Source organism: Desulfovibrio desulfuricans DSM 642 (genome assembly GCF_000420465.1).
In the GTDB taxonomy this organism is placed as follows: domain Bacteria; phylum Desulfobacterota; class Desulfovibrionia; order Desulfovibrionales; family Desulfovibrionaceae; genus Desulfovibrio; species Desulfovibrio desulfuricans.
In genome coordinates this window covers 454,841-570,183 of sequence record NZ_ATUZ01000011.1, presented here as the reverse complement: position 1 = coordinate 570,183, position 115,343 = coordinate 454,841, and the positions used below count along the sequence as shown (strand labels likewise).

The following is a 115,343-nucleotide window of genomic DNA, read 5'->3' as shown; positions in this document are numbered from 1 at the left end:
TGGCCTATCACCTGCTGCGTTGCGCCGCCGCCGTGTACAACGACATGGCGACCTTCAGCTCCGCAGGTGTGGCGGGCAAAACATGCTGAACCAGCTTGCGCCGGAACAGTCTTCCGCATCCGCCCTGCTGCGGCTGGAGGATGTCTCACGGGTGTTTGACATCCGGCGGGGACTGTTCGGCGAAAAGCGCTCTCTTGTTGCCGTAGACGGCGTTAGCCTGAGCCTCGCCAAGGGCGCAAGCCTCGGCCTTGTGGGCGAATCCGGCTGCGGCAAATCCACTCTTGGGCGTCTTGCCTGCGGGTTGCTGGCCCCTTCTCAGGGGCAGGTGTTGCTTGATGGTCGCCCCCTGCCCTCTGCCGGGGCCGACAGTTGGACCGCCGGGCGCATCCAGATGATCTTTCAGGATCCTTTTTCGTCCCTCAATCCCCGGCTCACTGTGGGCAGTTCGGTGGCGGAACCGCTGGCGGCGCGCGGCGTCTCCCGCGAGGAACGCCATGCACAGGCCGAGGCCATGCTGGCTACCGTAGGGCTTGAGGACATGGGCCGCCGATATCCGCACGAATTTTCCGGGGGGCAGCGGCAGCGCATTGCCGTGGCGCGGGCGCTCATCACCCGGCCAGACGTGGTCGTGTGCGACGAGCCTGTTTCCGCCCTTGACGCCTCGGTGCAGGCGCAGGCGCTCAACCTCCTGCGCGAAGTGCAGGAGCAATTCGGGCCAGCCTATCTATTTATCTCGCACGATCTGGCGGTGGTGGGCTTTTTATGCCGCCATATTCTGGTCATGTATCTGGGGCAGATTGTGGAAGAAGGCCCCACCGATGCCATTTTTGACGGCGCGGCGCACCCCTACACGCAGGCGCTTATGGCTGCCATGCCCACCGGGAGCCGCCGGGGTGAACCCATTGCCGCGCTGGAAGGCGAACTGCCAAGCCCGCTGGCTCCTCCCGCCGGATGCCGCTTTCACCCTCGTTGCCCCAAGGCAAAGGACATTTGCCGTCAGGAAGCACCTCAGTGGAAGGATATGGGTGATGGGTGGCGCGTGAGGTGTTGGGAGGCGTAATTTCGCTTTATGCGCCTTCCCGGCGCGGGTTGCTTAGCATTGCTGCCCTTCGGGCACGAGGTTCCGCCCTCCGGCGGAGTTTGGGACGCCTGTGCGGCGTGCGATTTCGCCTCCCCGGCGAGGGATGCTCCTTTGGTTCTTGCAGCCCTGCGGGCATGGCGTTTTCGCCATCCGGCGAAGTTTGGACGCCTGTGCGGCGCGCAGCAAGGCGGGGCCGATTATGGGGCTGCGCCCCCTTCTCGGCCCCCTTGCATCCCCCCCGAAGCACCCCCTTGAGTTTTCAATTCCCTCAGAACGGCGAGGGCAACGCGGCTATTGCTGCGGGAGCTTCCCTCACTCGCTGCGCTCACTCAGGTGATCTCCCTCCGCGCCGCGTAAATGCCAAAGTCCGCTTTCCCTTCGATCAAACTCCGTTTCAGCCAACAATCACGGGCATAGTTGATAAATAAGAATCTCCACCCAGAACCACTCTCAGCAACTTTCTGCCACCAGATCATGACCCTGGACAGCGAATGGACTACCCCCAACCGTCTTTTAACAAGAGTATCAGCTAATTAGTTCCACATAGAACCACACAACAAGTCCTGCCCTCAAAGCCTTTATCTCTTCTGCCTCTGACTTGCACGGCCACTGCGCGCAACAAAATCTCTACGATCCTCTTGCTTTTGCCTTCTCTCTAGCTGCCTTTATGCTTTCCCTTACAATCACCGTAAGGAGCAGGCCGTGGAGTCGCCTTCCTTAAACTCGCCGGAGCAGCGCGAAGGCGATGGCTGGTGTTGAGTGAATTTGCAAAATGCGCATTTTTCTGGACTGACAAGGAAAAATCCTGTTTTTGAGCGCAGCGTACTCGTGCACGTGAGCATCAAAAACAGGATTTTAACGCAGTCAGGTCAAAAAAGTCGGGTTTGCGTAAATGCGCTCGACAGGCTCACCCCGCCGCCAAACTCTCCCAGCCTTACTGTCTTATTTCTACCGCACAGACTACCCTGCGCAGCCTCTACCGTTCAAAATAGGTGTACCCGCGCAAACCGTCTTCAAAAACCTGCATAATGGCAAACCGGTCGCTGGGCGAAATCCGGCCCTGCCGCACAGCCTGCTCTGCCGTACTGCGCAGATCTTCCAGAATGCGGCGCGGCTCATATTCCACATAGCTCAGAATATCCGCCACAGAGTCACCCCTGATTTCGCGCACATATTCATAATTGCCGTCATCCCGCACCCTGATGGAAACCACGTTGGTGTCGCCCATAAGGTTGTGCAGATCGCCCAGCGTTTCCTGATACGCACCCACCAGGAACACGCCAAGGTAGTACTCCTCGCCGTCCCGCAGGGGGTGCAGATCAAGAGTGGGCTTCATACCCTGCGGGTCAATGAAATGGTCAATCCGGCCATCAGAATCGCAGGTAATGTCAGAAATAATGCCCTGTCGCGAAGGAAATTCCTTGAGCCGATGCACTGGCATAACCGGGAACAGCTGGTCAATGGCCCAGGAGTCGGGCAAGGACTGGAACACGCTGAAATTGCCGTAATAAATATCGGCAAGGCTCACGTCGATGTCCGCAAGATCGCGGGGTATCGTCTTGAGCCGGGTTTTTTCCTGAGCAATGCGCATGATGATGGCCCAGAAAAACCGCTCGGCCAAGGTGCGCTGACGCAGATTCACCCGCCCGGTGGAGAAAAGCTGACGCATCTCGTCCCGGTAGTAAATGGCGTCGTTATAGCACTCCTGCAAATTACGCAGGGTGATGTTGGCAAGGGTTTCGCGCAGGTTCAGCACAGGCTCCGGCGTGCCCTCGGGCAGGGTGTCGGGCAGCTGCACTTCTTCCACCATACTCACATCAAGCACGTTAAAGAGCAGCACGGAATAGTAGGCCACGGTGGCGCGGCCTGATTCTGTAATGATGTGCGGATGCGGGATCTTCTGCTCATCAAGAATGCTCATGATGGCTTCGACAATGTCGGCGCTGTACTCATCGAGCGTGTAGTTGCGCGACGAAACATAGTTGGTGTGCGAACCGTCATAGTCCACGGCCAGACCGCCGCCAAGGTCAAGGTAGCCCATGGGCGCGCCTTCCTGCACGAGGCCCACGTAAAGACGCGCGCCTTCCATGACACCGGTACGGATGTCACGGATATTGGAAACCTGCGACCCGAGGTGGTAGTGCAGCAGCTTGAAGCAATCAAGCATGTCGTTGGCCTTGAGCGTATCCACCACGTCCACGATCTGCGCGGGCGAGAGGCCAAAGGTGGAGCGTTCGCCGCCGGAATCCGTCCAGTGGCCGCTGGCCTTGACGGCCAGCTTGGCGCGCACGCCGATGTTGGGCCGCACGCCGAGGGCCTTGCTACGCTCAAGCACAACTTCCAGCTCGCTGGGCATTTCGAGAACAAAGAGCACGTTAAAGCCAAGGCGCAGAGCCTGAAGGCCAAGGTCGATAAATTCTTCGTCCTTGTAGCCGTTGCAGACAATGCAGGCCTCGCGGTCGCGCATGAGCGACACGGCGGCAATGAGTTCCGCCTTGGAGCCGACCTCCAGGCCGTGATGGTAGGTGGAGCCGAACTGGGCTATTTTTTCCACAACCTGCTGCTGCTGGTTGACCTTGATGGGAAAAACGCCACGGTACGAACCCGTATAATTCAGACTTTTGATAGCCTTGCGGAATGATTCGTGGATATTGGCAATGCGCGAATCCAGAATGTTTTCCACGCGCAACAGCACGGGCATATCATACCCGCGCTCTTTCAGCCCGGCGATAACTTCCGGTATCGAAACCTGCGGCCCCTTGGGCCCCTGCGGACAAATCACAACTTCGCCCGCATCCGACACGTCAAAATACCCGGCACCCCAATTACGGATGCCATACAGTTCGATGGAATCCTCCACCCGCCACTGCTGCAATGCGCGGTTTTTTGCCAATTCCTGCTCCTGAAGCGCCGCAAGGCGCATATATAATGTTGATTCAGCCCCAAAAATGGAGCTGCAGGCTGCCGCCGTTCAAAAAACGACCACAGATGGTTGCACGAAAAATGCGGCGTAATTATGCCGTGACCGTGCCGAATGTCAATCATCGCAAAAAAGGCGGCAAGCGCAGATTGTTAGGTGCGTGGCTAACTATCTTCTTGACGGCGGATACTCCTTGCTTCATTTTTTCTCTTGCGCGCAACGGCCTGATGTCTGCTATGTCAATCTTCCGGGGAATACCATGAAACCAGCCCAGAATCCCCTGCCTCCTCTCCTGCTTTTTTTTCTGCTTGCCCTTGGGGCATGTTCGCAGGACGACAGCAAAAAAAACGCGGTGCCGTCTGCCCCGGTACGGGTTGAAGCTGTTGCGCGGGCTGATGTGCCGCGTCTGCTGCATGCTGTGGGCAATGTGCGGGCTTCTGCCTCTGTGGGAGTAAAGCCGCGCGTAACGGGCGAGATTCAGCAGGTTCACTTTACCGAAGGTCAGGATGTGCGCGAGGGCGACCCGCTTATCACCATTGACCCCCGCCCATTTGAGGCCGCGCTGCGCGAAAAGAAGGGGCAACTTGCCAAATCCCAGGCGCAGCTTGCCAAAGCCCAGGACGACATGGGCCGTTACGGCAAACTGGTGGGCAGCGGCTACGTAAGCCGCGATGCCTATGAAAAGACTGTGACCGAGGCTGCAGCCTTACGCGCCACGGTGCAGTCTGACAAGGCAGGCGTGGAGAGCGCCGCCCTTGATCTCAGCTACTGCAGGGTGGTGGCACCCATCAGCGGGCGAGTGGGCGCACTCAATGTAGACAAGGGCAACATGGTCAAATCCGCTGACGCCACGGTTATTGTCAGCATAGACACGCTTTCGCCCATTTATGTGGGCTTTTCTGTGCCAGAGGTGCACCTGCCTGTCATCATAGAACAGATGGCGCAAAAAACGGTACCGGTTTCCGCAACGCCTGCCGGGGGTGCGCCGGAAAAAGGACTTCTCACCCTTGTGGACAACACTGTGGACACGCGCACCGGCACCATCCGGCTGCGCGCCACCTTTGAAAACAGCCAGCGCCGTTTGTGGCCGGGGCAGTTTGTGCAGGTGGAGCTGCCGCTGGGCATGGCCGCCGGGGCCCTCACCGTGCCCACACGGGCCGTGCAGTCTGGCCGGGAAGAATCCTACGTGTACGTGGTGGATAAGGACAGCCGGGCCAGCTATCGCAAGGTGAGGCCGCTGTTTGAATACGCTGACCGCACGGTTGTGGACGGCGAGGTGGCCGAGGGCGACAAAATTGTGGTGGATGGTCAGGTGCGGCTGGCTCCGGGCCTGATGGTCAAGATCCTGGACTGAAATTTTGCAACTGCAAACCAGCGCCGCGCACAACGGCCTGATATTTGCATATTTTCGGGCAATACCAACAGGCGGTCAATTTTTCCACATGGCCGCCGCGCGCTCAAGCGCGAGTGCAATGACGCAGCACTGCGTCAAGCCTGAGGAGAAGCCCGATGGAACTGGAATTCCGTTTTCGCAATAATGATCTGGGGCCTGTTTTTCCTACCTTTCAGGAAAGGGTCAACTCCATGCTGCCCGTGAACAGGGCAGAAAGTACCCCAGCGGCCCCGGCAGCGCCCGCTGACGATGACGTCAGCACCTCCGCCGCGCCGGTTCTGGAACAGACTGTTCCCGGCACCCCGCACATGCTCAATTCTGACGAAATGCGTCAGGCGCTTGCCCAGGTGGAGCAGGAAGCCATGCAGCACAGTCAGGATCTTGTGCAGGTGCATAGCGGCCTGAACGAGCAGCGCGTTGCGCGTTTGCTGGGCCTGCTGGACTAGACCGGGGCTGCCCTGCCCTCGCCCCAACGGAGCAATTTCTAACGAGAATTGCTCGCCCTTGTATTTCGCCGGATGGCAGATTGCTCAAACAAAAGCCGTTCCCACCTTTTTCGGCAAGGAACGGCTTTTGTCGTTGGTCAAAAACCTTTTGCGTCCGCTGTACAGGTTATTCCTGAATGAGCGCCCGCATGTTTCCGAGCAGCAGGCAACAAAGAGCCGACATCTCGCGGTAAAACACCGTATTGGCGCATTCCGAAGCTTTTTTCAGGCAATCTCCAGCCCAGGCCAGAATGTGCCCGTCCATAAAAGCCGCCAACGCAGCTTCCGGGGATTTCCCCTGGCTTGAGGCAACGGCCCCGCCCATGTTCTGCACAAGAAAAAGAATGAAGGCCAGTTCCAGCCCCAGATGGTCCTCGGGCTCGTGCCCGTCCCGTTCTGCGGCAATGCCCCACTCCCTGTAGCTGTCGCGCACTTCCTGGGTTCTGCGGCCAAAAAGCAGACGGTCTTTCTCCCGCCACACGGATTCCCACGGCGCGGCGGCAGGCTGCGGCCCGGAAAAAAGAGCCAGATGATCCATGTGCAGATCCAGATACAGCGCACGGCAGGAATCCTGCGCCGCCTCAGCCGGATAGGCTGCCGCAAGGGCGGCAGTGCGGCCCTCCGGATCAAGAACTCCGCCCCACAGTTTTTCAGCCAGCCCTGACGGCCTGAAACAGGCCCAAGCGCCAAAGCCTTGCAAAAGCCCGCCGCCAATGACGCCGCGCAGCAGATCTTCATCCGGCGAGTTCTGAAAAATGCGGCTGCAAAACTGCAAGGCCACAACGTATTGCGTCAACTGTTCCTGTTCCATATGTAATAGCGTGAGGGCCATCTGGCCCCCGTAGAGTTTGCCGTGCCTACATGCCCAGGCGTGAATAGGAAAGATAAAAAACAAGCCGCCCGAACACTTCGCCCAGAACAATCAGGAGAAATGCGGGAACCGCCAGCGCCGGGCGAAATCCTTTGCCCTGCATGCCACGGGCCGCAGCCAGAGCCAGCAGCACAACGCCCAGACCCGATGCCAGCGCGTGCAATCCGTGCGACCACGCAATGCACGCCGGAGGCAGCAGACGGGAAACCGGATTGACGAAGGTAGACTGCTCAGGCATTGCCAGCGGCAGGCTCACAGCCATAAGCACAAGGCCCAGCACCGCCCACACAAGGCAGGGACCCAGTGCGCGCACGGGTGCGCCTTCCTTGCGCAGGCTCAGCACCACACCATGCCAGGATCCGCCCAGCAGGCACATGGAAGCCAGAAATGCCGTAAAAACACCCCAGTTGCGCCAGCCGGGCATGCTGGCCTGATTGTAAACACAGCTCATGACGAACAGCAGCGCAATACCGCACAGGCCCGCCACGATCATGGCTTTTTTCTCGCCATCCGCCGCCTGCTTTTTACGCCCAACCACCACCAGCCACAGCAGGGCAAGCCCCACAAGGCCGATCATGAGGATTTCGCGGCTGAGCCACGACTGCATCACGTGCAGCAGGGTAAAGGGCGCGTGCAGGGGCGTACCCAGATGCACAAAACTGATGACCACGGCCACGGCAAACAGAAGCAGCGCCGCCACATTCTGCCGCCGCACGCCTTCGCGCAGTGCGCGGTCGGCTTCGTTGCCAAGCACGCACTTGCCCACCAGCACCATCCCCACGGCCATCTGCACCAGCAAGGTAAAGAATACCAGCGGAAATTCCTGAAGATACTCCATGCTACATCTCCTCCGGATTACGGATGCTGCCCATGTTGCTGCCCACTGGCTGCGCATTGTGGGGCGGCGTAATCACAAGACAGGGGGAGGTCACACTCTGCTCCGGCAGCGGAGCCACATGCACGGCATCGCCGAACTGCTTTTTCAGGTCTTCATATTCGCCAAAGTGGATGGCCCGCATGGGGCAGGCTTCCACGCACAGGGGTTTGAGACCGGCTGCCAGCCTGTCCTTGCAGAAATCGCACTTGGTCATTCTGCCCATCTGCTTGTCATACTGGGGGGCGGAATAAGGGCAGTTCCACTCGCAATAGCGGCACCCCACGCACTTGTCGGGGTCCACGCTCACAATGCCCTGCTCGTCCTTGTGCATGGCCGTGGTGGGGCAAACCTTCACGCACACGGGGTTCTGGCAATGGTTGCAACTGACGGACGTATAGTAGGAAAACACGTTCTGGTCATACGTGCCGTTGGCGCGGCGCACCCATTTGCCGCCCGTGTACTCCGCCACGCGCCGCCACATGACGCCCTGAGGCAGGTCGTGGCCGTCTATACAGGCCACCATACATGTTTTGCAGCCCGTACAGGCTGTCATATCTATATAAAAAGCCGGCTGTTTCACAATAAATCTCCTCAATGCAGACAGTTCCGCGCAACAGGCTAGATTTTAACCACATCCACAAGATTGGTGTGCTGCGGATTGCCCTTGGCCAAGGGGGTCATGTGCGCTTTTGTCAGGGTATTGATGCACCCGCCCTGATCCACACCGTTTTTGTCCGGGGTGTACCATGCGCCCTGCGGCAGGCTGAGCACACCGGGCATGATGCGCGGCGTCACCTTGACCCGCACAACCACAGCGCCTCGGTCGTTAAAAACCTTGACCATGTCATCGTGCCTGATGCCGCGCTGCGCCGCATCGGCCTCGTTCATCCAGAGCTGCTGCGGGGCAACCTGCTCAAGCCAGGGGATATTGGCGTAGCTTGAATGCACGCGCCCCTTGTAGTGGTGGCCGATAAGCTGGAAAGGATGTTTTTTCATGCCTTCGTAATCGCACGGGCCTTCCCAAGTTTTTTCATACACGGGCATGGCGTAGATGGCGTCGCCCTTGGGCAGTTCCCAGGTCTGGTTCAGATCCCACAGACGCTTGGAGAATATTTCGATCTTACCCGAAGGCGTCTTGAGCGGATTGGCCGCCGGATCGTCACGAAAAGCCTTGAAGGCGACCTTCTGCGGCATGGGGAACCACTTGAACAGGCCGATCTTTGAAGCTTCCTCAAAGGATTCCGGCAGTTCCGGTTTTTTGGCGCGGGCCTGGGCGTAAAGATGCTTCACCCAGTCAAGCTGGCTGCGACCCTCGGTATATTTTGCCGCCAGATCGGGCTGGCCCAGAAGCTTGCCGATTTTTTCGCTCAGGGCCGCGCAGATATCATACTGCGAACGGGTCTCGAACAGGGGTTCAATGGCCTTGCGGGCAATGAGCAGGGAGCTCTGATCCACCTGATAGCCCTGCTGGATGATGTCGTCCTGTTCCAGCGGCGTCACGGAGGGCAGGAGGATATCCGCAAATTTTGCCGAAGCCGTCATGCGGTTTTCCACCACCACAATGCACTCGCACTTGCTTTCATCTTCAAGAATCTTGCGGGTGCCGTTGATGTCCGAATGCTGGTTGATGAGGGCGTTGCCCGAGCTGTTCCACAAAAACTTGATGCCGTGATCCAGCTTTTCCTTGTTGCGCAGGCCCATTTTTTTGGCCGTCACCTGAGTGTAGTCGTCAATGGCGTTGACCCATGTGTAGAAAGAAATGCGCGTCTTGACCGGATTAGTGCCTTCGGGCATGCGCGGAAAACCAATCTGGCTCACGCTTTCCGCACTGCCGGAACCGCCCCCGGCAATGCCCACGTTGCCGGTAAGGATGGCAAGCATGACAATGGAACGGGAAATGGTGTCGCCGTTGGCGTGGCGTTGCGGCCCCCACCCCTGAATGACGCAGCAGGGCTTGGTGGAGCCGATCTCGCGGGCAAGGCGGATGATCTTTTCCGCCGGATAACCGGTGATGGTTTCCGCCCATTGCGGTGTTTTCGCCGTTCTGTCCGGGCCTTCGCCCATGATATACGCGCGGTAGCTGTTGCCGGCGGGCACGCCCTCGGGCATGTGCTCCTCGTCAAAACCAAGGCAGTGGGTGTCCACAAACTGCTGGTCAACCAGCCCTTCGTTCATGAGTACATAGGCAATGGCCGCGATAAGCGCACCGTCAGAACCGGGGCGGATGGGCACCCATTCGTCCCCCAGCTTTGCCATGGAATCCGAATACCGGGGATCAACCATAATGATGCGGGCATTGCCTTTTTTCCTGGCTTCAAACAGCTCACAAGAAAGGCCGCCGCCGCTCTGGCGGGTTTCAAGAATGTTGCAGCCAAACATGACAATGAGCTTTGAGTTAGCCATGTCATTGATGGTATTGCCCGCATTGATTCCGTAGAGATATGGAATTGCGGCTGAAATCTGGGCCGTACTGTAGGTGCCGTATTCGTCCAGATGCCCGCCAAGCATATTGGCAAGCCTGAAAAATTCGTTGCGGCGCGTCATGCCGCTGGACGTTGTGCCCGAGCCGTACATGCGGTGGATGGACTCCGGCCCGTAGGTGTTCAGTACGCGCACCCATTCCTTGGCTACCGTGTCCAGGGCTTCATCCCATGAAATGCGCTCAAACTTTCCCTCGCCGCGCTTGGCACCGGGTATGCGCCGCATGGGATACTTAATGCGGTCAGGCGAATAGGTATACTTGCGCATGGAACGCCCGCGCAGGCAGGCGCGGATGGCCCTGTTGTTGGGACCGTCATCGGAATTGTCGGTTTCAACGCGCGTGACGCGACCGTCCTTGACAAAAGCGCGCAGCGTACACTGCGAACCGCAGTTCACCACGCAGCCGGAATAAAAGCACTGCTCGCCCGCGCCGTACGGCGGCTGGGTGGCGGCCCGCGCAAGCCCCACGGGCAAGCCGCTGCCCATGGGCAAAAGAGATGCGCCACCAAGCGCGGCACACCATTTAAGAACCTCGCGCCGGGTCACTTCCCTGTGCGCGAGCAAAGGCGGGGTGGAGTCGGAATATTTTTTCATCACAATCCTCATTCTGCGCCGCAGACGCGGCAAGGTAACCTTTCCCCTCCGGGACAGGAGGGGGAAATCAGAGAAGGGGCAAACCCAAGAGCAGGTGAAGGCAGGACTGAATCAAAAGGACATAGGCCACGTATCGGCACTCAGGAGTATCGGACAATGTAAGGGGTGGGCGATGTTTCCTGGCGGACGCGCTCCGCTGATGGAGCGCCTCAAAAGTGGGGATCTGCTGTTCTTTGAACGTTATTCAGGCTTTTGCGCGGTTGAAAACCGCAATATTCACGCTCTTTGCCATAAACGGTACTGTTACGCTCCCTTTTTCAGGAAGGCAATACCGCTTGAATTGGTCTAAAATCCGGCTATTTTGGCAATTTTGCATTTTATGGATAGCCGCTGAATCAGCACGCCCAGCCATACATAAGCAGTTTTTGATCGCTGCTCGTGGTTGTCGCATGCATTTACCCAGCACAGGATTGCCGCGCAGTAATGAGCAGGCATAAGGCAATAAAAATGCCGGGCTGGAACCGCTTGATTCCAGCCCGGCGGCATAAGTGACTTGCGGCCTTAAAATTCCAGGCACAGCCCCACAGGGCAGTGGTCTGAACCAAAGACGTCCGTTTCAATCCAGGCATCGCGCACAGCAGGCACAAGCTCCTGCGATACAAAGAAATAGTCGATACGCCAGCCCACGTTCTTTTCCCGCGCGCGGCTCTTGTACGACCACCAGGAATAACTGTCCGCCTTGTCGCCATGCACATGGCGGAAGGTGTCCACATAGCCCATGGCCGTAAAGCGATCCAGAAAGGCCCGCTCTTCGGGCAAAAAACCCGTATATTTTTCGTTCTGCTTGGGCCGCGCGAGGTCAATGGGCCTGTGAGCTATATTAAAATCCCCGCAAACCACGATAGGCTTGCTCTTGCGGCATTCTTCCGCATAGGCGAGAAAGGCGTCGAAAAAGCCCATTTTGTAAGGCACACGCTTGAAACGGCCCGTGGGCTTACCGTTGTCGTCCAGTTCTTCCGCGCCGCCGTTGGGAAAATAGCCATTGAAAAAGTGGAACTGCGGATACTCCAGATGCAGCAGACGGCCCTCGCCCTGAAATTCCGGCTGGGGCAGCTCCACGCTTACATTCAGCGAAGGTATCCGGCTGAATACCGCAACGCCGGAGTACCCCTTTTTTACCGTGCTCCACGACCAGTGCGATTCCCAGCCGTCAGGATCGCGCACATCTTCGCTCAACTGGTCGGGGTGGGCCTTGGTTTCCTGCAAGGCCACAACCTGCGCTTCGGTACGCGAAAACCATTCCCATTCGGGCTTGCCCGCCACGGCGCGCAGACCATTGACATTCCATGAAACAAGCTTGAGCTGCATACGTCCTCCTGCCGCAGCATAGCCTTGCCTTGTTTTGCGGGCAAGGGGCCTCAGGGATGGCTTTATCTGCAACGCATTGCCAGAACGGGCTTTTTGCGGTATCAAGAATGTGGGCGTATATACGCCGCCAAACCCTTTTCGGGACATTTTTCAAGGAGTCGCTTATGGATATTTTGCCAATTCGTCGCGCTATTCTGAGCGTTACGGACAAAAGCGGCCTTGTGGAGTTTGCCACGTTTCTTACCTCGCGGGGGGTGGAGCTTATCTCCACCGGCGGCACCCAGAAGGCCCTTGAGGCGGCCGGGCTGGCCGTTACCGCAGTAAGCACGGTAACAGGATTCCCAGAGATTCTGGGGGGCCGGGTCAAAACCCTGCACCCCAAGATTCATGCCGGCATTCTGGCCAACAAGGACGAGCCGCAGCACATGCAGACCCTGTCAGAAAAGGGCATCCGCCCCTTTGACCTTGTCTGCGTCAACCTTTACGACTTTGCGGGCGCGGTGGAACGCCACCTCTCGCTTGAGCAGGCCGTGGAGGAAATTGACATCGGCGGCCCCTGCATGCTGCGCGCTGCGGCCAAGAACTTCCACAGCATTCTGGTGTTGCCCTCCCCGCAGTGGTACACCGCCGCCATGGAAGAAATGGAAAAAGACACCACCGTGGGCCTTGAGTTCCGGCAGGTCATGGCCTCGCGCGCTTTTGAGGCAACCTCGCGCTATGACGCACTGATCACCTCGTATCTGCGTCCCTAGGCTTGTACACAGCCCACGCACCGCATCTGTTCACGCACCCGCAGCCCTGCCCCTTTTGAGGTACAGTGGTTGCGGGTGCGGTTTAACATTTTTTCGTTAGGAGCTTCCCATCCCAAAGCCAGAAGGTAACGTGCAAGGGCTCAAGCCGAGCCAGCTTGCAGCACTCACCCGTCTGTTCAACCGCCGTTTCCCGGCGGAAGAAGTCTACACCGTTGACCAGGCGCGGGAACTCTCCCTGCTTTCACGCGCCGTGGGGCGGCAACTGGGCCTGCTCATTGACCGCAAGGGCCGGGTGCAGATGGTTATTGTGGGCGAGGCGGGCAGCATCATGATTCCTGAACTGCCGCGCGGTCGCAGCGGGCAGGAACGCCTGCGCGGCCTGCGCCTGCTGCACACCCACCTTTCCCCCGGCGGCATCAGTCAGGAAGACCTGATGGACATGCTCTTTCTGCGGCTGGATGCCGTGGTGGCGCTCACAGTGAACCCGGTTGGCGACCCCGTGCAGTGGCAGGCGGCCCATCTTTTGCCCAATCCTTCGGGCGGCCAGCCCTATCACCTTGATACACCCCAGCCCTGGGACCGCACGGAATCACAGTTTGTGGCCACGGCGGAAGCCCTGGAAGAAGAGCTTGCCCGCAAGGCAGAGGACGCCCGCGAGGCGGACGATACCCCCCGCGCCATGCTGGTTTCTGTAGGCACGCAGCCGCGCATCATTCAGGAGCGCAATCTGGACGAACTGGCGGAACTGGCCCGCACCGCAGGGCTGACTGTAGCCGGGCGCATGGTGCAGCGCGTGGCGCAGATCAATCCGCGCCTCATCATGGGCAAGGGCAAGGTGGCAGAACTTGAAGTGCTGGCCCTGCAAGGCCGCGCAGGCATGATGGTTTTTGACGGCGAGCTTTCGCCCGCTCAGTTGCACAATCTGGCAGACATCACCGAGCGCAAGGTCATTGACCGCACCCAGCTTATTCTGGATATTTTTGCCCAGCACGCGGTGAGCCGCGCGGGCAAGCTCCAGGTGGAGCTGGCCCAGTTGCGCTATACCCAACCGCGCCTTGTGGGCAGAAACCGCGCCATGGACCGCCTCATGGGCGGCATTGGCGGGCGCGGCCCCGGCGAAACCAAGCTGGAGACCGACCGCCGCAAAATCCGCGAGCGCATGGCCCGCATCCGCAAAGAGCTTGACCAGTTGCGGCGGCAGCGCTCATTTACCCGCGCCCGGCGCTCACGGCAGGGCATCCCGCTGGCGGCCCTTGTGGGCTACACCAATGCGGGCAAGTCCACCCTGCTCAACACGCTTACCCGCTCGGAAGTGCTGGCCGAAAACAAACTCTTCGCCACGCTTGACCCCACCACCCGACGGCTGCGCTTCCCTGCGGAAAAAGAAATCATCATGGCCGACACCGTGGGCTTTATCCGCAATCTGCCCAAGGAGCTGATGGACGCCTTTCGCGCGACCCTTGAGGAGCTGGAAGCGGCGGATCTTTTGCTGCACGTTGCCGATGCCTCGCATCCTGACCTTTTGCAGCAGATGAGCGCTGTGGAAAGCATCCTTGCCGAAATGGAACTGGATCGCATGCCGAGGCTGATGATTCTGAACAAGTGGGATCAACTGGAAGCCCCGGCCCGCGCTGAGCTGGCGGATGCCTTCCCCGATGCATTGACGATTTCCGCAAAGAATGGCGAGGGCTGCAAGGCCTTGCTGGAGGAGCTGGAGCTTTTATTGCTGCGGCATCCTGCGAGTATGGTGGCGACTGATGCGCCGACAGTGCTGAATTAGGGGGCTGCCTGCGCGGCGGCGATTGATTATTTTTGCTGCCCTGCGGGCACTAAATTCCGCCCCCGGCGGGGTTTGGACGCCTGCGCGGCGTGTTTACGCCTAACCTGCCAGAAACTAATTCTTTTTGCTGCCCTGCGGGCACTGGGTTCCACCCTCCGGCGGTGTTTGGGACGCCTGCGCGGCGTGGGGCAAAGGGGGCCTGTTAGGGGCTACGCCCCTCCTCGGCCCCCTCTGCACTCCCCCCGGAACACCCCTTCAGGTTTTCAGCTTCCGCAAAACGGCGAGGGCAACGCGGCCATAGCTGCGGGAGCTTCCCTCGCTCGCTGCGCTCGCTCAGGGGATCTCCCTCCGCGCCGCGTTAATGCCAGAGTACACTTTTGCTTTGAATGCTATTCCGCTTCAGCCCAATACCATTGATGCAGTGTTGACTCTGGGAATGACTTTATACCCTTCTCGACAGCTCTGAGCTTTCAGCCTCACAAACTTGGAGAAAACCAAATTACAACACTAACATAACCAACAGATTCACTTCACCTGTGGTCATACCAATTACCATTCAGCCATGACCAGACAGATAAATTACGAGTCCAAGAAGTATCTCCTCCATCAGGAGATGGTTGTGGGGTTACCTTCCTTAAACTCGCCGGAGCAGAGCGGAGGCGATGGCTGGTGTTGGGCGAATTTGCAAAATACGCGTTTTGCGGCCTGAAAAGGAAACGCCGGGATTTTGAGCGCAGCGTACTCAAGTACGTGAGCATCAAAATCCCGGCGCTGACGCATTCAGGGTGCAAAAGTCGGGTTTGCGTAAATGCGCTCGACAGGCTCACCCCGCCGCCAAAACCCTCTTGCTTCTCCCCAATGCGCCCGCAAAATCACCCTAAATCTTCGTCACGCCATCCTTGTCAGCCCGATTCCCCGGCACAGGAGTCTTCTCCGGCGCTTCCTTGGGCGTGGGCGCAACCGGCGCAGGCTTTTCAGGAGCCGCCGGGGCCTTCTGCAACGCATATTCCCTAGCAGTGCTTTCCATCACGGCCTGCCCAACCACCAGCCACTTCTCGCCCACCTTGCGCAGGGCAAGCCAACTGGTCATGCGGGCGGGCGTGGTCACCTGCACAACGGCCGCATCGGCCCCAAGCTCGGTAATCTTGGCGGCCTTCAGGCTTTCAGGCACCCACGGGCAGTCAGGAGTGTCAGCCTTGCCGCACTGGGCCACCAGCTCGCCCGTGCTCACGCCGCGCATATACTGCTTTTGCAGGCGCGCCTGCATGTCCACCACGCTGCCCAGCAGGTCTTCCATACCGCCCAGCCCCAGCAAGCGCCCCATGGAATCCAGAGCGTTGAGCGCCTGATCTTCACGAGTCATATTTTTAATCTGGTTGGTTGCAAAGGGCTTCATGTCCAGTTGTGCCAGAAAGGCCGCGCCGTCATTTTTGTTCAGGGCGTCGGCCACATCATTCAGCGCCTTTTGCGGGCCGGAAGTAACGCAGGCCGCAACCAATGCGCCCATCAGCAGCACCAGCGGCAACAGCAAACCACGGCGAAACAACTTCATAACTACCTCTCTTGCGCACAAAAAAGTTTGGGTTTGAATGCGCTTTGCTTATTCTACGCCGTGCGGGCGCAAATGCAAAGAGCATCCCGGCGGCCCAAGCCCCCTTGCGGGGCTTTTTTTCCTCGCGCCCTTCTGCTACACATGGGCCACACGCCGCGAACGGAACAAGCCATGAAACGCGGCGGCAGGAGGCTTAGAATGAAAGTCATCATCATGTGCGGCGGCAAGGGTACTCGTCTGCGCGAAGAAACCTCGGTCAAACCCAAGCCCATGGTCGAGATCGGCGGACGGCCCGTGCTCTGGCACATCATGTCCATCTATGCGCGCTTTGGCTTCAAGGATTTTATCCTGCCCCTTGGTTACAAGGGCGAGGTCATCAAGCAGTATTTCCACGACTACAACATCCGCAATACGGATTTTACGGTTGACCTCAAGAGCGGCAACATCACCACCTATCCCAATCCCATTGAGGACTGGCGCGTAACCCTGTGCGACACCGGACAGGAAACGCAAAAGGGTGGCCGCCTCAAGCGCGTTGCCAAGCACATTGACACCGACCGCTTTATGGTTACTTACGGCGACGGCGTTGCCGATATCGACCTGAACAAGCTCATCGAATTCCACAAGCAGTCGGGCAGCATCGGCACCTTTACGGGTGTGCGCATGCCCTCGCGCTTTGGCACGGTGCGCACCGATGCCGACGGCAAGATTCTTTCATGGGAAGAAAAGCCCGTGCTGGACGAATTTATCAACTGCGGATTTTTCGTCTTCAAGCGCGAATTTCTTGACTACCTCACCGAGGACGAAGCCTGCGATCTGGAAAAAGAACCCTTGCAGCGGCTGGCGGCGGAGGGGCAGCTTTCCATGTATCCGCACCCCGGCCAGTGGCAGTGCATGGATACGCTGCGCGACTCCATCAAGCTCAACGAGATGTGGGACGCGGGCAAGGCCTTCTGGATCTAAACGGCGCTTCGCAACACTTAGTTAAAGCTTCGGCTGCGGCCTGCCCGTAGCCGAAGCGTGCTTCACAGGCTGCACATCCCCTTTCCGCGTCAGCCAACGCGCGAAAACCCAACGAGGAACCAACATGTTTGCCAACGCATATAAAGGACGCCGGGTCTTTGTAACCGGACACACGGGATTCAAAGGTTCATGGCTTGCGGCATGGCTGACCCAGATGGGCGCAGTGGTCGGCGGTTTTTCCGACTGCGTGCCCACCACTCCCTCACACTACGCCGCCATGGATCTTTGCGCGCACCTCGAGGCCGACGTGCGCGGCGACATCCGCGACCGCGAAAGCATGATCAAGGCCATGCGCCAGTTCCGCCCCGATGTGGTCTTCCACCTTGCGGCGCAGGCGCTGGTGCGCAAGTCGTATGACGACCCGGCCCTGACCTTTGAAGCCAACATGATGGGCACCCTCAACGTGCTTGAGGCTGTGCGCGCCTGCCCCGATGTGCAGGCCGTCATCATGATTACTTCCGATAAATGCTACCGCAACGATGAATGGGTCTGGGGCTACCGCGAAACCGACCACCTCGGCGGGCACGACCCCTACTCCGCCTCCAAGGGCTGCGCGGAGATCATCGCCCACTCCTATTTTGAAAGCTTTTTCAAGGATGGCCCAGCCTGCGCCACCGTGCGCGCCGGCAACGTGATTGGCGGCGGCGACTGGGCGCAGGATCGTATTGTGCCCGACTGCGCCCGCGCATGGGCCGCCGGGCAGCCTGTGCAGATCCGCAGTCCATGGGCCACGCGCCCCTGGCAGCTGGTGCTGGAGCCTCTTTCCGGCTATCTGTGGCTTGGAGCGCGCCTGCTGCTGGGCCTCAACGAGCCTTTCAACCTGCGCGGGCAGGCCTACAACTTCGGCCCTGCGGCAGACGTCAACAACACCGTCGCCGAAGTGGTGGATGCCCTTGCCCTGCACTGGCCCGGCTTTGCCAGCGAAATGGACAAGAATGGTCAGGCCGGCATGAAAGAATGCACCCTGCTCAAGCTCTGCTGCGATAAAGCACTGGCGCATCTGGGCTGGAAGGCCACCCTCACCTTTGAGGAAACCATCCGCTACACCGCCGAATGGTACCACTGCTTCTATCAGGGGCAGAACGGCAAACAGCCCCAGAACATGCTCGACTTCACCCTTGGGCAGATCGCGGCCTACGTCAACGCCGCCGAACAGCGCAATCAGGTGTGGGTAAAGTAATGAATACGGAAGAAATGGCTGCGCAGGATGTGGGCATTGCAGGCGCACTGCTGCACCCCCTGAAGGTCATTCCCACAGAAGGCGGGCCGGTGCTGCACATGCTGCGCCCCGGCTCGCCCCTGTTGCCAGACTTCAGCAAGGGCTTTGGCGAAATCTATTTTTCAGAGGTGCTGCCCGGCCACGTCAAGGCCTGGAAACGCCACACCCGCCAGACCCAGCACTTTGCCGTGCCTTCCGGCCTGCTGAAAATCGTGATGTATGACGACAGGCCAGATTCCGAGACGCGCGGCGTTTTGTGCGAACTGGCCCTTGGCAGACCGGAACACTACGGTCTGCTGCGCATCCCCGTGAATGTGTGGTACGGCTTTACAGCTATGGGTGACGCTCCGGCGCTCATCTGCAACTGTGCCGACATCCCCCACGATCCCACCGAAGGGCAGCGACTGCCCGCCGATGACCCTTCCATTCCCTACACATGGAGTGAAGGAGGCGTATAACATGCGCTGCGGCGATCTTTTGCGCGAGGCATGGGTTCCCCGCCCTGCCCTCGCGCCAAAGCTTACTTTCCGCCAACAGGCAAGGGCGTGGTGGCAGGCCTGCCGCCCGCCTTTTTTCATTACGGCGGCCATCCCGGTTACGCTGGCTCTGGCACTGACCTTTCGCCTGCAAGGAAGCATCCGGCCAGGGCAGTGGGCAACCTACACCCTGCTGCTGGCTGGCTGCTTTATGGGCCTGACCATTGCCAATCTGGCCAACGACCTCTTTGATCATATTCTTGGCGTGGACGGCGGCGACAACATCGGCGGCTCGCGCGTCATCCAGTCCGGCCTTATCAGCCCGCGCCAACTGTCCATTGTTCTGCTCCTGCTTACCCCGGCAACGCTTGCCGTGGGCGGCCTGCTGATTCTGGGGTTGCCCCCGGCCCTGCGGCCTGCACTCTGGGCATTGAGCGTGTTCGCGGTGGGTTCCGCCGTTTTTTATGTGGCGCCGCCCATCCGCTACGGGCACCGTGCCATGGGTGAAGTGTTTGTGTGCCTGAACATGGGCTTTATCATGGTGAGCGCCAGCGCCACTCTGCTGCTGGGCCGTTTTGAACCGTGCAGCCTTGCTCTGGCATTGCCCGTGGGCCTGATGGTGGGGGGGGTGCTGTACTACCAGAGCCTGCCGGAAATCGAAACCGATCTGGCGGCGGGCAAGCATACTCTTGCCAATACTCTGGGCAAGGCCGGGGCATTTTTGCTGTTCCGCCTGTGGTGGCCGCTGGTGTGGCTGTTGCTGTGCAATCTGTGGGCAGCGGGGCTTGCGGGTTGGCCGGTGGTGTTGTGTCTGGCGGGCCTGCCCTTCTATCTGGCAGCCTGCCGCCGCATCCGTCTTGCCGGGGATGGCGACTGGCTGCCGCTGGACGCTCACGGGCATCTGGTGCGCAAATGCTACCTCATCAGCGGCGCGGCCCTGATACTGGGCGTGCTGCTGTAAACGCGCACGGCTTTATTCAACTGAAAAAAGGGCATTCCTGCTTGCTGGGTTATACCAGCAATCGGGAATGCCCTCAAAAATGTATACAGACATGTTCAAGCCGGAGATTCTCCGGCTTTTTTTGCGCCTTCAGATCCCCCGTGAACAGCCTGGGGTCATTGAAAATACTTTTTTGTTTCCGCTATGACTATGGGGCTTAGCACCAACAGTGCCACAAGGTTGGGAAAGGCCATGCAGGCATTGGTGATATCGGCCATATACCAGATAGGCCTGATGGACAGATACGGGGCAACAGCTACGCACAAAATATACAGTATTTTGTAGCTCATTACGTATTTTACCCCGTCCGTCAGATACACAACGCACCGTTCACCGTAGTAATTCCAGCCAATGATTGTTGTAAAAGAAAAAAATACCAGTCCGATGGAAACTACATACATCCCCATGTCACCAGACATGCCAGCATTGAATGCGGCGTTGGAAAGGATACCGCCGTCAAGCGTTGAACTGTCCAGCAAACCAGAGGTGATAATAACCAGCCCCGTCATGGTGCAGATGACAATAGTCGTGAAGAAAACGCCGGTCATGGCAATCAGGCCTTGCCGCACGCCGGAATCAGACTTGGCTGCGGCCACCACAATGGGGGCGCTGCCAAGCCCGGCTTCGTTGGTATACACACCTCGGGCAATGCCGGTGCGCATGGCGGTCATTACAGAAACTATGACAGCGCCGGTAGCGCCGCCAGCTACGGCAGTCGGCTCAAAAGCAGACTTCACAACCAGGGCGAAAGCACCGGGAAGCGCCGCCGACTGGTTGAACAGCACATAGGCCGAAGCTGCAACGTAAAAGGCCGCCATCAGCGGCACAACAAATTCAGCCACGCTGGAAATGGACTTGATGCCGCCAAGAACAACGGCGGCGGTGGCAATTGTCACAACAGCGCCCACCAGTGAGATCGGCATATTAAAGGCATTGCTGACAGATTCCGTGATCGCATTGACCTGCGGGAAGGTGCCGCAGCCCATCAGGGCTGTCACCGCGCCAAAAAATGCAAACAGCTTGGCAAGCCATTTCCACTTACTGCCCATGCCCTGCTCAATGTAGTACATGGGGCCGCCAGCCACTTCGCCCTTTTCATCTATGGTGCGATATTTGATGGCCAACACGCCTTCAGCGTACTTTGTGGCCATGCCAAGAACAGCCGAAACCCACATCCAGAAGAGCGCGCCCGGCCCGCCCACACGCAGGGCGGTTGCCACGCCAACAATGCTGCCTGTGCCAATGGTTGCGGCCAGCGCCGTGCAGAGAGAAGCAAATGCGGAGACATCGCCCACACTGCCTTCCTCTTTTTCAAAAATATAGCGGATGGCTTTGGGGAGATGGATAAACTGAAGAAATCCCAACCGGAGAGTATAATAAAGCCCGGTAATCAGGAGAAGGATCATGGTTGGGGGGCCCCAGACAATTTCCTGAATTTGTTGCAGCACGCCAATAAGACTTTCCATATACACTCTAGTTTTCTTAAAATATTTGGTGAGTTGAAGAAAATTTGCAATAAGACGCCACATCCCGCGCACATGCCACCGCAAGGCATGTCCCGGCTATTACGAGCAGCATCTCACCACCATAGCAATGTATATCACCGCTATGAGAATAGGCCGGGCTGTTGTGATATGCGACTTTTTGTCATTCCGCAACTCCCGTTTTAATCTACTGCGATATCCACACTCAAACAGCCTGGCTTTACCCTGTCAGAATATTCACGCTTGACCAGCTTTAATTCCGCACCTTTTGGGGAAAATGCATATAGCGTCCACAATTCTCCAGCAAGTTGCATGCGTCATCTGCCGCATGCTGCAACAAAAAGTGGGAATACGGCGACCGTACCCCCACGCATAAGAAAGCTACCAGGCCTGTCAGTCAAAGAGGCGCGATAACGCCCTCCTGTCACTTGCTCAGTTGCTCCGCCTTTTTCATCAGGCTGAAATTGCGCATTTCAGAAATGCCCAATCCAACCAGCGTCAGGGCTGTTCCGAGCGCAGCCATCCCGGTAATCTGCTCATGCAGCACCAGAACCGCAGTAATCACCGTGACAACGGGAATAAGGTAGATATACACGCAGCTTTTGACAGCACCAAGCCGCTGTATGGCAAACGTCCAGGCCACAAAACACAGGGCGGACGCCCCAAGCCCCAGAAACAGCAGGTTGATGCTGTTGACCGGATTTTCCAGCCGCTCCAGCCCCAGATGGAATTCCATGAACGGCAGGCAAGGCAGCATGAACAACAGGCCATAGAAAAAACAGCGCCTTGTGACCAGCAGGCTGTTATAGCCAAAGGCCATGAGCTTGCGCGTCAAAATTGAATACCCGGCCCAGGAAAGCCCGGCCAGCACGGCAAGTATGTCCCCCAGGGGATTGAGACGCAGTTGCGTGCTGCCGCTAAAGCTGATGAGGCCGATGCCTAGCATGGCAGCCACAAAGCCCAAAAAGAAATTCAGCCCCGGACGCTCGGCCCGCAGCAGCCAGAAGGCCAGCAAACCCGCAAAAAAGGGCGATATGGCAACAATCACGCCTACATTTGAAGCAAACGTGTAGGTAAGAGCAATATTTTCAAGCAGAAAATACAATGTCACACCGCACAACCCGGCAAGGGCGAACAGCACTTCCTGCCGTTTGTCCGTAATGCGCAGCAAGCGCGGGCAGGCAATCCACAAGGCCGCATAACCCAGCAAAAAACGGAAAAAAAGAATTTCCACGGGCGTAAAAGCCCGCAACAGAACCTTTGTGGAAATAAATGTAGTGCCCCACACAATAATGCAGAACAGCGCCGCCAAATGCCCTGTCAGAGTTTTGCTGTGCGTCATGAACCCAACCGGATAAAAAAGTGGTTTATCACTGAGCCAGAGGCGGCTGGTGACAAAAATTCCGCAAAGGGGCTGGCCCAAAGCGGAGTCGTGGCAGTGCCAGCCGCTCAGCGCAGCCAGAGCCTGGCCGCGTTCGCGAGCTGTTGCACGCGGCAAAACAGCCACGAGGTGTGATACCCGTCAGCCACGGCATGGTGTACGCAGACAGACAGCGGCAGCAGCGTTCTGCCGCTCTGCTCATAGTGTTTGCCTGAGCGCAGCAGAGGAAAAAGCATGCGGGATTCGGCGTACGTATCCTGTGCAAAAGAAGTAAATGAAAGCCAGGGCAACGAGGATATGGAACAAAAGTTGCCGGGTTTGTCCGGGCGTGCCGTTACCCCGGTTGCGCCGCCATAACGTGCCATGTCTTCAAGCACGCGGGAATAAAATGTGGAAAAATCCGCAGTCCATTCGCTCCATACATCAGAAAAGCTGCAATCGCTCTGATGAAACAGCGTATAAACCGGGTTGCAGAACGTCCACCAGCCAAGATTGCCCTCCGCGTCCATCGACAGGCGAAAGGTACGGCTCACGTCCTTGCCCGGCCAGCCGCCTTCCGGCAATGGCAAAGGCATCTGCACGCTGCACCGGCTGTGTTCGTCCTTCGCCGCCGGTGTGTCGGAGCAGTTCTCTGCTGGCGTCGGCTCTCCGTTGACAGCGGCCATGAGCAGATAAAGCAGGCAGGGAAAAAACCTGCGTCCCTCGCGCGCCTGCATCAAGCCGGTTATGTCCACCTGCGCCGTAATGGAATAGCGGCACTTTATTTTATTGAAATAGTAGTCAAAGTACTGGCGTCTTGGCCATGTGCCCAAATCAATGGGCACAAAACGCGCATGGCGTTTATGCAGCTGGTCACCCAAACCGGCTGGATGGGACAACGCTTCAGACATTGAAACTCCCTTGCCCTCCGACATCGGCAATCCAGGCTGTCAGCCGCGAGCCTGCCCGGCCATGCCCAGTTCTATAAGCCGCTCAAGCAGCTGGCCGAAATCCAACCCGACAGTACGGGCCTCGCGCGGCACAAGGCTGGTGGCCGTCATGCCCGGCAGGGTGTTTACCTCAAGAATGGTCAGGCTGTCGTCCGGGCCAAGAATAAAATCGGCCCGGCTGTAGCCGCTCAGGCCAAGAGCCTTGTGGGCCGCAAGAGCAAGCTCCTGCACGCGGGCGGTCAGCGCTTCGCTGATGGGCGCGGGGCATATCTCGCGCGCTCCGTCCTTGGCGTACTTGCTTTCATAGTCAAAAAAATCGCCAGCCACAGGCTCAATAAGAATGGGCGGCAGGGCTTCCTCGCCCAGAATGCCGCAGGTCACTTCCCGCCCTGCGAGCACAGGTTCCATGATGACCTCGTCGCCAGCGGCAAAAATGGATGCCAGCACTGCGTCAAGCTCGGCCCGGTTGCTGGCGCGGCCCATGCGCAGCGAAGACCCGCCCGTATTGCTTTTGACAAAGAGCGGATAGAGCAAGCGCGGCTGCCAGCCTGCCTCGGGGGCGCAAGGCAAAAATTCCCAGTCTGCCGTGGGCAGGCCCGCCTGCCGAAATATCTGCTTGGCAGCACTTTTGTTGAGCGCCAGAAAAGAACCCGCAGGGCCGGAACCCTGGTATGGGCAGCCCACCCGCTCAAGCATGGCCTGCACAAGGCCATCCTCGCCGGGCGCGCCGTGCAGGTTGATGAGGGCAAAATCGTGCGCGGCTGCAGTCTCAAGCAGGCAGTCAAAGCCTGAAAGCAGGTCAAAAAACGTTACCGAATGGCCGCGTTGCGCAAGCGCCTCCTGCATGGCGCGCGCGCCGTTGAGCGAAACTTCGCGCTCAGTGGACCACCCGCCCGCAATCAAAAGAATTTTCATGTAAGGCCCATCCCAGCTGCGCCTCAAGGGCGCTTTCAATATTTTTTCCCTGTCTGTAGGCAACGCCAATGCCCTCGCGCGCAGCCTCTGTACGGCCATAGCGCTCAAGCAGGTCTTCATAGCGTTCTTCAAGCGTTACGCAGGCATCGTGCCTGATGCGCTTGTCGGCATAGATCACAAAAAAAGGCAGCGAACAGATTCCCGGCCCCTGGGGCAAGGCCCACGGCCACCACACGTGCATCATCACGCCCTGCGCAATGGCATAGTTACCCGTTTCAGCCACGGTCCAGGCTGCGCCTACCTGCGCATGGCTGCCGCCATGCTTAACGCAGTAGGTCTTGGCAATGTCGTGCAAAAGGCCGCCAGCGCGAACCTCGGGAACGCACACGGCAAAGCCCCTGTCTGCCGCCCGCTGGGCCAGCATGGCTGCCACATGCGCCACCAGCAAAGAATGCCGCCGAATGTTCGGCAGCATGCCGTATTTGTCCCACAGGGCCAGGCATGCGGCTTCACTGGGTACGGGTCGCAGAGCGCCCGCGCTGCAAAGCGATGGCAAGGGAGGCAGGTCGGCCAGAGGCCGGTTGCTTTCTTTCAGCGGGGGCTGCGCGCCGTAATTGGTGTTCATCCTCAAAGTATGCCACCGCAATAAAGGGATGGCAAGATTGCCCCTGATGGCCTTCAGTCAGCGGCAGATACAACCCGGATTCCATCCATGGCTTTCCGGCACAGAGCACTGCCGATCATTCATGCCTGACCGCGCGTGTTTTGCCCGCGCAAACAAAAACATCCCGCTGACCAAGGGACAGCGGGATGTTGTATGAATAATTAAAACCGTCAGTTTGCGGGCTTAGCCGGCTTGGGGGCCTTGCTCGCCGGTTTGGCCGCAGCAGGTTTGGCAGCCTTGGCCGGAACGGCCTTACCGGTTTTTGCCGGAGCAGGCTTGCCCGTTGTGGCCGGGGCGGGCTTGGCCGATGTCTCTGGCGAAGGCGCGCCGTTGATCATGTCTGACAGGGCCAGAATGGTGTTGGCATAGATAGCGGCATGATTGTAGGCCATGAGTATCTGATGCTGCCTTGTGCGCGGCAGGCCGGGCTTCCAGCCATGCTTGCCCAGATAGTTGGAAAGACTTGCCACAGCATCGGGGATGGTGAACAGGTCAACCTTGCCGTCGCCATCGCCGTCCGCGCCGTACGTGGCAATATTGGAGGGCATGAACTGGCACAGGCCTACCGCTCCGTAGATGGAACTCGGCAGGTGGTGCGGATCGAGATTATCGCGCAGCATATGCTCCACCAGGGCCTTGACTTCCTTGTAGGCCCAATCCGCCCGTTTGGGCATGATGTCGGCAAACCAGTCGAGATGCTCCTGATAGCCGGGCATGCGCGGCAGCCAGTCAGGGATATCAGAGGGCTGACGCGTTACCGACATGCTGGCAAGCGTATAAAAGGCGTTTTCCGGCACGTCAGCCAGCACCTTGCCAAGGCGGGTTTCCACAAACAGCAGTGATACAGCTATGGATGAAGGCACGCCAAAACGTGCCTCGGCCTGATTAAAGGCGCGCTTGTTCTGCGCCACAAACTGCCGGCACAACTGCACATTGGCATCGGTCAGCACACCCTTGTAATACAGGGCCGCAGGCGCGGTGGAAGGCGGCTTGGGGAAAAATTTGCGGTTATACAGCTCACGCATTTTTCTGCCCATGGGCGACTGCGTGGGCGTGGCGCTGAGCGTAGCCAGCAGGGCGTCCACCCGTGGGCCAGAAAGCCCGTCAGCTGCAAGCCGATCAGCCAGGGGCCGCCATGCGGGAGCTATGGCAGCGGAGCCTGCCGCGGGTTGCGGCTGGCTTTGCTGATATGACGGGGTATACACTGGCCCAGGCGTGGACGCATATGTTGGAGCTGGAGCGGCATAGCCTGGAGCCTGGCTTTGCGGCTCGCCATAGCTTGGGGCCGCCGTAGTGCCCGCACTGTTGCTGCCGCCCGCATATCCGCCGGAATAATTGGGGGTCGCATAGCCCTGCCCCGTATTTGGCGAAGCGGCGGGGGGTGCCCCAGTCGTGCTGCAGGAAGGCTGGCTTGCAGCAGGAGAGGACGGCAAATCATACGATGTAATACCGTCCCCACCGCGTGAGGCCGCTGTCTGTGCGCCGCTACAGGCGCACAACAGCAGACAGCCCGCAAGACCACAGACCGACCAGGCTCTTCGGCAAAACGAATGAACGGCAAAAGCCGGTTGCAGCATCATTTTTCTACACTTCCTGCAACACCCACGCCACGCGGCCAAGCATGCGCTTGGCAAGCAGGCCCGCAGCCAACTGGGTTTCGGGGAAGCTTGCAGCCTCGGAGCGCAGCACATAGCCATCCTGGGTGCTGTTCAAAAACACCCTGCGCAGCACAACGCCCTCATTGGGAGCAAAAATGGCATAGATGCGGCCAGACACCACATCCGTATCCATTGTATCCACACCCACATGCGCCCCTTCCGAGATAAGGGGGGCCATGTTGGCGCCGCGCACCCGCAGCACCTGAAGGCCGTCACGGGTGAGTGAAAGCGGCAGCGATATCTTGCCCGCCAGAGCCAGGGCAGGACGGGGGCATCATCAGTATAGACGCACTTGGCGTCGTACACGGAATGGATGCCGCCACGGGCCATGGCATCGCCATAGTGGGCAGCTGTCTCGGCAAGTGAGGCCGGTGCGTCTTCAGGCACATAGCCCTGCTCGGTGCGCAAGTACATGGGGCCTACACCCTGCTTGAGCCAGTCAGGGTTCAACCCAAACTTCTCGAAAAGCTTCATGAACCAGTCACCGGGCACGGAATTGCGCCGTTTCGCATCGGAAATACTGGACTGGCGGATGTCCAGAACCTCGGCCAGCTCAACCTGTGTACGGCTGTTGGTGGCCAACTTGATGCGTTCATATATCTCTGCAAAACCGGGCATAACTCTTTGACTCCTGGCGTGGAAAACCACGCATCAATGTTGCTGATTGAGCAGTGGCGTTTCGTTGGAAAGCACCAGCTTGCTGTTCTCTTTTAGTGATTTACGCATGGCGTCAAGCCAGCGTTGGTACGCATAGAACTGAGGGGCCTTGTTATAGGCCTGGGCGTAAACCGCAGCAGCCGTGGCATCGCCCTGTCCTCGTTCTATCTGCGCGGCGCGCGCCGCCTCTGCCACAATGACCGCGCGCTGGCGGTCGGCATCGGAACGAATACGCGTCGACTCCTCTTCACCTTCCGAACGGTACTGCTTTGCCTGCCGTTCACGTTCGGCCCGCATGCGTCCAAAAATCGCACGCTGGTTTTCAGGTGGCAGGTCTGTACGCTTGATGCGCACATCCAGCACCTCGACTCCGTAGCCATGCATGAGGTCGGAAACCTTGTTGGTCACTTCCTTCATGATGGCCGCCCTGTGGGAGGACACGACCTCTGTAAGGGTGTACGCACCCACAAGTGCCCGCAGTTGTGAATAGACGACATCGTCCAACCGCGCCTGCGCACCGGGAATGGAACGCATGGTACGGTAAAACTGCAGGGGATCAATGATCTTCCAGCGCGCATAGTTATCAAGAACAATGGCCTTTTTATCTACGGTAAAGGCCTCTCGGGAGCGCGCTTCATAGTCCAGAACCCGGGCATCGAAATAGACCACGTTCTGGATAAAAGGAATTTTAAAATGCAGACCAGGCCCGTACACGCGCGAAAGTGGTTCGCCCAGCTGCAAAACCAGCGCCTTCTGGGTCTGGTGAACGGTAAAGAATCCCTGGGTAACAACGACAAGCAGTACCAGAGCAACAATAATCAGCACCAGAGGATTTTTACTCATTATTTCTTCTCCAGCGTCTTGGGCGAAGCAGGAGCGCCGAGACCAGGCAAGGTGAGATAGGGCAGCGCGCGGCCAGCAGCCGGATTGTCCATAAGCACCTTTTCGTTCGCGTTGGAAAGGATGTCTTCTACGGCTTCAAAATAGAGACGCTGTTCCGTGACCTTGGGGGCCTTGTCGTGCTCGATGCGCAGGGCGTCAAAGCGGGAGGCATCGCCCTCGGCGTTGCGCACGCGCGTTGCACTGTAGGCAGCGGCCTCGTTGCCCATTGCGGCAGCCTGGCCCCTGGCCTTGGGCAGCAACTCGTTGCGGTAGGCCTCGGCCTCGTTGATAATGCGGCTTTTGTCCTCACGGGCGCTAGCCACATCTTTGAACGCGTCAATAACTTCGTGCGGGGGGTGCACATCCTGCAACTGCACGGCCAGCACCTGTATGCCTGCGCCATAACGGTCAAGCACGGTTTGCAGCAACTGGGTGGCTTCGCTCTGAATTTTCAGCTTGCCATCGGTAATGGCAGAGTCGATCTGGCTGTTGCCGATGACCTCGCGCATGGCCGCCTCTGCGGCATTGCGCACCAGCGCTGCGGGCGCGGTAACGTTAAAAAGGTAGTCCACAGGGTCGCTGATCTTGTATTGCACACTGAACTGCACGTTGACGATGTTTTCATCGCCCGTGAGCATGGAGGCTTCCTCCGGAATAGTGCGCAACTGCCCCTGCTGGAAGGTGGCCGCCTGCCCAACGGAGCGGAAGCCCACCTCGCTGCGCAAAACCTGCGTCACCTGCGGCTTGTATACTGATTCAAATGGGACAGGCCACGCGTAGTGCGGGCCGGGCCCTTCGGTACGGTCATACATGCCAAAGCGCAGAACAACGCCCTGTTCATCGGGATTAACAATATAAATACCCGAAAGAAGCCACAGAACCACAATGGCAAAACCCACAAGGCCAGCCGCCCTCCCGTTGGGAAAACGCATTCGGGCTATCTTGGAAAAAGGGTTTTCACCACCGGGGCCACGGCCATTGTTAAAAGGGGTGCGCCTGGCACGAGGGGTTTCTTCCTCCTGCCCCATATCGTCAGAATCCAGATCCTGAGGAGGTCGGGGCGGAGGGTTAGAACCCTGCTTCTGTCTTTTTTCCTGAAGTTTGTCCCAGTCCCAATTCATAACGCAAACGTGTCCTTTAAAGAATGCGTGATGTTATTGCCGAACAAAAAGTATCGGTCAGTAACTCACTAATATTATGGAGAAATGAGGAAGTTAAACATGGCACTACAGTGATGAGAACAATAAGGCTTTTCATCCATTCTAATCGGGCAGCTTGTACAATGTAGGCACATTCTGAAACAAAGTCAATATAACATGGCAAATTACTATGTTTTAAAAGTAATACGTTAAAAATTACAGCTAATTGCAATTTAAAACAAAGGGAAGAACCGTTCCCGATTAATGATCTTCAGATACGGTTAGAAAAAACGGACCAGAAATACACTTCTGCATCTCCTTTTTAGAACTACGCGCGACACGTCAGCCCTCCAGCAGAAAGACCGCTGAAAGGACAAGATCAAAAAAGGTGATCAACTATACATAAAAAAAGGGTAGCCCGCTACTGGTGTGAGGCAATCCAACTTTTCAAAATAAAAACAGCCTAATAGGCCAGGGAAACAGCCGCAGATTTATCCGCGTTCACGCTGGGGCTGCGCAGGGTGGTTCCCGCCAGCGGCACAACCCGCACGGAATTAACCACGTCCGCCCGCACATCAAAACCTGGGGTATAGGCAAACTGGCCGCTTTCTCCCATGCTTTCGCCGCGCCAAAGGGTAACGGCAAAGAACAGTGCGCAGCCAAAAAGCGCCGCGCTCAATGCCATATAGGGAACTGACCTTACGCGATTGTGACCGTTCATGACGACTCCCTGCGGCAGCTTTTGCCGCCGCCAAGTTTTCGTCAGAACGATGCAAAAAATACGCCGAAAGTTTTACTGACGCAGGCGGGTGCACTCCTCCACAATGCCCGTCAGTTCCGCATCGTCCGGCAGTTCCTTGAGGCCGGCCCTCGCATGCCCGATGGCGCGCACATATTCGCCCGCATCCATCATGGCCCGGGCCATCATGCCAAAGATGGCCTTTTCGTCCTTGTAGTGTTTGAGGGCCTCGGCAAAACATGCATCAGCCTCTGACGGCTTACCCTCTGCCAGAAACTTTTTGCCGTCGCTGAAGCCGTGGTCAAGATTCAGCTTGCGCTGCAAGGCCGTCTGATATTCCTCTTCCTTTTCCTGTCCCTTAAGGGAGCGGTAAAGCTGCGAAAGAAGCTGGAGCAGATCTTTTTCCGCACCGGGAGTATAGGCAAAGGCTGGCGCGCCAGCGGCTTTCAGCTCCGGATCAACAGCCAGATCCGCCACTGCGGCCCGAAAATCGCCGCGCAGATCGAGCGGAGCGCTCTGGCCGCCCAGCTCCTTGAGGGCCGACATGGTTAGAAAGAGCGCCCGTTCCGTATCGCGGCGCGCGCAACAGGCCTTGGCGCGGCCCAGGTCTTCTCTGACTTTACGTGCGTTCATCACAGCCCCTTATCAATTTTTGTTGCCTGCGCGTGTTTTTCAAGCACCTGCCGCATGGCGTCCGCCGTAGGCGCATCCAGCTTGTAGGACATGACATAATCCCGAAAACGGGCGTTCAGCCCTGCGGCCACCTGCGCAAGATCACGCTGAAATTCCTTGTATTCCTTACGCTCGGTCAGCCGCACCCGGCCCTGCCCGTCCACATCGTCTACAGCATAGCGTCGTAGTGGCGCAAGAGAGCGCAGGCCGGAAAGGTAGAGAATTTTATTCATGAACAGTTTGCCCATGCACAGGTTATCCCTGACCACCAGCTCGCGGTGCAGTCTGCGCTTGTCTATGCCTCGCGCGGCATAGGTTTCGCGCGCGTCATCGTCTTCCCTGATATTTTCAAAATACTCGGGCCCCAGGTAATAGTACTGCGGCAGGCCCGCCGCCTGCATGCGCAGGCCGTAATCACCGTCTTCTCCGCCGTAGAGGCCGTATTCCTCATTCCAGAAACCCAGTTTTTCAGAAACAGCCTGCGGCACAAGCACGGCCTGACCGGGCAGGTTGCCCACGCACAGCCCAAGCTCGCCGTGCGGGGTTTGCAGGCTGCCGGGAGTTTTTCGCAGCATTTCGCGGTTAAACGCGCCGCCAAGATTGGAGAGCGGCTGCCCGTGGTTCCACAGGGCCAGCAGGTCGCGCAGCCAGTGCTTGCGCACAATGGCGGTATCATTATCCAGCTTCATGTACAGCGGCGCGGGCACAAGCTGCCAGCCCACATTGGCCGCGCAGGCCACGCCCATATTGCGCGGCAGCAAAAAAAGATGGTCGACCAAGCCCTCTGCCCGCAAGGCCAGCAGTTTTTTTACAAGCTCCGGCTCGCTGCCATTGTCCACAACCGTGATATGGAACGGCACCTCGCGCGAGGTGGCTGCCAGGGCGCGGATGGCGCGCTCCGTGGCCGCAGGCCTGTTAAAAACCGGGATGGTCACGTTGCAGAGCGGCCCCTGCGGGCTCGCCCCGGTGCTGGGCTCGTGCATGTATGCTCCGCTGGCGCTGCTGCGCCCCGCAATCAGATGTGACAGACAGCAATGAATACGTGATGGTAGATAACAGGCCCCTGTGCGTCAAGACGGGTAATTGACGCTACTGCCGTGCATTGGTAGGCTTGCCGCCGCAAACCCGCCGCCTATTCAGCGGCAGGGATAAAGGAGAACCATGGCGCGCGTACTTTACGGCATTCACGGCACAGGCCACGGGCACGCCATGCGCGGCCTGACCATAGCCCGCCGCCTTTCACGGCACGAATTTCTTTTTGTGGCGGACGACGACGCCCCGAAAATTCTTGAGCCGGAATTTCCCGTGCGCCGCCTTCCCAACCTGGGCACGGTGTTCAAGGACTACAAGGTGGACATGGCCGCCACCATCAGCCGCGCCCTGCCCCTGCTGTGGCACAGGCAGCGTTATATTGATCAGGTTTCGCGCCTCATTGATGAATTCCAGCCCGATGTCTGCATGACAGATCTGGAATACTTTGTGCCGCGCGCCGCCGAAAAGGCCGAGCTGCCCTGTCTGACCCTCGACCATCAGCACATCATCACCTGCTGCCAGCACAACCTGCCGCCCAACATGTGGTGGGATACCTTTGTGCAGGGCCTCACCCCGCGCTATCTCTTCCGCCCCACGGCGGAAAACCTCATCATATCATTCTACTCGCCGCCCGTGCTGCCGCAGTACAAGGCGCGCGTGGCCCCGCCCATCCTGCGCGACAGCGTGCTTGCGCTCAATCCGCGCGATGACGGCCATGTGCTCGTATACCAGAGCAATTCCACCCATCGCAAACTGGTGGACTTTCTGCGCGCCGCCACGCGCAAGACCTGCTACGTCTTCGGCTATGATCGCACCGAAGGGCAGGAGGACAACGTCATCTTCATGCGCAAGAGCGAAGAAGGCTTTCTACGGCTGCTGGAGGGCTGCTCCTACGTTATCCAGGGCGGCGGGCATACCCTTATGGGCGAGGCCCTGCACCTGGGCAAACCCATACTCACTTTGCCCCTCAAGGCCATGGTGGAACAGCGCTTCAACGCGCTCTACATCGAGCGCCTGAACTACGGCATGCAGGCCGACATGCTCACGCTGGAGCCGGAGCTGCTGCAACGCTTTGAGGCAAACCTGCCTGCCTACAAGGCGGCCATAGCCGCAGGGTGCTTTTGCGGCAATGAAACCGTTTTCGGCCTTGTGGATCACTTTATCCGCAACGGCTCCCTGCCAGTGCACGGCAACCCCGCAGTGCAGGAATAGAAACGGCAATCCGCTTTTTCAGCGCGACTCCAGGGCCAGACCTCCAGCAGAGCGGTGGTCTGGCTTTTTTTCTGCCCTCCTCCCCTCTGCTCCCTCTGTTTTTCCATCCACCTGTACTTGCAGCACAAATTTTCTGGCGCACTGTTGTAACTGCACTGCCATGTCTGAAGCAATGGCGTAATTGGCCGTTGCGCTTGTCATTTATTTTGAAAAAGTCTAGATTTCATCAATATTTCCCTAAAAATCCATAAACGAGGCTTTTACATGGACGGCATCCGCTATATTCACGCCGCCGATCTGCATCTGGACACGCCGTTTCAGGGGCTTTCCCGCACGGCGGCGCAGGGTGGGCATCTGGCGCGCCTGCTGCAAGAGGCCACCTTCAAGGCCATGGACCGCCTCTTCCGGCTTTGCGAATCAGACAAGCCGGATTTTCTCATACTGGCTGGCGACGTGTATAATGAGGAAAACCACAGCGTCAAAGCACAGCTTAAGCTGTGCGACGGCTGCCGCCGCCTGCGTGATGCCGGAGTGCGCGTTTTTCTGGCGCACGGCAATCATGATCCCCTTTCCTCAAGGCTGGCGGCTGTGCAGTGGCCGGACAACGTCACTGTTTTCGGGCCGGATGCCGAAAGCCATACGGTTGAAAAAGACGGCAAGGTCGTGGCCGTGGTGCACGGCATCAGCCACGCCAAGATCAAGGAAGGCCGCAACCTGGCCCGCCTGTTCCGGCGCGACCAGCACCACGACTGTTTTCAGCTTGGCGTTCTGCACTGCACGGTCGAAGGCCAGAGCAAGGCCGACCGCTACGCCCCCTGCTCGCTGGACGACCTCAAAAATACAGGGCTTGACGCCTGGGCGTTGGGCCATGTGCACGAGCGGGCCACACTTTGCGCCGCCCCTTTTATCGCGTACAGCGGCAACGCTCAGGGCCTGCACGTCAACGAGCCGGGGCCACGCGGCTGCCTGCGCGTGACGGCAAGCCCCCAACCGGGCGGCGGCTATGCCTGCAACGAGGATTTTGTTCGCCTGGGCCCCGTGCAGTGGGCCAGGGTGCAGGTTGAGCTTGATGATGTGGCCCACCTCAACGAGGTGGAAAACAGAATGACCCGCGCGCTGGAAGAGGCCGCAGAATCCACTGACCCCGGCTGCGAGGCGCTGATGGCCCGTGTGGTTTTGCGCGGGCGCACCCCGTTGGATGCCGCCCTGCGCGATGCCCCCAATCAGGAAGACCTTGCCGAACGGCTGGCACACCTGCAAACAGGCACCCCCAGCGTGTGGATCAAGGACATGGTGGCGGAAACAAGCCCCGCCATAGACCGTGCCCAGTATCTGCAACGTGAAGACCTGCTTGGCGAAACCCTGCGGCTGGCCGAGCGCATGGCGCAAAGCAGCGACGCCCTGCACGATGTGGCAACCCCGGCGCTGAAGCAGGTCTATGACCATGGGCAGCTCCGCCATATTCTCTCCCAACCCGACGATGCGCGTATGCGAGCCCTTCTGGAAGAGGCCGAACGCCTGTGCACGGATCTTCTGGAGGAACGCTGATGTATATCCAGTCCTTCCACATGGACGGCTTCGGTATTTTTTCTGACGTGAGTGTTGAAAATCTTTCACCGGGGCTTTCCATCTTTCTGGGTGAAAACGAAGCGGGCAAATCCACCTGCCTAGAATTTTTGCGTACCATACTCATCGGCTATCCCGACCCGCGCAACAAGGAATACAAGCGTATTCCCGGCCCCCTGCGCGGCGGGCAGCCCGGCGGCAGCATGGAACTGCGCTCGGACGAACGCGGCATTCTGCGCCTCACCCGGCGGCCCGGCAGCAACGGCGGCGTGCTCACCCTCACCGATCCGGACGGCAAACCGCTGGAACCGGACATGCTGCGCCAGATGCTCTCCGGCGTGAGCCGCGATGTGTACCGCAACGTGTTCGGCTTCAGCCTCACTGAACTTGAAGACCTCAACAGCCTCACTGACGAAGGCGTGCGCAACGCCCTGTACGGCGCAAGTTTCGGGCCGGGGCTGCGTTCGCCCGGCGAAGCGCTCAAGCTGCTGGACAAACAGGCCGATGAAATTTTCAAGAGCGGCGGCAGCAAGCCCGCCCTCAACGCCGCCCTGCGCCAGCTTGCCGAACTGCGGCAACGCAAGATCGAACTGGAACAGGAATGCGCCGGGTACGACAGCATGGCAATGGACCTTGCCGAAAAGCGCGACGATCTGGCAAATCTGCGCCACCGCAAACTCCAGCTTGAAGAAGAACGCCGCATCCTTGAACGCCGCCTTGGCGTGTGGTTGCAGTGGAACGAATGGCGCATGGCGGGCGCGCGCCTTGAGCGCCTTGACCCCATAAGCGCCACCTTTCCCGAAAACGGCAGGGAGCGCCTTGCCCGCGCGCAGGAGGCCCGCGAGGGCTGCGAGCGGCAATGGGCCGCGCAGATGGAAAAACTCACCCGGCTGCGCCAGCGGCGTGACGAACTTGAGATCAATTATCCCCTGCTGGAGGCCCTGCCCGCCCTGCGCCGCATGGCCGAACGCAAAAGCGGCTTCCGGCAGGCATTGAGCGCCCTGCCCGCGCAGGAAGAAGCCCTGCTGCGCGCGCAGGAAGACCTCACCCGCGAACTCTCGCGCCTCGGGCCGGACTGGTCGTGCGACCGCATCCGGAGTACCGACCGCTCCCTCTTTGCCCGCGAGGATATTGAACGCCAAGGGCGGGAAATGCGCGCCGCCGCCTCGGCCCATCAGGCCGCCGTGGACAGCCTCACCCAGAGCAACCGCGAAGTGGAAAGCGCAGAACGCGAGGTGGCCTCCAACACTGCCGCCCTTGATCTGCTGCCCGCCCCCCCCGCCGCGCTGGATGACGATGCCCGCGACAACCTGCGTCAGGCCCTTGCCCGACAGGAAGAAGCCCGCCGCCAGCGCCCCCTGCGCCAACGCGCGGTGAACGAAGCAAAAACAACGTTTTCCAGAGCTTTCAATCCGCTGCGGCTGGTGGTCAACGGCGCAAGTGACGGCGCTCAGGCAGAAACCCTGCTTGATTCGCTCCTTTCGCGGCAGGAAGAAGCCCTCGCCCTCGCCGCCGATGTGCAGGAAAAAATGCACCAGGCTGACGATGCCGCGCAGGACGTGCGTCAGGCGGAGGAACAGGTTGCCGCGGTCAAGGGCCGCGTAGAAGCCCTGCGCGAAGAACAGCGCCACATAAACGGCCCCACCCGCGAGGATCTTGACGGGCAAACCCTTGCCCTGCGCAAGCTGCGCGCCCTTTCCGCCACCTTGGGCACGGAGCGTGAGCGGCTGGAAGAATTCAGCGCCCGCATCGGCAACGAGCCGCCCGTCACAAGGGTAAAAAACCTGCCGCTGCTGATTCTGGGTCTTGCTTTCTTTCTTGGCGGCGCGGGCATGCTGCTGGCCTACTGGCGCATGGGCATTACGAGCATTGAACTTTCGCCGGGCATTGAACTGCCTGTGAGCCTGTGGTCCGGCTATCTTATGCTGCTCTGCGGCGTTGGCTTTATGGCGGGCGGCGTACCGCACACCGGGGCGGAGGCAAAACGCCGCCAGATGGAACATCTGCAACTTCAGGGCAGACGCGATTCGTGCGCGGCCCATGTGGCGGAACTGGACGAACAGGCCAACCAGCTTTGCGCTGCGGCTGGGGTGCAGAGCATGGATCTGGTGACGCTTGAAGCCAGAGAAGTGCTGCTTGAGCACGAACGCGAGCAATGCTTTGAAGAAGAACGCGCCCGCAAGGACATGGACGAACTCAAACACGCCATGGACCTTGCCCGCACGGAAGTGAGCAAACGGCAGGCCGTGCGCTCCGAGGTTGAAGGCATTGTGCAGCAAACCCGCCGCCGCTGGCACGAATTCATGCTGGCCCTGCACGTGGCCAATGTGCCCTCTCCCGAGGGTGCGGCTGCCTTTTTTGCCCGGGCGGAATCAGCACGGCTCGCCTTTGGCGGCGTTGCCGCCACCGATGCGGAGCTGCAAACCCTGGATAACGATCTGCGTCAGACAGAGGCCCGCATGCGTCTGGTGCCAGCCGTGGCTGAGCGCCTGCCCGCCAACGCGGATTCAGATTCACTGGCGGAGGCAGTGCGGCAGGTGCTTGAATCCTGCCGCGAGGCCGATGCCGCCCGCGAACTGCGCATCAAGGCCGAGGCCGCGCTGCAAAATTCGCAGAGCGAGCTCAACCGCGCCCGCACCCGTCAGGCAGAAGCCAGCGCGGAACTGCGTCAGGCGCAGGAGCGGCTCAACGAAGCGCGCTCGCAATGGACGGCCTGTCTGCATGATCTTGGCCTCGGCACCGACCTTGACCCGGAAACAGTGCGGGAAGCCCTGAAATACATGGAAAACTGTCTCGCTGCCGAGGCTTCTGTGCAGCGCGCCCAGTCTCAGCTCAACCAGGGGCGCACAGAACTGGCTGCCCTGCGCGACCCGCTGCAAGCCCTGCTGGCAGAGCTTGGCCTGCCGCCGCAGCAGGATGCGGACAACCGCCCCGACTGGCTGCTCAGCCTTGATGCCGCGCTGGAAGCGGCGGAAGCCATGTCGCAGGCGCAGAGCCGCCGCCGCAACCTTGATAATGAAGTGATGGAAATGGAGGACGAGGCCCGCGCTGCGGAAGCCGCCCTTGAAAGCGCCCGGAGCGCGGAACGCTCCCTGCTTGCCATGGCGGGCGCGCACGATGCGGAAGAATTTTTGCGTCAGGCCGCACTTCACGAAGAGCTGCGCGCACTCACCCTGCGCCGTCAGGATCTGGAAGACGCCCTGCGGCTGGCTGCGGACAAAACCCCCATGAAGGACTTTCTCGATTCCTTCGAGCATGAGGATCAGGAAAGTCAGGAGCGCCGCAGCGCGAGCATCAGCGAAGAACTGACAGGCATTCAGGAGCAGGAAGAAAATCTGGTCAAGCGCGTGGCGGAACTGCGCAGCAAGGTGGACGCCCTTTCGCGCACCGACGAGCTTTCGCAGCTATTGCAGCAGGAGGCGGCCCTTGTGGAAGACATGGAGCGCATGGCCTTTGCCTGGAGCCGCGTGGCTCTTGCCCGCAGCATCCTTGAAACAGCCAAGCGCACCTTTGAACTGGAGCGCCAGCCAGAGGTCATCCGCCTTGCTTCAAGCATCTTCACCCGCATTACAGGCCAGCGCTGGCGGGGCATCAACGCCTCGCTGGAAGACGCCAGCCTTGCCATCCTGCCCGCGCAGGGCGAACCCATAGCGCCGGAAAATCTGAGCCGGGGCGCGCGCGAACAGGCCTATCTGGCCCTGCGGCTGGCCTACATAAAAAATCATGCCCTGCATGCCGCGCCCCTGCCTGTGATCATGGACGAAGTGCTGGTCAACTTTGACCCGCAAAGGGCCGAGCGCACCGCGCGCGCCTTTGTGGAGCTGACAGGCGGCAGCCAGGGCAAGGCCCACCAGCTGCTTTACTTTACCTGCCAGCCGCACATGGCGGAGCTGCTGCGCAATGCAGAACCCCAGGCCGCGCTGTTCCATGTGCAAGACGGCAGCATCAAGGCCGCATAAGCGCTGACAAATCCTCCTTCTGCACAGCGGGCGGATGTTCCTTGGGAGCATCCGCCCCTATTTATTGGCAAAACCATCAGTTCAACCCTGCGCCATCATATGCGCAGCCTAAAATCGATTGGCAATCTTTCTTTTCCAATTGAGCATGTTAGGGAAAATACAATTTTTTGTACAATTTTTAATAATAAAATCAGTATGATATAATTTGAATTTGAAAAGTAATTTCATTTTTATTGACACGCCGCTCTGCCTGTGACAGTGTACCGCCATGCACATTCAGCAAAGCGGAGATAAAAATATGGATCAGCAGCCGGTGTTTACCGATCATACGGGTTTAAGCCACCGTTTCAGCCACGACAACCTCCACATTTCCGTTTCTTCCCGCTTCGATCCTCCCCAGGCCACTGCGCTTATTGAGCTTCTTCAGTGCAATCAGGCCAACTGCAAACGCATTTTCATTGACGTGCGCCACGTAGCCAACCCACATCCTTCCGCCGTTGACGCCCTCAAGACCTCGCTCCTGCTGGGCGGTCTCAGCACAGAACGTATCGTATTCAAGGGCAAGAGCGGCTTTGACATGGCCGTTACCGGCAATCGCGTTCTCATCGAGCAAAAGAAAAAGCACGTCTGCAAGGGCAACTGCGCCAACTGCAAATGCGGCCACCACAAGAACCACCACGCGGAAAACTGATCGCCACCTCCCTTGCGGCAGATGGGGGCGTATTAGGCCAAGGACATCACCCGGCGGCTGCACGCCAAGCGCCAGCCCGTCAGGGATGTCTTCTGAAAAAATAACGCGCGCGTTGCAAGAGCCCGTGGCGTCTGCGGCCGTTGCGCAAACCCTTTACGAGGAGAAAGGAATGAGTTCACGAGAAAGGAATGGTCTGAACCGCTTTAAAAAGGTGTGCATGGTCACCCTGCTTGCAGCAGGTATGCTGATGGGCGTGGCCGGGGGGGCCAAGGCCATTGACTTCAAGGCCAAGGGCGAATGGCTGGTTGGTTTTGGCGTGGGCGAAGGCGTCCTCACCAAAAACACCAGAGATACTGACGGAGCCAAGTCCAAAACCAATACCGAAGACCAGTTTGGCGCTTCCCAGCGCATCCGCCTCCAGTTGGACGCCGTGGCCTCCGAGGCTCTGTCCGGCACGGTGTATTTTGAAATTGGCGACCAGCATTGGGGCAAATCGGGCGATGGCGCAGCTCTCGGCGCTGACGGGAACAATCAGGTCAAGGTTAAAAACGCCTACATCGACTGGCTGATTCCGCAGACTGACGCCCGCGTGCGCATGGGCCTCCAGGCCGCCGCCCTGCCCAACGTGGCTGGCGGCTCCGCTATTATGGACTGCGATGTTGCAGCCCTGACCGCCAACTACAAGTTCAACGAAAATGTGGGCCTCACCTTTATGTGGGCGCGCCCTGTCAACGACAACTTTAATGGTACGTTCGTCGACGGCAATGGCAATTCCAGCACGGAAAAAACCAACTACCTCGACAACCTTGATCTGTTCATGCTCTCCATGCCCCTGAGTTTTGACGGTGTTGAAGTCACCCCCTGGGCCATGTACGGCATGCGCGGCAAAAACTCCCTGCGCGGCCTGGATGACGAAACCTACGGTTCGCCCTGGGAAACCAGCGATGGCAAACTTGGCCTCACCATTCCCGGCACCAACCCCGGCTTCAACTACGCCAACGGCCTGAATCCCCTCAATTCCTCCAGCACCAACAAGCAATACGGCTCCGTGTTCTGGGCGGGTCTGCCGGTGGCCATCACCATGTTCGACCCTCTGAACATCGAATTCGACATCAACTACGGCTACTCTGAAGCCATGGGCCACTACGATGTGCTCAAGCGCGGCGTGGACAGCGTGCGCGCCAGCACCGAGCGTCAGGGCTGGCTGGCAAAAGCCCTTGTTGAATACAAGCTGGACTGGGGCGTTCCCGGCATCTTCGGCTGGTACGCCAGCGGTGACGACGGCAACGTGAAAAACGGCTCCGAGCGCATGCCCTCCATTGCTGGCGCGGGCAACTTCACCTCCTTTGTCGGCGACGGCAACCTTTCGTGGAGCCCGGTTGCCAATGGTTGCGACTGGAGCATGAGCTATGCCGGCACCTGGGGCATCGGCGCACAGCTGAAAGACATGAGCTTTATTGAAAACGTCTCCCACACTTTCCGTCTGGCCTACTGGGGCGGCACCAACGCCACCTCCATGGTCAAATACATGAAGGATGCCTCCTCCTGGCAGGCTGGCTACGGCGGCGACGGTCCCTATCTGACCACCAACGACGGACTGCTGGAATTCAACCTCGTCAACACATGGCAGGCCTACGAAAACCTGAGTGTGAATCTGGAACTCGGCTACGTTGCCAACATGATCGACAAGGACACATGGAAAAAGGCCAGTTACAACAACGGCGCTGGCAACGGCAGCTTTGACAAGCAGGACGCCTGGAAAGCCCAGGTTGTCTTCCAGTACAGCTTCTAAGCCTCTCAGCCTTTTGTAAGCGCCGTTCCCTTCCCGGCGCGCAGGCTTCGCCGCTTCCCTTCGCAGGGAAGCGGCGTTTCCTTTGCGGCAGCACGGCGCACCGCGATGCAAAGCCGCCTGCGCATGGACTCCCATTTTACGCGGCGTTCAGCTACTGGGCTTCATCCCAGGCTGCCAGCCCACCCTCCACATACTGCACGTCAAAACCTTTCTGCCCCAATGCCGCCTGGACAGACTTGCTTACTGATCCACCGCGCACGCAATAGATGGCTACGGGTTTGTCCTTGGGCAGCTGCGCCGCCCACACATTCACCTGCTCCGGGTCATGCCACGCAGCACCGGGGATAGTGCGCGGGTCAGCCTCATAATCAGCCCGCCTGCGCACATCGCAAACAGTCGCGGTATTGGCGGCCAGCATATCCTGGAGTTCCTGCGGCGTAATGGTTGCGTTCATACGTCCCCCCACGTGTCAGACGTTAAGGATAAAAATCCTGTGCGGGCAAGACTGCATCGCCATGACTGCTCCCCATGCCAGCAATGAAACGAGCAACGCACAGCCAAAGTATCGTAGCAAGGCTATCAGAGCATCTGCCAGATCAGCCCGGCAAGCCCGCTCAACCCTACCAGCGCGTGCATGGAGAGCTTGAAACGCACCAAGGCCACAAGCGACACCAGCGCAACGCCAACGGCAAAAGTATCAAATCCCGTTGCCGGGAAAAAGGTGTTCCACGCAAAAAATACCCCGATTTTGAGGATAACGCCCACAACAGCAGCGGATATTCCCGTCAGCGCGGCATTGAGTTTTTTGTTGGCCGTAATGGCCTCGATGTAGGGCGCACCGGCAAATATAAACATAAAACTCGGCAAAAACGTGGTAAAGGTGGTGAGCAGCCCGCCCAGAATGCCTGCCGTCATGGGCGTCAGGCCTCCGGGCTGATTCCATGCGGCGATAAAACCCACAAACTGCGTTACCATGATCAACGGGCCGGGGGTTGTTTCCGCAAGGCCAAGACCCAGCAGCATCTCCGTTTCCGTAAGCCAGCCCAAATTGACCGCGTGCTCAACAATGTAGGCAATCACGGCATACGCGCCGCCAAAGGTCACAAAGGTGGCCTTGGTAAAGAATATGGGTATCTGGGAAAGTATGTCGCCCATGCTCCGCCATGCAAAAACGGGCAGAATCACAGCCATCCAGATCACCGCGAATATCCCCACCACCTTGAAAAGATGGGATAAAGGCGGCAGGTTGGTGAAAGATTCCGGCGCGTCAGTCAGGCATTCATTTGTTCCCGGCTTTTTCTGGCAAAAAATGTCTGGACGAAATTTGCCAAGAATGACACCTGCCACACCTGCCAGCAAAACAATCACCGGAAAGGATACACCCAGAAACTGCCCCAATACAAACGAGCCGCCAGCAAAGGCATACAGTGCGAGGTGCTTGAGTGATTTTTTTGAAAGCCGGATAAGCGCTTCGATCACAATGGCCACAACGGCGGCAGCGATTCCGTGAAAAATCCCGGCCACAAAGGGAACCTGCCCCTTGGCGGCTGCCAGCCATGAAAGAAAGAGCATCAGAATAACCGAGGGGAACAAAAAGCACAGCCCGGCAATGGTTCCGCCCCAGTAGCCGTTGAGCCGCCAGCCTATGTACACGGCCAGTTGATGCGCTTCCGGCCCCGGCAAGAGCATGCAGAAATTGAGCGCCCGCAGAAAAACCTTTTCGCTGATCCAGGCCCTGCCATCCACCAGATTTTTATGCATCATGGCGATCTGCCCGGCAGGCCCGCCAAAATTGATGAAGCCGAGCTTGAACCAGTAAAGAAATGCTTCCCGCAAAGACACTTGAGGCGTTATTTCCTTTTCGCTCATGGCTTTCCTTTTATTATCATTTTGTTGCAAGTAAATTTTGCGGGCTAACCGCCATCGGGCAAATACATGTCAGTTTTTTTAATACAGTACTATTCGCACTGTTGCAGATCAATCACATGCGGACACCGTGCACAAAAATACCGGGACAGGCAGAAAAGTAATAATAGCCACCAAAGGAAACCTTGAAAAACCTTTCGTCTGATAACCAGCAGAATTTGATGCAAATACGACAAAAAGGCCGTCCAACTGGACGGCCTTTTACTGGTCTGGATTTATGGAATTGTGCCTAGCCCTGGCGTTTCATCTCGCCAATCAGATGCTGAAGCGTTTGCGACTGCTGCGCAAGATCGGCGACTGCGCTGGAAGCCTGCTCCATGGCTTGAGCGGTTTCAGCAGAGATTGTAGCCACCTGTTCCACAGAGCGGTTGATTTCTTCACTGGCGGCAGACTGCTGCTCGCTAGCGGTGGCAATTGACTGCACCTGATCGTTAACAAGCTGCACACACTCAAGAATATTTTTCAGCGATTCGCCCGACTGCACGGAGAGCTTTGTGGCGGCTTCAATAGATTCGCCTGTGAATTCCACGCTTTGAATGTTTTTCTTTGTGCCTTCCTGAATTTCCTTGATGGCTCGGCCCACTTCCTGTGTTGCGGTCATGGTTTTTTCTGCCAGTTTGCGCACTTCGTCCGCCACCACGGCAAAGCCACGGCCAGCATCACCAGCGCGCGCAGCCTCAATGGCGGCGTTAAGCGCAAGCAGGTTGGTCTGATCGGCAATGTCGGCAATAACGCCCATTACCTGCCCGATGCTCTCAGCCTGTTTGCCAAGGGCATCCATATCCTGTTTGAGGGCCAGCGACTGCGTGTGCACGGTGCTTATGCCCTTTACAGCCTCATTCACTATCTGCGAGCCTTCAATGGCCTGCTTTCTGGCATTGCTTGAGACATCCGCAGCCTGTTGCGCGTTTCTGGCAACTTCCAGCACGGTGGCGTTCATTTCTTCCATGGCGGTTGCGGTTTCGCGCACACGCGCGGACTGCTCGTCCGCGCCACGGCTCGACTGCTCAACCTGAGCGGAAAGCTCCTCGGAAGCGGAGGTTACGATTTCTACCACGCCTTCAAGCTGGTGGGCAGCCTGAAGCATGCCCTCGGCCTTGGCGCGCTCGGCCTGGCGACGTGCTTCTTCCGCATCGGCAGTGGCCTTCTGGGCGCGCTCGGATTCTTCTTTGGCCTGCTGGCTCTTTTGATCAGCCTCCGCAATTTTACCCTTGAGGGTGCCCACCATCTGCTTCATTGCGCCAAAAACGCCGATCTCAGGCCGTGCAGGATTAAACTTTGCCTCCAGATCCCCGCCTGCAATCTGCAAGGCAAGCTCTGAGAGTGAGGCCGGCTCGTCGCCAAGCTGGCGCAGCATGTTGCGCGAAAGAAAATACCCCAGGCCAAGGCCCACCAAAACTGACAGCAGCACGCCCACAATGGTTATCATCCGCGCGCGTTCGTACTCCTGCATGCTTTTGCGGCTCAGCTCCTGAGCAAACTCCAGCTTCTTTTCACCAATATCGTGCAAAAGATCAGCCAGCTTTCGCGCCAGAGCCCGCCCGGTGGTGGACGAAAGTTCCTGCGCCTTTGCATTCATGGCCGGGTCTGTTGTACTGCCCAGTTCAACAATCTTGTTATGTTCTGTACGCCATTCACTGAGCAGGCCGTTCAGTTCGGCAAGCAGCTTGCGGGCGGTCTCGGTCATAAAATAGTGCGGCAGTTCATTGCTGTATTTATCCAGCACCACATATTCTTTTTGCAGATTATTCAGGACGGTGCGATTACCTTCTTCGGTGGTGCTGATGATAAGATTTTTTTCTTCGCGAATAATCCGCAAAACTTCAACATTGGTCATTCTGAGCAAATCCAGCCCCTTCATGTGCATGGAACTCAGTTCCTCAACGTCAGTTGCCAGATTGCTCAGGCGGCTGACGCCAAACATGCCAATAATCACCGTGAACAGGCACAGGAGCAAACTCAAGCCTGCCATCTTCTGCATTGTCGTAATTCTTTGCATAGTTATATCCTACCCATGATGCTCTGAAGAGGTTACCATAGCGAATGCGCTTAGACTATATTCTATAAAACGTACAACAAAAAAATTTATTTAGGGTATTTTTCGAAACTCAATATTTTACTTATTTCGCAGCATGCCAGTGAGGTATCAAACTTGTATTATAAAAATGATAATTGAAAAATAAATTACAGCATCTTTGAATAATAACACCATGCAAATTTATTAAATAACAATAACTAATTCACAAATAAATTATTTAATATCTACAATATTTTCAAATAAACAATATTTTTGCACTCGAAAAATATTATCGCGTAATGATTTATTTTTTGTGTAAATTATCGAAATTGACATTTCTATATTAATCCTTTGTAGCCCCCCTATGGCATTTGCCACTGGGAACGCTGTTCCCATATACAACCAATTTCTTTAATAATGCCGCCTAGTGGCCACCCGCCGCCAAAAAAGCCGACTGCCTCGCGAGAAGCAGTCGGCTTTTTACAGCGCGTTTAAATGCGTATTATGTGGCGTCGGCCTCAGTATCGCGCACCACTTCAAAAATGGGCGGCAATACGCGAATGGCCTCAATAAGCTGGTAGAGCTGGGTGGCATCGCGCACTTCAACGGTAATGCGCAGCCTGGCACGTCCATCCACCTGATTGTCCATGTTCAGGCCAATAATGTTGACGCCGTTGCGCGCCATGACCTCGGCAACCTTGGCCAGAACGCCCTGTTCGTTCTTGGCGATAATGAATATGCCCGCTGCGTAGGGCTTTTCTTCCATGCCGTCCCAATGCACGGAAATAAGGCGCTCCGGTTCCATATTGGCAACATTGGGGCAGTCGGCACGGTGTACGCTGATGCCAAGACCACGGCTGATGTAGCCGATAATGGGATCGCCCGGCACCGGGTTGCAGCACTTGGCAAAACGCATGAGCACGCCGTCCACGCCGGAAATGCCCACGCCCTCGCCCTTGCGGGAGGCGGCTTCCTTGCTTTCCTTTACCGTGGGGGTGGCAGGTTCCGCAGCAGTGGCGGCCTCGGGGTGCAGCACCGCATACAGCTTGTTGAGCACCTTGCGCGGCGTGGTGTGGGCATAGCCCACAGCTGCAACCAGATCATCCACGCTGTCAAAATTCATTTCCTGGGCCACAATGGCCAGGTGGCCGTCCTTGGTGGCCTTGCCCACATTCAGGCTGACCTTGCGGCCTTCTTTTTCCAGCAGTTCGCGACCAAGAGTCACGGCATGGGTGCGTTCTTCCGTGCGCAGATAGTGCTGAATACGGCTGCGCGCCTTGGCGGTTTTAACAATCTTGAGCCAGTCGCGGTTGGGATTGCGCGCCGGGTCGGTGAGGATTTCCACCACGTCGCCGTTTTTCAGCTCCGTGCCAAGGGGCATGAGGCGGCCATTGATTTTTGCGCCGCTGCAATGCTGGCCCACCTTGGTGTGGATCACAAAGGCAAAGTCCAGCGGTGTAGCGCCTTCGGGCAGTTCCTTAACATCGCCCGCCGGGGTGTAGATGTAGACCTCGTCCTTGAACAGATCCATTTTCAGCGAATGCATGAACTCGCGGGAATCTGTTTCTTCACTCTGGCGCTCAAAAATTTCGCGCAGCCATGCAAACTGCTCTAGGTCTTTACTGTTGACGCGGCCTTTTTCCTTGTACAGCCAGTGGGCGGCAACGCCGTGTTCGGCCTGCCTGTGCATCTCCTCGGTGCGTATCTGGATTTCAATACGCTCGCCTTCAGGCCCGATGACCGTGGTGTGCAGGCTCTGGTAGCCGTTGGTCTTGGGCATGGAAATGTAATCTTTAAAGCGCCCGTGCACGGGCCTCCACTGGGAATGCACAAGCCCCAGCGTGGCGTAACAGTCCTTGATATCCTGCACCAGCACGCGAAAGGCCATGATGTCGTGCATTTCGTCCAGTGTCATGGACTGGGCCTGCATCTTTTTATAGATGCTGTGCTTGTGCTTGATGCGCCCGTAAACCTGCCCGGTGATGCCGTTTGATTCCAGCAGATCCTGAATCAGGCCCACAACCTTGCCGATGATCTGCTTTTCCACAACCTGATGATTGTCCAGCCAGTGATCGATCTGGTTGTAAATGTCGGGGCGCATGTATTTGAAGCTCAGGTCTTCCAGGTCGCGCTTCATCACGTACAAACCCAGGCGGTTGGCCAGGGGCGCGTAGATATCCATGGTTTCCTGGGCAATACGCTTCTGTTTGTGACTTTTCTGAAAGTCCAGCGTGCGCATATTGTGCAGGCGGTCGGCCAGTTTGACCATAAGAACCCGCATGTCGTGGCTCATGGCCAGGATCATCTTGCGGATATTCTCCGCCTGGGCTTCTTCCTTGTTCTCAAAGGTGATCTGGCTGATCTTGGTAACGCCGTCGACGATATCGGCCACTTCTTCGCCAAAATTTTCGTCCAGCTCTTCAATGGTGGCCTTGGTGTCTTCTACCGTGTCGTGCAGCAGGCCAGCGGCAATGGTGGGTTCGTCAAAACCCATGCCCGCCAGAATGCTGGCAACCGCCAGGGGGTGGGAAAGGTACGGCTCGCCCGAAAGGCGGGTTTGCCCCGCATGGGCAGTGGCGGCAAACACATACGCCTTCTGGATCAGCTCCAGATCCGCGTTCGGGTTGCCAGCCGAAACCTTATCGAGAATTTCCTGAATACGAATCATGCGTAACGTCCACCCACAGCGTAAAAAAATATCTTCAACCAGTTCTGGAACTATGTTCCGACTAAAGCGGCCTTGTCAACGCCGAGGGCAGCCGAATTGTAGGCCAAAGCGCGCAAACACAGCGGCCCCGGCTGGACAACCAGCCAGGGCCTGTTCAAATCCGCGTGGTCTGAATATGCGCCTGCAGGCCAGCAGGCAAGGGCAAAAAAGCTGCCCTGTGCCCGGTGCGAGCGCTTAGGGCTGCATCTGCGTATACTGCAACGCTTTGGGAATCCACCACTTTTCAAAATTATACATTATGCCCGCCAGCGCGGGTTCTATGCCCTGAAACCGCCGCTGCACCACAGGCAGGGCATAGGGCACAAACAAAAAGCAGTAGGGCTGCTCCGCATCAAATATTTCCTGAATGCGATAGTACAGTTCTGCGCGCTTTTTCTGATCGGGCGTGGATTGCGCTTCTTCAAGCAGCTTGTCCACCTCGGGATTGCGGTAGTGGGTAAAATTCAGACCGCCCTCAAAGGTCTGGGATGAATGCCATACAGAAAACAGGTCCGGATCCTGCGGTATTGTCCAGCCCAGCAGCACGGCGTCAAACCGCCCCTTGTTGACAAATTCGCGGATAAAGGCCGCCCACTCCACGGTGCGGATGCGCACGTCAATACCCACCTCGCGCAGTTGCGACTGCATGACGGTAGCCGCAAGAATGCGCTGCTCGTTGCCCTGATTGGTCAGAATGGTAAAAGCCAGCGGCTGGCCGCCGCGGTCAAGCCGGCCATCGCCGTCATGATCGGCAAAGCCCGCCTCGGCCAGCAGGGCGCGGGCGGCGGCAATGTTTCTGGGCATAGGCTTGAGGCCGGGATGGTACGGCCACGAGCCGGGCTTGAACGGCCCAAAAGCCGGAGCCCCCTGCCCCAGCAAAACGCCCTTGATGATGCCCTCGCGGTCGATTGCCATGGAAATGGCCCGCCGCACCCGAACATCCTTGAAAAACGGATGCTCCAGATTAAAGCCGAGGAAAATATACACAGAGGCAATGTAGCGGAATTTATGGAATCTGCTCTGCCATTCCGGGCCGGAGGTCTGCCGCAGGTATTGCAGGGGCGAAAGATCCATCACGTCCAGCCTGCCCGCCCGGGTTTCCATAAACATGGTAGCGTTGTCGGGAATGATCCTGTACACCACTTCGTCAATGCGCGGCTTGCCCGCAAAATAGGTGGGCGATGCCTCCAGCACTATGCGGCTCCCCGGCTCCCACGACTTGAGCCGATACGGCCCGGCCCCCATGGGCTTGCGCGCAAAAGGCGTGGAACGGATGTTTTGCCCTTCCAGAATATGTTTTGGCAAAATGGGGTTCATCCAGGTGGATACCGCCCGCGCAAAAAACTGGTCATAGCGCACTTCAAACGTATAGCGGTCAATGACCCGCAGCTCCTTGATACGCAAAAAATCCTCGGCGTAAGGGCTGCCGGTGGCAGGGTCTGCCGCCAGCTTGCAGGTAAAGGCCACGTCTTCGGCGGTCAGTTCCTGCCCGTCCTCCCACAGTATGCCCTTGCGCAGGGTAAAACGCATGCGTTTGCCGCCGTCTTCCATGCTCCACGATTCCGCGGCCCATGGCTCAGGCTGCAAATCCTTGTTGTAACGCAGTGGCGCCGTGTAGATAAGGTCTGCCACCTCATGCGAGGCGGAGTCTGATGTGAGGTAGGGAATAAGATTTGAAGCCTCGCCAATGGTGCCAAAAAATATGCTGCCGCCCGAAGCCGGGGGGCCAGCCGGGCTGACTGCCGCACCCGAGGGGGCAAGGCCGGTTTCTTCCGGCAGATCACCCGCAGAATCGGCGCAAAAAGCCGATGATGCACAAATGCACAGTAAAGCACATGAAATTGTGACCCAACGAATCCACTTTTTCCCGTAAAATCGGGGGGCCCGTTGGGCCGATATTGATTCCAACATATTGATTGCGCGCTCAAAATTTATTTTTTTCATAAAAGTCACACTTCATATTGCTTTCGCCCCCCAACCTGTGCTATTTATCGCAAACGTCATAACATCGCTCCGTTTCTGGAATTTTCCAGAAATTTCAACGGAGTATTTTTGGGGAACCCATGAGTCGATCTGAACAGAGCGTCGTTCGCGAAATGTGCCAGACTTTCCTGCACGATAGTGTGCCGGAATACATCCGCGACGCCGCCTACTATATCCTGTCCGAAGGTGAGGTGCAAAAAATAAATATCCAGGAGGGCGAAACCTGGGAAGTCCAAGGCGTCATCCAGGGCGAAGACCTGCAGGTCTTCACGCCGAGCCTGACCCTCACCATTACGGACCGCAGCACCCACCACCAGTGCAACTGCTCTGATGCGTTCTCAGGCATCTGCCGCCATGTGGCCGCTCTTGCATTGCGCCTTGTTGAAGAGCTGCGCAAGGAACAGGGCGACCCGGAAGAAACCCCACCCCCCAGCACCGACTGGAAACAGAGCTTCCGCAACTTTTTTTCTACCGACATGGAACCGGAACCAGGCCGCCACTATCTCATATTCCGCTTTGAACCGGAACAGGGCCGTCTGCTGGTTTCCTTTTTCCGTGGGCGGCAGAACAAATCCGGGCTTTCCAGCGTGCACAACGAGGTAACGCTGGATCAGATCATCCAGAACCCCGACTGGTGCGAATTTTCACCCCAGTTGCCGCATGTGGCCCGCCAGATCGGCCAGCACCTCGACTATTACGGCCACCGGGTTGAAATCCCCCAGGGCCTTACCTCATGGTTTTTCTGGTCTGTGCGCAAGGAATATTATCTGCTGTGGAAGGACACTGACAAACCCTGCCGCATTGAGAGCACGCCTTTTGCGCTCAAGCTCAAGCCCATTCTGGACGACTCGGGCTTTCGCTTTGAAGTGCTGCTCAAGCGCGAGGGGCGCCCCCCGCTGCCCATCCGCGCGGGGCGCAGCAATCCCAGTGACCGCAACCCGACCGAGAGCACCGCGCCGGAAGACGCGCCCATCACCTTTCACGGGCAAATGCCCCTCTGGGTCTGCTACCAGCACAATTTCTATCCGGTGCAGACGGGCCTCTATCCTTCGCTGGTGCGCAACCTTATTTACGAACGCCCGGTTGTGCCGCACGAAGAAATTTCCGAATTTCTCGACCGCGTGTGGACGCGACTGCCAGCCTCGGAACTCTACGAACCGCAGCAGTTCCTCAAGCTCATGGAACCGGTATTCCAGCCTGCCACCTATAATCCCAAGCTCTTCCTTGATGAAGAAGGCAGCCTGCTGACGCTGGAAATCGACAACGTCTATGAAACGCGCCACGGCGAATTTACGCTCAACGGGCCCAACCCCGACTTCCAGACCGGCAGCTACGCCTATGAAGGGCAGACCTATCTGGTGCGCCGCCATCAGGACGAGGAAGCCCAGTTGATGAACGAACTGAGCGGCATGGACTTTCAGGCCCGCTCAAGCAAACTGTGGTTCCTTGAGCCGGAAGAAGCCATTGCCTTCCTGCTCGACTCGTACCCCAAGCTGATTGAAAACTACCGCGTCTACGGCGAAAAGGCCCTCTCGCGCTACAAGGTGCGCACGGCTTCTTCCAACATCACGGCGCAGGTGGTCAGCAATGAAAAGGAAAAATGGTTCTCGCTGGACATCAACGTGGAATACGAAGGTCAGAGCCTGCCCCTGGAAAAGATCTGGAAGGCCTGGACCCGAGGCAAGCGCTATGTGCAGTTGAAAGACGGCTCCTATACCAGCCTGCCCGAAGCGTGGCTTGAAAAGCTCTCCCACAAGCTCACGGCCCTGGGACTCGACCCTTCAAAGCCCCCGCAGCAGAAATTCAAGCAGTTTGAAGCCCCTGTGCTCGACAGCCTGCTGGAAGACCTGCCCGGTGCCGCCACAGATTCCTTCTGGAACAGCCTGCGCGAAAAAATCCGCTCGTTCCGCGAGGTGCGGCCCATCGCGCCGCCCAAGGGGCTCAATGCCAACCTGCGCAGCTATCAGGTGCAAGGCCTTTCGTACCTCAACTTCCTTTCGGAATACGGGTTCGGCGGCATTCTTGCCGACGAAATGGGCCTTGGCAAAACCGTGCAGACCCTGGCCTTTATCCAGCACATGATTGACGTGCACCATGACGGGCCAAACCTTATTGTGGTGCCCACCTCGGTGCTGCCCAACTGGGAGCGCGAAGCGGAAAAGTTCGTTCCCGGCCTCAAACGGCTGACCATCTATGGCACCCGCCGCGAGGGCATGTTCAAGCATATTTCCAGCTCGGATCTCATCATCACCACCTACGCACTGCTCCGGCGCGATCTGGAGGAGATGGAAAAATACGAGTTCAACACCGTTATTCTTGACGAAGCCCAGAACATCAAGAATCCCAACACCATCACAGCCCGCGCCGTGCGCCGCATCAATGCCCGCATGCGCCTGTGCCTCTCGGGTACGCCCATCGAAAACAATCTTTTCGAGCTGTGGTCGCTGTTCGAGTTCCTCATGCCGGGCTTTCTGGGTTCGCAGCACGCCTTCCAGCGGGGCATCGTCAAGCCCATCAAGGATGGCGACGCTGAAACGCTGGACTATCTGCGCACCCGTGTGCGCCCCTTCATTCTGCGCCGTACCAAGGCCGAAGTGGCCAAGGATCTGCCGCCCAAGGTGGAAAGCGTCACCTGTTGCGCGCTGGAAGAAGCGCAGGCCGAGCTGTACGCAGCCCTGGCCCGCAAGCTGCGCGCCCAGGTGCTGGCAGACGTGGATCAGAAAGGCCTTGCCAAAAGCCAGATGTCCATTCTCGATGCCCTGCTCAAGCTGCGTCAGATATGCTGCCACCCGCGCCTGCTCAAGCTCGACATGCCCGGCTTCTCCAACAACCTGCCTTCGGGCAAGTTCGATGCCTTCAAGGACATGATCGTGGAAATTGTGGAAGGCGGCCACAAGGTGCTGGTCTTCTCACAGTTTGTGCAGATGCTGCAAATCATCAAGCAGTGGCTGGAATTTTCGCAGATTCCCTTCTGCTACCTCGATGGCGCGAGCAAAGACCGTTTCGATCAGGTAGACAAGTTCAACAATACGCCTGAAATCCCGATCTTCCTGATCTCGCTCAAGGCTGGCGGCACGGGCCTCAACCTGACCTCCGCCGACTACGTTATCCACTATGACCCGTGGTGGAACCCCGCCGTGGAAAGTCAGGCCACAGACCGTACCCACCGTATCGGTCAGACCCGTCAGGTCTTTTCCTACAAGCTCATCTGCCAGAATACGGTGGAAGAGAAGATTCTCAAATTGCAGGAAGCCAAACGCGGCGTTGCGGAAGCCATCATTCCCGGTCAGGACACCTGGAAGTCGCTTACGCGTGAAGATCTGGAAATGCTCTTTGACGTGTAGCTTCAAACTTTGCCCAAATGACATAACAGCAAGGCCCTCTGGCGACAGGGGGCCTTGCTTGCGTTTCGGGCACTCTGCTTCGGGCATGAAAAAACCGCCCCAAGGGGCGGTTCTATAATCTGTGAAGCAGGCTCTGCCGGACAGGCGCGACCCGCCGGAAGACTGCATGCAACTATCTGAAACAAAAAATTTTAGAGTGCTGGCTCCCCGCAGCACGTCCCGCTGCAACCTGCCTCTGGAAAGCTAGGAAAGCACGGCCTTGGCTTCAGCCACGCGGGCTTCTTCTTCCCGCCCAAGTTTGCGCAGGGCACGGGCAAGGGTTTCCCAGGCCTCGGGCTTATCGTGCAGGCCGGCGCTTTTGCGGGCCAGCAGTTCCGCCATGGCCGGATCTTCATTGCTGTCCAGATAGATATTTGCCAGCAGCAGCATGGAGGCCGCATCCTGCGGATTGCGCACCAGGGCCTCGTGCAGCAGTTCGCGGGCCTCGCCCCCCTTGCGCTGGCGCACAGCCACACGCGCAAGATGCCTGCGGGCAAGGCTGGGCGCGCCGGGGCGCGCATCCTCAAGGGCTGCGGCTATTTCATAAAAACGTCGGGCCTCGGCCCTTCTGCCGCCCTGCTCACACAGTTGCCCAAGACGGATGTGGGCAAACTGGTGCTCGGGCGAAACCTTGACGCACTGTCGGTAATACCGGGCTGCTGCGCGCTTTTCACCAAGCCCCTGACAGACCGTGCCCAGATTGTAGTAAATCTGTTCGGCAAGAGCTTTATCCGGCCCGTGCCGCAGGGCTTCCGTAAAATGCCGCCGGGCTTCATGCTGCCGCCCAAGGGCCGCCATACATACGCCAAGGGAATTCCAGGCCATGGCATTGGCCTCGTCAGCCAGCAGGGCAAGTTTGTATTCTTCCACCGCGCCAAAAACATCGCCTAGGCTGTACCGCCTGTCGGCGCTGATGTTCAGCGCAAGGGAATTGCACACGCCCACCTTGGGGTCTGGCAACAGCAGGGCATACTCCAGAGCCTTCAGGGCGCAGTCGGGCATTTCCCCCCTGCGGAACTGAAGGAAGGGATACCCCGCGAGGCCCACAGAAGCCGAAATGCCACGGCTGTTCAGTGCACCGCACACGCCCTCGTACAGAGACACAAGGGCTTGCGCTTCCACATCCGGATGGAAAAATATCAGACTGTTGCTGCCGTAGCGTCCAGCCATCGGCTGCGGCAGGCTCTGCGCCTTGCCAAGGGCATCGCGCCATACGCTGAGAGCTGTTTCAATAATCCCCTGCCGGCTCGGGGCATCATGCATGCCTTCCAGCGGCACGGCATCGGGGTGTGCGGCTTCGCCCGCATCAGAATTGCCCGGCTCCAGCCGCAGCAGGCAAAGCGTAAAGCGGTTGCGCCGCTCCGCCTCAACGGCAAAACGGTTCAAAAAATCACCGTGACCGCACAAACCGCCAGCACACGCTGCTGACTGGGACACGGCAGATGCGGAAGCACCACACGCGGCAGCGGCGTGTTTGCCGCCTTCAGCGGATTCAGCCCTCTGGTTTTGTTCCTGCACGGCCACCGCCGCATCTGGAATGGCAGGGCGCGCGGCGGAAAAATCCTGTTCGTCCAGATCCGGGCTCAAAACGGGCGTTTCACCCAGCAAAGTGAGCCTGTCCCCCACCTCGGGGCGGCAGGTAACGTCAACCAGATGCAGAGCCTCGGCAACGGAATCCGTATCCCGCGTGTGCAGCACCACCAGCTCGCCCTTGTAATGGGGCGAACCGCTTTCTGCCTGTCCCCACAGGGCAAAACGCATGCCTTCGCGGGCCTTGGCCTGACGCCCAAGGCTAAGCCGCGCACGGCCCAGCGGCAGGGATTCCAGCACCATACCGCCTTCTTGGAGTATGCGCGCAAAGGGCATGATGCGGCTTTCCACAGCCTGAGCGCCGTCAGCCTCCTGCCCGGCCACATCTGCGGCAAGGCGGGCGCGATCCATGCACAGGCGGGCCTGATCGTGCATTTCAAGGTGCATTTCCGTACCGCGCATATCCTGGGGATACAGCGCATGCCCGGCGCAAAGGCGCGGGCGCACGGACTTTTTCAACAGCGGATAGGGCATGCGTACCGCTTCCATACGCGTCAGGGCTGCGCGGGCCAGCTTGTGACAGGCGCCGCGTCCGCTGGCGGGAAAGAGCAAGGCAATCTCCCAGCGGCCCACACGCGCGGCCAGAACATCCGATGGCAGGGCTTCGCGGCAGGCGTCTGCCAGGGCCTTGAGATATTTCTCTGCAAAAGCATGCCCGCCGCGCCGCACCACAGAATCCCCGTTACCAAGGCGCAGCAGCACAATCCCCATGCACAGCCAGTGCAGGGGCGCGGGGCCGCTTTCTTCCGCGCCCGGCTCTTCCAGATAGGCCCGCAAACGCTCTGCGGCATTTTCCATATGCGCAAACAGGGCCTCTTCTGTGGCAAGCCCGGTAACGGAATCCGTGCGCATGGCCTTGGCTCTGGCAAGATTCTCCAGGCAAAGGCCCGCTATGGCAGGCAGAAAGGGCAAAAGGGGCCTGGCCTCGCGCGCCTTGACGCCGTGCAGCATGGCAACGCCAAGCAGATGGTCGTCGCGCCGCAAGGGCAGCAGCAGCCTGCGCTCCCGCGACAGCAACTGCGGCTCTTCGGGCGCGCGGCTGGTGGGAAAATACAGGGCGTGCCCTGAAAAGGACAGGAATGAAGACAATTGTTCACACAACAGGCCTTCCATTTCCATGAGGTCTTCACGCGCGAGTTCGAGCTGCGGGCAGTTTTTTTGCATCTTTAAATTGTAGTGTGGCAAAGGCCGGTTGTCTAGAAAATTTCAAGACAGGGAACCATCATCTGCCTGACCATCAACGAAAGGCCTTGCCATTCCCGTTCCATGTCCGGATCTGCCCACCGAGGCCAAGTTATGCCCGCAACTTGATTTTGCCCCATTGTACGGATAAATTTAAGGATATAGGCCACCGTGGCGGATAAAATTTTGCCGCTGCGGCATTGTTAACGCGCCATGCGCTTGCCTGTGAACACCATCCACGATAGTATATCCAAAGTCGGTAATTTTGCGCGCAGCAAACCACTGCGCACCTGATATCGACAAGCCAAAGGAACTTTTATGTCAGTTGCCATGTTTCCCCTCGGCCCTTTGCAGACCAACAGCTACCTTATCCACAGCGGCACTCAGGCCGTTGCGGTTGATGTGGGCGGCGACCCGGAGCCCATGCTGGAGTATCTGGCTACGCACGGTCTGAAACTGGCTGCCATCTGCATTACCCATCGGCACTTCGACCACGTTTACGGCGTGGCGCCCTTGCAGAAGGCCACAGGAGCGCCTGTTTACATCAGCGCCGATGATGATTGCCTGGAGGGTACGGAATCCGCACAGGGCGGTCTGTGGGGCTTTCCCACTGTGACTCCATATCAGTCGCAGCCCATAGCTATGGGCAAGACCTCGTTCGGCGGCATGGAATGCGAGGTGCTTGCCACCCCTGGGCACACCCCGGGCGGAGTTTCGCTGTTTTTCCCTACTGAAAAACTTGTTTTTACAGGAGATGCGCTTTTTTTCCGCTCCATTGGCCGCACGGACTTCCCCGGCGGCGACCACAACGGCCTGCTGCGCTCGGTGACGGAAGTACTTTTCAAACTGCCGGAAGACGCCGTGGTGTACCCTGGGCATGGTCCCTCCACCACTATTGGCGATGAAAAAAAGAGCAACCCTTTTTGCGGTGAATTTCAGCTATGAACAACGTGCTTGTGCTCCAGTGCAGTCCTCATGTGGGAGGCGTTTCTGATTCGGTGGCAAACCTTTTTACAAAGGGTATGGCCGAGGCCGGAATTGAAGCGCGCACTGTAGCCTTGCGCGACTATGCATATTCGCCCTGTACGGGGTGCGGCGGCTGCTCCAGGCCGCCGCACAAATGCATTCTGGCCAACCGGCCCCTCCCCGGCCAGAACGATGCCTGCGCCCAGATGGACCAGGCCGAAGAGATTTTCCAGATGATCAACGAAGCACAGCTGGTCATGATTTCTTCCCCCATTTATTTCTATTTTCTGCCCGCGCACTTCAAGGCCCTCATCGACAGAACCCAGCGATTCTGGATGATGCAGGGCGGTGAGGATCGCGCTCCCCTGCCGCTTTCCCGCGCAAAGCCCGTGCTTGTAGCCATGACCGCAGGGCGTCGGCGCGGCAATCTGCTGTTTTCAGGCTCTCTGCTTTCGCTCAAGTACGCTCTGGCCCCCCTTGGGGCTGCCGTTCGGGAAACCCGACTGCTGCGCGGGCTTGAATCAACCAAGGATCTGCACGAACGCCCCGCAGTAATGGCCGCCCTGCACGCCTGGGGGCACGACTGGGGCCACAGGCTCGCCACAGAAAATGCCAGCTACGAACTGACCCAGCCCCTGCCCGAAGATGCGGACAAACCGTAAACCGCGCCATTTTGTACCCCCTTGTTCACCCCATGCCACATAACAAGCCCCAGCCGCACCCACCTGCTCGTTATGACTGGCTGGGTTCTGTGTTGGCCCGTATGCAAAACGCACTGGGGCTGAACCAAGACCGCTGTTTGCACTGTCTGCGTCCCTTTTCCCCTGCGTTTGCGGCGCACCCCCATGCCGCGCCAGCGCCGGAATCCCTCCTTTGCCCCCAATGCAGCGCCCTGCTCGCCCCATACGCCGGGCCCAGATGCCCGCGCTGCGGAATCCCGCCTTCTGATCCACAGGCTGGCAACAGCATCTGCGGCGCATGCCTTCAAAATCCCCCGCCGTGGAGCGGAGCTGCTTTCTACGGCCTCTATCAGGGATCCCTGCGGCACACCCTGCTTCGGTTCAAGTTTGACGGGCATCTGTACCTTGCCCCCCTGCTGGGGAATTTTCTGCTTGAATCCGTGGCCTGCCTGCCCCGGCCAGATGCCATAGTGGCAGTACCGCAGCATGCCGCCCATTTACGCCGCCGAGGGTACAATCAGGCCCACGAACTGGCGCGTGCCCTGCATGACCTGTCAGGTCTGCCTTTGTCTTCAAGGCTGCTTTCCCGCCCCGTGCCCGGTCAGGAACAGGCGCGCCTTGGGGCAAGAGACCGGCGCAGCAACGTGCGTCACAGCTTTGCCGCCTCGCCCGAGGCCAGGGGGCTGCGCGTGTGGGTTGTGGACGATGTTATGACCACTGGCAGCACCATGAACGCAGCAGCCAGCGCCCTTCTCGCAGGTGGAGCCGCGCGGGTGGATGCGGTCTTTGCGGCCAGAACGCCGCTCAACACAGCCGCCGGAATTTCGGATATGCCAAGCCATGCGAGGTGAGTGTGCACGCAGCACATGACAAGCTCATGCTCTTGGGCTATACACAGGTCACATACACTAGCGCCCCGCCCTCTACGTGCGGAAACAGAGCCAATCCCTCTGCATACCGCAGGCTTGGGCGCACAGGAGATTTCATGCCCAGCGCACACCGTTCCTGTCATCTGGGGTTATTTGAACATAAAAGTGCAGTTGTCGCCGCGTGTTGGGCTGTTTTGTCCTTCCTTTTTTTTGCGCCATCCGCGCAGGCGCAGGTGACCCTGCTGGTGCCCAGCCAGCCCAGCATTGAAGCACCCGCCCCCCGGCCAAAGCAGGACGCCCCCGCCAAGCGCGAGGATAAAAAAGACGAAAAACGCCAGCAGGACGCCAAAACAGCACCCGGCAAGGCAGAACAACCCACTGATGGCGCTGGCAAACAGCAGGAACAAACCCCCGCTGCACCCACTGCCGAAGGCAAACCCGCTTCTGAAGGCAAACCCGCACCCAACGGCGATGCTGCCCCGGCAGACGCCCCGGCCAAGCCGGATCAGGCCGCGGCCCCCGCGCCAGCACCCACTGACACACAGATAGATGAAGAAGTAGACGTACTTATCACCATGATGCGCCCCTTCCAGTACGAAGGGTTGGTCATGGACATGCCGCAGATGTTTGCGGTGCTGCGTTACGACAGCACCACACCGGTAAAAGACGGCGTGGCGCAGCCCGAACGGCGCGACCTGCTGGGCGACATGGAAGAAATCCGCTACCTGAACCAGAAGGCATGGGGAACCAACGTTGCCCTGACCAAGCCCGGCCTCTACCAGTTCATCATTGAAGGCCGCCCATGGTGGGATGCCGCGCACGGACGCTTTTTGCAGCATTACGTCAAAACAACGCTGCCGGTGTACGGCGTTGAGCGCGGCTGGAGCCTGCCCGTAGGCCAGCGTTTTGAAATCGTTCCGCTTTCCCGCCCCTTTGGTCTTACTGCGCCCGCCATGTTTTCCGGCGTGGTGCTCATGGACGGCAAGCCCCTTGCCGCCGCTTCTGTACGCATGTCGCGCATAAATACCGAAAAACGCCCCGTGCCGACCTCATGGCATGAGGATATCGCCGCCCGCACCAACAACAAGGGAGAATTCTCCTTTGTATTAAGCCAACCCGGCTGGTGGTGTTGCATGGCCAGCATTCCCGGCGATCCCCTCAAGGGGCCTGACGGCCAGCCCAAGCCGCTGCAACTGGGGACGCTGTTCTGGTTGTATGTGGACAGTCTTTCCAGCGAGGCGCGGAAGCGCTAGCTTGCTGAAAATTGAGAGTCCCCGGTTACGGTAGCGTGACCGGGGATTTTTGAGTTTCATGCCTGCGCGGCGCGGTTTCGCCTAGGCTAGCCGATGATAGTCCTTTTTGCTGCCCTTCGGGCACTGGATTCCGCCCTCTGGCGAAGTTTAGGACGCCTGTGCGGCGCGCAGCAAGGCGGGGCCGGTTATGGGGCTACGCCCCCTTCTCGGCCCCCCTTGCATCCCCCCGAAGCACCCCAAAGAGGGTTCTCAATTTTCACAAAACAGCGAGGGCGACGCGTCTCTTGCTGCGGGAGCTTCCCTCACTCGCTACGCTCACTCAGGTGATCTCCCTCCGCGACGCGTTAATGCCAGAGTCCGCTTTCGCTTCGACCAATAATACGCTTCAGCCCAATACCATTAATGCGGAAACTGCTTCAGGAAATGGCTTTGTACCTTTTTCCATTGCCTCAGGACATTTTGGCATCACGAACCTGAAAAAAATCAAATTACAACACGAACATGACCGACAGCTTCACTCCGCTTGTGGTGATGCCAATTGCCTTTCAACCATGACCAGGCGGATAAATTACGAGTCAGAAAAGTCTGTTCCCCATCAGGAGATTGTCGTGGAGTCGCCTTCCTTATACTCGCCGAAGCAACGCGGAGGCGATGGCTGGTGTTGAGTGAATTTGCAAAATACGCATTTTTCTGGACTGACAAGGAAAACTCCTGTTTTTGAGCGCAGCGTACTCATGTACGTGAGCATCAAAAACAGGAGGTTAACGCTGTCAAGCCAAAAAAGTCGGGTTTGCGTAAATGCGCTCGACAGGCTCTCCCCTCCACAAACTCCCCCGCTGCCTCGTCACCGTTGCGGCGCTATTTCCCGTCCCCCAACTTTGACAACAACGTCTTGCGATTAATCCCCAAACGCCGCGCAGCCTCGCTCTTGTTGCCGCCTACCTGCGCCAAGGTATCCATAACCGCCAGACGCTCAATCTCCTCAAGCGTCATATTGGCAAAATCCAGCCGCGACGCCACCGGGGCCTCCGCCTCCTGCCCACCAATGGTAGGAGGCAGCTCGCGCTCACTGATATATTCGCCCACCAGCAGCACCACCGCCCGCTCCACGGCATTTTCCAGTTCACGCACGTTGCCGGGCCAGTTGTGCTTCAACAGGCGATCCATGGCCCCAGGCGTAAATCCCTTGACAGTCTTGCCATTGCGCTCGGCAAAAAGCTTCATAAAATGCATGGCAAGCAGGGGGATGTCCTCACCGCGCTCGCGCAACGGCGGCAACTGCAAGGCCACCACGTTAAGCCGGTAATACAGATCCTGCCGGAAACGCCCTCCTTCCACCTCGCACGCCAGATCCTTGTTGGTGGCCGCCAGAATACGAACATCCACCCGCACGGTCTGATCACCGCCCACGCGCTGCAACTCGCGCTCCTGAATGACGCGCAACAGCTTTACCTGCATGGAAAGCGGGATATCGCCAATCTCGTCCAGAAAGATCGTGCCTTTGTCCGCTGCCAGAAACCGCCCCTCGCGGCGCTTTTCCGCCCCCGTGAACGCGCCCTTTTCGTGGCCGAAAAGCTCCGATTCCAGCAGGGTTTCCGTCAGGGCCGCGCAGTTCACGGCCACATAGGGGCCAGAGCGGCGGTTGCTGTTGGCGTGGATGAGCTTGGCCACCACCTCCTTGCCGGTGCCGGATTCGCCCGTCACAAGCACTGTGGCCTCAGAGGGCGCAATGGCCGAAACAAGATCCAGCACCTGCCGCATGGCCTGGCTCTGCCCTATGACGTTGCGGGCGTCCAGACCTGCCGCAAGCTCGTGGCGCAGAGTCCGCACCTCATGCCGCAGGCTGGCATGATCCAGAGCGCGCTCAAGGGCAAGCTTGAGCGCGTCAAAGGCCAGCGGCTTGGTGAGGTAGTCGTACGCCCCGGCCTTGAGCGCCTCCACGGCGCTGGAAACGTCCGAGTAGGCCGTCATGATCAAAATGGGAATTGCAGGATTGTAAGCCTTGACGGCCCGTGTGGCTTCTATGCCGCTCATGCCCCCCATGCGCACATCCATGAGAATCAGGTCAAAAGGACGTTCACGGCACAGTTCCAGGGCTTCCTCGCCGCTGGAGGCCCCGGTGGGCGCGTAGCCCCACTCTTCAAGCAGGGCGCGCAGCATTTCGCGGTGGTTGTGGTCGTCATCCACCACCAACAGCTGCATGGCGGGATTTGCAGTCATAACACTATCCTTGCACAGATCGGTATGCGGTTTCGCCTGCGTACGGGCATGACGCAACAGTACGGAACGCCCCTAGTTTTTGCCGTTTACAGGCAGGGTGAGCGTAAATTCCGCCCCATGCCCCGGCGCGTTGCCAACGCTGACGCGCCCGCCGTGCCCCTCGGCAATCTGATAGACAATGGCAAGGCCAAGGCCAGTTCCCGATGATTTGGTGGTAAAATAGGGCGTAAAGATGGAGGCCTGAATCTCTGCCGGGATGCCCGGCCCCGTGTCGGCCACGGTGATGCTGAACATGCCCTCGGGCAGCGCGCGCGTACTCACACGCAGGGTGCCGCCGTGATCCATGGCCTGAACCGCGTTGAGAAAAAGATTCAGCAGGGCCTGAGTAAGCCGCTCCATGCTGATGCGTACCAGCGGGAAACCCGGATCCATTTCAAAAACCACGGCAATGCTCTTGGCCTTGAGGTCGGCCTCGGCAAGCCGCAGCGCCCGCCCGATGACCTCGCCCAAGTCAGCCTGCACTGTTTCAAACGAACCGGGGCGCGCAAATTCCAACAACTCGGAAACCACGCGGTCCAGCCGTTCCACTTCGTCAATCATGCGTTGGGCGGCTTCTTCCTCGCGCCCGCCCAGAGGCATGCGCTTGGCGATATACAGGGCCACGCCCTTGATGGTGCTCAAAGGATTGCGGATTTCGTGCGCCACACCCGCCGCCAGATGCCCAAGGGCCGCAAGCCGGTCATTGCGCTGGGCGTCAGTCTGAAGGCGCTTCATTTCCGTAATGTCGCGCAACACAAATACATTGCCCAAAAAAGCGCCGTCCTCATTGCGCATGGCCGCGCCGCCAAGGCTGATGGTCAGCGTTTTGATCCCCGGCACGGCGAGTGTCGTTTCCTGCTCCAGAATGCGCGATCCCTTAACCAGTTTGCCGGCCAGGGCTTCCCATTCCAGGCCGGGTAGACTGTTCAGCCGCCTTGCCCGTGTGGGTCTGCCGGGCTTGTCTGGGCCGCCTTGCGAGGCCGCCGCGCCAGAAGGAAATATCTCTGCGCGCTGTTTGCCAAACATGGTCAAAGCCGTGTCGTTGATCATGGCAATGCGCCCGTCCGGGTCGCTGATCACCAGTCCCAGGGGGAGGTTAGCCACGACCTCTGCGGCCATTACTTGCTGATCGCGCACAATACGCCGCCAGCGCCGGTTGTTGTGCATCCAGAACAGGGAGACAAAGGCGGCCAGCCCCAAGGCGGCAGCCAGTGCGGCAGAAAGCAGGTTATTGCGCGCGTCCTGCGCCAGAGCATCCTCAAAGGGGCGCGCGTCAAAGCCCACCAAGGCCACACCCACCACCTGCCGGGGGGCCTCAGGGCCGGGGCGGGCACCAAACCCTCCCCGTACGGAAGGGGGCGGCGGCGGATTGCCAAACACATCGAGATCATACGGGCCGCCAGCACTCTCAGGGCCATCAATCCCCATCATCCGGCCCATCATGCCCATGCCGTGGGGGCCATGCCCGCCACCCATATGTTGTTGCCCGCCCATGTGCTGTTGCCCATGTGAACGGCTCAGGGGCGCAAACACACGAAAAACCTCAAAAACTTCCTTTCCATCCACCGTCCTTACTCTCCACATGGGCCGGTCTGAAACTTGGGCAAGGTTGGGGATATCCTGTGGCTGCACCAGCATGGGGGTAGGGACAAATTCCGGCGCGGCGTCATCCGGCACACCGGGGATTGGCGAACTGTCGCCGCTCTGGGCTAGTATGGCCCCGCTGGTGTCGGTCACGGCCATATAGAGAATGCCGGGCTGTCGGGCGGTTTCACTGAGCAGCGGACGCAGGCCGAGCACAGCGCCGGGGCTGAGGCGCAGGCCCGTGCGGGTTCCGGCTTCAAGTGCCCAAATGAGCGCCTCGGCCCTGTCCGTAAGGTTGTGCACCATAAAGGCCCGTTCGCGTTGATTGCTGCGAACGGAAAGCCCCACCAGAGTCAGGCCGAGAATAAGGGCTGCCCCAATCAGCATCCAGGGTGAAAGGCCCATGCGCGACAAGCGCTGGGAGAAAGATGAGCGAAAACGGATCATGAGTGTTTCCTCAACGGCGCAGTATCAAAAGTATGTATTTTTTACTCACCGCGCAAGCCCCCTGGTAAAAATTGGATAGCTGTCCAGCTAACTGAGTAAAAAATGGACAACACCAAGATGACGAGAGAGCGCTCATTCTTCATCATCCTTATTTAATACAATAAATTTAGTAAGTTATAATATTTAGCTCATGTTGGCACGGCCTTTGCGTATACATCATCAAACGGCGCTGAAATACGCAGCACCAATCAGAAGACAAATAACAAACTGACGGCGCAACGTCACATTGAGGATACTGATATGTATGGCTGCGATATAGGAAGCGTAATGGGATGGGGAAATGGCATGACGCACCTCATATTCATGATACTGATTATTTCCCTTGCGGTCGCTTTTATCAGCAGAATATTCCCGTTACAGAGAAAAAACATGGATTACACAGATTCCATGGCGATTCTCAAAAGACGGCTTGCCTCTGGAGAAATCACTCTTGAGGAATACGAAAAACTGAAAAAATCCATCTGAGCGGCCTTACTCTCTACAGGCCGAGATAAAGGAGAATATTCATGAACTCTATCAAACTTACCCTGGTTTTCGCTTCCCTGGCGCTGGTGCTGGCTTTTGCGGTAAACGCCTCAGCCGCCAACACGGCAGATACCCAGATCAGTTCCACCTGGTGCGGCGGTGGTCAATCCGCCTCGCACGGCCCCCACGGCCACGGTCATGGTTATGGACGTTAAGCTTCCCGGCAGCCAGAGCAAATAATTACCACGAAAATACCATCAAACCAAAAGGACATACTACAATGAAGACCTCCAAGATCGTTATTAGCGGCGCGGCCCTTACCCTTGCCATTTTCCTCGGCCTTTCGGGCGTTGCCTCTGCACGGCAAGGCGATGGGCAAGGCCCTACGGGTATGGGACCCGGCACAGGCATGGGTATGGGTATGGGCCCCGGCATGGGTTCTGGCATGGGCTATGGCATGGGATTGTCCAGCGAGCAGATGGAAACCATGCAGCAGATCCACCAGGGCTTTGTTGAAAAAACACAGCCCACCATGCAGCAGCACTTTTCCAAGATGGCTGAACTGAACAATCTTGCCGCCGCTGGCGCCAAGCCCGACGATGCCCGCGTCAAGGCCGCCCAGAAGGATCTGCGCGAAATCGACGCCAAGCTGTACAGCGCCAAGGGCGAAATGCTCAAGCAGATGTCTGACAAGGGCATTCCCTTCATGGCTGGCCACGGCATGGGCCGTGGCATGGGACACCGCATGGGCGGACACGGCATGGGACATGGCATGATGGGTAACGGCATGATGGGCCCCGGCAACTGCCCCGGCATGGCTGGCATGACTGGCGCAACCAATGCCACAGGCAATGCCGTGCAGTCCGGCGCTACCGGCAACAAGTAACCTGCCAACAACGCACCGCCAGCCCAGTCAAGGGCAACGAACATCCATAAAGCAAGCCTCCGGAACCGTATGATTCCGGAGGCTTGTGCGTTTGTGCCGCAGCATAAGCCACCCTGACCGCCATGCGCAAAAAAGCCGCCCGCTCATGGGAGCAGACGGCCTGATCACAAACAAAAACCGCCGTGAAACCCTGATCTCACGGCGGTTTTTCTGTCCGGGCGGCTATGCGGTATAGTCGCCCCTGTTGAACTTGATCTTTTCTGTCGTTGTCATCACGTCAAGCTCGTTGACCAGAGAATCAAGCCCAGCATTCTGGCCGCGTACAGAGGCCGTGCTGTTCTTGAGGGCGGAAACCTGCCCGTCTATCCCCTGCAACAGGGAATAGGCTTCGCGCAAGGAACCATTCTGGCCCGAAGAGCCCAGGGCGTTAACGTACGAATCCCACATGTCCAGCGTGCCGGAAGCCTGAGAGAAGGCGCTCTGGATAACGTCTTCGTCCACATCTACCGATTCGGACTGGGTGGAGCCAAGCAGCATCTGACTGATCATGGATGCCTGCGAAGTCTGCCCCGCCGCCGCTGTGGGAAACGCAGAAGATGCAACGGCATTTTCAAGGCCCATCTGTTCGCTCAAAGCCGCCTCAAAGCCGCCCTGCGCCGTCTGCGCTCGGGTTGTGCCCGGGGTCTGGCTCTGCTGGCGTAACAGCGCCTCAAGTTGATCGTTGGTAACTTTCATGTCGCCTCCAGGGTTGGCGTACTGCCGTTGCAGAAAAAATGCAAAAATCCTGCCACAAAGGCTCACTTCCATAACAGGCTGATTTTTCACAGGCTGGCAGAAGCAATGGGGAAAAAATTTCCCTGCCCCTTGGCGGCGTTAGGCGAAATGTCTTGTCTATTGTGCCGAAAAAAACTACCATTTATTACAGATGAAGGCAAAGGATAAAGGCTGCGACCCCAAACCAACCCCCTCTTGGTCGGCCATATTCAGCCAGCCCGTTAATCAATCTGCCTACCGGGGGGAACAGGAGTTTGCCATGAAGGATATCAAGAAGATTCTTTGCGCGGTAGACCTTTCCGAACACAGCAAGGAAGTTGCCGAATACGCGGTGCTTCTTGCCAAGGGGCTCAATGCGAGCGTGCTTGTTGTATACACTGCCCCCTCGCTGAGCCAGTACGTGGGCTTTCATGTGCCACCCAACACCATTGAAAATTTTGTCGGCGAGATTGTGACCGGCGCTGAAAAGTCCATGGAATCGTTTGTGGCCGAAAATTTCGTGGGTGTTGAAGCTAAGGGACAGGTGCTCATCGGCTATGCTGCCGAAGAAATCCTCAACCGCGCCCGTGAAGAAAAGGCCGACCTTATCGTTATGGGCACCCATGGCCGCAAGGGCATTGACCGTATTCTTTTCGGCTCTGTGGCGGAAAAGGTGGTCAAGAACGCCGACATGCCCGTGCTGACCGTGCGCCCCACGGAAGCAGGCGAATAACAGGCGGATCTGGCCCTTCCTGCAGGCACGCGGGCAGTTGCGCCAGTACCAGAGCCATAAAGAAAGACAAGCTTTCCAACTTTTTCAGCCAGCAAGCTGTCGCATTGCGATGGTTTGCTGGCTGAAACATACTGACAAACGCCGCAAAACGCCTTGCGCCCATGCGCAGCCATGAATCTTCGCCCTTGCGGGCGATACCGGTGGAGTAACCATGTCCGAGATCAGTGTGCGCCAGGAAATTATGGCCCTCAAGGCCTATGTTCCCGGTCTTTCCATTGCCGAAATCCAGGATAAGTACAACCTGCCCCAGGTTATCAAGATGGCCAGCAACGAAAACCCGCTGGGCATGCCCCCTCTGGCCCGCGAAGCTGTGGAACGCCACGCGTCCGGAGCCTTCCGCTATCCGCAAGGCGGCAATCCTCGGCTGGCAAAGGCACTGGGCCAGCGACACGGCGTTGACGAGCACCGCGTGGTTGTGGGCAACGGTTCGGACGAAATAATTGACCTGCTTATCCGTATTCTGGCGATCCCCGGCGCGCACAACATTGTGTGCTTCAACCCATGTTTCAGCATTTACCCCATTCAGGGGCGTATTTGCGGCGTAGAAATCCGGCGGCAGCCCCTTGAGGAAGACTTTTCCTTCAACTTTGCCGCCCTGCTGGAACTGGTGGACGCCAACACGCGCATTGTTTTTGTGACCACGCCGGACAATCCCTCTGGCTTTTGCCCCCCGCGTGCTGCGGTGGAGGCCCTTGCGCGCGATCTGGCGCAGAAAGCCCCCGACTGTCTACTGGTGGTGGACGAAGCCTACGTGGATTTTGCCGAGGATGAAAAAGCCGCATCCCTGCTGGCGAGCGGCATCATGCCCCATAACACGGCCTTCATGCGTACGTTTTCCAAAAGCTTCGGGCTTGCGGGCATGCGCGTGGGCTACGGTATTTTGCCTGACCATCTGGCGGATTTTGTCTGGCGCGCTCGCCTGCCCTTCTCTGTCAACATTCTGGCAGAAGAAGCGGCTCTGGCGGCACTGGCTGATGATACTTTTTACAACGCCACGCAGGATGCCGTGCGCACAGGCCGTAAAGAACTGTTTGCGGGCCTGACCGCTCTGGGCTGCAAGGTGTGGCCCAGCGAAGCGAACTTTTTGATGTTCGGCATGCCCGAGGGCGCGCCCACCGCTGCCGAATGCTTTGAAACCCTGCTCGCGCGCGGCATCATCATCCGCCCGCTCAAGAGCTACAGCTTGCCGGATCTGCTGCGCGTCAGCATTGGCAACCAGCAGGAAAACCTCGCATTCCTTTCCGCCATGGCAGATATTATTGCCCGCAAAGGGGAAGAGGCATGAGTGCGCGGCTTCCTGTGGTGACGCTTGACGGCCCGGCAGGTGTGGGCAAAACCACGCTGGCCCGGCGTGTGGCCGAAGGGCTTGGCCTTTCCTACCTTGATACCGGAGCCATGTTCCGCTGTATGGCGCTCAAGCTGGGCGCCGGGGCGGAAACATTGCCGGAAGAAGAACTGCGCACCCGCTGCGCGGAGTGGACGTTCACCCTTTCGGGCCTTGGGCAGCAGTCCACACTATTCTGCAACGGCGTGGCCGTGCGGGGCGAGGTACGCACCGAGGCCGTGGGCATGCTGGCGGCCCGCATAGCCACCGTGCCTGTGGTGCGCGAAATTCTGCGCGCCACCCAGCGCGCCATTGGCGAGCAGTACCCGCTGGTGGCCGAAGGGCGCGACATGGGAACCGTGGTTTTTCCCGATGCGCGCTTCAAGTTCTTTCTGGATGCAGCGCCTGAGGTACGCGCCTCGCGCCGTCTGCACGACCTTGAATCCAGCGGGCAGAAGGCGGACCTCGCCACCCTGACCGAACAGATCCGCCAGCGCGACGCCCTTGACCGCAACCGCGCCGTGGCCCCCCTGCGCCCCGCGCAGGATTCGCTGATTGTGGACACGTCCCACCTTGACATTGAAGGGGTGCTGGGCGTCATCCTGCACCACATCAACGTGCATGGCGGTACGCAGAGCCTTCGCTCCGCCTGACGCGCAGAGTAATCCGCACACCAATTCGCACCCTTAAAGGCCGAACCGTTTCCAGGTTCGGCCTTCTTTTGTTCCCCCTTGGCTGCCTGTGAAGCACTGCGGCAAGAATTGCCCAACCAGGAAAATCCTGCCTGTGCGGCACCCCTGAGCGCCAAGGCTTTGGCGCTTTAAGCGGTGCCAAGCTTCCCCCCTGGCGTATATTTTGCACAAACTGCAAATCACCACACTGTATTTATTGCACTCTTTTACTATTGGCACGTTCAGTGCATGTAAAAAAGCAAGTCAGTGGCGCATAAAGCGCCCGACCACAAACCAGCCTCAGTTGGGGAGGATACCATGAGCAATCAACTGGATTACGAAATCAATAAGGAATTGGGCGAGTGCTACCTTTTCATGGGTGACTTTGACAAGGCCGAGGAATACTACCGCAAGGCCGCAGGCAGCAACTCCCAGAGCGCGGCTCCCTTCCTGGGACTGGCCACCGTGGCCGTGCAGCGCTCTGACCTGGACAAGGCTCTGATTCTGTACCAGAAGGCCGCCTCTGTGGAAGAAACCGACAAGGCCCTGTGCGGCATTGGCCTTGTGTACATGGAAAAGGGCGACCACCAGCAGGCCTTTGACTACTTTGCAGCTGCCCTGAAGAAATCCAGGGAAAACATTGTGGCTCTCAACTGCCTGGTGCGCGAATCTTATCAGCTTGGCTGCGTTGAAAACGCGCTGCCCTACCTGGAAGACACCCTGCGCTCCGGCGTGGAAGCCGAGGCCGTTCGCGTCACTCTGGCTGGCTGCATGATCTATCTGGGCCGCGCCGAAGAAGCCCGGCAGCACCTTGAAGCGGTGTTGGGGGCCAACCCCACCAACATCAATGCCAAGGAACTTTTCGACACCATGGCTGCCTAGTCAGCCTGTACATACTCCCCTCCCCACATGATTTTCCGGCCCCTGGCGGGTGTCGGGGGCCGGAAAATCATTCCCTGAGGGAAGCCACGCGCCGCTGCCGCTATTGATCCGTTCTCCGGATCGGGCACGGCGGCACGGAGCGCCGGAAAAACCCCTGATGTACGTCAGGGGTTTTTGTGTTTGGGCGGCTCATTCCACCCGCAAGCGGCTATATGGGCAGCGGGAGTTGCCGCTGTTCAGAGTTTCGCCCGGATTTCTTCGTAGCTTTCCCGAAGCTTCATGACCTGCGGGTCGTTAAGAACCTGTGCCCCGTCGCGCGCCACAGCGCACATGAACAGCAGGGCCTCCTCCGCATCAGACATACTGTTACAGACAATATCGTAATATTCCGCCTTGTTGGACGGATCAATCTTTCTGGCGCTTTCAGCCGCCTGCCGGAAGGTCTTGATAAATACCTCGCAGCGCTCGTGCCGAAACACTCTGCGGCCAAAAACCTGCAACAGGGGCGTTTCCGCATGCGCGCCCGCAAGCACGCCTTCCACCTCGCGCGCAAGAGCCGCTCCGGCCTCGGCGCTACGGGCGTTTAAGGCGGTTACATCGTTCAAACATTCACGCACCACCATCCGCACGTCTGCTATGCTGAAACGGTGCTCACGCGATTTTTTAAATTCGTCCATGAGCAGCAGAAACATGCGCTCCCGGTGATAGAGCTGCGCAGCCTTTTTCTGCTTTTGCAGCTCTTTGCGCTGCTCGCGCACTTCATCATTCTGCATTTTTATGGAAACAATGATGCCCGCAAATGCAAGCCCTGAAAACAGCGTGTTAAGCACCCCGAAGGAATCGCCAAAGGTGCCGGACTTGCTGAAGTCTTCCACTGACCAGTAGAGCAGCAGGGCTGATGCTGCCCAAATAACGATCACAAGCAAGGCCGCTTTCCAGAACAGCGGCCATGTCACCCTGTCAGGAGAAGCCTCCACTGTGGTGTGGGTGTGCGGGCCAGCAGAAACGGATGACATACCCGGATTCAAGAAGCTACCGTTTTCGGCATTCTTAGCGCGCGGTGAGCGTGCCGCCATACAGTGTTCCTCCATTGCTTGCGCGACGCAAAATCTGCCGCTTACGCAGCATAACCTTTCAGCGTTGCCCCCGCAAACAAGGCGCTCGGCAATGCCCCGGAGCCCCGTTGCAGGCTGTTGACGCGCCAGGTTGCAGCAGATATGAGATTTGACGCTCAGTTCAACTTCTTCCGGCCTGCCAGGCATTTGTTCTTGCGACCGCCCGATGGATTTTCCATGCAGATACCAATTCCCGTCAGCACCGTGGGCCTGCTGTTCTGTTCCAATCTTTTCATGACCTTTGCCTGGTACGGGCACCTGCGCTACAGAAGCACAGCCCTGCCGCTGGTTATCATCACAAGCTGGGCCATCGCCTTTTTTGAATACGTTTTGCAAGTGCCCGCCAACAGGATAGGCTACGGATATTTTTCGGCGGCAGAACTGAAAACCATTCAGGAAGTCATCTCCCTGACTGTTTTCATGGGCTTTTCCGCTTTTTGGCTGCACGAGCCGTTGCGTTGGAACCACCTTGTGGGTTTTGCACTTATAGTGCTGGCAGCGTGGATTATCTTTAAGGAGTGGTAGGCAACGTGTTGGATTTCAGTCTGGTTACTTACGCCGTTGGCATAGCCGCGGCATTCGGCGGCGGATTTATTGATTCCATCGCTGGCGGAGGCGGGCTTATTACCATGCCCGCCCTGCTGCTTTCCGGCGTACCGCCGCACCAGTCCCTGGGCGTCAACAAGGTCAGCGCCTGCCTTGGCACCACGGTTGCCCTTGGCAACTTTGCCCGCAGTAATCTGGTATTGTGGCGGGTGGCCCTGGCGGGCATTATTTTCTCGCTGGTTGGTTCGTGGGCCGGGTCACGGCTTGCCCTGCTGCTGGACGCCGCAGTTCTTGGCAAGGTGCTGGTGGCCCTGTTGCCCATAGGCATGTGCGCAACCCTGTTGCCCAAGAAAGAACACAAACAGACGCCTCTGCCGCACTCCGGCCCCCGCTTCTGGATTCCCGTAGCCCTTGTATGCCTGCTTATTGGCGGCTATGATGGATTTTTTGGCCCCGGCACCGGGAGCTTTCTTATCCTGGCCTTTCACTGGATTCTGCGCATGGGGCTGATGGAAGCCTCCGCCACCTCCAAGGTGCTCAACCTTGCCTCAAACTTTGCCGGAGCCGTGGTTTTCATCGTCAACGGCGTGGTGGTGTGGAGTCTGGCACTGCCAATGGCTGCGGCCTGCTGCCTCGGCAACTGGATGGGAAGCCGTCTGGCTATTCGCGTGGGACCTGCGGCTGTGCGCCGCTTTTTGACCATTTCGCTCAGCCTCTTGCTGCTGACCCTGGTATGGCAGTATTTTCTGGCGCCGAGCATGCACTGATAAACCAACGGCCCTACAGTTCAACGCAAGCAGCCCCGGAATACGCATTCCGGGGCTGCTTGCCATTGAGCTAAATGCAGAACTAGCCGCGCTTCATCTCGCTGATAAGTTCGCTCATGCGCTCGGCCTGGCGGGCAAGCTCGCTCACGGCCCGCGAAGCCTCGCCCATGGCCTGCGCCGTCTGGCTGGACATTTCGTTGACGCTGACAATGGACTGGTTGATCTCGTCGCTGGTTGCGGACTGCTGTTCGCTGGCCGTGGCAATGGCGCTCACCTGATCTGCCGATTCCTCGACCTTGGTCACAATTCCCTGCAATGCTTCGCCGGACTGCTTTGCAAGCTCGGTGGCCTTTTCCACCTCTGCCAGCGCTTTGTCCATGGCGGCAACACTCTGCCCTGCGCTGCCCTGGATGGCAGAAATGGCATTGCCCACGTCATTGGTGGAGGCCATGGTTTTTTCTGCCAGCTTGCGCACTTCATCAGCCACCACGGCAAAACCGCGCCCGGCCTCGCCCGCACGGGCGGCCTCAATGGCGGCATTGAGCGCCAGCAGGTTGGTCTGGTCGGCAATGTCCGAAATCACGTTCATGATCTGGGTAATTGCCTGGGCATGCTGGTTCAGCGTGGTCATGTCGCCCTTGAGCGCCAGCGAAACCTTGTGCACCTGCCCTATGCTCTGCAAGGCGTTTTCCACAATATTCGCACCGCTTTCAGCATTGGCCCGCGTTTCCGCAGACACTGCCGAAGCCGCGGAGGCATTACGGGCAACTTCCTGCACGGTGGCGTTCATTTCATTCATGGCAGTGGCGGCCTCGGCCAGACGCTGTGCGGATTCCACGGCGCTCTTGTCCGACTGCTCGATCTGCGCGGAAAGCTCTGTGGAAGCGGCGGAAATAATGCTCACCACTTCTTCCAGTTGCCCCGCTGCCGTCAGCATGCCCTCGCGCTTGGCGCTCTCGGCCTGACGCGCAGCTTCTTCGGCTTTTGCTGTGGCTTTTTCCGCCTCTTCCGTAGCATGCTGCGCGGCCTGTGTTTTATGTTCACTTTCGCTCAAAAGGTGTCTGATGCTTTGCACCATGCGCCGCATACCCGCCGCAAGGGTACTGAATTCGTCACCGCGCTTTTCAGCGGCATTGAAAAGAGCGCGCTCCTTGTCGTCGGTTTCAAGGCGACCACCGGCAACGGCTTCGGCCACGCCTGAAATACCGCCCACCATACGCACTATGCCCCGGGCCGAGAAAAAGATCATGGTTCCGACTATCAGCGCACAGGCCAGAGTAAGCAGGCTGGCGTTGGTCAGCAGGTCGCTGATGGGTTTGAAGATTTCTCCACGGTCAAATTCCACGCACAAAATCCAGCCTTCGTGCGGCAGCGGCTTGTAGTACAGCCCTTTCTCACCCTTGCCATTGTCAAAGCGGGTGCGTCCTTCCTTTTGCTGCAGCAGTGCCGCCACATGGGGCATTTTGCTGTCATTGCGCCCGAGAGCAGATCCATCCGGGTTCAGAACCATACGCCCCTGAAGGTCGTAGGCATAGACCATGCCCTTCTGCCCGATCTTGATTTTATCAGTGGTATTTTTGCCCAGAATTTTACTGTCGATTGCCGCTGCCAGCACGGCCATGTTTTTGCCGTCCAGCTTGAGCGGCATGGCAAGCACGGTGAACACCTCACCAGTGGTGGCATCAACCATGCCGACGACACTGGGCTGGCCATTCTTGCTCTTTACAAAGTATTCCCTGTCAGAAAAATTGGCGCCGACGAACTTGTTCTTCCCCTGCTGCTTATCAACGCGGTACCCAAGTACGGTGCCGTCCATGGCAATGATCGCGGCGGAAGAAACCGCATCGTTATTGGTCACAAAAGAATCAAGCGCATGATCAGCCCTCGTGAACAGGGAGCCTTCCAAGGCCTCATCCTTGCTTCGGGAATAGGCTTCCACCTGATCCTTGATGCGCTGGTTCTCGGTCATGGTTTGCAGGCCCTGTTCTATCCCAGAAAACACGGCGTCAAGCCCGATGCTCTGGCACTCAAGCAGGGCATTCATATCTGTGGCAATCTGCTCTCGCAGGATTTCTTCTGACATCTTGTAGCAAACCCCTGCCACAAGCATCAGCCCCACTATTGCCGGAGTGAGGATGGAAATTCCCATTTTCGCAAGTAATCCGAGTTTCATCACTACCCCTTTTGCGTTGCGTCCACGCACTGAATGACCGAAAGGCTAATTACCATGTGAAAAATAAAACTACCCCTGAAATCCTGTAAGACAGACCACTCCACTGTGTTTATCGGACAAAACGTGACTTTCAATATATCAATTATACTTATTTTCACAAGAAATCTCTACGAGCGTGATCGGAATTTTTACACTGACATTTCGTGCTGATAACTATCAATCTCATTAGGACAAAGAAGATGTGGATATATAATACCCGATAGCAACAACTACTTGTGTTACGCGCAGCACGACAGAGCAACGCTGAATTGCGGTGAGGCCCTACCGCCGGAATAATGGGATCAGCGTTATCAGCGCCTTGAAGCCGCCGGATCGGAAAAATCAGGCAAAGCCCCGCCTGCTATGGCCCACAGGTACAGGCTTGCCGCCGAACCATAAGGACTGTAGCGACGACGATAGATTTCAAAACGGCCCCGGCTGACTTCCCGGTGCCGGTGCAGCATGCGCAGGCCCCGCAGGATGGCAAGGTCGCCAAAACTGAGCACATCAGGCCGCTGGAGTGAAAACAGCATGAGCATTTCCGCTGTCCACACGCCAACCCCGTCCAGCGCGCACAGGGTGGCGCAGAGGCTGGCATCGTCCATGAGCCTCAGGGCCTCCACGTCCAGTTCTCCCAGCAGCACCTTGCGCGCGGCTGCCTTCATATAGGCAACCTTGCGGAAGGAAAGCCCCACTCCCTGCAACGTGGCAGTTTCAGCGCCGTCTATGGTTTCAGGCGTCACTTTGCCAAGGGCAAGCACAAGCCGCGCCCACACTGTCTGCTGCGCCTTGGTGGCAATCTGCTGTCCGACTATGGAGTGCATGAGCGCGTCAAAGAGGTCGGGCCGCACCTCCCGCTGTATGGGGCCTATGCGTTCCATGGCTGCGGCGAGGCGTTTGTCTTTACGGGAGAGGAAGCCGATCTCTTTTTTGCCGTAGATAAAATACTGGGGCATTATTTCGTCCTGAACATGGTTTCTGTATCTGAACATACAGCAACCAGACGTATTGGCGCAAATAGAAAAATTCACTGAACGATTTTATCGCGCCAATCGACCATAAAAAAAGGCGCGGAATCACAAGGATGCCGCGCCGTGAAGATATTCTGTCTGCTTTTAAAAACAGATAAAGCTTAACCAGCCTAGTTTTTGAGGCTGTGAATAGGCGCAGGAATGCGCCCGCCAAGGCCGATAAAGTCCGTGGCGTCGCCCTTGGGCACGGGAATAATGGCAGCCTTGCCGAGCAGGCCGCCAAAAGACACTTCGTCGCCAACGCCCTTGCCGGGCACGGGAATAAGGCGCACAGCCGTGGTCTTGGTGTTGATGACACCGATTGCCATTTCGTCGGCAATGATGCCGGAAATGGTCGAAGCGGGCGTGTCGCCGGGGATGGCGATCATGTCCAGCCCCACAGAGCACACGCTGGTCATGGCTTCCAGCTTTTCAAGGCTGAGCAGGCCGGAGGTGGCCGCAGCCTCAATGCTGGAATCTTCCGACACAGGGATAAACGCGCCGGACAGACCGCCCACGGACGAAGAAGCGAACGCGCCGCCCTTTTTCACCGCATCATTGAGCATGGCCAGCACGGCAGTGGTGCCGGGCGCGCCAATGCTCGAAAGGCCCATGCTCTGGAAGATTTCGCCCACAGAGTCGCCCACCGCAGGCGTGGGAGCCAGGGAAAGGTCGGCCACGCCAAAGGGCAGGCCCAGACGGGTGGCAACTTCGGTTCCGATCATTTCACCCACGCGCGTCACCTTGTAGGCCGTGCGCTTGATGACTTCGGCCATATCCAGCAGGGTAAGGCGGCCGCCCTTGCCGTTGTGCCCGGCTTCGCGCGCGCGATCCAGGGCTTTTTTGACCACTCCGGGGCCGGAAACGCCCACGTTGATAACAACGTCAGGCTCGCCCACGCCAAGGTAAGCGCCAGCCATGAAGGGAACATCCTGCGGAATGTTGGCAAAAACCACCAGCTTGGCGCAGCCGATGCCGCCGCGTTCGGCGGTGGCTTCGGCCACCTTGAGGATCTGCTGCCCCATGAGGGCCACAGCATCCATATTGATGCCGCTGCGTGACGAAGCCACGTTGATGGATGAGCAGATGCGGTCGGTTTCAGCCAGTGCCTGGGGCAACGCTTCAATCAGGGAGCGGTCGCCCTTGGCAAAGCCCTTTTCCACCAGGGCAGAGAAACCACCCAGAAAATCAACGCCAGCTTCCTTGGCGGCCTCGTCAAGGGCCTTGCACACGCGCACCATCCCATCCGGGCCAAAAGGTGCGCCCACCACGGCAATGGGGCTCACGCTGATGCGTTTGTTCACCACGGGGATGCCGTATTTGTCGCCCACTTCGTTGCACACGCTCACGAGCTGCGAGGCGTAGCGGCGCAGCTTGGCCTTAACATTGGCGGTAAAAAGATCAAGGTCATGACTGACGCAGTCAAACAGGCTCACGCCAAGGGTGACGGTGCGCACGTCAAGATGCTCGTTGCGGAGCATGTTCAGGGTGCTTATAACTTCGCGTTCTGAAAGCATGGAGGTCTTCCTGTATGTTCGGGCTGTCGGCCTGCCATATGGCGGCCCCGCCCGGAAGGCGGTTTTGCCCTGACGCGCAAAACCGGGCGCTCAGGGGAATGTGCATCATTTCTGAAACAGAGCGCTACCGCAGTGGTGGGCATCCGCTCACGCAATCGCAAGGGCGATTTATGTTGAAATTGCCCTTGGGCCTGTTGACACTATGAGAAGTTTTGTTCCCTGCCAAGGAAGGAAGCCTTTTTATGAAGGGAGTGTACTCTTATGGTACTCAACCGGAATAAAAAGGCTTTCTGACGCAGGCAGGGGGCAAAAGAGCCAGAGTGGGAACAGGCCCTAAAAAGAATTTACCCGATGCACTGCCTCAAAAATATCCCTGTGCTGGGCGCTGACGCGCAGGTCGCGCTTCTGCCCTTCGCAGTCAAGCTCGCGGCGCAGGCGGCCCATGTCAACGCTGTCAGGCACCATGACCTCAAACACAAAAAGCGCATGGTTGCTGCCGCCCTCGCCCAGAATGGCCTTGAGGCTCTCAATGTTCACGCCGTGCTGGGCAAAAACGCGGCTCATGGCGGCGATAAGACCGGGCTTGTCCGGCCCGTCGGCAGTGACCACAAAGGGTTCGCAGTGCAGGTCTGTGCCCCACTGTCCCTTGATAGCGGGCCGCACGAGGACGGAAAGATCAACCTTCGCGGATTCCAGTCCGGCGCTCAGCTTGGAGCGCAGGGTTTCCGCATTATCTTCCGGTGCTGCAACAACAAAGATAGCAGCAAATTCGCCGGAAAGGATGGTCTGGGTCACTTCTTCGATGTTGCAGCCGCTGTCTTCGAGAATGCGGCTGACAGAGGCCACCACGCCGGGGCAGTCGCGCCCCAGAAAGGAGGCTGTAAATTTTTGCATGGCGCTTTCCTTGAAAAAGCCGTCAGCTTGATTCTGACGGCGGTTGTATCGTGTAAAAGGGCTTTATATACGTAAACAGGTCAAAACTTCAAGGGGGCGAAAGCCCCGACTGGCGCGGATATAAGCCGCCGCATGCATTGATGTTTCCTGCTGCGTCAGAGTCGCATCAACAGCAGGAGCATCCAACAAAGCATTATTTTACAGCAATTTGCAGACACATTCCTCACAATCTTGACGCCCAAGCGTGAATGGCATACCGTAACGCTCCTTTCAGGTATGGGCCATTCAGGAGTCGTTACGTGGATACTCGGGAAAAGAAAAACAGCAAGCCGGCTATCAAGCTGGGTACCAAGTCGCAGCATGCGGGATATTTTATGCCCATGCTGGAAAGTTTCGCCGCGCGCGAAGGCCTCAACGAAGTTGTCAAAAACAGAGTTGTCAAATCGTGCGACCTTTTGGATGCGGGCGTACCGCTTTTCCCCAACGACTTCCGCAAGGAACACGACGTTGCCTGGGTGCTGGACAAATTCGGCGCTCTTGAAGGCGACTCCCTGGACAGCCAGGAAGACGTGTTTGCCATTGCGGGCCGCATAGTTTCCCTGCGCTCGTTCGGCAAGGTGGCCTTCTTCCATATTATGGACCAGAGTGGCCGCATCCAGTGTTACGCCTCGCGCGAACACATGGATGAAGAGAACTACACAGTGGTCAAAAAGCTCGACGTGGGCGACATCGTGGGCGTTTCCGGCCACCTGTTCCGCACCAAGACGGGCGAACTCACCATTGCCTGCCGCAAGATCAAGCTCATCACGCGCTCCATGCGTCCCTTGCCGGAAAAATATCACGGCCTCACAGACATGGAAACGCGCTACCGCCAGCGCTACGTTGACCTTATCGTCACGCCGCGCGCGCGCGAAATTTTCTTCAAACGCAGCCTGATTGTGCGCGAATTCCGCCGCTTTATGGAAGACCACGGCTTTATGGAAGTGGAAACTCCCATGATGCAGCCGCTGGCTGGCGGTGCCGCGGCCAAGCCCTTCAAAACGCACCACAATGCCCTTGATCTGCCCCTGTTTTTGCGCATTGCGCCCGAACTCTACCTCAAGCGGCTGCTGGTTGGCGGATTTGAAAAGGTCTTTGAACTGAACCGCAACTTCCGCAACGAAGGCATAGACACGCGCCATAATCCGGAATTCACCATGTGCGAATTCTACTGGGCCTATGCCACGTTCGAAGACCTCATGGATTTTACGGAACAGCTTTTTGCCCACCTTGCCATGACCGCCTGCGGCACCACCGTAGTGCCCTATCAGGGCGAAATGATCGACCTCACGCCCGGCAAGTGGACGCGCCTCAGCTTCTACGATTCGCTCACCCAGGTCGGTGGGCATTCGCCGGAATTCTACAACGATTACGGCAAGGTCAAGGCCTACATCCGTTCACGTGGGGAAAAGGCCGCCGACAGTGAAAGCCTGCAAAAGCTGCATGCCAAACTTTTCGATCTTGATGTGGAAGGCAAGCTCATTCAGCCCCACTTCATCTATCATTACCCAACGGAAATTTCGCCGCTTTCGCGCCGTAATGACGAGCATCCGGAACTGACGGACCGCTTTGAGCTGTTCATCACCGGGCGCGAGCTTTCCAACGCTTTTTCCGAGCTTAATGATCCTGTGGATCAGCGTCTGCGCTTTGAGGATCAGGTGCGCGAACGCGAGGCGGGCGATGACGAAGCCCACAGCATGGATCAGGACTACCTGCGCGCCCTTGAATACGGCATGCCCCCGGCTGCGGGACAGGGCGTGGGCATTGACCGCCTTGTGATGCTGCTTACCGACTGCGCCTCAATCCGCGAAGTTATTCTCTTCCCCTTGCTGCGCCCGGAAGTGTAAATCGGTAAGGTGCTACTTTATTTGGCCGTCTGTAAAAAGAATTGATACGATCGCTCAGCAAAGCGCCGCCTTATTGGCGGCGCTTTTTTGTTGTTCAACAGTTTTAACCAGATGCAAATTCAGCCCCTCATAAAAACTTGCCTGTCAAAAAACATTTTTGAATCAAAGGTATATACTATTGTCGCCACAGGTCGATAATTATACTCATAAAAACGTAAGCCAAGTTCATTGGGCATGTTTTCGCGTATGGCGCATACATTTATCGCATTGGCTTGGGCAAGGAGGTTCTTATGAAAATGGGGCTGCTGAGCAAGATGCTCCTGTCCATTCTTACTCCGGCAATTGCAGGGCTGCTGCTGGTTGCTGGTGTGAGCTATAAAATTTCTGAAAGCAACTTGCGCGAGCAGATTATCAACGATGCAAGGGCGCTGCTGCGCTGCCAAAGCATTGGCCTGCATGCAATGCTCACAGTGATGGAAGAGTCGCTCTCCATGGTTGCCGCCGACAACCGGGTTATTTTGTATCTTGATGCCGTCAACGATAAAATGCCTGAAGTCATGACGCGCACATTGTTCAACGATGCAGATGCCGCACTCAATGCCTTTGTGACGCTCAATTCCAACTTTGAATTTTGCGGTGTTGCCGGACGGGATGGCATAGCCATTGCCCATCACCTGGCAGGCCAAAAACACCCCAGCAAATCCGTTGGGGTAAGTTTTACAGACCGCTCTTACTACCGGCGCGCAATGCAAGGCCAGAAGACCATTACTGGCGTGATCAGCAAAACCACAGGCAAGGTTGCAACTATCATAGGCCTGCCCATCATGCGCAATGGCAAGCCCGAAGGTCTCGTGTGGGCAGGTATCGACAACGAAAATCTCGCCCAGACAACTACAAGCCAGATAGATTTCGGCACCAAGGGCGGCATCTATGCCTATGACACCAAGGGCATAATGATGCTGAACCGCGACCTCAAGGCATTTGGACGGGATGACAGCAAAAAACCCCATGTTGCGGAGATGCTGAAAAACCCAGAGGGATTTGTCAGATTTACGAGCGAAGACGGGGGCAACAAAACAGTCTTTTACAGGACCATGCCCGAAGTCGGCTGGATTCTTTGTCTGGAAGTGGACAGAGATGAAGTTTACACGCCCACGCGGATAATGCTGGGCAACTCCATGATGCTGACTTTTGCAAGCGCCCTTGTGGTCGGGCTGATCATCTTCTTTGCGGCGCGCGCCATCGCACGACTGCTCAGGAGCATTTCCGGTATTGCGGAATCCGTTGCGGAAGGCCGCCTTGAAACAACCCCTGCAGAAAAAGCCATGCTCTTTGCCGCCGAAAAACGCCGTGATGAATTCAGCACGCTGGCATCGGGCATGGAACACATGGTTGGCAATATCAAAACGCTGTTGCAAGAAAGCGAACAAAAAGCCAGGCACGCTCAGCAGGCAACGGAAGAAGCCAGGCTTGCCACAGCACGTGCAGAAGAAGCGGCCCAAAAGGCAGAAAGTGCCAAGCGGGAAGGCATGTTGGCTGCCGCGGGGCAACTGGAAGAAGTGGTCGCCATCATTTCTTCTGCCTCAAGCCAGCTTTCCGGGCAGATTGAGCAGTCGGACCAGATAGCCGCGCAGTCGGCCCAGCGCCTCAGCGAGGCCGCAACCGCCATGAACCAGATGAATGTGACCGTGCAGGAAGTGGCCCGCAATGCCTCCTCGGCCTCCGCAGTCTCAGCCGAAACGCGCACCAATGCTGAAAGCGGCGCAAACATTGTGGAAAGCGCCCTCCAAAGCATCGGGCAGGTGCAAAAAGTTTCGCTGGCGCTCAAGGACGACATGACCAAGCTGAACCAGCATGCCCAGGCAATTACCCAGATCATGAACGTGATCTCGGACATTGCCGACCAGACCAACCTGCTGGCCCTTAACGCAGCCATTGAAGCTGCCCGCGCGGGCGACGCCGGGCGTGGTTTTGCTGTGGTGGCCGATGAAGTGCGCAAACTGGCGGAAAAAACCATGGCCTCCACCAATGACGTGGGCAATGCGATCTCTGCCATTCAGCAGAGCGCTTCGCAGAGCGTGGCCGCCATGGACAAGGCCCTGACGGAAGTAAACACGGCCACCGAATTTGCCAACCAGTCAGGTGCCGCCCTGCGGGATATTGTGAGCAATGTGGAAGCCACTGCCGATCAGGTAAGCGCCATTGCCACCGCCAGCGAAGAACAATCCGCGGCCAGCGAGGAAATCAACCAGTCCATCGTGCAGGTCAACGCCATGTCCGGCCAGACTTCGCAGGCAATGGGCCAGGCCACAAAGGCCGTGGCCGACCTTGCCCAGCAGGCGCGCAGGCTGAGCGAACTTATTGAGGCTATGAAACGGGGCTAACACCCGGAACAATAAAACTTGGGGATGATCAGCCTTGTCCCTGATGACAAGAACGAAAAAGGGGCCCCCGGCCTGGTTTGTCAGCCAGCCGGGGGCTTTTGCCTGGTAGTTATCCTGCTAATGGAGATATTTCAAAATCAACACCAGACTGAAAAGAACTGGCAACAGGCAGAATGGTACAACGGAACCGTCTGTGTTCTAGCTGCAACACTACATACGCGCCAGTCTGGCACCTTCTCCCCTCCGAGGGGCTGCACCGGGTACCTGCCCTTGACAGTGTCCGGCTGCGGGAAGTTTACTCCAGGTACAAACAGTTGCGCGCTGCCTGCCAGCGGCAATCCCTGACGCAATTGGCTTGCCTTGCGGCAACGCAATGCCCCAGGTCTAAAATAACTCTTGAATATCCGGGCAAGGTGGGACAATATGCCGCAAATGTCATTTGAACTATTCGTTGCCCTGCGCTACCTCTTTTCGAGGCGAAAGCAGACATTCATCTACATCATATCGATCATGTCCATTCTGGGCGTGGCTATCGGCGTTGGTGCGCTGGTGGTGGTGCTTGGCGTGTACAACGGCCTCACCACCGACATGCGGGACAAAATCCTCGGGGCCAATGCCCACGCCATTGTCATGTCCTATATCCCCTCGGCCTTTGAAAACCGCACCGACCTTCTGGACCGGGTGCGTTCTGTCAAGGGCGTGACAGGGGCAACCCCCTTTATTTACACGGAAGTCATGCTTTCCGCTGGCGGCGGCGTCAAGGGCGTGGTCTTGCGGGGCATTGACCCGCAGTCGGCCCCTGCGGTGCTTTCCATGCTGCGCCAGATGCGCGTGGGTTCTGCCGCCGATCTTGAGCGCGAAGGCGCGCCAGGGCTTATTATTGGCGAGGAACTGGCCAAGCGCCTTGGGCTTGGCATGGGCAGCCGCGTGAATCTGCTTTCGCCCTCAGGGCAAAAGACCACCTCGGGCTACGCGCCGCGTGTGCGTCCCTTTGAAGTGGTAGGCATTTTCAAGACAGGCATGTTTGAATACGACTCCTCGCTGGGGTTTGTTACACTCAACGCCGCGCGCGATGTGCTGGGCCTGCCGGAAAATTATCTTTCGGGCGTGGAACTGACCGTGGCCGATGTATACAAGGCGGACAAGACCGCAGCCGAAGTTTCAACCGAGCTTGGCTCGCCCTTCTACGTGCGCTCGTGGATGGAAATGAACGCCAACCTTTTTGCAGCGCTCAAGCTGGAAAAAATCGGCATGTTCATTCTGCTGGCAATGGTGGTGCTTATCGGTTCTTTCTCCATTGTAACAACACTGGTCATGCTGGTTATGGAAAAAACCCGCGACATCGCCATAATGATGTCCATGGGTGCCACAAGCGGCATGATACGGCGTATTTTCATGTTTCAGGGAACAATCATCGGGGTTGTCGGCACATTGCTTGGCTATGCGTTTGGGCTTTCGCTCGGCTGGCTGCTCAAGCGCTACCAGTTCATCAAACTGCCTGAAAACGTCTATACCCTCGATCACCTGCCCATTATCATCACCCTCTCCGATGTACTCATCATTGGCGCAAGCGCCATGCTGCTGTGCTTTCTGGCCACCCTTTACCCGGCACGGCAGGCATCACGCCTGCAACCGGCAGAAGCCCTGCGCTACGAATAGCCATGTCAGCACTCTATACTTTTTCAAACGTGGGCAAAAAATTTGCCACACCCGGTGAAGAGACCGAGATTATCAAGGATATCAACCTGGTTGTGGAAGAAGGCGAGATGCTCGCCATAGTTGGACAGTCCGGTTCCGGAAAGAGTACCCTCTTGCATCTTATGGGTGCACTTGATACTCCAAGTACGGGCGAGATATGTTTTGAAGGGCGCAACATGGCGCTCATGAGCGCTGACCAGAAAGCTGCCTTTCGCAACAAGACTCTGGGCTTCGTTTTTCAATTTCATCATCTGCTGCCGGAATTTTCAGCCCTCGAAAATGTGGCAATGCCGGCAATTATTGGCGGTGCTAAACAAAGCGCCGTAATGAGCCGTGCGCGTGAAATGCTTGACCGCGTGGGGCTATCGGCGCGTATGGAAAGCAAGATCGCCACTCTCTCGGGCGGCGAACGCCAGCGGGTGGCCATTGCGCGCGCGGTTTTTATGCGACCGCGCGTTCTGTTGGCTGACGAGCCCACCGGCAATCTGGATGAAGTTACGGGAGCGCAGGTGGGCGCTCTCATGAACGAACTCAACCGTGAATTGGGCATGACCCTCGTTGTTGTAACGCACAACCGAGAGCTGGCCGCAGGCATGGGCAGAACCCTGGAACTGAAAGCGGGGACATTGTATGAAAAGATTTTTGAATAACGTACTGTGCAAAGCCCTGTGCCTTGCCGTGCTGGCCTGCGCCACCCTGGCGCTTCCGGGTGGAGCCGTAGCGGCAGAAGGGGCCCTTGTGCTTGTTCTGCCCTTTCAGGTGAACGCCGGGCCGGAAATGCCCAACGCCTCGCAGGATGTACCTCAGGCGATTGCCGATCAGCTCAAGCAGAACGGCATGCGCACTGTTCCCATGGAAACCGCCCGCGTTTTGCAGCGCAACAGCGGTGAATCCATTGACCTTGCCACCGCACGCGAACTTGGCCGCAAGGCTGGAGCGCGCATGGTTATTTACGGCAAGTTCAACCAGCTTGGTCAGGGTTTTTCCATGGACACGCGCATTGTGCCTGTCTATGAGGGCGAAGCCGTTCCCGCCGGATTTGAGCGTAACTCGCTGACCTCGCTGAACGAGTGCGCCGCTGTGCTGGCCAAACGCGTGGCCGAAATTTCCAATCCCGGCACAGCCGCCGAGGCAGCGCCCCAAAAGAGCGATGCGCCGGCGACTCTTGTTCCCATGAACGCCCCCACCTCTGCCCACGGCGGGCTTGCCGATGTGCAGGTACGCGGCATGAAGGTGCTTGACCCCGATACAGTGCTCATGCGCCTCACCATCCGCAAGGGCGACAGCCCGGACGCCACGGCCATCAACGAGGAAGTGAAGCGCATATGGGATATGGGCTACTTCAGCGATGTGCAGGCCACACTTGAAGGCAACGTGCTTGTGTTCACCGTGGTTGAAAAACCGCGCATCGACAACATCGTTGTTGACGGTTCGGACAAAGTCAGCAAGGACGACGTGCTTGCGGCCATGGGCACCAAGAGCGGCAGTGTTCTGAACGAACAGGTGCTTTCGGACGACCTCCAGAAAATCAGCGAACTGTACCACAAGGAAGGCTTTTACCTTGCCAAGGTCACCTACCGTCTTGAAGACCGTCAGGGTGGCCGCGGCGCAGTGCTGGTGATCAGCGTTACCGAAGGCAACAAGCTTTATATCAGGGACGTCAAGATTGAAGGCCTCAACAAGCTCAATCGCGGCGATCTTGACAAATACATGGCCCTCAAGACGCGCGGCATTTTCTCGTGGCTGACGGGTACCGGCGTGCTCAAGGATGAATACCTGGAGCGCGACACCAACGCTATTGCCGCCTTTGGCCTTAACGAAGGCTACGTGGACATTCAGGTGGCTGCGCCTACCGTTGAATACCGAGATGACGGCATCTACATCACATTCAACGTGCACGAAGGCCCCCGCTACACCGTGCGCGATGTGGTCTTTGCGGGCGATGTTATCGACAGCGAAGACAAGATGCTTGAAGTCGTGCAGATGGACGACTGGAAAAAGTCCGACAAGTACTTCTCCCTCACGGTCATGCAGGAAGACTCCAAACGTCTGACCGACTACTATTCCGATTACGGCTATGCTTTCGCCGAAGTGGACACCAAGGTCGTCAAGGCCGATGACGGCAGCGACCAGGTGGACGTGGGCTATGTGATCAACAAAAAACAGAAGGTCTTCATTCGCCGTCTGTCTGTCGAGGGCAATACCAAAACCCGCGACAACGTCATTCTGCGCGAAATGCGCCTGGGTGACGGCGACATGTACGAAGGCGCCAAACTGCGCCGCTCCAACGAACGTCTGAACCGTCTGCACTTCTTCTCAGCCGTGGATATGGAACTGATCCCCACGGAAAACGAAGACGAAGTTGACCTCAAGGTCAAGGTCAAGGAAACCAATACCGGCGCCATCATGGGCGGCGTGGGCTACTCCAGCTACTACAGCGTGGGCGTCACCGCCTCCATCATGGAGCGCAACCTCTTTGGCCGCGGCTACTGGTTGCAGTTGCAGGGCTTCTTCTCCTGGCGCCGTACGTCGGGCGTGCTGTCCTTCACCAACCCGCGCCTGTACGATACTGATCTTTCTGTCGGCAACGACCTGTACTACACGCACGATTACTGGGACAACTTTACCAAGGACACCGTCGGCGACACCATTCGTCTGTCGTATCCCATCGGTGAATACACCAGCATAGGCGGCGGTTATCGTCTGGAACGCTATGTTCTTTACGATGTGGACGACGACGCCTCTCCCTACATTCGCGACTACAAGGGCACCAACTGGACAAGCGCCGTTTCTGGCCGCATCCTGCGCGACACCACGGACTCCAAGGAACGGCCCACCAAGGGTACCATTGCCCGCCTGTGGGCTGAATACGGCGGTGGCGGCCTCGGCGGCACAGACAACTTTATCAAGACTGTGGCCGACTGGCAGGGCTTCTGGTCCTTTAACCCGCAGAATACCGTCCACTTGCGTGGCCGGTTGGGCGGCGTGTACCAGAATACCAACTCCAACGTCCCGGTGTTTGAACGCTTCTGGGTTGGCGGCATGGATACCATTCGCGGTTACTCCTTCTCCGACCTCTCGCCCCGCGACTACAAGTACAACGGCGACCAGATCGGCGGCGACCGCATGGGTATTGCCAACGTTGAATACATCTGGACCTTCCAGAAAGAGCTGGGCCTTGCTCTGGTTCCCTTCTTCGATGCCGGTTACAACATCGACAGCAAGACCATGGGCAACGACCTCAACAAATACATTGTCTGCTCCACGGGCCTTGAACTGCGCTGGCGTTCGCCCATGGGCGATCTGCGTATCGCCTATGGTGTTCCGCTGGTTCAGGACTACGATAAGGAACGTGAATCCGGCCGCATAGAATTCAGCATGGGCCAGTTCTTCTAGCCCTCACTTCTGCCGCTGTTGCGGCTAAGATTCGGCGCGCCGGAGGCACAGTTTTCTGTGTATCCGGCGCGCTGCTTTTTTCCATGCCCATGCCAACGCTTATCAGCCCACAAAAAAGGAGTTTTGCCATCTTCGCGCCGCTGGCATACAATATGCTTACAATAACGCAGGCAAAACTTTAAAAGTCAAATTACCGACACCATCATGGCAAAAGGAAAAACCGTGGCCGGAAAAAAAGCCCAGCCCAAGGCTTCCGAACCAACTGGCAACAACCAGATGCGCAGACTTGTTCCGCCTCTGGCCTTTCTGGTTGCCCTGTGCCTGATGGTCGTCTGCTTTTACGACTCCGGCTATACTTCCTTGCCGCCAACGGGCAAGCGCTACGATCTTGCCAAGGCAAATATTGAAACCCTGCGGCAGGATGAAAAGCGTTCAGGCCAGCGTGAACCGTGGGAAAATCTGGCTGCGGAGTTCCGCGCCATCTATGATGCTGATCCGGGCTGGCCCAACCGCCCTGCGGCCCTGTTCCGCGCTGCGGAAAGCCTGGAGGAGCTGGCCCGACGCTCGTTCGCCAAGGCTGATGCCCGCAAGGCCATCGAGTGTTATGAAGCTGTCGCCCAACGCCATGCCGACAGCCGGCTTGCCGATGACGCACTTTTTCGTGCTGCCAAGCTGCGCGCCGCGTGGCTTAAAGACGACAAGGGCGCACAGGCACTGCTTGAGCGCATCAAAGCCCAGTACCCCAGGGGCGATATGATCCAGGAGGCCCAGGCGCTGGAAAAGACGCTTCAGGCTGCTGCCAATGGGCGCACCGCCCCAGAGGCGCGTCAGGTTTCCAGCACCGATGGCAAGGAACCCAAGGACGAAGCAGTTCCAGCAAAGGGGTCTTCTGCCCCCAGTACAGCCGCATCTTCCACAGCTGGCAACACCGATACGACGGCAGGCCAGCTTGCCAAGGCCTCGGCCTTGCAGCCCCTGCCGCAAGTGGAACTTTTGCCCCGTTATCGCGAAGCCAAAGCGAAAATGGATGCCCTGCGCGCCGACAAAGTCCGGTCGTGCTGGCGTCAGCCCTGGGAAGAACTGACCACTGAATTTTTGCGCATCTATACCAGCCGTAAAGACTGGGCCATTTCTCCCGGTGCGCTGTTCCGCGCTGCTGCCAGTCAGGAGGCCCTTTCAGACTGCTCGCATCTTGCAGATGAATATCGACAGGCGCGCGACCTCTATCTCAAGCTTGCGCAGGAGTTTCCCAAGAGCGCCCTGGCTGACGACTCGCTGCTCCGCGCCGCGTCCATTGAGGCTGACCGCCTGAACCAGACCTCGGAAGCTCTGGAACTGCTTGACGCCATCATGGCCCTGTATTCCGGCGGCGATATGGTGGCGGAGGCGCAAACCCTGCGCAACCGCCTCACAGGCGCTCCTGCAGCAACTGCCAGCAAGGCTGGCAATGCGCCGCAGGTTACCCGCCCGGTGGTTCAGTCCCTTTCGTGGAATTCGCTGAGCAAAAACAGCGTGGAGATTGTTCTTGAGCTGAGCGCCCCTGCCCGTTACACGGCAAAGTTGAACACAAGCAGCGCAAAAGGCAAAAACAGGGCTGATCAGGCATCCCTGCATGTCGCCCTGGAAAATGCCTCTGTGGAAAAGGATATTCGCAAGGGTGTGAACATCCGGGGCAGCCTTTTCAAGGGAATGAGCGTCAGCGACAGCAAGGGCGGCGAAACCGTGCTCCAGTTCAATTTTCAGGATGCGCGCCGCTTTGATGCCCGTACAGAAACCAACCCCTGCCGCATTATCCTGCGGGTGGCGGGCGGCAGCACGCAGTTGCCGCCGGTCAGCAATGCAAAAGCCGGATTTGCCGATGCGCAACCCACGGCGGAAAATCAGGCAACAGTGGCCGACGCCAGCGGCACACAGCCTGCAACCCCGCCCTCGCCGCGCCTGGTGCGCGATATGGCCCGCCAGCTCGGCCTGACGGTACGCACGGTATTTATTGATGCCGGTCACGGCGGGCGCGACCCAGGCACCAATCACAACGGAGTGCTGGAACGCATCGTATCCCTTGACTTGGCCCTGACCCTGGGCAGACTGCTTGAGGCCAATGGCCTGGAGGTTGTTTACAGCCGCACTGCGGATAAGCATATTTCGCTGCGTGAACGCACCACCATGGCCAACGCCGCCGGAGCGGATCTGTTTGTTTCGATCCACGTCAACGCCAATGATGATCCTTCGGTGCAGGGCTTTGAAACGTACTACCTCGATATTGCCAGCAATCCTGAGGCCGCGCGCCTTGCCACCCTTGAAAATGCCGACGGCGACCACCGGCTCGGCGATATGCAGAAAATGCTCGCCGATGTCATGCTCAATGCAAGGGTGGACGAATCACGCCATCTGGCGCAAGATATTCAGCGGCTTTCACAGTTCCGTTTGAAGCGCCGACAGTATGATACAAAGGATAATGGCATCAAATCTGCGCCATTTATTGTTCTGCTTGGCGCACAAATGCCCGCAGTACTTGTGGAAATTGGTTATTGCACCAACAGGGAAGAAGCAGCAAGGCTTCTTACGCCCAAATACCGCATGACCCTGGCCGAGGGGCTTGCCGAGGGCATTCTTGCTTACAAGGACAAGCTTCTTAAGCGCAGGACTGTCCAGAATTCCTTGACGCAAGAAGGCGCTGGTGCTATGTGAGGCGAGTAATTTCAACTACGTGTCCCCGGCCTGTATCATAGCAAATGACTGTTCCTTTGGGCGCGTCTGATAATTATAGCTGTTTTGCCAAGTGTATTGAACAGTTGCAAACAGCAGTGGCATCTTCTCTTACGGCGCGCGGGTCATCCCAGTTCCGCAAGGACGACATAACAAATCAGCATTGGGGAAGGAGAACTTTCATGCGCAAGGTTTTGATGACGGCTGTTGCGGTTGGCTTGTTGCTTGCCGGGCAAGTCTATGCTGCAGACGGCGGCGCCGTACCCGCAGCCAAGATCGGTGTTGTTGACATGCAGACCGTGGCGACGCAGAGCGTCCCTGCCCAGGCCGCCAAAACAACAATGGAAAGCAAGTTCGGCACTGAACGTAACGAACTTGAAAAACAGGGCGAAGCGCTGAAGAAAAAGGCCGATGCTCTGAAAAACCCCAAGGCCAGCGAAGAAAAAAAGCTGGACTTCATCCGTTCCAAGCAGGATCTGGATCAGAAGACCCGTAACTTCCTGCGCAAGGTCGAACAGGAAGAAGTGAAGCTTCGCCAGGATATGGTTACCCTGGTCTTCAGCGCCACCTATGAAGTTGCCCGCGCCAAAGGCTTCAACTTTGTGGTGGACGTAACCGCCGGTGGCGTGCTGTACGCCGACCAGTCCATGGATCTGACCCAGGACGTGCTGGCCGAAGTGAACAAGATCTACAAAGAAAAAGCCAACGAAAAGAGCGGCAAAAAATAAAGCCCTCAGCCGTTAATTCTCAGGCCTCTCAACCCGGATGGGGCGAGAGGCCTTTTTTCATGCCGCCAACGGGCGGATAAGAACAACTCATCAGGAGGCCCCCATGCAGGATACCGCCCCCCAGAATACGGGCATGGACATACAGCGCATTTTGCGCCTGCTGCCGCACCGCTACCCCTTTTTGTTGGTGGACAGGGTTGTGGAATGCGTAGCAGGCTCGCACATCCGGGCCTATAAAAATGTTACGTTCAACGAGCCTTTCTTTCAGGGGCATTTTCCCGGTGCTCCCATCATGCCCGGCGTGCTCATTCTGGAAGCTCTGGCCCAGACAGGCGGCCTGCTGGCCGTTTCCGGCATGGACAGCCTTGACGACAAGCTCTTTCTCTTCACCGGCCTTGACGGCGTAAAATTTCGCCGCCAGGTGGTTCCCGGCGACAGGCTTGACCTTGAATGCAGCAATCTGCGCATGAAGCTCAAGCTCTGCAAAATGGAAGCCCGCGCCTTTGTGGACGGCAAGCTTGCCGCAGAGGCTCAGATTACCGCCGCCATCGGCGACAGGCCCAAGAGCTAGTTCCACAAAAGCTGGCCGCAATGTTTAAGGGGAAGGGATCAACAATCCCTTCCCCTTTCATATTTCTGCCCTCCGGCGCAAGGCCATCTGCCCACAAGCAGACCGCACGACGGAATTTTTTTACTGCTATTTGCCCTAAAAGAGCGAAAGGCTGTGCAGGGCATCCACCACATCTTCCACCGGCAGCGAGTCAAGACAGGAAGTGTGAGGCCGTGGGTATTCAAAGCCCAGGTTGAGGTAGGCGTATGGCCCCTTGTGCGGCAAAAGTGCGCGCACATGACGCCCCACCGGCCCCCAGCGCAAGGGATTGGTCGGCCCATGCAGCCCCACGGTGGGTGCGCCCGCAAGCGCTGCCAGATGCATGGTGCCCGTGTTTACGGAGACTACAGCCGTGGCGCGGCTGAACAGCCAGGCAAGGCCTGCAAGTGATGTTCTGCCAGCAAGCGAAATCGCAGGACATTGGGGATGCGCCCGCAAAAAAGCGTCATTACGCGGGGCATCGGCTGGCGCACCGGTCAGGTAGACCTCAAACCCCTTGCTGCCCAGCAGTCTGGCCAGAGCATCCCAACTGTCGGCAGGCCACTCCTTGAGCCAGGCATTGGAGCCTGAGGGCCACATGTGCAGAAAAACCCTCCGCGGCAAGGCATCGCCTATGTCGCCTGCTGGTTCCAGCCTGCCGCAAAGTTCAGCGGGCAGATCATCCGGCGGAGACTGCGGCAAAAGCAGGCGTGGCGCACCCTGAAGATCCGGGTACAGGGCGCGGCCCAGCTCCATGAAATTTTCCACCTCATGCCTGTCATTGCGGTGAGGCACCTTGAAGCTATAGCCAAAGGCGCGGTGCTGCCCTTCCGTATCAAAGCCCACTGTGGTTCGGGCGTTGGAAAGGTTGCTCAATATGGCCCCAAGCCGCGCCCACTGCGTGCTGTCAATGAGCGCATCGAGACGTTGTTCGCGCAGCCATGCTACCATGGCAGAAACATCCGTCACCGCAAAAGACGCGCACTGGTCAATACCAGGGATCAGACTGACGGTAGCGGCATTGGCGCGGGACACGAGCAGGGCAATATGCACGTTGGGCAGCCGCTCGCGCAGGGCGGTGATCAGCGCTGAAAGCAGCAGCAGATCGCCAATGGCCCCCAGACAGATAAAACCCACGCGCTGCGGCGCGGCATCCGGCACAGATTTTTTGCCCAGACGCGCAACCGCGCTGCATGCCGCCAGGGGAATGCCCGCATAACGATCAAGCAAACGGTTAAGCCTGTTGCCGCGTTCTCCCATCAGTATGCTCCATACCCGGTTATGACCACAGGAATCGTTTTGGCCAGGATCCACAGATCCATCCAGACAGACCAGTTGTTGATATAATAGTGATCAAAGGCCACGCGCTCGGCATAGGTGGTATTATTACGGCCAGAAATCTGCCACAGCCCGGTAATGCCGGGGCGCACCATGCAGTATTCTTCATACACCGGGCCGTACTTTTGAACTTCGTTCTGCACAATGGGGCGCGGCCCCACAAGGCTCATATCGCCGATAACCACGTTGAGCAGTTGCGGCAGCTCATCAAGGCTGACCTTGCGCAAAATGCGGCCCACGCGGGTTATGCGCGGATCATGCTTGAGCTTGTGGTCTTTTTCCCACTCCGCCCGCAATTCAGGATCGTGTTCAAGCACTTCCCTGAGCACCATATCGGCCTTGTCCACCATGGTGCGAAACTTGAAAATCCTGATCTCGCGGCCCCCGTGGCCAATACGCCGCTGGCGATAAAATACGGGGCCCTTGCTGTCTAGGCGAATAGCCAGAGCCAGCAGCAAGCCAAGAGGCAGCAGCACAACGCCGCCAAGGGCGCAGAGCAGCACATCCATAAACCTTTTGACCCGCAGGCGGCGCTTGTCGCGCAGGTTTTGCCGTACCTGCAAGCCCACGGCAGTGCCAAGGTCGCGCGGGGTCAGCCAGTGCGCGCGGAAGCCATCGTTGAAGGAAGGCACCACAAGAATGCGCTCAAAATAACGGCTGGCTTCGGTAATATAGTCAAGGCTCTGCCCCTGATCCGCCTTTTGCAGAATCATGGCCATCGCCTTTGGCTTGGCCTGCGACGTTTCCGCGAAGAGTTTGCGCACGGCGTCTTCATTGGTGGGCAAAGAATATATGGCTACCGGGTGCAGCCCGCGCTCGGGGCGGCGCTTGAGGTACCGCCAGAAGTCACGCCCGGCGTTGCCGCTGTCAAAAATTATCAGCGGTCTACTCCACCAGCGGCGGCGCATAAACAGGTGGCGGCAATAGCTGCGCATGAGCGGCAGCGTAAAGACCGTAGCCAGCCAACTGCCCGCAATGACAATTCGGGAGTAGGTATCGCCTGCTTTTGAAAGGAAAAGCACTGCCAGAATGATGCCGTACATGAGGCTTGTGAGCTGGAACAATGCTTTGAGCTCGCGGTGCGGAGGCAGACTTATGCTTTGATAAAGGCCAAGCCCGGCGGCCATCACCGGCCCCATGAGCAACAAGGGCAATGCCCCGCGATACTGTGAAAAATCCACGTCGCCAAAAGCGGCGCGCACAAGAAAAACCACCAGGGCCGTGCCGAGGATGGTGAAAAGGTCAGCAAGACAAAGCAGGGTTTTTTGCGGGGAAAGCCCGCAAGCCAGAAGCGCCCTGACCCAGAGGGGATATTGTTTCATGAGGAGCGGCGCTGTGCCGATGGATCCGGCACCACGTTTGCGCACGGCAAGCCGCGCTGTTGCTGAAAACACAGATACTCAAACAATGTAATGTTATTCTCTTTCGTTACAAAGCACAAGAATCGCCCCTTGGAATTACAGACAGACCCCGGCGGCCCTGTGACGCGGGCTATCGCCCTTGCGGCTTCCTCTTATTCGCGAAATGCCCTCGCTTTCGGGTCGGCAAAGCCGACTCCGGCTCGAACATTTCGGGCCGCACTCTGCCACGGCGGCCCTGTGACGCGGGCTGTCGCCCTTGCGTCACAGCCCTCCTTCTGTTACAGAAAGACCTTGTTTTGCAGTGGCCGCGCGGCGTTGGTAATAAATCCCAACCGCGCAGGTATGCGCGCCAGCCGCCCAAGGCGGCAGTGTCGGCGCATGTCCGTTCTGTCCTTTCCGAGGGGGAAATTGAACATGAAGAAGCTTCTCGTCTGCGCCCTGCTGGCCGCCGTGCTGGCCGCCGTGCCCGCATTTGCCAAAAAGGCCTATGTGAACGGCATTGACCCCGACTATCCGCCCTTTGCATACATGGATGAAAAAACTGGCAAACCCGCTGGTTTTGACGTGGATTCCATGAACTGGATAGCCAAGACCATGGGATTTGAAGTAGTTCACAAGCCCATGGCATGGGACGGCATCATCCCCGCCCTGCTCGCCAAGCAGATCGACATGGTTGACTCCGGCATGAGCATCACTGCAGAGCGCGCCAAGGTTGTGCAGTTCTCCAACCCCTACTGGACGGTTTCGCGCGTGTTTGTTGTGCCCGCCGATTCCAAGTTGACCCCTGCCGACATTCTGGGCAAAAAAATCCAGCTCGGCGTTCAGCGCGGCACCTCTGAAGCCAACGACATCAAAAAAGAGCAGGAAGAAAAGAAATATCCTTTTGAACTGCGCTTTTACGAATCTTCCCCCCTTGCGGTTGAAGACCTCCTCAATGGCCGCATCCAGGCTGCCCTGATGGACGAACTGCCCGCCAACAACGCCATTGAAAATGGCCGCGCCGTCAAGAAGGCCGGCACCCACGGCGAACCCGACAATTTCGGCGTTGCCATGCGCAAAGACGACAAGGAACTGCAGAAGCTGGTGAACGAAGGCTATAAAAAGCTTATGGCCGACCCCTACTGGAAAGAACTGCAGCAGAAATACCTGAGCAAATAACGGACGCGCAAGCGCCCACACGTCAAGCGCGAACCGCCTGCAACCCGGACGGTTCGCGCTTGTGCGGAAAAGGCACCCTCCATACATGAATTCACTGCTTGTGGTATACAACGCCCTGCCCTCCATTCTGTCCGGCAGTCTGGTTACGGTGGGCAACGTCACCCTGTCGCTGACAATGGGTCTGCTGCTTGGCGTGCCCATGGCCGTGGCCCAGGTCTATGGCGGCCCCTGGCTTCGGCGGCTGGTGGCGTTGTATGTTTGGTTTTTCAGAGGTGTGCCCATTTTGGTGCTGCTGTTCCTCTGCTACGGCCTGTTCATCAGCATCGGTATTTCCATTGATCCCTTTTTCATCTGCTGTATCGTTCTTGGCAGCACCAGCACGGCCTACCAGTCGCAGATTTTCAGGGGCGCTATCGAAAGCCTGCCCCACGGGCAGCTCAATGCCGCGCGCGCCCTTGGCATGCGCGAAAGAACAGGCATCTGCTCCATTATTTTGCCTCAGGCCATGCGCCTCTCCATCCCTGGCTGGGCCAACGAATTTTCTATTCTCCTCAAGGATTCGGCCATCTGCTTTGTGCTCGGTACGCAAGACATCATGGCCCGCACCTCGTTTGTGGCAGCCAGAACGCACGAGCATCTGGCCCTCTACGCCACAGCGGGCGTACTGTATTTTGTGCTGACGCTGGTGGTGCTGAAACTGTTGCGTCTTCTGGAACAAAAAATCCATGTACCCGGCTATTCCTCAGGGATCGGCATGGAAGGCATGGGTATGGGATAAGCATGAGCGTGGATCAACAAGCGGTATTGCAGGTCAAAGGCATTTCCAAAATGTTGGGCGGCAAGCCCATTCTGGATAATTGCAGTCTCACGGTGAACCGGGGCGAACTCAAGGTGCTCATCGGGCCTTCCGGCGCGGGCAAGAGCACGTTTCTTCAAAGCATCAACTGCCTTATCCCCCCCGATTCCGGAGAGATTTATCTTGAAGGCCAGTTGCTCAACCGCACGGACAAGGCCGCACTGTGCGCCTTTCGTGCCCAGGTTGGCATGATCTTTCAGGATTTCAACCTGTTTGATCACCTTACCGCCGAAGAAAACGTGGCTATAGCTCTGCGCAAGGTGCGCGGCATGTCTGCTGCCGATGCGCGCGCCCGCGCACAGGAAGAACTGGCCCGCGTGGGCCTTGCCCGCCGCGCAAGCCTGTACCCGGCGCAGCTCTCTGGCGGCCAGAAGCAGCGCGTGGCCATGGCCCGCGCCCTCGCCATGGACCCCAAGGTTATTCTGCTTGATGAACCGACCTCGGCCCTTGACCCCGAGCTTGTGGGCGAAGTGCTTGCCGTTATTCGCGATCTCGCCAGCGGCGGCATGACCATGGTCATGGCAACGCACCAGATGGATTTTGCCCGTGCCCTTGCCACCGAAATTATTTTCATGGAACACGGCAAGCTTATTGAACAGGGCTCGCCCGCCGTACTGCTGGCCGAAGGGTCAAACACGCGTACCCGCGATTTTTGCCAGCGCCTGCTGGAGATGGGGGCCTAAGTGCTGGACGCGGCCTTTTTCAGCAACGAACTGCTGCCAGCCCTGAACCGTGGGCTGCTGATTTCGATTGCGCTCATTATTCCAGCCGGGAGCCTCGGCTTTGCGGGCGGCGTACTCCTGGGTTGCGCCCGCGCTTTTGGGCCGCGCTGGCTGCGCCGCCTTGGCAACGGCTATACCTCGCTGATACGCGGTGTGCCCCTGGCCGTGCAACTGATGATGATCTATTATGCTCTGCCAAAACTCGGCATTTTCTTTTCGCCCTTTGGCGCGGCCCTGACCAGTTTCACACTCTGCACCGCCGCCTATCAGTCGGAATACGTGCGGGGAGCGCTGCTTTCCATCAGACAGGGGCAGGTGCGCGCCGCACAGGCGCTTGGGTTCAGCCAGTGGCAGACAGTCTCGTGGATCATCATTCCTCAGGCGGCCAGACGCGCCCTGCCCGGCTGCGGCAATGAGATCATCTATCTTATCAAGTACAGTTCGCTGGCCTATCTGGTTACGTGCCTTGAACTCATGGGCGAGGGCAAGGTTGTTGCCTCTGATACGTTTCGTTTTACCGAAGTCTTTATTGCTGTAGGCGCGTACTATCTGGCAATGGTCACCCTGGCAACGTTTCTGTTGCGTTGGCTTGAAGACAGATACCGTATCCCCGGTTTTGGGGCGCGCTAACGCACGCCTTTTGACCTTCTTCCAGGTCACGAGAAAGGCCCGCTTTACGCGGGCCTTTTAACATTTCTTTGTATTTTGGGGTGCCTCAGATGCACCCTGCGCTGGGCATCAATCCTGCCCAAGCTCCTTTTTGAGCCAGGACTTCACTTCGGGGGTAGGCTCGCTTATGCCCCGCCAGGAACCGTGAACCTTGCGGTAATCTTCCATCAGAACCGAAGGCAGGGGAACGGTAATCAGATCGTCCGCCCTTTCAGAATTACGCCTCACAAGCCGTATAACAGGCGGTTCCTGCCAGCTGTCCACCACAAAGTAGTGGGACACATCTTCCTTGGAGCGAACCGGCGGGTATTCTGAATGCCAGTCGTTATTTCCCCATTCCAGATACATGGTGACGGCGTGTTCGGGGCTGAGGTTCCAGTCTATATTGTAAAGAGAAAAATCCTTCAGGGATGTCATGGCTTCCTCCTCGAGTGCTTAATTTATTAATAACAATTATCGATAAATTACGCAAGTGTCTGGCCCAAGTTTAGCTACTTCTTCCCCGCTTGCTCCGCATCCTTCTTTTTCTGGGCGCGCTCAGCCTCAAGCCTGCGTTGCTGACGAACGCGCTCAAGCCGTGTTTGCTGCGCCTGTTCACGCTGCTGCCGCGCTTCCTCAAGCAGCCGCTCACGTTTGCGGTCAAAAACAAGTGTCGTACGCAGGGCCGCAGTCCCCAGAGAAACCATGGTCACAATGAGAATCAGAATCTTCTGGATCGACCACGGTTCGGAGCCAAGAATGTCCCGCAGCCAGCCCAGACGCAGCGTATCGCCCCAAAAATAGACCACCGGCACGGCAACGAAGCACAGCAGCAGCCCCAAGGCCTCCATCCACATGAACGTCTTGAGCAGGGTAAGGCCAAAAAGAGTTCCATCGCGTACCATTCGCAAAAATTGCAAGCGCTTGCGCAGACTGCGCAACAATTCAGCAAGGTGGGGAGTTTCCCCCTGAGCGCGCTTGAAGGCCTCGGCCTCCTTGAAGTTGCACGAAAATGCCCGGTTGATGATGCCAGCGCTCTCGTTAAATTCCTGACTGAACTCCCGCAGTGCCGCAGGAAAGGGGAACCAGGAGGCTTCATCCCGAATTTCCTGCAGGATATCAAGATAGTACTTGTATCGGTTGCGGAGGTCTTCAACTTCTCGGGCTATGCAGTCTTCCATTTCCCTTTCAAGGTTGGGCCGCTCAGCCACGACCTTGAGGTAGGCAAGGTAGTTGTTGATGTTGGCCAGGGTTTCCAGTTCACGCACCTTTTCACCCAGTTGCAACTGAACAGGATGTTCCGGCGCAAACCATGCATTGATACGGCCACTGATCTCGTTGACACGAACCCTGTCGGCATCTGCGCATTTTTTGGCCTCTGTCCACAGGTCATACAGGGCTGAAAGGATCAGCAGGCGGCCGCGCTCAAGGGCCGGATCTATGAGAGCCCTGTTGAAGTACGCCGGTTCTTCGCGGATGAGCGTTATAAGCTGATCCAACACAGGCTCGCAAAAACCCATTTTTACCTGACAAACGATTTCGCGGTACTTGACCTCGCGCCACTGGGGCATGACGCGCCAAATTTGTGAATACTGTTCTATGGCCTGAGAAAACTGCCCTTGTTCTTCCGCCAGACGCGCAAGAAAAAATTCTGTCCAGGCCTGCAAGGCGGGCGACGGCGTAAGCACCGCCGCATTGCGGAAGGCCGCTTCAGCACGGGGATAATCGTTGCGCTCAATGTGCGCAAAAGCCTGCACCATGTGCAGACGCGGATCGCGCTGATGCCGCGAAATTGCCTGGCTTATCTTCTTTTCCATCTCCGACATTTCAGACGGAGATGTAGTTATGAGCTTGTCCAGCAGATCCCAGGCGGGGCTGTCATCCTTGGAAGGCACGGCCTCGTTGGGCTCTGGCTCACGCATGCGGTAAAGCCAGTGCCTCGGCACGTTGCGCAACTGGCAGGCAGAATTTATTTCAAGCACGGCGCGCAGCACCACAGCGGCATCGTCTTCGCCGCCAAGCACCGCCCCGTAGCCGCCTGCCCCCTTTTCCGTCAGCGTCATTTCGATGCTGCGGAACCCTTCATTGATGGCTTCAAGATCTAGCTGCCCGATGTTTTCCCACACTTCCTGGCTGTTGGAGGCTGCCCCAAAACGCGTGGGGCATTCTGACGAATCATGGCTGTGAATACCGCAATAGACGCAGCCCATGCCAGAAGGGCTGGGCGATGTGAGGCGGCTTGGCATCAGCAGCGCAATAGACCTGCCGCTGAGGCTGTTTTCGTCCAGCATCACGTTGCACCAGCTGTCCATGGCCATCTGCTCGCCGGTAAAGCGCAGATCGCGGACAGTAAACCCCTCGCCCAGCAGATAGGCGTTGCGATAGCTCAGGTAGGGAAAATCCGGCATGAGATTATCCCATTGCAAGCCTATCTTCTTGGGCAGATCAGCATTGAAATTCAGGTTGTTGCGGTCGGCAACCACGCTTACGCAGGGCCAGTAGCCCGCTGCTTCGTTTTTTTCCTTGTCAAAGCTGTGCAGATAGTCGCGCATGAAGGTGCGCAGCATTTGCAGGTTGTCTATGGCAATCATCATGAACGTATTGTCCACGATGGATTTGATCTTGTGCTTTTGCAGCAGAACTTCAAGCCGCTTGAACATGGACGTCCAGCCGACCTGATAGGCCTTGTCGAGCGGGCTGCCCAAGGGGTGCAGCACGGCAAACCACGATTGAGTGGAGGCATAGGGCATGCGCACGTCAACCGTCATGGAGGCCCAGTCCACACCCGCCATGCCCTGCCGCCCGGAACGGCGCTCAAAGGTGATGCCGGGCAGTCCCTTTTTACCCTCGCGACTCTTGGGATGTATCCAGATTTCAAGGGCATCGGTCACAACGATCTGCTGGGCCTGCAAGGCTCCATCCAGCAGCAGGTTGACCTCGCGCTTGCGCCCGAACTGCAACCGCCCCGGGAACAGTTCAATAGCAACGGGCAGTTCGTTAAAGTTGCCCCACACCATCAGCCGGGCCAGAGCCAGAAAAACATCGTCAGTAAAGAAGAACCAGATTGACTGCTCCGCTTCTTCTCCCACCAGCATGCCGCCATAATTCAGCAGCGTCTGGCCTACGGCGGGGGCGAGCCTGTCGTGCCAGCTCACCCACACCACATGGCCCATGGTGCTCATGCGCACATCAATATTGCCCGGCAGGCGTGAGAGTAACTGCGATAAATGCGCCATGAATAAAGTCCTTTATACAAAGGCTGCCATGTTGTAGCCTGAAATGAACGGCGTTGATCTAGCCAATAAAACCAAGGCGGTTTTTATGGACATTAACAAAACTCTTCAGGAACTCAAAGCCCGCCCCGGCTTCGCCGACCACGTGGGTATGATGCTGGTGCACAACGGCGTTGTGCGCGCATGGTCGCGCGGGGATCATGCCCCGGTTACAGCCGTGCAAGTTTCGCACGACACCGCAAAGATGGACGCCATCTGCCGCGAGATGGAAAAACAGCCGGGAATTTTTGCCATCGTTGCCCAAGCCGAGGAAGGCCTGCTCAAACCCGGTGACGACCTGCTCTTTCTTGTGGTGGCGGGCGACATACGCGAGCACGTTAAAGCCACTTTTGCAGAACTGCTTGACCGTATCAAGGCCGAGGCCGTCATCAAGCAGGAAATTCACGATGCCTGACGCTTTTGCTTCTGTTTGCCTTATCGGCGGACTTGTAAAAAAGGCATGCCCACAGCATGCCTTTTTTCATAGCTGAACTATAGCAGTACAGACCGTATGACTGAAAAAAATCCCCGGCTGCCGCGGCAACCGGGGATTTTCACTGATCTTTCAGGCAAAGCATATCTGCGCTTTGCAATAAAGGCTACACAACGCCGTGTTCGCCGGGGCGCTCGTATTTGACGCCTTCCTGCGCGCGCTGAGTATAAAACTCAGAGTCGCCCAGCGCCAGGAGAATGGCCGAAGACACGTAAATGGACGAAGCAGTACCCACAAAAACGCCTATGAGCATGGTCAGGGCAAAGTCATGAATAACACCGCCGCCAAGCACAAAGAGCGAGAGTGTTGCCAGCAGCGTAGTGCCGCTTGTCAGAATAGTACGTGAAAGCGTCTGGTTGACGCTGCGATTGATGAGCGCAGACATTGTCAACTGAGGCGCAGCGCGCAGATTTTCGCGCAGGCGGTCATAGACGATGATGGTATCGTTGAGCGAATAGCCAACCAGCGTCAGCAAGGCCGCCATGACGTTGAGATCAATTTCAACCCCCATAACGGACAATAGCCCAAGCGTGATGCTGACGTCGTGCAGCAGGCCTACGATTGCCCCAAGCGCAAAGTTGAGCTTGAGGAAAAAGCAGACAACCAGCGTAATCGCGAGTGAAAGCAATACAAGCCAGCCCATGCCAAGCCCGGTGAGCCCGGCAAGGTACATTCCACCCCAAAGAGCGCCTGCCATTACGGCCCCCGCCATCCAGCGCTGCTCAAAACGGCCAGAAATGTAGACGGCGATCAGCAATACTGAATAATACAGAGCTGCAAGAGCCTTGTTGGTCAAATCAGCGCCGACCTTCGGGCCGACAACTTCAAGTCTTTGTATTTCAGCCTTGTTGTCAGGAAAAGCGCTTGCCAGCGTATCTATCAGGGCAGTGCGCAACTGGCTGGCATTGGCATTTTCTGACTGGGAAAAACGCAGCAGATAATCCCTGTCGCCATCGCCAAACCTCTGGGTGCTGATGCCGGGCAAGGCTGGTACATCCAGACTTTTCTTGAGTGCCTCATCCTTGACAGGATGCTCAAACTGAATCTGGGCGATCACGCCGCCGGCAAAATCGATACCCATTTTAAGGCCCTGCCCCATGAACATGGAAGCGAGGCCGACCAGAATCAGGAGCACTGAAATGCCATACGCCCAATGGCGCTTGCCGATGAAGTCCAGATTTGTGTCGTGCTTGATAAATGCGAAACCCATAATTGCCTCCCGGCGCGCTATATGCTGATGCCCTTGGGGCCGCAGTGCCGCGCCCACTCCTCAAAAATGGCCCGCGATACAAAGATGGCCGTAAACATGGAGGCGATGATGCCCAGAGAGAGCGTCACCGCGAACCCCCTGATGGGGCCGGTGCCGAACTGGTACAGAATCACGGTAGCGATGATTGTTGTCAGGTTCGAGTCGGTAATGGAAATGGCAGCGCGGTCAAAGCCCGCGCGCACTGCGGCAAGCGGCGTGAGGCCCAGCCTTATTTCCTCGCGTATGCGCTCGTAAATGAGCACGTTGGCGTCAACCGCCATACCGATGGTCAACACAATACCGGCAATGCCCGGCAGGGTCAGGGTAGCGCCAAAAGCAGCCATACCCGCCATGACAATAAGCATGGTGAAGCAGAGCATAACGTCGGCAATAAGGCCGCTCATGCCGTAATAGACCGCCATGAACACAACAACACACACCGCGCCGACCATCGCCGCGCGAACACCGCTGTCGATGGATTCCTGACCCAGCGAGGGGCCGACTGTGCGTTCTTCAAGCACAGAAACAGGGGCGGGCAGCGAACCTGCGCGCAGCACAATGGCAAGATCCTGAGCTTCGGCAGTGGAGAAGCTGCCAGAAATACTGGCTCTGCCCCCACCGATGCGCTCGCGGATGGAAGGCGCGGAATACACCTTGCCGTCAAGCACAATGGCCATGCGGCGGCCCACATTTTCTCCGGTGACGCGTTCAAATATGCGCGCGCCGCGGGCATTGAAATTCAGGGTAACATATGCCTGGTTCACATTGTCAAAGGCGGGCCGGGCGTCCGACACATCTTCGCCCGTGAGCATGGCGTCTTTTTCAACAGCGATGAGGGTTTCCTTCTGCTGTTGGCCGGGATTCTTTTCCAGCATGGGCAGCGCGATCACGCCGGGGGGCAGCACGGCCTTGCCGGGGTCAACATCCTCGCGCACCAGATGGAACTCAAGGTGAGCTGTCTGCCCGATAACCTGCACAGCGCGGCGCGGGTCAGAAATACCCGGCAACTGCACCTGAATACGATTGTCGGACTGTTTGCGGATATCGGGTTCGGCCACGCCGAACTGGTCAATACGGTTGCGGATGGTTCGCAGGGCCTGATCAAGCGAAAGGTCTTCAAGACGCTTGACTTCCGCCGGGGTGAAGTGAGCTACGTAGCGCAACTGCCCAGCTTCTCCAGCCTGGGGTTCGCCCACGCTCAACTGCGGAAACTGGCGGGCCAGCAGATCACGAAACTTGGGTTCATTTTCCGCGCGCGGCAGCACAAATTCAAGAGCGGTGCCACCCACCACGCGGGGGCGCAGCACAACAATCTTTTCATCCTCGGCCACGCGGCGCAAATCCTGCCCGGTCAGGGCCAGTGAATTGCTCACGGCCTTGGCAACGTCAACGCCAAGCGTCAGATGGATGCCGCCCTTGAGGTCAAGGCCGAGATTGATTTTGCTCGACGGCAGAACGCGCTCAAGAGCTGTTCCCAGATAGGGAACGCTGGGGAGCGCGTAAACAAGGGACAACACAAAAACCATGATGGCTATGGACAAGCGCCAGAGCAGACCCATCGTTCACCTTCCACACAACAGATTAAGCTTTGCCGCAACCGCGCGGCTATCCCCATGAGGGACAGCCGCAGGGCTACCGACAAAGCCGGAAACTCCGAAGACCCGAAAATCCGGGCACGTCAAGAGGCAAAAGCCCTTGAGCCGATCCGGCGAGCGCCAGTCCAGCTCATGGGCCATGCACTTTGCCCGCCTGGCAGAGGCAGACACAAGCCGCCAAAGCGACCTGCTACTTTTCTTCCTTGGTGTCCTTGCCGCCCTTGACAGGCACAACGCCGCCGATGGAGCCGCGCGAAACGCGCAGCTTGGCTTCGCCGCTCTCAAGAAGCACCTGTTCATCGTCGATCTCAAGAATACGGCCAAGCAGACCGCTTGAGGTCATAACGTGGTCGCCGCGCTTGAGTTCAGCCAGCATCTGCTTGTGAACCTTGGCCCGCTTCTGCTGGGGACGGATGAGCAGGAACCAGAAAATGACAAACATGACGATGAGGGGCAGAAACTGCATCAGCATTTCCTGTCCGCTGGCGGGAGCCGCCCCGGCCTGGGGAGTGCCCATGGCATAAGCTAAGGATTCAAACAAAACGCACCTCCATAGGGTGTGGGTATAGCATTAAAAAAGTACCGCCCGAATCGGCAAGGGCAAAACGTTGCCCTCGCCCGGTTTTCGGGCAATGCCAGCGAATTTCTATATACGCTGCGGCGCAATCTTGCAAGCCTTTCCCGCCGCCACTTCGCTGGCAAAGGCCACGGCAATGGAGGCCACGCGCTCGCGGCTTTCCACGTGCGTTGTTGGCAAATGACCGCCGTGGGGGCTTGTTACCCGCAAAAGATGCAGCCTCACATCAGCCGCGCCGCACTGTTCAACCAAAAAACTGGAATTGAAAGGCGGGCATACGCCATCACTATATAGCTGCACGGCGCACAGCGGCACAGATATCCCGCCAAGAGCCGCCCGCACCCTTTTTTGCGCCAGCGCCAATTGCTGCAAGTGGCGGTACGAACACAGGGTTTCGTGTCCCTGCCAGGGGGCAGCGGCCCTGCTCGCCGCAGACCGTGGCGGCACCCGCCGCACAGGCTGCAAGCGGCTCCACAGGGGCAGCAGGGGCATGCGCCAGTCGGCAAGAAAAAGGGGATGCAAGCGCCACAGGAAAAGCGGCGTTGCCAGCAGAAGCAGGCCCGCCGGGGCCGGAAACCGCCCCCCGGCGGCCTCTGCGGCAATGTCCAGCGCCAAAAGCCCGCCCAGCGAGTAGCCTGCCAGCAGTGCGGGGCCGCTCGAGCACTGGTCAAGGTAGGCTCGTCGAGCGCAGTCAAGCCACTGCGCGTAAGAGCTTGCCAGATATTCCGCCTCCGAGGCGGCATGCCCCGGCAGCACCGGGCACACGGCAACATGGCCCGCAGCTTCAAGGGCATCTGCCACAGGCCGAACCTCAAAGGGGCTCCCCGCGAGGCCGTGCAAGATCACACAACGCATGCTGTTCACGCCATTTCACCCGGTACGGCAAGAACTCTTGCCAAGCGCGAGCCAGGGCGCTACACCTGAAATCTCGCGTCATTAATGGAAATATCACGCCAACCTGTCTGCGGAGAAAAGCATGCGCCACTGCGACACATTGCTCCATGCCGCCTGCATCGTCACTCAGGACGAGCAGCGCCGCGTTATAGAAAAGGCCTCTCTGGCAATCGACAAGGGCCTGATTGCCGCAGTCGGCCCCACCGCCGAAATTACCCAGAACTGGCAGTCCGGCAATACCCTGCACCTCGAAAACATGCTCGTTCTGCCGGGCCTCGTCAACGCCCACACCCATGCGGCCATGACCTTTCTGCGAGGCCTTGCCGACGACATGCCGCTCATGGACTGGCTGAACCAGAGTATTTTTCCCGTGGAGCAAAAGCTGACGCCGGAAATGGTGCGCCTCGGCAGCCTGCTTGGCTATGCGGAAATGCTGCGCACGGGCACCACCGCCTGCGTGGACATGTATCTTTTTGAAGAGTCGGTCTTTGAGGCCGCTGAAACAGCAGGCCTGCGCTGTCTGGGCGGCGAGGCGGTTTTTGCCTTTCCCTCAGCGGCTTTTCCTGGGCCGGAGGCTGCGCTTGACGCCACCCGCGCACTGGCGGAAAAATATCGCAATCACGACCGCCTGCGGGTGGCCGTGAACCCGCACAGCGTCTACACCACCACGCCGGAAATTTTGACCGCCTGCCGCGACCTCGCGCAGGAGCTTGCCCTCCCCCTGCACATTCATCTGGCGGAAACCCCTTCAGAAACGCAGATATGCCTGTCTGCCCAAGGCAAAAGGCCAACGGAATACTGCCGCGGCCTCGGCCTGCTCGAAGTGCCCTGCACCCTTGCCCATGTGGTGGATGTGACCTCGGCGGAGCTTGACCTGCTGGCCCGGCAAAAGGCCGTTGTGGCCCACAATCCATCGTCCAACATGAAGCTGGCCTCTGGCGCCGCCCCGGTGACGGCCATGCTGGCGCGCGGCATGCACGTGGGCCTTGGCACGGATGGCGCTGCCAGCAATAACAGGCTGAACATGTTTTCAGAGATGGGCCGCGCCGCCCTGCTGCACAAGCTCACAGGGCTTGATCCCACCCTGCTGCCTGCGGCGCAGGTGCTGGATATGGCGACCCTCGGCGGCGCAGCGGCCATGCACGATGAACGCCTTGGCTCGCTGGCCCCCGGCAAGGCAGCCGACTGCGTGGCCCTTGACCTCAGCGAACCGAACCTGCAACCCATGTATAATGCAGTGTCGCACCTTGTGTACGCGGCCACGGGTATGGAAACCCGCATGACCATGGTGGGCGGCGAGGTGCTGTATCTGGACGGGCGCTTTACCCGCTTCGACTACCCCGCCCTGTGCGAGGAAATGCGCAACGTGCGCCGCTTTGTGCTTGAGGCGTCCGGCGCGTAACTGTTTGTTATTTGTCTATGTCAAAGGGCCGCCCCGAATCACGGAGCGGCCCTTTTCATTATCAAGGCTCTATGCCCAGAGCTACATGCCCAGGGCTTTTTTGCCAGCCTCAAGCACAGTAACAATCTTGTCCACGTCATACACGCTGCCGCCCCAGGTGCCGCCGCTTACGGCCTGCAAGGCCGCCCACAGGCGGGTATCGTCTGGCAGGGCGGGCGCGGGCTTGAGGCCGGGGTGCGTTTCGCGCCCGGCAAGAACCTTGGCCCCTTCTTCAGGCGTGAGGGGATGCTGCGGGTCAGTGCCGATAAAGTTGACGCGGCCTTCCAGCTTGTTGCAGTCCACGACCATTTCCACAATATCACCGTCGCGCAGTTTGGAAACAGGGCCGCCCACCAGTGCTTCCGGCCCGATATGACCCACGCACGCACCGGTGGAAACGCCGGAGAAGCGCGCGTCCGTCAGCAGGCACACATACTTGCCATACGACAGGTGCTTGAGCGCCGAGGTGAGCTGATAGGTTTCTTCCATACCGGTGCCGCAGGGGCCGCCGCCGATAACCACCAGCATGTCGCCCTTTTCGATTTTTCCGGCCTTGATGGCCTTGATGGCGTCAGGCTCGGCGGTGAAGACCTTGATGGCCGCCGTGTGGCGGTAAACGCCGTCAGCATCGATGACCGTGGGGTCAATGGCCGTGGACTTGATGACCGAACCCTCGGGCGCAATGTTGCCTACGGGGAAGGTAATGGTGGAGGTCAGGCCGCGTTCCCTGGCGCGGGCGGGCGACATGATCACATTGTCCGGCTCCACGTTGTCCAGTTCCTTGAGCATGCGGCGGAAATGGGCGCGGCGTTCGCTCTTTTCCCACCATTCAAGGTTTTCGCCCACGGTATGACCGGTAACAGTGAGGGCGTCCAGATGCAGCAGGCCGAGGTCGCGCAGGTGCAGCATGACTTCCGGCACGCCGCCAGCCATAAAGGCGCGGACAGTGGGATGATACACGGGGCCGTTGGGCAGCACGCTGACCAGACGGGGGGCCATGCTGTTCACACGCGCCCAGTCTTCCACCGTGGGGCGGTGGCAACCGCCCGCATGGGCAATGGCGGGCAGATGCAGCAGCAGGTTGGTGGAACCGCCAAAGGCCGCATGCACCATCATGGCGTTTTCAATGGCCTTGTCGGTGATGATATCCTTGATGGTGATGCCTTTTTTCAGCAGGCCCATCACGGCCTTGGCCGACTGACGGCCCACTTCCACCCACACAGGTTCGCCAGAGGGGGCAAGGGCCGTATGCGGCAGGGCCAGACCAAGGCCTTCGGCCACAACCTGCGAGGTTCCGGCAGTGCCAAGGAACTGGCAGCCGCCACCAGCGGAACCGCAGGCGCGGCAGCCAAGGCGGGCAGCATCCTCAAGGCTCAGTTCGTTGTTGGAATAGCGCGCGCCGATGGTCTGCACCTTGCCGAGGTCTTCGCCGTCGGTGGGGGGCAGGGTCGAGCCGCCAAGCACCATCACGCAGGGCAGGTCGCGCATTGAGGCAAGAGCCATCATGGTTGCGGGCAGCCCCTTGTCGCAGCTGGCAACGCCGATAACGGCCCCAACTGTGGGCAGGGAACGGATCTGCCTGCGGAAGACCATGGCCGCATCGTTGCGGAACGGCAGGGAGTCGTACATGCCTGTTGTGCCCTGGGTGCGTCCGTCGCAGGGGTCGGTCACATACGAGGCAAAAGGTACGCCCTTCTGCTGTTTGATCTCCTTGCTGGCGGCGGAAATCTGCAAGCCCAGTTCCCAGTGGCCCACGTGCAGGCCCAGGGCGTCGGGGGTGCCGTCATCGTTGCGCTTGCCGCCAAGGGTGCTGATGATCAACACGTTGGGACCCAGAATATCTTCGGGCTTCCAGCCCATACCCGCATCCAGCGTCATGCCGAAAATATCGCCGCAGGGCAGTTCGCGCAGCATGTCGCCAGTGAGCGGCAGCGATCCCTTGGGGCCGGAAGCATGGGTCTTTACATTATACACATCATTCTGCGGATTGGCGTAAATATCTGCAATGGACATAGCATACTCTCTTTGTTGAGAAGTTGCCGGTTTCAGCGGGCGGACAGAGGGCGGCCGCCCTTTGCATCCTTACAAGGCCCCTGAAACCGAGACGGCGTCAGCGTAACCAACGCCGATTGCTCCATCTGGGGCATTTCACGCGTGAAATGCCCTAAAAACCGCGCATGAATTCCCGCACGGCAAACATCTGGGCAGAGGTTGCCTCCTGATAGGGGGACGCAACCGTGGCAGAAGCAAAAATGCCCGCATCCACAAGCAGGCCCTTCATGGCCGCCATAAATGGCGAGGAGAATCCGTACACGCCCACAATGCGGTTGAACAACTGCTGATACTTCATGGTGCCGTCAAAATCACGGGCCTTCATGGCATCGCGCCAGGCCACGCACAGGTCGGGGCGCACGTTGGACACAGCCGCAATGCAGCCATCGCCGCCAGCCAGAACGTTTGACGCAAAGTTATGGTCAAAGCCGCTCAGCACTTCAAAGGAGGGGATGTTGCCCTTGACGGTCTGGATAAGCTCCACCGTGTGGGCCATGTCGGGGATGGTGTCCTTGATGCCCACAATATTGGGATAGCGGCGGGCGAGTTCAAGCACCACGCTGGGCGAAATGGTGTATCCGGTGCGGTCGGGATAGTTGTAGATGTACACCTTGCCGCGCACCTGCTCCGCCACCGAGCCGAAGTAGTTCATCACATCCGCATCGGTGAGGGCAAAGTACCACGGTCCCACCACCATCACGCCGTCCGCGCCCTGCTCAAAGGCAAAGTTGGACATGGCAACGCATTCTTCAACCCGCATGTCGCCAGTGCCGATCAGCACCTGCATGCGGCGGTCGATGTGCTTGATGGCCGCAGAAATCAGGCTCTTGCGTTCTTCAACAGAAAGATGCGGAAACTCACCGGAACTGCCAAATATGGCCACACCGTCGATACCGGCATTGATAAGAAAGTCGTAGTGCTTGAGGCACGACTGCACGTCGATTTCTGTTTTGCTTTTCAGCGCGGTAAGTGTGGGCGTTATATATTTCATCATACTCTCCGTGTAGCTCAGTTAGATGACAAACGATGCCAGGTAGCAGAATATCGCCGTAATTACCGACACAATGCAGCCAGACAAGGTGAAGGACAGGTACATGTCTTTGACCGACATGTTCAAAAATTCGCGGAAAAACCAGAAGCCGGAGTCCGTAACGTGCGACCAGCCGATGGCCCCAGCGCCGATGGAAATGCACATGAGCGCAGGGTCAACAGGGTGCACGGCCAGCACCGGGCTGATAAAGCCCGCAGCCGTCATCATGGCGACGGTGGCGCTGCCCAGCGCAAAACGCATGATGGAAGCAATCAGCCAGGCCATGATGACCGGGTGCATGTTGAGCGTGACCAGCACATCCTTGAGCACGTTTCCCATGCCGGAATCCATGATGACCTTGTTGAAGCTGCCCGCAGCGCCAATGACCAGCAAAATGGAAACCATGGGCAGGAGGGATTTGTCGCAGAAGCCGCTCAACTCAACAGAGCTAAAGCCCCGCTTCACGCCAAGGAATATCAGGGAAGCCACGGCGGAAATGAACAGGGCGATCACAGGATGGCCCAAAAATTCCACCAGAGGCATGTAGGCCGCATCCTTGCTGGAGGAAAATTCCACCACGGTCTTGCCGATCATGAGGATCAGCGGCAGCAGTGTCAGCAGCAGGGTTCCGCCAAAGTTGGGCAGGTCGCGGCCATCCTTGCTGATAACGGTGGTAACGGCCCCTTCAGGCAGCGGTACAATGATGTTCTTGCTGATGTACTTGGCAAAAATGGGGCCGCCGATGATGGCGCCGGGCACTACCAGAACGAGGCCGTAAAGGATCACCTTGCCCACATCGGCATTCAGTTCCTTGGCAATGGCCATGGCTGCGGGATGCGGCGGCACAACGCAGTGCACAACCAGCAGGCCAGTGTAGAGCGAAAGCGCCACCAGCAGGATGGAAAGCTTGGATTCCTTGGAAATGGAGAAGGCCAGGGGCATCAACAGCACCATGCCAACCTGGGCAAACACCGGGATGCCGCAAATGTAGCCGATGATGAGCATGGCCCAGTAGGCCTTGGTCTGACCAAAAACGCCAATAAGCGATTTGGCGAGCCGCTGCGCGCCGCCCGAAACTTCGAGCATCTTGCCCATGAACGCACCCAGCGCGAGGATGGGGGCCAGAAAGCCCAGGGTATTGCCCATACCCTTTTCAATGGACGAGCCAATGGCCCCCAGAGGCATGCCGCTGGCAATCCCCAAAAAGGCGCAGGCAGCCATAAGCGCCAAAAATGCATGAACCCTGTAACGCACGCACAGCACCACGATGCCGACGATTGTCACGCCAAGAATAATCAGAGCACCCGTTGTTCCCATTTGATCACCCTCTTTTCAGGATTGCATCCCGTTGTTTGCATATACGAACTTAATACGTAAATACAAACTATACGGACAAACAATCTGCGTCAAGCATCCCCCTGACCTTTTCTTGAAAAAAATTGTTTTTCCGTGCAAAACAATGGGCATGCAAGACCAACAAAAACCGACCGTCCACATGCCGACCCAGCGGGTCATTTCACTCCTTGAAGCTCTGGCTGATACAGAACACGGACTCACGCTTACCCAGCTTGCCCAGTACATCGGCAGCAGCAAGGGCACTATTTCGCCCATTCTTGAGACCCTGCAACAGCATGATTTTGTTCGCAGAGACAAACTCTCTGGCCGGTATGAACTGGGCCGGGGCCTGTACCTTTTTTCAGAGGGTTTCCGCACGCAGGACCCACTCATGGCGCAGGCGCAGGCCTGCATGCGGCAGGTGGTGGACGCCTGCGCCGAAATCTGCCAGCTGGGCATCCTCTCCCATACCGAAGTGCTCTACATAGCCAAGGTGGATTCGCGCGAGCCTATCCAGATCATTTCCCGCGTGGGGTCGCGCATGCCCGCCCGCAAAACGGCTCTGGGCAAGGCGCTGCTCAGCCAGTGCAAAAGGGAGGAAGTGGTCGCCCTTTTTGCCGGGGAGCTCTGCACCGAGCCTTTTGACATGGACGCCTTTCTGGAAGAGCTGCAAAAGGTACGTCAGGGGGCCATTGCAAGAGATATTGGCGAAATCAACCCGCAGCTGCATTGCTATGCCGTGCCCGTTACCTTTGCCGGGCGCGTGGACTGCGCCATGAGCGTCTCCCTGCCCGCCTTTCGCGACACTCCGGAGAAACACCAGCAGGTTGAAAGCGAACTTCGCAACGCTGTGGCAAAACTTGAGCAGTTCATGAACGAAACGCACGAATGCTTCTGCCCCTAAGGCTTTGGGCAGGCTGCATTAAAATATTTTGCGGGGATGAGGTCTTTTTGCATAAGGGCATTCAGCCAACCCCGCTCTTATTACTTCAAAATATTGCAGGGATCACCGGCCAGAAACAGGCCCGCGCATGCCTGCCGCCCATAAAAAAAGCCCCTCCGCCGGACATTCCAGCGGAGGGGCTCAACTTTTTCAGCAAAACCGACCTACTGCGTCATAAAGGCGTGCATGGTCACAAGCGTGTCCATGTGAGCGGCAGAAAAATGGTTCATGGCGCGGTCGGTATCCGCCCCGGCCTTGACGGCCATTTCAAGCTCAAGCGCAGCGGCGGCCAGCGCCTTGGCCCCCAGGTTGGCGGCTGCTCCCTTGGTGCTGTGCACAAGGTTGCGGGCTTCTTCCATGTTGCCGCTCTTCAGGGCCTGGGCCACCTTTGACGGGGTGTCGCGCTCCGTTTCAATAAACTTGGCAAGCAGCTTGACGTACATATCGCGCTTGTTGAGCACCCTGGCAATGGCTTCCTTCCAATCCAAAACTTCCTCGGTCATGTTGTCCTTCTTGGCGCAGGTTAAGAAAAAGCGGCAAGCCGCTTGCAGTAATAACGCGGTCGGCATCCCCAAACCCGGATAAGCCGCAAATACCCCCTGGCGGCGCACCCGGCAGGCTGGCGATACATGCCGTAACGGCGTCAGTCTGCTGGGCGAATACTGCCAGCAACAAATTACCCTGACAAGGACTTTATGCGCCAAACACAAAGACAGGTAATCGAGAACAATTTCAAGGTATTTGCAGCTGCCTTCAGAGGCCTGAAAGCTGTTCGCGATTAACGGACGCTGCTGGTTCTTGGATGGCTAATAGGTCAGGGTTTCTGGCAATACGCAAAAATCCGCAGGCCCGCCCTTTTCCAGCCGCCCTGCCCCGCAGCCCAGCAGATTCAGAGCGGCAGCGCCGTTAACCGTCAGCATGCGCACCAGGGCTTCCGGCGGTACGTCCATGGTTTCGCGCAGCCACACCGCCTCCTTGCGCACGTCCAGATCGCGGTTGGAGGTCAGCCCGTCCGTGCCAAGGCACAACAGCGCGCCGCTTTCCATGAACTCGCGCACGGGCGGCACCCCAACACCAAGATTGCGGTTCGAGCGCGGGCACAGGCACAGGGCCGCGCCACTGGCTGCCAGCACTTCCACTTCCTGCGCGTCAAGCTGCACGCCGTGCACGGCCAGAGTACCGGGGCCGAGCAGGCCCAGCTTCACCGCATAGGCCAGCGGGCGCAAACCTGGCGCAGACCAGTCTGGCGGCAGCACAACCCCGGCGTACAGGTCGCGCAAAGGCCCGCTGCCCGATGTGAGCAGCTGGGTTTCTTCGGGCGATTCCGCAAGGTGGAAGGAAAAAACGCGCCCCATGTGGGAGCAGTCCTGCCGCGCGGCGCTGAGGATTTCCGGCCCGGTGGAATACAGGGCATGCCCGCCGGGAGCGCAACGGGCCATGAGGAAGGGATCATCAGCCAGAGCCTGACGGCAGCGCGGCGGCCACGGGCGTTCACCATCGGCAAAAGGCGCGCCAAAGCCAAACCATTCGCAAAAATGACTTGCGGTCAGCCCCGCCTCATTGCAGGCCGCATCGGCCAGAAGCGTGCCGCCGGGCAGGGAGCCGGTTATATTACCCACATACAGCGTACCGTACAGGGCCAGCGCGGCGCAGGCGCTTTCCACGGCATCCGCCTGCGGGGCAGCTCCAAGAAGGGGGATGAGGCTTTGCAGCCAGGCGGTGAAGCCGCGTCCCCATCGGGTTTTCTCCGCCAGATGCGAAAGTTCCAGATGCGTGTGCGCGTTGACGCAGGCAGGGGCAAGGCAGACCGGGCCCACATCGCGCACCAGCGTACCTGCGGGCAGTTTGGCCTGCGACCACGGCAGGACATCCTCCACCAGCCCGTCGCGCACCAGCAGCACGCCGTTGTCGATCTTTTTCAACGGGGCAAAGAGGCGGGCGGCCCGTGCCGGGCCTTCGCCGCCAAGTGTCAGAATGCTTTTGGCCCTGATGGCCAGCAAGGCCTCCGACGGCTCGTCAGATTCAGGAGATTCCGTGGTTTCCGGGTTCATGGGGCCTCCGCCGTCAATGGCTTCTGCGGGCAAACTGCCCACCGGACACATAGAACGTGTTTTCCACAATGAACAGGGCGCGCGGATCAATGCTGAACACCAGATTCTCCAGCCGCTTGAGCGCCACATTGTTGGTGACGGTGAGCAGAATTTCGCGATCCGAGCCGGAGTAGGCCCCCTTGCCGCGCACAAGCGTAGCTCCAAAGCGCTCTGTCACCAGAATGGCCTCGCTGATTTCTTCACCGTGGTCAGAAATGATCATCACGAGCTTGCGCCGGTTGAACAGGCCCAGCACATATTCCAGCGTACTGGCCGAAATGAACATCATCAGCATGGAAGCAACAATAAGGTCCAGCGCCATGTGCGAGGCCGCCGTAAGAAACAGCAGGGAGTTGAACAGAAAATTGAATTGCCCGATGGGCACGCTCCAACGTTCCTTGAGCAGCACGGCAACCACATCCGTACCGCCGCTGCTGCCAAGGGTGCGCAGCATGATGCCGCAGGCTGCACCGTGCAGCACCCCGCCCACCACGGTGGCGTACACTTCGTTGGTAATGGGGATTTCAAAGGTGATGAAAAAACTGAACAATGTGGTGCAAAGGGTACCGTAGGCCGTGTAGAGCAAAAATCGTTTGCCCACGCAAAACCAACCCAAAGCATACACAGGAACGCACAGCAGGGAATACCAGACCAACGGCGTGAGCGTGCCTGTCCAGTAATTGACCAGCAGGCCCACGCCCATGACTCCCCCGGAAAGAAAGCCATGGGGCGCGGCCACGCTCTGAATGCATATGGCCATAAGAACCGACCCCAGCGTAAGCCAGAGCAGGTTCCAGACCACCGATTCGGCCAGAGCCTTGTTGTACGACTGAAGCTTCATGGGTCTACGTTACACCAGGCCCCAGATCATCTTCAAGGCCACAAGGATCAAAAAACAGGCAAAACCTTTCTTGAGC

General features: G+C 58.1%; 94 protein-coding genes and 1 pseudogene (2 of these 95 running past the window's edge). 45 read left to right on the top strand and 50 right to left on the bottom strand.

The annotated features are described in order from the left end of the window. Both cobT and G449_RS0104205 read left to right on the top strand, forming a co-directional pair. Positions 1–89, top strand: the 3' portion of a protein-coding gene (cobT, locus tag G449_RS0104210) for a nicotinate-nucleotide--dimethylbenzimidazole phosphoribosyltransferase (protein ID WP_022658063.1). It extends 1,018 nt beyond the left edge of the window; the window shows 89 of its 1,107 coding nt (coding positions 1,019–1,107); its start codon lies off the left edge, out of view; the stop codon is at positions 87–89. After that, positions 83–1,060, top strand: coding sequence for an ABC transporter ATP-binding protein (locus G449_RS0104205; protein ID WP_022658062.1), 978 nt, complete (start codon positions 83–85; stop codon positions 1,058–1,060). Before cobT ends, G449_RS0104205 begins: the two co-directional genes overlap by 7 nt. Positions 1,061–2,057: 997 nt before the next feature. On the opposite strand, the gene speA is transcribed toward G449_RS0104205, so the two are convergent. Next, positions 2,058–3,974: a biosynthetic arginine decarboxylase gene (gene speA / locus G449_RS0104200; protein WP_027180697.1), complete on the bottom strand. Its 1,917-nt coding sequence runs from the start codon at positions 3,972–3,974 to the stop codon at positions 2,058–2,060. 35 nt (positions 3,975–4,009) lie between these two features. On the opposite strand from speA, the gene G449_RS18390 reads away from it, so the two are divergent. From G449_RS18390 to G449_RS0104190, 3 genes are all read left to right on the top strand, one after another. Beyond that, complete coding sequence (locus G449_RS18390) at positions 4,010–4,264, top strand: hypothetical protein (RefSeq protein ID WP_159060427.1); 255 nt, start codon at positions 4,010–4,012, stop codon at positions 4,262–4,264. After that, positions 4,261–5,355, top strand: a complete 1,095-nt coding sequence (locus tag G449_RS0104195; RefSeq protein WP_027180696.1) for an efflux RND transporter periplasmic adaptor subunit — start codon at positions 4,261–4,263, stop codon at positions 5,353–5,355. The genes G449_RS18390 and G449_RS0104195 overlap by 4 nt, the downstream gene beginning before the upstream one ends. A gap of 155 nt (positions 5,356–5,510) precedes the next feature. Continuing rightward, positions 5,511–5,840, top strand: a complete 330-nt coding sequence (locus G449_RS0104190) for a hypothetical protein (protein WP_022658059.1) — start codon at positions 5,511–5,513, stop codon at positions 5,838–5,840. A gap of 166 nt (positions 5,841–6,006) precedes the next feature. Here G449_RS0104190 and G449_RS17700 read toward each other — a convergent pair whose 3' ends face one another. The 5 genes from G449_RS17700 to G449_RS0104160 form a co-directional block, all read right to left on the bottom strand. Next, positions 6,007–6,711: a TorD/DmsD family molecular chaperone gene (locus tag G449_RS17700; protein ID WP_081640447.1), complete on the bottom strand. Its 705-nt coding sequence runs from the start codon at positions 6,709–6,711 to the stop codon at positions 6,007–6,009. Between the two features lie 25 nt (positions 6,712–6,736). Next, the gene (locus G449_RS0104180) at positions 6,737–7,588 is read right to left on the bottom strand and encodes a dimethyl sulfoxide reductase anchor subunit family protein (RefSeq protein ID WP_022658057.1); all 852 of its coding nucleotides are present in this window, start codon (positions 7,586–7,588) and stop codon (positions 6,737–6,739) included. A gap of 1 nt (position 7,589) precedes the next feature. Beyond that, complete coding sequence (locus tag G449_RS0104175) at positions 7,590–8,207, bottom strand: DMSO/selenate family reductase complex B subunit (protein ID WP_027180695.1); 618 nt, start codon at positions 8,205–8,207, stop codon at positions 7,590–7,592. Positions 8,208–8,245: 38 nt separating this feature from the next. Then, on the bottom strand, positions 8,246–10,702 hold the full coding sequence (locus tag G449_RS0104170; RefSeq protein WP_022658055.1) for a DMSO/selenate family reductase complex A subunit: 2,457 nt from the start codon (positions 10,700–10,702) through the stop codon (positions 8,246–8,248). A 561-nt stretch (positions 10,703–11,263) separates the two neighbouring features. After that, positions 11,264–12,070: an exodeoxyribonuclease III gene (locus tag G449_RS0104160; RefSeq protein WP_022658053.1), complete on the bottom strand. Its 807-nt coding sequence runs from the start codon at positions 12,068–12,070 to the stop codon at positions 11,264–11,266. Positions 12,071–12,234: 164 nt separating this feature from the next. Here G449_RS0104160 and G449_RS0104155 point away from each other — a divergent pair, with 164 nt between their 5' ends. Together G449_RS0104155 and hflX are read left to right on the top strand one after the other, a co-directional pair. Further along, entirely contained in the window at positions 12,235–12,822 is a 588-nt protein-coding gene (locus G449_RS0104155) for an IMP cyclohydrolase (protein WP_022658052.1), read from the top strand. Between the two features lie 130 nt (positions 12,823–12,952). Then, a complete protein-coding gene (hflX, locus tag G449_RS15915; protein ID WP_022658051.1) occupies positions 12,953–14,602 on the top strand; it encodes a GTPase HflX in 1,650 nt (549 codons plus the stop codon). Between the two features lie 877 nt (positions 14,603–15,479). Here the strand turns inward: hflX and G449_RS0104145 are convergent. After that, the gene (locus G449_RS0104145; protein WP_022658050.1) at positions 15,480–16,154 is read right to left on the bottom strand and encodes a hypothetical protein; all 675 of its coding nucleotides are present in this window, start codon (positions 16,152–16,154) and stop codon (positions 15,480–15,482) included. 198 nt (positions 16,155–16,352) lie between these two features. Here G449_RS0104145 and rfbF point away from each other — a divergent pair, with 198 nt between their 5' ends. The 4 genes from rfbF (at position 16,353) to G449_RS0104125 (ending at position 19,833) form a co-directional block, all read left to right on the top strand. Continuing rightward, the gene (gene rfbF / locus G449_RS0104140) at positions 16,353–17,117 is read left to right on the top strand and encodes a glucose-1-phosphate cytidylyltransferase (RefSeq protein WP_022658049.1); all 765 of its coding nucleotides are present in this window, start codon (positions 16,353–16,355) and stop codon (positions 17,115–17,117) included. 124 nt (positions 17,118–17,241) lie between these two features. Further along, the gene (gene rfbG, locus G449_RS0104135) at positions 17,242–18,357 is read left to right on the top strand and encodes a CDP-glucose 4,6-dehydratase (protein WP_022658048.1); all 1,116 of its coding nucleotides are present in this window, start codon (positions 17,242–17,244) and stop codon (positions 18,355–18,357) included. Next, positions 18,357–18,854: a dTDP-4-dehydrorhamnose 3,5-epimerase family protein gene (locus G449_RS0104130; protein WP_022658047.1), complete on the top strand. Its 498-nt coding sequence runs from the start codon at positions 18,357–18,359 to the stop codon at positions 18,852–18,854. The genes rfbG and G449_RS0104130 overlap by 1 nt, the downstream gene beginning before the upstream one ends. Position 18,855: 1 nt before the next feature. Next, a complete protein-coding gene (locus G449_RS0104125) occupies positions 18,856–19,833 on the top strand; it encodes a prenyltransferase (protein ID WP_022658046.1) in 978 nt (325 codons plus the stop codon). 155 nt (positions 19,834–19,988) lie between these two features. Here the strand turns inward: G449_RS0104125 and G449_RS0104120 are convergent, their stop codons facing one another. The 13 genes and pseudogenes from G449_RS0104120 to G449_RS15900 form a co-directional block, all read right to left on the bottom strand. Further along, positions 19,989–21,338 (bottom strand): alanine/glycine:cation symporter family protein, encoded by a 1,350-nt coding sequence (locus G449_RS0104120; RefSeq protein WP_022658045.1) that lies wholly within the window; start codon positions 21,336–21,338, stop codon positions 19,989–19,991. A 442-nt stretch (positions 21,339–21,780) separates the two neighbouring features. Next, positions 21,781–22,698 carry a DMT family transporter gene (locus G449_RS0104115; RefSeq protein ID WP_027180691.1) on the bottom strand — a complete coding sequence of 306 codons (918 nt, stop codon included), beginning with the start codon at positions 22,696–22,698 and terminating at the stop codon, positions 21,781–21,783. Positions 22,699–22,805: 107 nt separating this feature from the next. Then, a complete protein-coding gene (locus G449_RS0104110) occupies positions 22,806–23,627 on the bottom strand; it encodes a CatA-like O-acetyltransferase (RefSeq protein ID WP_022658043.1) in 822 nt (273 codons plus the stop codon). A 39-nt stretch (positions 23,628–23,666) separates the two neighbouring features. Next, entirely contained in the window at positions 23,667–24,581 is a 915-nt protein-coding gene (locus G449_RS0104105) for a D-alanine--D-alanine ligase family protein (RefSeq protein WP_022658042.1), read from the bottom strand. Then, entirely contained in the window at positions 24,544–25,206 is a 663-nt protein-coding gene (locus G449_RS0104100; protein ID WP_022658041.1) for an HDIG domain-containing metalloprotein, read from the bottom strand. The genes G449_RS0104105 and G449_RS0104100 overlap by 38 nt, the downstream gene beginning before the upstream one ends. Before the next feature lie 209 nt (positions 25,207–25,415). Next, positions 25,416–26,450: a lytic murein transglycosylase gene (locus G449_RS18040; protein ID WP_245170836.1), complete on the bottom strand. Its 1,035-nt coding sequence runs from the start codon at positions 26,448–26,450 to the stop codon at positions 25,416–25,418. 379 nt (positions 26,451–26,829) lie between these two features. Then, entirely contained in the window at positions 26,830–27,081 is a 252-nt protein-coding gene (locus tag G449_RS18715) for a S24/S26 family peptidase (protein WP_342662199.1), read from the bottom strand. 290 nt (positions 27,082–27,371) lie between these two features. Continuing rightward, a pseudogene (locus G449_RS18710) lies at positions 27,372–27,521 on the bottom strand (helix-turn-helix domain-containing protein); the annotation flags it as partial. 33 nt (positions 27,522–27,554) lie between these two features. Next, entirely contained in the window at positions 27,555–28,403 is an 849-nt protein-coding gene (gene hflC, locus G449_RS0104085; protein ID WP_022658039.1) for a protease modulator HflC, read from the bottom strand. Then, positions 28,403–29,563, bottom strand: a complete 1,161-nt coding sequence (hflK, locus tag G449_RS0104080; protein ID WP_022658038.1) for an FtsH protease activity modulator HflK — start codon at positions 29,561–29,563, stop codon at positions 28,403–28,405. Before hflK ends, hflC begins: the two co-directional genes overlap by 1 nt. A gap of 481 nt (positions 29,564–30,044) precedes the next feature. Then, a complete protein-coding gene (locus G449_RS0104075) occupies positions 30,045–30,302 on the bottom strand; it encodes a hypothetical protein (protein WP_022658037.1) in 258 nt (85 codons plus the stop codon). Between the two features lie 72 nt (positions 30,303–30,374). After that, the gene (locus tag G449_RS0104070; protein ID WP_022658036.1) at positions 30,375–30,953 is read right to left on the bottom strand and encodes a tetratricopeptide repeat protein; all 579 of its coding nucleotides are present in this window, start codon (positions 30,951–30,953) and stop codon (positions 30,375–30,377) included. Continuing rightward, on the bottom strand, positions 30,953–31,975 hold the full coding sequence (locus tag G449_RS15900) for a glycosyltransferase family 2 protein (RefSeq protein ID WP_022658035.1): 1,023 nt from the start codon (positions 31,973–31,975) through the stop codon (positions 30,953–30,955). Before G449_RS15900 ends, G449_RS0104070 begins: the two co-directional genes overlap by 1 nt. A 178-nt stretch (positions 31,976–32,153) precedes the next feature. Between G449_RS15900 and G449_RS0104060 the strand changes: the two genes are divergently transcribed. The 5 genes from G449_RS0104060 (at position 32,154) to G449_RS0104035 (ending at position 41,244) form a co-directional block, all read left to right on the top strand. Beyond that, positions 32,154–33,236, top strand: coding sequence for a glycosyltransferase family protein (locus G449_RS0104060; RefSeq protein WP_022658034.1), 1,083 nt, complete (start codon positions 32,154–32,156; stop codon positions 33,234–33,236). Between the two features lie 264 nt (positions 33,237–33,500). Next, a complete protein-coding gene (locus G449_RS0104050; RefSeq protein WP_022658032.1) occupies positions 33,501–34,784 on the top strand; it encodes a metallophosphoesterase family protein in 1,284 nt (427 codons plus the stop codon). Next, on the top strand, positions 34,784–38,761 hold the full coding sequence (locus G449_RS0104045) for an AAA family ATPase (RefSeq protein ID WP_022658031.1): 3,978 nt from the start codon (positions 34,784–34,786) through the stop codon (positions 38,759–38,761). The genes G449_RS0104050 and G449_RS0104045 overlap by 1 nt, the downstream gene beginning before the upstream one ends. A gap of 298 nt (positions 38,762–39,059) precedes the next feature. Then, positions 39,060–39,452, top strand: coding sequence for a hypothetical protein (locus tag G449_RS0104040; RefSeq protein WP_022658030.1), 393 nt, complete (start codon positions 39,060–39,062; stop codon positions 39,450–39,452). Between the two features lie 169 nt (positions 39,453–39,621). After that, positions 39,622–41,244, top strand: coding sequence for an outer membrane homotrimeric porin (locus tag G449_RS0104035; RefSeq protein WP_022658029.1), 1,623 nt, complete (start codon positions 39,622–39,624; stop codon positions 41,242–41,244). 151 nt (positions 41,245–41,395) lie between these two features. Here G449_RS0104035 and G449_RS0104025 read toward each other — a convergent pair whose 3' ends face one another. The 5 genes from G449_RS0104025 to G449_RS0104005 form a co-directional block, all read right to left on the bottom strand. Beyond that, the gene (locus G449_RS0104025; protein WP_022658027.1) at positions 41,396–41,698 is read right to left on the bottom strand and encodes a thiosulfate sulfurtransferase GlpE; all 303 of its coding nucleotides are present in this window, start codon (positions 41,696–41,698) and stop codon (positions 41,396–41,398) included. A gap of 125 nt (positions 41,699–41,823) precedes the next feature. After that, complete coding sequence (chrA, locus tag G449_RS0104020) at positions 41,824–43,113, bottom strand: chromate efflux transporter (RefSeq protein WP_022658026.1); 1,290 nt, start codon at positions 43,111–43,113, stop codon at positions 41,824–41,826. A gap of 286 nt (positions 43,114–43,399) precedes the next feature. Continuing rightward, positions 43,400–45,169, bottom strand: a complete 1,770-nt coding sequence (locus G449_RS15895; protein WP_034604848.1) for a methyl-accepting chemotaxis protein — start codon at positions 45,167–45,169, stop codon at positions 43,400–43,402. Between the two features lie 520 nt (positions 45,170–45,689). Further along, entirely contained in the window at positions 45,690–47,855 is a 2,166-nt protein-coding gene (locus G449_RS0104010) for a RelA/SpoT family protein (RefSeq protein ID WP_022658024.1), read from the bottom strand. A gap of 234 nt (positions 47,856–48,089) precedes the next feature. After that, complete coding sequence (locus G449_RS0104005) at positions 48,090–49,805, bottom strand: peptide-binding protein (RefSeq protein ID WP_051135382.1); 1,716 nt, start codon at positions 49,803–49,805, stop codon at positions 48,090–48,092. Positions 49,806–49,957: 152 nt separating this feature from the next. On the opposite strand from G449_RS0104005, the gene G449_RS0104000 reads away from it, so the two are divergent. Continuing rightward, entirely contained in the window at positions 49,958–53,221 is a 3,264-nt protein-coding gene (locus tag G449_RS0104000; RefSeq protein ID WP_022658022.1) for a DEAD/DEAH box helicase, read from the top strand. Positions 53,222–53,464: 243 nt separating this feature from the next. Here the strand turns inward: G449_RS0104000 and G449_RS0103990 are convergent, their stop codons facing one another. Further along, complete coding sequence (locus G449_RS0103990) at positions 53,465–56,014, bottom strand: tetratricopeptide repeat protein (protein ID WP_022658020.1); 2,550 nt, start codon at positions 56,012–56,014, stop codon at positions 53,465–53,467. A 336-nt stretch (positions 56,015–56,350) separates the two neighbouring features. Here G449_RS0103990 and G449_RS0103985 point away from each other — a divergent pair, with 336 nt between their 5' ends. The 4 genes from G449_RS0103985 (at position 56,351) to G449_RS0103970 (ending at position 59,800) form a co-directional block, all read left to right on the top strand. Next, complete coding sequence (locus G449_RS0103985) at positions 56,351–56,977, top strand: MBL fold metallo-hydrolase (protein WP_022658019.1); 627 nt, start codon at positions 56,351–56,353, stop codon at positions 56,975–56,977. Beyond that, positions 56,974–57,660, top strand: coding sequence for a flavodoxin family protein (locus tag G449_RS15890; RefSeq protein ID WP_022658018.1), 687 nt, complete (start codon positions 56,974–56,976; stop codon positions 57,658–57,660). Before G449_RS0103985 ends, G449_RS15890 begins: the two co-directional genes overlap by 4 nt. 101 nt (positions 57,661–57,761) lie before the next feature. Beyond that, positions 57,762–58,529, top strand: coding sequence for a ComF family protein (locus tag G449_RS15885; protein WP_051135381.1), 768 nt, complete (start codon positions 57,762–57,764; stop codon positions 58,527–58,529). Positions 58,530–58,663: 134 nt separating this feature from the next. Continuing rightward, on the top strand, positions 58,664–59,800 hold the full coding sequence (locus tag G449_RS0103970; protein WP_022658016.1) for a DUF4198 domain-containing protein: 1,137 nt from the start codon (positions 58,664–58,666) through the stop codon (positions 59,798–59,800). Between the two features lie 858 nt (positions 59,801–60,658). Here G449_RS0103970 and G449_RS0103965 read toward each other — a convergent pair. Both G449_RS0103965 and G449_RS17695 read right to left on the bottom strand, forming a co-directional pair. Then, complete coding sequence (locus G449_RS0103965; protein ID WP_022658015.1) at positions 60,659–62,020, bottom strand: sigma-54-dependent transcriptional regulator; 1,362 nt, start codon at positions 62,018–62,020, stop codon at positions 60,659–60,661. 72 nt (positions 62,021–62,092) lie between these two features. Next, the gene (locus G449_RS17695) at positions 62,093–64,090 is read right to left on the bottom strand and encodes an ATP-binding protein (protein WP_022658014.1); all 1,998 of its coding nucleotides are present in this window, start codon (positions 64,088–64,090) and stop codon (positions 62,093–62,095) included. A gap of 429 nt (positions 64,091–64,519) precedes the next feature. Between G449_RS17695 and G449_RS18385 the strand changes: the two genes are divergently transcribed. The 3 genes from G449_RS18385 (at position 64,520) to G449_RS18570 (ending at position 65,501) form a co-directional block, all read left to right on the top strand. Beyond that, positions 64,520–64,615 carry an SHOCT domain-containing protein gene (locus G449_RS18385; RefSeq protein ID WP_159060426.1) on the top strand — a complete coding sequence of 32 codons (96 nt, stop codon included), beginning with the start codon at positions 64,520–64,522 and terminating at the stop codon, positions 64,613–64,615. Between the two features lie 41 nt (positions 64,616–64,656). Further along, a complete protein-coding gene (locus G449_RS18380) occupies positions 64,657–64,830 on the top strand; it encodes a hypothetical protein (protein ID WP_022658012.1) in 174 nt (57 codons plus the stop codon). A 65-nt stretch (positions 64,831–64,895) separates the two neighbouring features. Next, complete coding sequence (locus G449_RS18570) at positions 64,896–65,501, top strand: periplasmic heavy metal sensor (RefSeq protein WP_022658011.1); 606 nt, start codon at positions 64,896–64,898, stop codon at positions 65,499–65,501. Positions 65,502–65,723: 222 nt separating this feature from the next. Here the strand turns inward: G449_RS18570 and G449_RS0103935 are convergent, their stop codons facing one another. Beyond that, complete coding sequence (locus G449_RS0103935) at positions 65,724–66,236, bottom strand: hypothetical protein (protein ID WP_027180684.1); 513 nt, start codon at positions 66,234–66,236, stop codon at positions 65,724–65,726. Between the two features lie 298 nt (positions 66,237–66,534). Between G449_RS0103935 and G449_RS0103930 the strand changes: the two genes are divergently transcribed. From G449_RS0103930 to G449_RS0103915, 4 genes are all read left to right on the top strand, one after another. Next, a complete protein-coding gene (locus tag G449_RS0103930; protein ID WP_022658008.1) occupies positions 66,535–66,987 on the top strand; it encodes a universal stress protein in 453 nt (150 codons plus the stop codon). 211 nt (positions 66,988–67,198) lie between these two features. After that, entirely contained in the window at positions 67,199–68,332 is a 1,134-nt protein-coding gene (gene hisC / locus G449_RS0103925; RefSeq protein WP_022658007.1) for a histidinol-phosphate transaminase, read from the top strand. After that, entirely contained in the window at positions 68,329–69,024 is a 696-nt protein-coding gene (gene cmk / locus G449_RS0103920; RefSeq protein WP_022658006.1) for a (d)CMP kinase, read from the top strand. Before hisC ends, cmk begins: the two co-directional genes overlap by 4 nt. Positions 69,025–69,360: 336 nt before the next feature. After that, on the top strand, positions 69,361–69,924 hold the full coding sequence (locus G449_RS0103915; RefSeq protein WP_022658005.1) for a tetratricopeptide repeat protein: 564 nt from the start codon (positions 69,361–69,363) through the stop codon (positions 69,922–69,924). A 236-nt stretch (positions 69,925–70,160) separates the two neighbouring features. Here G449_RS0103915 and G449_RS17685 read toward each other — a convergent pair whose 3' ends face one another. After that, a complete protein-coding gene (locus G449_RS17685) occupies positions 70,161–70,940 on the bottom strand; it encodes a hypothetical protein (protein ID WP_159060425.1) in 780 nt (259 codons plus the stop codon). Positions 70,941–71,216: 276 nt separating this feature from the next. Here G449_RS17685 and G449_RS0103905 point away from each other — a divergent pair, with 276 nt between their 5' ends. Then, positions 71,217–71,564, top strand: a complete 348-nt coding sequence (locus G449_RS0103905; protein WP_022658003.1) for a DMT family protein — start codon at positions 71,217–71,219, stop codon at positions 71,562–71,564. A gap of 5 nt (positions 71,565–71,569) precedes the next feature. Beyond that, a complete protein-coding gene (locus G449_RS0103900) occupies positions 71,570–72,352 on the top strand; it encodes a sulfite exporter TauE/SafE family protein (RefSeq protein ID WP_022658002.1) in 783 nt (260 codons plus the stop codon). A gap of 82 nt (positions 72,353–72,434) precedes the next feature. Here the strand turns inward: G449_RS0103900 and G449_RS0103895 are convergent, their stop codons facing one another. From G449_RS0103895 to G449_RS0103880, 4 genes are all read right to left on the bottom strand, one after another. Beyond that, the gene (locus tag G449_RS0103895) at positions 72,435–74,525 is read right to left on the bottom strand and encodes a methyl-accepting chemotaxis protein (protein ID WP_022658001.1); all 2,091 of its coding nucleotides are present in this window, start codon (positions 74,523–74,525) and stop codon (positions 72,435–72,437) included. Positions 74,526–74,875: 350 nt separating this feature from the next. Beyond that, a complete protein-coding gene (locus tag G449_RS0103890; RefSeq protein WP_245170833.1) occupies positions 74,876–75,556 on the bottom strand; it encodes a DNA-3-methyladenine glycosylase family protein in 681 nt (226 codons plus the stop codon). Positions 75,557–75,705: 149 nt separating this feature from the next. Continuing rightward, positions 75,706–77,091 (bottom strand): PFL family protein, encoded by a 1,386-nt coding sequence (locus G449_RS0103885; protein ID WP_022658000.1) that lies wholly within the window; start codon positions 77,089–77,091, stop codon positions 75,706–75,708. Positions 77,092–77,424: 333 nt separating this feature from the next. Then, positions 77,425–77,985 carry a glycine cleavage system transcriptional repressor gene (locus tag G449_RS0103880; RefSeq protein WP_022657999.1) on the bottom strand — a complete coding sequence of 187 codons (561 nt, stop codon included), beginning with the start codon at positions 77,983–77,985 and terminating at the stop codon, positions 77,425–77,427. A gap of 380 nt (positions 77,986–78,365) precedes the next feature. On the opposite strand from G449_RS0103880, the gene lysS reads away from it, so the two are divergent. The 8 genes from lysS (at position 78,366) to fabZ (ending at position 91,354) form a co-directional block, all read left to right on the top strand. Next, on the top strand, positions 78,366–79,871 hold the full coding sequence (gene lysS / locus G449_RS0103875; RefSeq protein ID WP_034605024.1) for a lysine--tRNA ligase: 1,506 nt from the start codon (positions 78,366–78,368) through the stop codon (positions 79,869–79,871). Between the two features lie 290 nt (positions 79,872–80,161). After that, a complete protein-coding gene (locus G449_RS0103870; RefSeq protein ID WP_022657997.1) occupies positions 80,162–82,255 on the top strand; it encodes a methyl-accepting chemotaxis protein in 2,094 nt (697 codons plus the stop codon). 432 nt (positions 82,256–82,687) lie between these two features. Then, positions 82,688–83,914 carry a lipoprotein-releasing ABC transporter permease subunit gene (locus G449_RS0103865; protein ID WP_027180681.1) on the top strand — a complete coding sequence of 409 codons (1,227 nt, stop codon included), beginning with the start codon at positions 82,688–82,690 and terminating at the stop codon, positions 83,912–83,914. A gap of 2 nt (positions 83,915–83,916) precedes the next feature. Continuing rightward, positions 83,917–84,603: an ABC transporter ATP-binding protein gene (locus G449_RS0103860; RefSeq protein WP_022657995.1), complete on the top strand. Its 687-nt coding sequence runs from the start codon at positions 83,917–83,919 to the stop codon at positions 84,601–84,603. Beyond that, positions 84,584–87,349: an outer membrane protein assembly factor BamA gene (bamA, locus tag G449_RS0103855; protein ID WP_022657994.1), complete on the top strand. Its 2,766-nt coding sequence runs from the start codon at positions 84,584–84,586 to the stop codon at positions 87,347–87,349. The genes G449_RS0103860 and bamA overlap by 20 nt, the downstream gene beginning before the upstream one ends. 222 nt (positions 87,350–87,571) lie before the next feature. Then, positions 87,572–90,037 (top strand): N-acetylmuramoyl-L-alanine amidase, encoded by a 2,466-nt coding sequence (locus G449_RS0103850; RefSeq protein WP_245170831.1) that lies wholly within the window; start codon positions 87,572–87,574, stop codon positions 90,035–90,037. Between the two features lie 200 nt (positions 90,038–90,237). After that, positions 90,238–90,783, top strand: coding sequence for an OmpH/Skp family outer membrane protein (locus G449_RS0103845; RefSeq protein ID WP_022657992.1), 546 nt, complete (start codon positions 90,238–90,240; stop codon positions 90,781–90,783). Positions 90,784–90,886: 103 nt separating this feature from the next. Further along, positions 90,887–91,354, top strand: a complete 468-nt coding sequence (gene fabZ / locus G449_RS0103840) for a 3-hydroxyacyl-ACP dehydratase FabZ (protein ID WP_022657991.1) — start codon at positions 90,887–90,889, stop codon at positions 91,352–91,354. Positions 91,355–91,489: 135 nt separating this feature from the next. Here the strand turns inward: fabZ and G449_RS17680 are convergent, their stop codons facing one another. The 3 genes from G449_RS17680 to G449_RS18370 all read right to left on the bottom strand — a co-directional run bounded on the left by G449_RS17680 (position 91,490) and on the right by G449_RS18370 (position 94,487). Next, positions 91,490–92,632, bottom strand: a complete 1,143-nt coding sequence (locus G449_RS17680) for a glycosyltransferase family 9 protein (protein ID WP_022657990.1) — start codon at positions 92,630–92,632, stop codon at positions 91,490–91,492. Further along, the gene (wbaP, locus tag G449_RS0103830; protein WP_027180679.1) at positions 92,632–94,032 is read right to left on the bottom strand and encodes an undecaprenyl-phosphate galactose phosphotransferase WbaP; all 1,401 of its coding nucleotides are present in this window, start codon (positions 94,030–94,032) and stop codon (positions 92,632–92,634) included. Before wbaP ends, G449_RS17680 begins: the two co-directional genes overlap by 1 nt. A 317-nt stretch (positions 94,033–94,349) precedes the next feature. After that, positions 94,350–94,487: a hypothetical protein gene (locus G449_RS18370; RefSeq protein ID WP_022657988.1), complete on the bottom strand. Its 138-nt coding sequence runs from the start codon at positions 94,485–94,487 to the stop codon at positions 94,350–94,352. On the opposite strand from G449_RS18370, the gene G449_RS0103820 reads away from it, so the two are divergent. From G449_RS0103820 to G449_RS0103805, 4 genes are all read left to right on the top strand, one after another. Further along, entirely contained in the window at positions 94,486–95,229 is a 744-nt protein-coding gene (locus G449_RS0103820) for an ABC transporter substrate-binding protein (RefSeq protein ID WP_022657987.1), read from the top strand. The two genes, G449_RS18370 and G449_RS0103820, sit on opposite strands and share 2 nt — an antisense overlap. A gap of 85 nt (positions 95,230–95,314) precedes the next feature. After that, on the top strand, positions 95,315–96,007 hold the full coding sequence (locus G449_RS0103815; RefSeq protein ID WP_022657986.1) for an amino acid ABC transporter permease: 693 nt from the start codon (positions 95,315–95,317) through the stop codon (positions 96,005–96,007). A gap of 2 nt (positions 96,008–96,009) precedes the next feature. Continuing rightward, positions 96,010–96,768 carry an amino acid ABC transporter ATP-binding protein gene (locus G449_RS0103810; protein ID WP_022657985.1) on the top strand — a complete coding sequence of 253 codons (759 nt, stop codon included), beginning with the start codon at positions 96,010–96,012 and terminating at the stop codon, positions 96,766–96,768. Beyond that, complete coding sequence (locus G449_RS0103805) at positions 96,769–97,437, top strand: amino acid ABC transporter permease (protein WP_022657984.1); 669 nt, start codon at positions 96,769–96,771, stop codon at positions 97,435–97,437. A gap of 108 nt (positions 97,438–97,545) precedes the next feature. Here the strand turns inward: G449_RS0103805 and G449_RS0103800 are convergent, their stop codons facing one another. Both G449_RS0103800 and G449_RS0103795 read right to left on the bottom strand, forming a co-directional pair. Continuing rightward, positions 97,546–97,893 (bottom strand): DVU0772 family protein, encoded by a 348-nt coding sequence (locus G449_RS0103800; protein WP_022657983.1) that lies wholly within the window; start codon positions 97,891–97,893, stop codon positions 97,546–97,548. A 74-nt stretch (positions 97,894–97,967) separates the two neighbouring features. Further along, positions 97,968–100,691: a tetratricopeptide repeat protein gene (locus G449_RS0103795; protein WP_022657982.1), complete on the bottom strand. Its 2,724-nt coding sequence runs from the start codon at positions 100,689–100,691 to the stop codon at positions 97,968–97,970. Between the two features lie 85 nt (positions 100,692–100,776). Here G449_RS0103795 and G449_RS0103790 point away from each other — a divergent pair, with 85 nt between their 5' ends. Continuing rightward, positions 100,777–101,142: a molybdenum cofactor biosynthesis protein MoaE gene (locus tag G449_RS0103790; protein WP_027180678.1), complete on the top strand. Its 366-nt coding sequence runs from the start codon at positions 100,777–100,779 to the stop codon at positions 101,140–101,142. A gap of 184 nt (positions 101,143–101,326) precedes the next feature. Here G449_RS0103790 and secF read toward each other — a convergent pair whose 3' ends face one another. From secF to G449_RS0103770, 4 genes are all read right to left on the bottom strand, one after another. Beyond that, positions 101,327–102,430, bottom strand: coding sequence for a protein translocase subunit SecF (gene secF, locus G449_RS0103785; protein WP_022657980.1), 1,104 nt, complete (start codon positions 102,428–102,430; stop codon positions 101,327–101,329). Positions 102,431–102,447: 17 nt separating this feature from the next. After that, on the bottom strand, positions 102,448–104,028 hold the full coding sequence (gene secD / locus G449_RS0103780) for a protein translocase subunit SecD (RefSeq protein WP_022657979.1): 1,581 nt from the start codon (positions 104,026–104,028) through the stop codon (positions 102,448–102,450). Between the two features lie 226 nt (positions 104,029–104,254). Next, positions 104,255–104,581, bottom strand: coding sequence for a preprotein translocase subunit YajC (gene yajC, locus G449_RS0103775; protein WP_034604845.1), 327 nt, complete (start codon positions 104,579–104,581; stop codon positions 104,255–104,257). Positions 104,582–104,710: 129 nt separating this feature from the next. Next, positions 104,711–105,496 (bottom strand): alpha/beta hydrolase, encoded by a 786-nt coding sequence (locus G449_RS0103770; RefSeq protein WP_022657977.1) that lies wholly within the window; start codon positions 105,494–105,496, stop codon positions 104,711–104,713. 121 nt (positions 105,497–105,617) lie between these two features. On the opposite strand from G449_RS0103770, the gene G449_RS0103765 reads away from it, so the two are divergent. After that, complete coding sequence (locus G449_RS0103765; protein ID WP_022657976.1) at positions 105,618–106,937, top strand: amidohydrolase family protein; 1,320 nt, start codon at positions 105,618–105,620, stop codon at positions 106,935–106,937. A gap of 81 nt (positions 106,938–107,018) precedes the next feature. On the opposite strand, the gene G449_RS0103760 is transcribed toward G449_RS0103765, so the two are convergent. The 3 genes from G449_RS0103760 to G449_RS0103750 form a co-directional block, all read right to left on the bottom strand. Next, entirely contained in the window at positions 107,019–108,989 is a 1,971-nt protein-coding gene (locus G449_RS0103760; protein WP_022657975.1) for a YjhG/YagF family D-xylonate dehydratase, read from the bottom strand. Between the two features lie 151 nt (positions 108,990–109,140). After that, a complete protein-coding gene (locus G449_RS15860) occupies positions 109,141–110,019 on the bottom strand; it encodes a dihydrodipicolinate synthase family protein (protein WP_022657974.1) in 879 nt (292 codons plus the stop codon). Positions 110,020–110,040: 21 nt separating this feature from the next. After that, positions 110,041–111,375, bottom strand: coding sequence for a GntT/GntP/DsdX family permease (locus tag G449_RS0103750; protein WP_022657973.1), 1,335 nt, complete (start codon positions 111,373–111,375; stop codon positions 110,041–110,043). Between the two features lie 148 nt (positions 111,376–111,523). Here G449_RS0103750 and G449_RS0103745 point away from each other — a divergent pair, with 148 nt between their 5' ends. Further along, positions 111,524–112,297, top strand: coding sequence for an IclR family transcriptional regulator (locus G449_RS0103745; RefSeq protein ID WP_159060424.1), 774 nt, complete (start codon positions 111,524–111,526; stop codon positions 112,295–112,297). A gap of 203 nt (positions 112,298–112,500) precedes the next feature. On the opposite strand, the gene G449_RS0103740 is transcribed toward G449_RS0103745, so the two are convergent. From G449_RS0103740 to G449_RS0103725, 4 genes are all read right to left on the bottom strand, one after another. Next, on the bottom strand, positions 112,501–112,839 hold the full coding sequence (locus G449_RS0103740) for an Hpt domain-containing protein (protein WP_022657971.1): 339 nt from the start codon (positions 112,837–112,839) through the stop codon (positions 112,501–112,503). 303 nt (positions 112,840–113,142) lie between these two features. Next, the gene (locus G449_RS0103735; RefSeq protein WP_051135379.1) at positions 113,143–114,387 is read right to left on the bottom strand and encodes an amidohydrolase family protein; all 1,245 of its coding nucleotides are present in this window, start codon (positions 114,385–114,387) and stop codon (positions 113,143–113,145) included. A gap of 13 nt (positions 114,388–114,400) precedes the next feature. After that, positions 114,401–115,267, bottom strand: coding sequence for a YitT family protein (locus G449_RS0103730; protein ID WP_022657969.1), 867 nt, complete (start codon positions 115,265–115,267; stop codon positions 114,401–114,403). 9 nt (positions 115,268–115,276) lie between these two features. Then, positions 115,277–115,343 carry the 3' end of a sulfite exporter TauE/SafE family protein gene (locus tag G449_RS0103725; RefSeq protein ID WP_022657968.1) on the bottom strand. 731 nt of this gene lie beyond the right edge of the window, so 67 of the gene's 798 nt are visible here — the last part of the coding sequence; its start codon lies beyond the right edge, outside the window; its stop codon occupies positions 115,277–115,279.

Excerpts from the sequence above, each read along its gene's own strand:
- G449_RS0104195 (WP_027180696.1), top strand. The coding sequence starts at position 4,261 with ATGAAACCAGCCCAGAATCCCCTGCCTCCTCTCCTGCTTTTTTTTCTG.
- G449_RS0103905 (WP_022658003.1), top strand. The coding sequence starts at position 71,217 with ATGCAGATACCAATTCCCGTCAGCACCGTGGGCCTGCTGTTCTGTTCC.
- wbaP (WP_027180679.1), bottom strand. The coding sequence starts at position 94,032 with ATGAAACAATATCCCCTCTGGGTCAGGGCGCTTCTGGCTTGCGGGCTT.
- G449_RS0104045 (WP_022658031.1), top strand. The coding sequence starts at position 34,784 with ATGTATATCCAGTCCTTCCACATGGACGGCTTCGGTATTTTTTCTGAC.
- G449_RS0104000 (WP_022658022.1), top strand. The coding sequence starts at position 49,958 with ATGAGTCGATCTGAACAGAGCGTCGTTCGCGAAATGTGCCAGACTTTC.
- G449_RS0103985 (WP_022658019.1), top strand. The coding sequence starts at position 56,351 with ATGTCAGTTGCCATGTTTCCCCTCGGCCCTTTGCAGACCAACAGCTAC.
- G449_RS0103745 (WP_159060424.1), top strand. The coding sequence starts at position 111,524 with ATGCAAGACCAACAAAAACCGACCGTCCACATGCCGACCCAGCGGGTC.
- G449_RS17700 (WP_081640447.1), bottom strand. The coding sequence starts at position 6,711 with ATGGCCCTCACGCTATTACATATGGAACAGGAACAGTTGACGCAATAC.
- G449_RS0103930 (WP_022658008.1), top strand. The coding sequence starts at position 66,535 with ATGAAGGATATCAAGAAGATTCTTTGCGCGGTAGACCTTTCCGAACAC.
- G449_RS0103860 (WP_022657995.1), top strand. The coding sequence starts at position 83,917 with ATGTCAGCACTCTATACTTTTTCAAACGTGGGCAAAAAATTTGCCACA.
- G449_RS0104205 (WP_022658062.1), top strand. The coding sequence starts at position 83 with ATGCTGAACCAGCTTGCGCCGGAACAGTCTTCCGCATCCGCCCTGCTG.
- G449_RS0104115 (WP_027180691.1), bottom strand. The coding sequence starts at position 22,698 with ATGACGCACAGCAAAACTCTGACAGGGCATTTGGCGGCGCTGTTCTGC.
- G449_RS15885 (WP_051135381.1), top strand. The coding sequence starts at position 57,762 with ATGCAAAACGCACTGGGGCTGAACCAAGACCGCTGTTTGCACTGTCTG.
- G449_RS18385 (WP_159060426.1), top strand. The coding sequence starts at position 64,520 with ATGGATTACACAGATTCCATGGCGATTCTCAAAAGACGGCTTGCCTCT.
- G449_RS0103870 (WP_022657997.1), top strand. The coding sequence starts at position 80,162 with ATGAAAATGGGGCTGCTGAGCAAGATGCTCCTGTCCATTCTTACTCCG.
- G449_RS0103885 (WP_022658000.1), bottom strand. The coding sequence starts at position 77,091 with ATGCTTTCAGAACGCGAAGTTATAAGCACCCTGAACATGCTCCGCAAC.
- G449_RS15900 (WP_022658035.1), bottom strand. The coding sequence starts at position 31,975 with ATGCACGAGCCCAGCACCGGGGCGAGCCCGCAGGGGCCGCTCTGCAAC.
- G449_RS17695 (WP_022658014.1), bottom strand. The coding sequence starts at position 64,090 with ATGATCCGTTTTCGCTCATCTTTCTCCCAGCGCTTGTCGCGCATGGGC.
- G449_RS0104190 (WP_022658059.1), top strand. The coding sequence starts at position 5,511 with ATGGAACTGGAATTCCGTTTTCGCAATAATGATCTGGGGCCTGTTTTT.
- G449_RS0104105 (WP_022658042.1), bottom strand. The coding sequence starts at position 24,581 with ATGAAAATTCTTTTGATTGCGGGCGGGTGGTCCACTGAGCGCGAAGTT.
- G449_RS0104075 (WP_022658037.1), bottom strand. The coding sequence starts at position 30,302 with ATGAACGGTCACAATCGCGTAAGGTCAGTTCCCTATATGGCATTGAGC.
- G449_RS0103845 (WP_022657992.1), top strand. The coding sequence starts at position 90,238 with ATGCGCAAGGTTTTGATGACGGCTGTTGCGGTTGGCTTGTTGCTTGCC.
- secD (WP_022657979.1), bottom strand. The coding sequence starts at position 104,028 with ATGGGTCTGCTCTGGCGCTTGTCCATAGCCATCATGGTTTTTGTGTTG.
- hflK (WP_022658038.1), bottom strand. The coding sequence starts at position 29,563 with ATGAATTGGGACTGGGACAAACTTCAGGAAAAAAGACAGAAGCAGGGT.
- G449_RS0103770 (WP_022657977.1), bottom strand. The coding sequence starts at position 105,496 with ATGCGTTGTGTGATCTTGCACGGCCTCGCGGGGAGCCCCTTTGAGGTT.
- cmk (WP_022658006.1), top strand. The coding sequence starts at position 68,329 with ATGAGTGCGCGGCTTCCTGTGGTGACGCTTGACGGCCCGGCAGGTGTG.
- G449_RS0103890 (WP_245170833.1), bottom strand. The coding sequence starts at position 75,556 with ATGTTCAGATACAGAAACCATGTTCAGGACGAAATAATGCCCCAGTAT.
- G449_RS18390 (WP_159060427.1), top strand. The coding sequence starts at position 4,010 with ATGTTGATTCAGCCCCAAAAATGGAGCTGCAGGCTGCCGCCGTTCAAA.
- G449_RS0103740 (WP_022657971.1), bottom strand. The coding sequence starts at position 112,839 with ATGACCGAGGAAGTTTTGGATTGGAAGGAAGCCATTGCCAGGGTGCTC.
- G449_RS0104100 (WP_022658041.1), bottom strand. The coding sequence starts at position 25,206 with ATGAACACCAATTACGGCGCGCAGCCCCCGCTGAAAGAAAGCAACCGG.
- G449_RS18570 (WP_022658011.1), top strand. The coding sequence starts at position 64,896 with ATGAAGACCTCCAAGATCGTTATTAGCGGCGCGGCCCTTACCCTTGCC.
- bamA (WP_022657994.1), top strand. The coding sequence starts at position 84,584 with ATGAAAAGATTTTTGAATAACGTACTGTGCAAAGCCCTGTGCCTTGCC.
- G449_RS0104005 (WP_051135382.1), bottom strand. The coding sequence starts at position 49,805 with ATGTTGGAATCAATATCGGCCCAACGGGCCCCCCGATTTTACGGGAAA.
- G449_RS0103790 (WP_027180678.1), top strand. The coding sequence starts at position 100,777 with ATGGACATTAACAAAACTCTTCAGGAACTCAAAGCCCGCCCCGGCTTC.
- G449_RS0104035 (WP_022658029.1), top strand. The coding sequence starts at position 39,622 with ATGAGTTCACGAGAAAGGAATGGTCTGAACCGCTTTAAAAAGGTGTGC.
- G449_RS0103895 (WP_022658001.1), bottom strand. The coding sequence starts at position 74,525 with ATGAAACTCGGATTACTTGCGAAAATGGGAATTTCCATCCTCACTCCG.
- yajC (WP_034604845.1), bottom strand. The coding sequence starts at position 104,581 with ATGGGCACTCCCCAGGCCGGGGCGGCTCCCGCCAGCGGACAGGAAATG.
- G449_RS0104145 (WP_022658050.1), bottom strand. The coding sequence starts at position 16,154 with ATGAAGTTGTTTCGCCGTGGTTTGCTGTTGCCGCTGGTGCTGCTGATG.
- hisC (WP_022658007.1), top strand. The coding sequence starts at position 67,199 with ATGTCCGAGATCAGTGTGCGCCAGGAAATTATGGCCCTCAAGGCCTAT.
- G449_RS17680 (WP_022657990.1), bottom strand. The coding sequence starts at position 92,632 with ATGGGAGAACGCGGCAACAGGCTTAACCGTTTGCTTGATCGTTATGCG.
- G449_RS0103750 (WP_022657973.1), bottom strand. The coding sequence starts at position 111,375 with ATGGGAACAACGGGTGCTCTGATTATTCTTGGCGTGACAATCGTCGGC.
- G449_RS0104180 (WP_022658057.1), bottom strand. The coding sequence starts at position 7,588 with ATGGAGTATCTTCAGGAATTTCCGCTGGTATTCTTTACCTTGCTGGTG.
- G449_RS0104050 (WP_022658032.1), top strand. The coding sequence starts at position 33,501 with ATGGACGGCATCCGCTATATTCACGCCGCCGATCTGCATCTGGACACG.
- G449_RS0104025 (WP_022658027.1), bottom strand. The coding sequence starts at position 41,698 with ATGAACGCAACCATTACGCCGCAGGAACTCCAGGATATGCTGGCCGCC.
- G449_RS0104060 (WP_022658034.1), top strand. The coding sequence starts at position 32,154 with ATGGCGCGCGTACTTTACGGCATTCACGGCACAGGCCACGGGCACGCC.
- G449_RS0104120 (WP_022658045.1), bottom strand. The coding sequence starts at position 21,338 with ATGGAAAGTCTTATTGGCGTGCTGCAACAAATTCAGGAAATTGTCTGG.
- G449_RS18370 (WP_022657988.1), bottom strand. The coding sequence starts at position 94,487 with ATGTTCAATTTCCCCCTCGGAAAGGACAGAACGGACATGCGCCGACAC.
- G449_RS0103865 (WP_027180681.1), top strand. The coding sequence starts at position 82,688 with ATGTCATTTGAACTATTCGTTGCCCTGCGCTACCTCTTTTCGAGGCGA.
- G449_RS0104170 (WP_022658055.1), bottom strand. The coding sequence starts at position 10,702 with ATGAAAAAATATTCCGACTCCACCCCGCCTTTGCTCGCGCACAGGGAA.
- G449_RS0104130 (WP_022658047.1), top strand. The coding sequence starts at position 18,357 with ATGAATACGGAAGAAATGGCTGCGCAGGATGTGGGCATTGCAGGCGCA.
- G449_RS0104010 (WP_022658024.1), bottom strand. The coding sequence starts at position 47,855 with ATGATTCGTATTCAGGAAATTCTCGATAAGGTTTCGGCTGGCAACCCG.
- G449_RS0103915 (WP_022658005.1), top strand. The coding sequence starts at position 69,361 with ATGAGCAATCAACTGGATTACGAAATCAATAAGGAATTGGGCGAGTGC.
- G449_RS0103820 (WP_022657987.1), top strand. The coding sequence starts at position 94,486 with ATGAAGAAGCTTCTCGTCTGCGCCCTGCTGGCCGCCGTGCTGGCCGCC.
- G449_RS0104155 (WP_022658052.1), top strand. The coding sequence starts at position 12,235 with ATGGATATTTTGCCAATTCGTCGCGCTATTCTGAGCGTTACGGACAAA.
- G449_RS0104110 (WP_022658043.1), bottom strand. The coding sequence starts at position 23,627 with ATGTCTGAAGCGTTGTCCCATCCAGCCGGTTTGGGTGACCAGCTGCAT.
- G449_RS0104040 (WP_022658030.1), top strand. The coding sequence starts at position 39,060 with ATGGATCAGCAGCCGGTGTTTACCGATCATACGGGTTTAAGCCACCGT.
- G449_RS0103815 (WP_022657986.1), top strand. The coding sequence starts at position 95,315 with ATGAATTCACTGCTTGTGGTATACAACGCCCTGCCCTCCATTCTGTCC.
- G449_RS0104160 (WP_022658053.1), bottom strand. The coding sequence starts at position 12,070 with ATGCAGCTCAAGCTTGTTTCATGGAATGTCAATGGTCTGCGCGCCGTG.
- fabZ (WP_022657991.1), top strand. The coding sequence starts at position 90,887 with ATGCAGGATACCGCCCCCCAGAATACGGGCATGGACATACAGCGCATT.
- G449_RS0103765 (WP_022657976.1), top strand. The coding sequence starts at position 105,618 with ATGCGCCACTGCGACACATTGCTCCATGCCGCCTGCATCGTCACTCAG.
- G449_RS0103965 (WP_022658015.1), bottom strand. The coding sequence starts at position 62,020 with ATGACTGCAAATCCCGCCATGCAGCTGTTGGTGGTGGATGACGACCAC.
- secF (WP_022657980.1), bottom strand. The coding sequence starts at position 102,430 with ATGGGTTTCGCATTTATCAAGCACGACACAAATCTGGACTTCATCGGC.
- G449_RS15860 (WP_022657974.1), bottom strand. The coding sequence starts at position 110,019 with ATGAAATATATAACGCCCACACTTACCGCGCTGAAAAGCAAAACAGAA.
- G449_RS0103795 (WP_022657982.1), bottom strand. The coding sequence starts at position 100,691 with ATGGCGCATTTATCGCAGTTACTCTCACGCCTGCCGGGCAATATTGAT.
- lysS (WP_034605024.1), top strand. The coding sequence starts at position 78,366 with ATGCTGGAAAGTTTCGCCGCGCGCGAAGGCCTCAACGAAGTTGTCAAA.
- G449_RS0104070 (WP_022658036.1), bottom strand. The coding sequence starts at position 30,953 with ATGAACGCACGTAAAGTCAGAGAAGACCTGGGCCGCGCCAAGGCCTGT.
- rfbG (WP_022658048.1), top strand. The coding sequence starts at position 17,242 with ATGTTTGCCAACGCATATAAAGGACGCCGGGTCTTTGTAACCGGACAC.
- rfbF (WP_022658049.1), top strand. The coding sequence starts at position 16,353 with ATGAAAGTCATCATCATGTGCGGCGGCAAGGGTACTCGTCTGCGCGAA.
- G449_RS0103935 (WP_027180684.1), bottom strand. The coding sequence starts at position 66,236 with ATGAAAGTTACCAACGATCAACTTGAGGCGCTGTTACGCCAGCAGAGC.
- G449_RS0103810 (WP_022657985.1), top strand. The coding sequence starts at position 96,010 with ATGAGCGTGGATCAACAAGCGGTATTGCAGGTCAAAGGCATTTCCAAA.
- G449_RS15890 (WP_022658018.1), top strand. The coding sequence starts at position 56,974 with ATGAACAACGTGCTTGTGCTCCAGTGCAGTCCTCATGTGGGAGGCGTT.
- G449_RS18715 (WP_342662199.1), bottom strand. The coding sequence starts at position 27,081 with ATGGCCCCCCTTATCTCGGAAGGGGCGCATGTGGGTGTGGATACAATG.
- G449_RS0103760 (WP_022657975.1), bottom strand. The coding sequence starts at position 108,989 with ATGTCCATTGCAGATATTTACGCCAATCCGCAGAATGATGTGTATAAT.
- G449_RS0104125 (WP_022658046.1), top strand. The coding sequence starts at position 18,856 with ATGCGCTGCGGCGATCTTTTGCGCGAGGCATGGGTTCCCCGCCCTGCC.
- G449_RS15895 (WP_034604848.1), bottom strand. The coding sequence starts at position 45,169 with ATGCAAAGAATTACGACAATGCAGAAGATGGCAGGCTTGAGTTTGCTC.
- G449_RS0103880 (WP_022657999.1), bottom strand. The coding sequence starts at position 77,985 with ATGCAAAAATTTACAGCCTCCTTTCTGGGGCGCGACTGCCCCGGCGTG.
- G449_RS0103990 (WP_022658020.1), bottom strand. The coding sequence starts at position 56,014 with ATGCAAAAAAACTGCCCGCAGCTCGAACTCGCGCGTGAAGACCTCATG.
- chrA (WP_022658026.1), bottom strand. The coding sequence starts at position 43,113 with ATGAGCGAAAAGGAAATAACGCCTCAAGTGTCTTTGCGGGAAGCATTT.
- hflC (WP_022658039.1), bottom strand. The coding sequence starts at position 28,403 with ATGAGTAAAAATCCTCTGGTGCTGATTATTGTTGCTCTGGTACTGCTT.
- G449_RS17685 (WP_159060425.1), bottom strand. The coding sequence starts at position 70,940 with ATGTCATCCGTTTCTGCTGGCCCGCACACCCACACCACAGTGGAGGCT.
- G449_RS0103970 (WP_022658016.1), top strand. The coding sequence starts at position 58,664 with ATGCCCAGCGCACACCGTTCCTGTCATCTGGGGTTATTTGAACATAAA.
- G449_RS0103800 (WP_022657983.1), bottom strand. The coding sequence starts at position 97,893 with ATGACATCCCTGAAGGATTTTTCTCTTTACAATATAGACTGGAACCTC.
- G449_RS18380 (WP_022658012.1), top strand. The coding sequence starts at position 64,657 with ATGAACTCTATCAAACTTACCCTGGTTTTCGCTTCCCTGGCGCTGGTG.
- G449_RS0103730 (WP_022657969.1), bottom strand. The coding sequence starts at position 115,267 with ATGAAGCTTCAGTCGTACAACAAGGCTCTGGCCGAATCGGTGGTCTGG.
- G449_RS0103735 (WP_051135379.1), bottom strand. The coding sequence starts at position 114,387 with ATGAACCCGGAAACCACGGAATCTCCTGAATCTGACGAGCCGTCGGAG.